Origin of the sequence: Photobacterium ganghwense, assembly GCF_017329545.1 — a bacterium.
In the GTDB taxonomy this organism is placed as follows: domain Bacteria; phylum Pseudomonadota; class Gammaproteobacteria; order Enterobacterales; family Vibrionaceae; genus Photobacterium; species Photobacterium ganghwense.
Window position 1 is genome coordinate 171575 of record NZ_CP071325.1, and the last position, 113154, is coordinate 284728.

Annotated in this window: 119 protein-coding genes, 1 tRNA gene and 2 rRNA genes (2 of these 122 only partly in view); 83 read left to right on the forward strand and 39 right to left on the reverse strand. The window is 53.6% G+C overall.

Features of this window, described 5'->3' with window-relative positions:
* Together lpxM and rfaD are read right to left on the reverse strand one after the other, a co-directional pair.
* On the reverse strand, positions 1-775 hold the 5' portion of the coding sequence (lpxM, locus tag FH974_RS00820; protein WP_047887209.1) for a lauroyl-Kdo(2)-lipid IV(A) myristoyltransferase. The gene continues 182 nt to the left of window position 1, outside the view; the window shows 775 of its 957 coding nt (coding positions 1-775); its start codon is at positions 773-775; its stop codon lies off the left edge, out of view.
* A gap of 12 nt (positions 776-787) precedes the next feature.
* Positions 788-1732: an ADP-glyceromanno-heptose 6-epimerase gene (gene rfaD, locus FH974_RS00825; RefSeq protein ID WP_047887208.1), complete on the reverse strand. Its 945-nt coding sequence runs from the start codon at positions 1730-1732 to the stop codon at positions 788-790.
* A gap of 114 nt (positions 1733-1846) precedes the next feature.
* Between rfaD and FH974_RS00830 the strand changes: the two genes are divergently transcribed.
* Positions 1847-2491, forward strand: a complete 645-nt coding sequence (locus FH974_RS00830) for a TetR/AcrR family transcriptional regulator (protein ID WP_047887207.1) — start codon at positions 1847-1849, stop codon at positions 2489-2491.
* A gap of 41 nt (positions 2492-2532) precedes the next feature.
* Here the strand turns inward: FH974_RS00830 and FH974_RS00835 are convergent, their stop codons facing one another.
* Genes FH974_RS00835 through gpmM form a run of 3 tightly spaced genes read right to left on the reverse strand, consistent with a single transcriptional unit; the run spans position 2533 to position 6233 of the window.
* On the reverse strand, positions 2533-3489 hold the full coding sequence (locus tag FH974_RS00835; RefSeq protein ID WP_084712682.1) for a divergent polysaccharide deacetylase family protein: 957 nt from the start codon (positions 3487-3489) through the stop codon (positions 2533-2535).
* Positions 3490-3519: 30 nt separating this feature from the next.
* Entirely contained in the window at positions 3520-4683 is a 1164-nt protein-coding gene (locus tag FH974_RS00840) for a peptidoglycan DD-metalloendopeptidase family protein (RefSeq protein WP_047887205.1), read from the reverse strand.
* Between the two features lie 8 nt (positions 4684-4691).
* Entirely contained in the window at positions 4692-6233 is a 1542-nt protein-coding gene (gpmM, locus tag FH974_RS00845) for a 2,3-bisphosphoglycerate-independent phosphoglycerate mutase (RefSeq protein ID WP_047887204.1), read from the reverse strand.
* A 430-nt stretch (positions 6234-6663) separates the two neighbouring features.
* On the opposite strand from gpmM, the gene FH974_RS00850 reads away from it, so the two are divergent.
* The 4 genes from FH974_RS00850 to cysE all read left to right on the forward strand — a co-directional run bounded on the left by FH974_RS00850 (position 6664) and on the right by cysE (position 9756).
* Positions 6664-7113 (forward strand): rhodanese-like domain-containing protein, encoded by a 450-nt coding sequence (locus tag FH974_RS00850; protein WP_047887203.1) that lies wholly within the window; start codon positions 6664-6666, stop codon positions 7111-7113.
* A 127-nt stretch (positions 7114-7240) separates the two neighbouring features.
* Complete coding sequence (gene secB, locus FH974_RS00855) at positions 7241-7717, forward strand: protein-export chaperone SecB (RefSeq protein WP_047887202.1); 477 nt, start codon at positions 7241-7243, stop codon at positions 7715-7717.
* Between the two features lie 18 nt (positions 7718-7735).
* Positions 7736-8752 (forward strand): NAD(P)H-dependent glycerol-3-phosphate dehydrogenase, encoded by a 1017-nt coding sequence (gpsA, locus tag FH974_RS00860; protein ID WP_047887201.1) that lies wholly within the window; start codon positions 7736-7738, stop codon positions 8750-8752.
* A gap of 182 nt (positions 8753-8934) precedes the next feature.
* Complete coding sequence (gene cysE, locus FH974_RS00865) at positions 8935-9756, forward strand: serine O-acetyltransferase (RefSeq protein WP_047887200.1); 822 nt, start codon at positions 8935-8937, stop codon at positions 9754-9756.
* Positions 9757-9856: 100 nt separating this feature from the next.
* On the opposite strand, the gene trmL is transcribed toward cysE, so the two are convergent.
* From trmL to FH974_RS00880, 3 genes are all read right to left on the reverse strand, one after another.
* Positions 9857-10321, reverse strand: coding sequence for a tRNA (uridine(34)/cytosine(34)/5-carboxymethylaminomethyluridine(34)-2'-O)-methyltransferase TrmL (trmL, locus tag FH974_RS00870; protein ID WP_047887199.1), 465 nt, complete (start codon positions 10319-10321; stop codon positions 9857-9859).
* Positions 10322-10516: 195 nt separating this feature from the next.
* On the reverse strand, positions 10517-11881 hold the full coding sequence (gene cpxA, locus FH974_RS00875; RefSeq protein WP_047887198.1) for an envelope stress sensor histidine kinase CpxA: 1365 nt from the start codon (positions 11879-11881) through the stop codon (positions 10517-10519).
* Positions 11878-12573 carry a response regulator gene (locus FH974_RS00880; RefSeq protein ID WP_047887197.1) on the reverse strand — a complete coding sequence of 232 codons (696 nt, stop codon included), beginning with the start codon at positions 12571-12573 and terminating at the stop codon, positions 11878-11880. The genes cpxA and FH974_RS00880 overlap by 4 nt, the downstream gene beginning before the upstream one ends.
* Before the next feature lie 184 nt (positions 12574-12757).
* Between FH974_RS00880 and FH974_RS00885 the strand changes: the two genes are divergently transcribed.
* Both FH974_RS00885 and pfkA read left to right on the forward strand, forming a co-directional pair.
* Positions 12758-13249, forward strand: a complete 492-nt coding sequence (locus FH974_RS00885) for a CpxP family protein (protein ID WP_047887196.1) — start codon at positions 12758-12760, stop codon at positions 13247-13249.
* A 552-nt stretch (positions 13250-13801) separates the two neighbouring features.
* On the forward strand, positions 13802-14764 hold the full coding sequence (pfkA, locus tag FH974_RS00890) for a 6-phosphofructokinase (protein WP_047887195.1): 963 nt from the start codon (positions 13802-13804) through the stop codon (positions 14762-14764).
* A 265-nt stretch (positions 14765-15029) separates the two neighbouring features.
* Here pfkA and tpiA read toward each other — a convergent pair whose 3' ends face one another.
* The gene (tpiA, locus tag FH974_RS00895) at positions 15030-15800 is read right to left on the reverse strand and encodes a triose-phosphate isomerase (protein ID WP_047887194.1); all 771 of its coding nucleotides are present in this window, start codon (positions 15798-15800) and stop codon (positions 15030-15032) included.
* Between the two features lie 406 nt (positions 15801-16206).
* Here tpiA and FH974_RS00900 point away from each other — a divergent pair, with 406 nt between their 5' ends.
* The gene (locus FH974_RS00900) at positions 16207-16554 is read left to right on the forward strand and encodes a 5-carboxymethyl-2-hydroxymuconate Delta-isomerase (RefSeq protein WP_047887193.1); all 348 of its coding nucleotides are present in this window, start codon (positions 16207-16209) and stop codon (positions 16552-16554) included.
* A 179-nt stretch (positions 16555-16733) separates the two neighbouring features.
* On the opposite strand, the gene FH974_RS00905 is transcribed toward FH974_RS00900, so the two are convergent.
* From FH974_RS00905 to FH974_RS00930, 6 genes are all read right to left on the reverse strand, one after another.
* A complete protein-coding gene (locus tag FH974_RS00905) occupies positions 16734-17081 on the reverse strand; it encodes a DUF3135 domain-containing protein (RefSeq protein WP_047887192.1) in 348 nt (115 codons plus the stop codon).
* A gap of 167 nt (positions 17082-17248) precedes the next feature.
* Positions 17249-17992 carry a ferredoxin--NADP reductase gene (locus tag FH974_RS00910; protein ID WP_047887191.1) on the reverse strand — a complete coding sequence of 248 codons (744 nt, stop codon included), beginning with the start codon at positions 17990-17992 and terminating at the stop codon, positions 17249-17251.
* A gap of 13 nt (positions 17993-18005) precedes the next feature.
* The gene (locus tag FH974_RS00915) at positions 18006-18623 is read right to left on the reverse strand and encodes a helix-turn-helix transcriptional regulator (RefSeq protein ID WP_047887190.1); all 618 of its coding nucleotides are present in this window, start codon (positions 18621-18623) and stop codon (positions 18006-18008) included.
* Positions 18624-18767: 144 nt separating this feature from the next.
* Complete coding sequence (glpX, locus tag FH974_RS00920) at positions 18768-19775, reverse strand: class II fructose-bisphosphatase (protein WP_047887189.1); 1008 nt, start codon at positions 19773-19775, stop codon at positions 18768-18770.
* Between the two features lie 252 nt (positions 19776-20027).
* On the reverse strand, positions 20028-21545 hold the full coding sequence (gene glpK / locus FH974_RS00925; RefSeq protein ID WP_107193914.1) for a glycerol kinase GlpK: 1518 nt from the start codon (positions 21543-21545) through the stop codon (positions 20028-20030).
* A gap of 80 nt (positions 21546-21625) precedes the next feature.
* Entirely contained in the window at positions 21626-22477 is an 852-nt protein-coding gene (locus FH974_RS00930; protein WP_047887186.1) for an MIP/aquaporin family protein, read from the reverse strand.
* Between the two features lie 671 nt (positions 22478-23148).
* Between FH974_RS00930 and zapB the strand changes: the two genes are divergently transcribed.
* Positions 23149-23391 carry a cell division protein ZapB gene (gene zapB, locus FH974_RS00935; protein WP_047887185.1) on the forward strand — a complete coding sequence of 81 codons (243 nt, stop codon included), beginning with the start codon at positions 23149-23151 and terminating at the stop codon, positions 23389-23391.
* A 111-nt stretch (positions 23392-23502) separates the two neighbouring features.
* On the opposite strand, the gene rraA is transcribed toward zapB, so the two are convergent.
* From rraA to priA, 7 genes are all read right to left on the reverse strand, one after another.
* Complete coding sequence (rraA, locus tag FH974_RS00940; protein WP_047887184.1) at positions 23503-23988, reverse strand: ribonuclease E activity regulator RraA; 486 nt, start codon at positions 23986-23988, stop codon at positions 23503-23505.
* Between the two features lie 129 nt (positions 23989-24117).
* The gene (locus FH974_RS00945; protein WP_047887183.1) at positions 24118-25029 is read right to left on the reverse strand and encodes a 1,4-dihydroxy-2-naphthoate polyprenyltransferase; all 912 of its coding nucleotides are present in this window, start codon (positions 25027-25029) and stop codon (positions 24118-24120) included.
* A 140-nt stretch (positions 25030-25169) separates the two neighbouring features.
* Complete coding sequence (hslU, locus tag FH974_RS00950) at positions 25170-26501, reverse strand: HslU--HslV peptidase ATPase subunit (RefSeq protein WP_047887182.1); 1332 nt, start codon at positions 26499-26501, stop codon at positions 25170-25172.
* An 11-nt stretch (positions 26502-26512) separates the two neighbouring features.
* The gene (hslV, locus tag FH974_RS00955; RefSeq protein ID WP_047887181.1) at positions 26513-27040 is read right to left on the reverse strand and encodes an ATP-dependent protease subunit HslV; all 528 of its coding nucleotides are present in this window, start codon (positions 27038-27040) and stop codon (positions 26513-26515) included.
* A 196-nt stretch (positions 27041-27236) separates the two neighbouring features.
* Positions 27237-27893, reverse strand: a complete 657-nt coding sequence (locus tag FH974_RS00960; RefSeq protein WP_047887180.1) for an SPOR domain-containing protein — start codon at positions 27891-27893, stop codon at positions 27237-27239.
* A 155-nt stretch (positions 27894-28048) separates the two neighbouring features.
* On the reverse strand, positions 28049-29056 hold the full coding sequence (cytR, locus tag FH974_RS00965; protein ID WP_047887179.1) for a DNA-binding transcriptional regulator CytR: 1008 nt from the start codon (positions 29054-29056) through the stop codon (positions 28049-28051).
* Positions 29057-29225: 169 nt separating this feature from the next.
* Complete coding sequence (gene priA / locus FH974_RS00970) at positions 29226-31427, reverse strand: primosomal protein N' (protein ID WP_047887178.1); 2202 nt, start codon at positions 31425-31427, stop codon at positions 29226-29228.
* 234 nt (positions 31428-31661) lie between these two features.
* On the opposite strand from priA, the gene rpmE reads away from it, so the two are divergent.
* Together rpmE and FH974_RS00980 are read left to right on the forward strand one after the other, a co-directional pair.
* Positions 31662-31877 (forward strand): 50S ribosomal protein L31, encoded by a 216-nt coding sequence (gene rpmE / locus FH974_RS00975; protein ID WP_084712681.1) that lies wholly within the window; start codon positions 31662-31664, stop codon positions 31875-31877.
* 291 nt (positions 31878-32168) lie between these two features.
* Positions 32169-33419, forward strand: a complete 1251-nt coding sequence (locus FH974_RS00980; RefSeq protein WP_047887176.1) for a malic enzyme-like NAD(P)-binding protein — start codon at positions 32169-32171, stop codon at positions 33417-33419.
* A gap of 97 nt (positions 33420-33516) precedes the next feature.
* Here the strand turns inward: FH974_RS00980 and metJ are convergent, their stop codons facing one another.
* Positions 33517-33834: a met regulon transcriptional regulator MetJ gene (metJ, locus tag FH974_RS00985; protein WP_047887175.1), complete on the reverse strand. Its 318-nt coding sequence runs from the start codon at positions 33832-33834 to the stop codon at positions 33517-33519.
* A gap of 177 nt (positions 33835-34011) precedes the next feature.
* Between metJ and FH974_RS00990 the strand changes: the two genes are divergently transcribed.
* From FH974_RS00990 to metF, 3 genes are all read left to right on the forward strand, one after another.
* A complete protein-coding gene (locus tag FH974_RS00990) occupies positions 34012-35181 on the forward strand; it encodes an O-succinylhomoserine (thiol)-lyase (protein ID WP_207103439.1) in 1170 nt (389 codons plus the stop codon).
* Positions 35178-37601 carry a bifunctional aspartate kinase/homoserine dehydrogenase II gene (locus tag FH974_RS00995; protein WP_047887173.1) on the forward strand — a complete coding sequence of 808 codons (2424 nt, stop codon included), beginning with the start codon at positions 35178-35180 and terminating at the stop codon, positions 37599-37601. The genes FH974_RS00990 and FH974_RS00995 overlap by 4 nt, the downstream gene beginning before the upstream one ends.
* A gap of 330 nt (positions 37602-37931) precedes the next feature.
* A complete protein-coding gene (metF, locus tag FH974_RS01000; protein ID WP_047887172.1) occupies positions 37932-38825 on the forward strand; it encodes a methylenetetrahydrofolate reductase in 894 nt (297 codons plus the stop codon).
* A 148-nt stretch (positions 38826-38973) separates the two neighbouring features.
* On the opposite strand, the gene FH974_RS01005 is transcribed toward metF, so the two are convergent.
* Positions 38974-39537, reverse strand: coding sequence for a PadR family transcriptional regulator (locus tag FH974_RS01005; protein ID WP_047887171.1), 564 nt, complete (start codon positions 39535-39537; stop codon positions 38974-38976).
* A 389-nt stretch (positions 39538-39926) separates the two neighbouring features.
* The gene (gene ppc, locus FH974_RS01010) at positions 39927-42557 is read right to left on the reverse strand and encodes a phosphoenolpyruvate carboxylase (protein WP_207103440.1); all 2631 of its coding nucleotides are present in this window, start codon (positions 42555-42557) and stop codon (positions 39927-39929) included.
* 602 nt (positions 42558-43159) lie between these two features.
* On the opposite strand from ppc, the gene argC reads away from it, so the two are divergent.
* From argC to argH, 4 genes are all read left to right on the forward strand, one after another.
* Complete coding sequence (gene argC / locus FH974_RS01015) at positions 43160-44173, forward strand: N-acetyl-gamma-glutamyl-phosphate reductase (protein WP_047887169.1); 1014 nt, start codon at positions 43160-43162, stop codon at positions 44171-44173.
* Positions 44174-44183: 10 nt separating this feature from the next.
* Positions 44184-44972 carry an acetylglutamate kinase gene (gene argB, locus FH974_RS01020; protein WP_047887168.1) on the forward strand — a complete coding sequence of 263 codons (789 nt, stop codon included), beginning with the start codon at positions 44184-44186 and terminating at the stop codon, positions 44970-44972.
* 96 nt (positions 44973-45068) lie between these two features.
* The gene (locus tag FH974_RS01025) at positions 45069-46280 is read left to right on the forward strand and encodes an argininosuccinate synthase (protein WP_047887167.1); all 1212 of its coding nucleotides are present in this window, start codon (positions 45069-45071) and stop codon (positions 46278-46280) included.
* Positions 46281-46338: 58 nt separating this feature from the next.
* Positions 46339-48216, forward strand: coding sequence for an argininosuccinate lyase (argH, locus tag FH974_RS01030; protein WP_047887166.1), 1878 nt, complete (start codon positions 46339-46341; stop codon positions 48214-48216).
* Positions 48217-48468: 252 nt separating this feature from the next.
* On the opposite strand, the gene FH974_RS01035 is transcribed toward argH, so the two are convergent.
* The 3 genes from FH974_RS01035 to FH974_RS01045 form a co-directional block, all read right to left on the reverse strand.
* Positions 48469-48762: a DUF3624 domain-containing protein gene (locus FH974_RS01035; RefSeq protein ID WP_084712680.1), complete on the reverse strand. Its 294-nt coding sequence runs from the start codon at positions 48760-48762 to the stop codon at positions 48469-48471.
* A gap of 168 nt (positions 48763-48930) precedes the next feature.
* A complete protein-coding gene (locus tag FH974_RS01040) occupies positions 48931-50382 on the reverse strand; it encodes a dihydrolipoyl dehydrogenase (RefSeq protein WP_047887165.1) in 1452 nt (483 codons plus the stop codon).
* 74 nt (positions 50383-50456) lie between these two features.
* Complete coding sequence (locus FH974_RS01045; protein ID WP_047887164.1) at positions 50457-51185, reverse strand: glutathione peroxidase; 729 nt, start codon at positions 51183-51185, stop codon at positions 50457-50459.
* A gap of 168 nt (positions 51186-51353) precedes the next feature.
* Between FH974_RS01045 and oxyR the strand changes: the two genes are divergently transcribed.
* Entirely contained in the window at positions 51354-52256 is a 903-nt protein-coding gene (gene oxyR / locus FH974_RS01050) for a DNA-binding transcriptional regulator OxyR (protein WP_047887163.1), read from the forward strand.
* Positions 52257-52510: 254 nt separating this feature from the next.
* Here the strand turns inward: oxyR and FH974_RS01055 are convergent, their stop codons facing one another.
* Entirely contained in the window at positions 52511-55060 is a 2550-nt protein-coding gene (locus FH974_RS01055) for a penicillin-binding protein 1A (protein WP_047887162.1), read from the reverse strand.
* Between the two features lie 146 nt (positions 55061-55206).
* On the opposite strand from FH974_RS01055, the gene pilM reads away from it, so the two are divergent.
* The 9 genes from pilM to FH974_RS01100 all read left to right on the forward strand — a co-directional run bounded on the left by pilM (position 55207) and on the right by FH974_RS01100 (position 63936).
* On the forward strand, positions 55207-56208 hold the full coding sequence (gene pilM / locus FH974_RS01060; protein WP_207103441.1) for a type IV pilus biogenesis protein PilM: 1002 nt from the start codon (positions 55207-55209) through the stop codon (positions 56206-56208).
* Entirely contained in the window at positions 56205-56783 is a 579-nt protein-coding gene (locus tag FH974_RS01065) for a PilN domain-containing protein (RefSeq protein WP_207103442.1), read from the forward strand. Before pilM ends, FH974_RS01065 begins: the two co-directional genes overlap by 4 nt.
* The gene (locus FH974_RS01070; RefSeq protein WP_207103443.1) at positions 56776-57366 is read left to right on the forward strand and encodes a type IV pilus inner membrane component PilO; all 591 of its coding nucleotides are present in this window, start codon (positions 56776-56778) and stop codon (positions 57364-57366) included. Before FH974_RS01065 ends, FH974_RS01070 begins: the two co-directional genes overlap by 8 nt.
* On the forward strand, positions 57363-57893 hold the full coding sequence (locus FH974_RS01075; RefSeq protein ID WP_047887158.1) for a pilus assembly protein PilP: 531 nt from the start codon (positions 57363-57365) through the stop codon (positions 57891-57893). Before FH974_RS01070 ends, FH974_RS01075 begins: the two co-directional genes overlap by 4 nt.
* An 84-nt stretch (positions 57894-57977) precedes the next feature.
* Positions 57978-59645: a type IV pilus secretin PilQ gene (locus FH974_RS01080; protein ID WP_047887157.1), complete on the forward strand. Its 1668-nt coding sequence runs from the start codon at positions 57978-57980 to the stop codon at positions 59643-59645.
* A 213-nt stretch (positions 59646-59858) separates the two neighbouring features.
* Positions 59859-60377 carry a shikimate kinase AroK gene (gene aroK / locus FH974_RS01085; protein WP_047887156.1) on the forward strand — a complete coding sequence of 173 codons (519 nt, stop codon included), beginning with the start codon at positions 59859-59861 and terminating at the stop codon, positions 60375-60377.
* 20 nt (positions 60378-60397) lie between these two features.
* The gene (gene aroB / locus FH974_RS01090; RefSeq protein ID WP_047887155.1) at positions 60398-61480 is read left to right on the forward strand and encodes a 3-dehydroquinate synthase; all 1083 of its coding nucleotides are present in this window, start codon (positions 60398-60400) and stop codon (positions 61478-61480) included.
* Between the two features lie 9 nt (positions 61481-61489).
* The gene (locus tag FH974_RS01095) at positions 61490-63001 is read left to right on the forward strand and encodes an AAA family ATPase (protein ID WP_047887154.1); all 1512 of its coding nucleotides are present in this window, start codon (positions 61490-61492) and stop codon (positions 62999-63001) included.
* Positions 63002-63108: 107 nt separating this feature from the next.
* A complete protein-coding gene (locus FH974_RS01100) occupies positions 63109-63936 on the forward strand; it encodes a Dam family site-specific DNA-(adenine-N6)-methyltransferase (RefSeq protein WP_047887153.1) in 828 nt (275 codons plus the stop codon).
* A gap of 72 nt (positions 63937-64008) precedes the next feature.
* On the opposite strand, the gene FH974_RS01105 is transcribed toward FH974_RS01100, so the two are convergent.
* Positions 64009-64278 carry a DUF2970 domain-containing protein gene (locus tag FH974_RS01105; RefSeq protein WP_047887152.1) on the reverse strand — a complete coding sequence of 90 codons (270 nt, stop codon included), beginning with the start codon at positions 64276-64278 and terminating at the stop codon, positions 64009-64011.
* Between the two features lie 225 nt (positions 64279-64503).
* On the opposite strand from FH974_RS01105, the gene rpe reads away from it, so the two are divergent.
* The 8 genes from rpe to FH974_RS01145 all read left to right on the forward strand — a co-directional run bounded on the left by rpe (position 64504) and on the right by FH974_RS01145 (position 72807).
* Positions 64504-65178 (forward strand): ribulose-phosphate 3-epimerase, encoded by a 675-nt coding sequence (rpe, locus tag FH974_RS01110; RefSeq protein ID WP_047887151.1) that lies wholly within the window; start codon positions 64504-64506, stop codon positions 65176-65178.
* Positions 65178-65867 carry a phosphoglycolate phosphatase gene (locus FH974_RS01115; RefSeq protein WP_047887150.1) on the forward strand — a complete coding sequence of 230 codons (690 nt, stop codon included), beginning with the start codon at positions 65178-65180 and terminating at the stop codon, positions 65865-65867. Before rpe ends, FH974_RS01115 begins: the two co-directional genes overlap by 1 nt.
* A gap of 89 nt (positions 65868-65956) precedes the next feature.
* The gene (gene trpS, locus FH974_RS01120; RefSeq protein ID WP_047887149.1) at positions 65957-66973 is read left to right on the forward strand and encodes a tryptophan--tRNA ligase; all 1017 of its coding nucleotides are present in this window, start codon (positions 65957-65959) and stop codon (positions 66971-66973) included.
* A 198-nt stretch (positions 66974-67171) separates the two neighbouring features.
* Positions 67172-67753 (forward strand): aminodeoxychorismate/anthranilate synthase component II, encoded by a 582-nt coding sequence (locus tag FH974_RS01125; protein WP_047887148.1) that lies wholly within the window; start codon positions 67172-67174, stop codon positions 67751-67753.
* 401 nt (positions 67754-68154) lie between these two features.
* A complete protein-coding gene (locus tag FH974_RS01130) occupies positions 68155-69369 on the forward strand; it encodes an aspartate aminotransferase family protein (protein WP_047887147.1) in 1215 nt (404 codons plus the stop codon).
* Between the two features lie 119 nt (positions 69370-69488).
* Positions 69489-70499, forward strand: coding sequence for an arginine N-succinyltransferase (gene astA, locus FH974_RS01135; protein WP_047887146.1), 1011 nt, complete (start codon positions 69489-69491; stop codon positions 70497-70499).
* 11 nt (positions 70500-70510) lie between these two features.
* A complete protein-coding gene (gene astD, locus FH974_RS01140; RefSeq protein ID WP_047887145.1) occupies positions 70511-71968 on the forward strand; it encodes a succinylglutamate-semialdehyde dehydrogenase in 1458 nt (485 codons plus the stop codon).
* 44 nt (positions 71969-72012) lie between these two features.
* On the forward strand, positions 72013-72807 hold the full coding sequence (locus FH974_RS01145) for a DUF1338 domain-containing protein (protein WP_047887144.1): 795 nt from the start codon (positions 72013-72015) through the stop codon (positions 72805-72807).
* 279 nt (positions 72808-73086) lie between these two features.
* On the opposite strand, the gene FH974_RS01150 is transcribed toward FH974_RS01145, so the two are convergent.
* Both FH974_RS01150 and crp read right to left on the reverse strand, forming a co-directional pair.
* A complete protein-coding gene (locus FH974_RS01150; protein WP_047887143.1) occupies positions 73087-73266 on the reverse strand; it encodes a hypothetical protein in 180 nt (59 codons plus the stop codon).
* Between the two features lie 370 nt (positions 73267-73636).
* The gene (crp, locus tag FH974_RS01155) at positions 73637-74269 is read right to left on the reverse strand and encodes a cAMP-activated global transcriptional regulator CRP (RefSeq protein ID WP_027250650.1); all 633 of its coding nucleotides are present in this window, start codon (positions 74267-74269) and stop codon (positions 73637-73639) included.
* A gap of 272 nt (positions 74270-74541) precedes the next feature.
* Here crp and FH974_RS01160 point away from each other — a divergent pair, with 272 nt between their 5' ends.
* Positions 74542-74949, forward strand: coding sequence for an OsmC family protein (locus tag FH974_RS01160; RefSeq protein ID WP_047887142.1), 408 nt, complete (start codon positions 74542-74544; stop codon positions 74947-74949).
* A 163-nt stretch (positions 74950-75112) separates the two neighbouring features.
* Here FH974_RS01160 and FH974_RS01165 read toward each other — a convergent pair whose 3' ends face one another.
* From FH974_RS01165 to FH974_RS01185, 5 genes are all read right to left on the reverse strand, one after another.
* Complete coding sequence (locus FH974_RS01165; RefSeq protein ID WP_047887141.1) at positions 75113-75982, reverse strand: phosphoribulokinase; 870 nt, start codon at positions 75980-75982, stop codon at positions 75113-75115.
* A gap of 110 nt (positions 75983-76092) precedes the next feature.
* Entirely contained in the window at positions 76093-76308 is a 216-nt protein-coding gene (locus tag FH974_RS01170) for a YheU family protein (protein WP_047887140.1), read from the reverse strand.
* 71 nt (positions 76309-76379) lie between these two features.
* Positions 76380-77366, reverse strand: a complete 987-nt coding sequence (locus tag FH974_RS01175; protein ID WP_047887139.1) for a hydrolase — start codon at positions 77364-77366, stop codon at positions 76380-76382.
* A gap of 53 nt (positions 77367-77419) precedes the next feature.
* The gene (locus FH974_RS01180; protein ID WP_047887138.1) at positions 77420-77920 is read right to left on the reverse strand and encodes a TIGR02444 family protein; all 501 of its coding nucleotides are present in this window, start codon (positions 77918-77920) and stop codon (positions 77420-77422) included.
* A gap of 22 nt (positions 77921-77942) precedes the next feature.
* Complete coding sequence (locus FH974_RS01185; protein WP_047887137.1) at positions 77943-79865, reverse strand: ABC transporter ATP-binding protein; 1923 nt, start codon at positions 79863-79865, stop codon at positions 77943-77945.
* A 219-nt stretch (positions 79866-80084) separates the two neighbouring features.
* On the opposite strand from FH974_RS01185, the gene kefG reads away from it, so the two are divergent.
* From kefG to slyD, 4 genes are all read left to right on the forward strand, one after another.
* Positions 80085-80654 (forward strand): glutathione-regulated potassium-efflux system ancillary protein KefG, encoded by a 570-nt coding sequence (gene kefG, locus FH974_RS01190; protein WP_047887136.1) that lies wholly within the window; start codon positions 80085-80087, stop codon positions 80652-80654.
* Positions 80644-82449: a glutathione-regulated potassium-efflux system protein KefB gene (gene kefB, locus FH974_RS01195; RefSeq protein ID WP_047887135.1), complete on the forward strand. Its 1806-nt coding sequence runs from the start codon at positions 80644-80646 to the stop codon at positions 82447-82449. Before kefG ends, kefB begins: the two co-directional genes overlap by 11 nt.
* Positions 82450-82518: 69 nt before the next feature.
* Positions 82519-82731, forward strand: a complete 213-nt coding sequence (locus FH974_RS01200; protein ID WP_047887134.1) for a YheV family putative zinc ribbon protein — start codon at positions 82519-82521, stop codon at positions 82729-82731.
* 99 nt (positions 82732-82830) lie between these two features.
* Positions 82831-83379, forward strand: coding sequence for a peptidylprolyl isomerase (gene slyD, locus FH974_RS01205; protein WP_047887133.1), 549 nt, complete (start codon positions 82831-82833; stop codon positions 83377-83379).
* A 96-nt stretch (positions 83380-83475) separates the two neighbouring features.
* Here the strand turns inward: slyD and FH974_RS01210 are convergent, their stop codons facing one another.
* Both FH974_RS01210 and FH974_RS01215 read right to left on the reverse strand, forming a co-directional pair.
* Complete coding sequence (locus FH974_RS01210; RefSeq protein WP_047887132.1) at positions 83476-83697, reverse strand: SlyX family protein; 222 nt, start codon at positions 83695-83697, stop codon at positions 83476-83478.
* Positions 83698-84681, reverse strand: a complete 984-nt coding sequence (locus FH974_RS01215; protein ID WP_047887131.1) for a WD40 repeat domain-containing protein — start codon at positions 84679-84681, stop codon at positions 83698-83700.
* Between the two features lie 325 nt (positions 84682-85006).
* Here FH974_RS01215 and fkpA point away from each other — a divergent pair, with 325 nt between their 5' ends.
* The 42 genes from fkpA to FH974_RS01425 form a co-directional block, all read left to right on the forward strand.
* Entirely contained in the window at positions 85007-85825 is an 819-nt protein-coding gene (gene fkpA, locus FH974_RS01220; protein ID WP_047887130.1) for an FKBP-type peptidyl-prolyl cis-trans isomerase, read from the forward strand.
* Between the two features lie 282 nt (positions 85826-86107).
* Positions 86108-86830, forward strand: a complete 723-nt coding sequence (locus tag FH974_RS01225; RefSeq protein ID WP_047887129.1) for a helix-turn-helix transcriptional regulator — start codon at positions 86108-86110, stop codon at positions 86828-86830.
* A complete protein-coding gene (gene tusD / locus FH974_RS01230; RefSeq protein WP_047887128.1) occupies positions 86827-87219 on the forward strand; it encodes a sulfurtransferase complex subunit TusD in 393 nt (130 codons plus the stop codon). The genes FH974_RS01225 and tusD overlap by 4 nt, the downstream gene beginning before the upstream one ends.
* A gap of 11 nt (positions 87220-87230) precedes the next feature.
* On the forward strand, positions 87231-87587 hold the full coding sequence (tusC, locus tag FH974_RS01235; protein ID WP_047887127.1) for a sulfurtransferase complex subunit TusC: 357 nt from the start codon (positions 87231-87233) through the stop codon (positions 87585-87587).
* A gap of 7 nt (positions 87588-87594) precedes the next feature.
* Positions 87595-87888 carry a sulfurtransferase complex subunit TusB gene (gene tusB, locus FH974_RS01240; RefSeq protein ID WP_047887126.1) on the forward strand — a complete coding sequence of 98 codons (294 nt, stop codon included), beginning with the start codon at positions 87595-87597 and terminating at the stop codon, positions 87886-87888.
* Positions 87889-88066: 178 nt separating this feature from the next.
* Entirely contained in the window at positions 88067-88441 is a 375-nt protein-coding gene (gene rpsL / locus FH974_RS01245; RefSeq protein ID WP_004399892.1) for a 30S ribosomal protein S12, read from the forward strand.
* Positions 88442-88536: 95 nt separating this feature from the next.
* Positions 88537-89007, forward strand: a complete 471-nt coding sequence (gene rpsG / locus FH974_RS01250) for a 30S ribosomal protein S7 (protein WP_047887125.1) — start codon at positions 88537-88539, stop codon at positions 89005-89007.
* A 90-nt stretch (positions 89008-89097) separates the two neighbouring features.
* Positions 89098-91194: an elongation factor G gene (gene fusA, locus FH974_RS01255; protein ID WP_047887124.1), complete on the forward strand. Its 2097-nt coding sequence runs from the start codon at positions 89098-89100 to the stop codon at positions 91192-91194.
* Positions 91195-91303: 109 nt separating this feature from the next.
* Positions 91304-92488, forward strand: coding sequence for an elongation factor Tu (gene tuf / locus FH974_RS01260; RefSeq protein WP_107193913.1), 1185 nt, complete (start codon positions 91304-91306; stop codon positions 92486-92488).
* A gap of 436 nt (positions 92489-92924) precedes the next feature.
* On the forward strand, positions 92925-93113 hold the full coding sequence (locus FH974_RS01265; protein WP_047885231.1) for a (2Fe-2S)-binding protein: 189 nt from the start codon (positions 92925-92927) through the stop codon (positions 93111-93113).
* A gap of 72 nt (positions 93114-93185) precedes the next feature.
* Entirely contained in the window at positions 93186-93662 is a 477-nt protein-coding gene (bfr, locus tag FH974_RS01270; protein ID WP_047885230.1) for a bacterioferritin, read from the forward strand.
* A 440-nt stretch (positions 93663-94102) separates the two neighbouring features.
* Complete coding sequence (gene rpsJ, locus FH974_RS01275; protein WP_002541412.1) at positions 94103-94414, forward strand: 30S ribosomal protein S10; 312 nt, start codon at positions 94103-94105, stop codon at positions 94412-94414.
* Between the two features lie 15 nt (positions 94415-94429).
* Complete coding sequence (gene rplC, locus FH974_RS01280) at positions 94430-95059, forward strand: 50S ribosomal protein L3 (protein WP_047885229.1); 630 nt, start codon at positions 94430-94432, stop codon at positions 95057-95059.
* Positions 95060-95075: 16 nt separating this feature from the next.
* The gene (gene rplD / locus FH974_RS01285) at positions 95076-95678 is read left to right on the forward strand and encodes a 50S ribosomal protein L4 (protein WP_047885228.1); all 603 of its coding nucleotides are present in this window, start codon (positions 95076-95078) and stop codon (positions 95676-95678) included.
* A complete protein-coding gene (rplW, locus tag FH974_RS01290) occupies positions 95675-95977 on the forward strand; it encodes a 50S ribosomal protein L23 (protein WP_047876489.1) in 303 nt (100 codons plus the stop codon). Before rplD ends, rplW begins: the two co-directional genes overlap by 4 nt.
* 18 nt (positions 95978-95995) lie before the next feature.
* Positions 95996-96820: a 50S ribosomal protein L2 gene (gene rplB / locus FH974_RS01295; RefSeq protein WP_047885227.1), complete on the forward strand. Its 825-nt coding sequence runs from the start codon at positions 95996-95998 to the stop codon at positions 96818-96820.
* A gap of 20 nt (positions 96821-96840) precedes the next feature.
* On the forward strand, positions 96841-97119 hold the full coding sequence (gene rpsS / locus FH974_RS01300) for a 30S ribosomal protein S19 (protein WP_007469141.1): 279 nt from the start codon (positions 96841-96843) through the stop codon (positions 97117-97119).
* Between the two features lie 14 nt (positions 97120-97133).
* A complete protein-coding gene (gene rplV / locus FH974_RS01305) occupies positions 97134-97466 on the forward strand; it encodes a 50S ribosomal protein L22 (protein ID WP_047885226.1) in 333 nt (110 codons plus the stop codon).
* 19 nt (positions 97467-97485) lie between these two features.
* A complete protein-coding gene (gene rpsC, locus FH974_RS01310) occupies positions 97486-98175 on the forward strand; it encodes a 30S ribosomal protein S3 (RefSeq protein ID WP_047885225.1) in 690 nt (229 codons plus the stop codon).
* Between the two features lie 11 nt (positions 98176-98186).
* Positions 98187-98597, forward strand: coding sequence for a 50S ribosomal protein L16 (gene rplP / locus FH974_RS01315; RefSeq protein ID WP_047885224.1), 411 nt, complete (start codon positions 98187-98189; stop codon positions 98595-98597).
* Positions 98597-98788, forward strand: a complete 192-nt coding sequence (gene rpmC / locus FH974_RS01320; RefSeq protein ID WP_047885223.1) for a 50S ribosomal protein L29 — start codon at positions 98597-98599, stop codon at positions 98786-98788. Before rplP ends, rpmC begins: the two co-directional genes overlap by 1 nt.
* Positions 98788-99042 (forward strand): 30S ribosomal protein S17, encoded by a 255-nt coding sequence (gene rpsQ, locus FH974_RS01325; RefSeq protein WP_047885222.1) that lies wholly within the window; start codon positions 98788-98790, stop codon positions 99040-99042. The genes rpmC and rpsQ overlap by 1 nt, the downstream gene beginning before the upstream one ends.
* Positions 99043-99205: 163 nt before the next feature.
* Positions 99206-99577 (forward strand): 50S ribosomal protein L14, encoded by a 372-nt coding sequence (rplN, locus tag FH974_RS01330; RefSeq protein WP_047885221.1) that lies wholly within the window; start codon positions 99206-99208, stop codon positions 99575-99577.
* 12 nt (positions 99578-99589) lie between these two features.
* Positions 99590-99901, forward strand: a complete 312-nt coding sequence (rplX, locus tag FH974_RS01335; protein ID WP_047885220.1) for a 50S ribosomal protein L24 — start codon at positions 99590-99592, stop codon at positions 99899-99901.
* 15 nt (positions 99902-99916) lie between these two features.
* A complete protein-coding gene (rplE, locus tag FH974_RS01340) occupies positions 99917-100456 on the forward strand; it encodes a 50S ribosomal protein L5 (protein ID WP_047885219.1) in 540 nt (179 codons plus the stop codon).
* Between the two features lie 15 nt (positions 100457-100471).
* Positions 100472-100777 (forward strand): 30S ribosomal protein S14, encoded by a 306-nt coding sequence (gene rpsN, locus FH974_RS01345; protein ID WP_047885218.1) that lies wholly within the window; start codon positions 100472-100474, stop codon positions 100775-100777.
* A gap of 37 nt (positions 100778-100814) precedes the next feature.
* On the forward strand, positions 100815-101207 hold the full coding sequence (gene rpsH, locus FH974_RS01350) for a 30S ribosomal protein S8 (protein ID WP_047885217.1): 393 nt from the start codon (positions 100815-100817) through the stop codon (positions 101205-101207).
* A 12-nt stretch (positions 101208-101219) separates the two neighbouring features.
* Positions 101220-101753 (forward strand): 50S ribosomal protein L6, encoded by a 534-nt coding sequence (rplF, locus tag FH974_RS01355; protein WP_047885216.1) that lies wholly within the window; start codon positions 101220-101222, stop codon positions 101751-101753.
* A 9-nt stretch (positions 101754-101762) separates the two neighbouring features.
* A complete protein-coding gene (rplR, locus tag FH974_RS01360) occupies positions 101763-102116 on the forward strand; it encodes a 50S ribosomal protein L18 (protein WP_007469105.1) in 354 nt (117 codons plus the stop codon).
* A 12-nt stretch (positions 102117-102128) separates the two neighbouring features.
* A complete protein-coding gene (rpsE, locus tag FH974_RS01365; RefSeq protein ID WP_047885215.1) occupies positions 102129-102626 on the forward strand; it encodes a 30S ribosomal protein S5 in 498 nt (165 codons plus the stop codon).
* 5 nt (positions 102627-102631) lie between these two features.
* Positions 102632-102811, forward strand: a complete 180-nt coding sequence (rpmD, locus tag FH974_RS01370) for a 50S ribosomal protein L30 (RefSeq protein ID WP_047885214.1) — start codon at positions 102632-102634, stop codon at positions 102809-102811.
* A 5-nt stretch (positions 102812-102816) separates the two neighbouring features.
* On the forward strand, positions 102817-103251 hold the full coding sequence (rplO, locus tag FH974_RS01375; protein WP_047885213.1) for a 50S ribosomal protein L15: 435 nt from the start codon (positions 102817-102819) through the stop codon (positions 103249-103251).
* 22 nt (positions 103252-103273) lie between these two features.
* Positions 103274-104599: a preprotein translocase subunit SecY gene (gene secY, locus FH974_RS01380; RefSeq protein ID WP_047885212.1), complete on the forward strand. Its 1326-nt coding sequence runs from the start codon at positions 103274-103276 to the stop codon at positions 104597-104599.
* Positions 104600-104630: 31 nt separating this feature from the next.
* The gene (gene rpmJ / locus FH974_RS01385; RefSeq protein WP_000868186.1) at positions 104631-104744 is read left to right on the forward strand and encodes a 50S ribosomal protein L36; all 114 of its coding nucleotides are present in this window, start codon (positions 104631-104633) and stop codon (positions 104742-104744) included.
* 145 nt (positions 104745-104889) lie between these two features.
* Positions 104890-105246: a 30S ribosomal protein S13 gene (gene rpsM / locus FH974_RS01390; RefSeq protein WP_047885211.1), complete on the forward strand. Its 357-nt coding sequence runs from the start codon at positions 104890-104892 to the stop codon at positions 105244-105246.
* A gap of 18 nt (positions 105247-105264) precedes the next feature.
* Positions 105265-105654 (forward strand): 30S ribosomal protein S11, encoded by a 390-nt coding sequence (gene rpsK / locus FH974_RS01395; RefSeq protein ID WP_005370963.1) that lies wholly within the window; start codon positions 105265-105267, stop codon positions 105652-105654.
* Positions 105655-105687: 33 nt separating this feature from the next.
* Positions 105688-106308: a 30S ribosomal protein S4 gene (gene rpsD / locus FH974_RS01400; RefSeq protein ID WP_047885210.1), complete on the forward strand. Its 621-nt coding sequence runs from the start codon at positions 105688-105690 to the stop codon at positions 106306-106308.
* Positions 106309-106331: 23 nt separating this feature from the next.
* Positions 106332-107321: a DNA-directed RNA polymerase subunit alpha gene (locus tag FH974_RS01405; RefSeq protein ID WP_047885209.1), complete on the forward strand. Its 990-nt coding sequence runs from the start codon at positions 106332-106334 to the stop codon at positions 107319-107321.
* A 33-nt stretch (positions 107322-107354) separates the two neighbouring features.
* Positions 107355-107741 carry a 50S ribosomal protein L17 gene (gene rplQ, locus FH974_RS01410; protein WP_047885208.1) on the forward strand — a complete coding sequence of 129 codons (387 nt, stop codon included), beginning with the start codon at positions 107355-107357 and terminating at the stop codon, positions 107739-107741.
* Positions 107742-108355: 614 nt separating this feature from the next.
* Positions 108356-109907 (forward strand): 16S ribosomal RNA (locus FH974_RS01415).
* Positions 109908-109972: 65 nt separating this feature from the next.
* A tRNA-Glu gene (locus FH974_RS01420) sits at positions 109973-110048 on the forward strand.
* Positions 110049-110306: 258 nt separating this feature from the next.
* Positions 110307-113154: ribosomal RNA gene (locus tag FH974_RS01425) — 23S ribosomal RNA — on the forward strand; it runs 44 nt beyond the window's last position.
* Together the 16S and 23S rRNA genes with 1 tRNA gene alongside form the textbook arrangement of a ribosomal RNA operon.

Sequence of the window (113154 nt, forward strand, 5' to 3'; positions counted from 1 at the left end):
CATACTGGCCGGTTTTGCTGTTGTATACAGAATAAAGCGGCACAATTTTCGAACGGCTTAATTTGGCCAGTCGGCCAAGACCCGAAATCGTTGCCTTGGTGGTGGCAAAGAAGTCAACAAACACACTGTGTTCGGGGCCGAGGTCTTCGTCGGGTAAGTAGTAGCCCAGATACCCTTCACGGATCGATTTGATAAAGGGCTTGATCCCACCACTGCGCTCATACACGCGACCGCCATACTGCACGCGTTGTTTGTGCATCAACCAGTCGGATACCTCATTCTTTTGCTTCTTGGCCATGGCCGATACCGGCAGGCCGCGGGATGCCAGCAGCACCGCAGGAATATCAATGGCCCAGGTGTGAGGTACCAGCAGGATAGCGCTTTCTCCCTGTTCTTTCAGGGTGGCCAGGTGCTCTTCACCGCGGATGATGGTGTGGCTTTCCAGCCAGGCGCGGCTGCGTACGCTCAGAGAGGCGAATCCCATCAGGAAGCTGCCTGCGGTGATGTAGCTTTCCATCAGCATGGCTTCCCGCTCAGCCTCGCTTTTGTCCGGAAAACACATCGCCAGGTTAACCCGCGCGCGTCGGTTGGACTTGCTGTCAAATTTCATCGCCAGCTTGGCAAAACCGGTCGCGATGGTGCGGCGAACACGGTGTGGCAACAGGCACAGCAGGGATGCAACAGCCACGGCCAGCCAGGTTCCCCAGTATTTTGGGTGCAGGAAATGCCAGTGAAACTCAGGGTTATAAGCTTGTTTGTCGTAATGATCTTTCATGGGCGATAAAATTTAACTGTTGATGATTGCCATGTATTCGGCCACGCCCTCGGCCACCGATTTGAATTCTTCCTTGTAACCGGCTGCGCGTAACTTGGTCAGATCTGCCTGGGTGAAGGCCTGATAACGGCCTTTCAGGTGATCCGGAAACGGAATTTCTTCCACCTGGCCCTTGCCGTGGAACGCGATGACGGCTTTAGCGACTTCGTTGAAAGACTCCGCTTTGCCGGTGCCGCAGTTATAGATGCCGGAAACGCCTTGCTGCCAGAACCAGAGGTTCACCTTGCACACATCACCGACATACACAAAATCACGTTTAAGGTGCTCTGAGCCTTCAAACAGCTTCGGATTATCACCTTGGTGGATTTGTGTATTCAGGTGGAAGGCGACGGAGGCCATACTGCCCTTGTGCTGCTCGCGGGGGCCGTAGACATTGAAGTAACGAAAGCCGGTAATTTGCGACAGCGATTCGCCGTTTGCTTCTGCATCCTGCCACAAGCGACGGACGTAATTGTCAAACAGCTGCTTGGAGTAGCCATAGACATTGAGCGCCCCTTCGTAGGCGCGCTCTTCAATAAAGTCATGGTCGCGGCCGCCGTAGGTCGCTGCGGACGAGGCATACAGGAAAGGAATCTGGCGCTCCAGGCAGTAGTGCAGCAGCTCTTTCGAATACTCGTAGTTATTGAGCATCATGTACTTGCCGTCCCACTCAGTGGTGGATGAGCAGGCACCCTGATGGAAGACCGCCTCAATAGGGCCAAAGTCATCACCGGCCATGATTTGCGTGATGAAATCTTCCTTGTCCATGTAGTCGGCGATATCAAGGTCGACCAGGTTGGCAAATTTGGTCCCGTCTTTGAGATTGTCCACAACAAGAATGTCGTTATGGCCTTGCTCGTTCAGGGTTTTCACTATGTTGCTGCCGATCATACCGGCGCCGCCAGTTACAATAATCATGGCTATTCCAGTCTTCAGTTTGGGCAAACGGTCGCATCACTGCCGCCGTTATGAATTATCTTTATGATAGTATTAGCAGATTGCCAACGTCATGGGCACAGAAGTGAGAAGCAAATGAAGACCCGCGATAGAATTATCCTGGCAGCACTAGAGCTTTTCAATGAAAGCGGTGAGCCAAACATAACCACGAACCACATAGCCGCTCATCTGGGGATCAGCCCCGGCAACCTGTATTATCATTTCCGTAATAAAGAAGAGATTATACACAGTATTTTTGATCAATACGCCCATGATCTCAGGATTCATTTCCAGCCACTTGATCTCCAACAGATCACGGCGGATAACCTGCTGGCGTATCTTGACTCTGTCTTCATGCTGATGTGGCGTTATCGCTTCTTTTACGCCAATTTGCCGGACATTTTGCGCCGGGATGCCGAGTTGCAGCAAAAATACCTGCTGGCGCAGGAAGGGCTGCATCAGAACATCATGGCGATGATGAAAAGTTTTCGGGCCGGCGACCTGCTGGCGCTGGATGATACCGAGTTGGGGGCGTTGGTAAACACGCTGAAACTGGTTGTGTCCAGCTGGATCTTTTACCAGAGTGCGCAGGCACCGGGTGCCGAGATCACTAAGAGCGTGATTTATCAGGGCGTGCTGCAGATTCTGGCAATTGTCCGTCCGCTGACGACAGACAAAGGGCGGGATTATGTCCGGGAGCTGGAAGCGCATTACTGTGAACAGGTAGAGCGCAATAGCTAACCGATACTCAGACATGCCCCCTAGGGACTAAGAATTGGGCGCTAGGGCGTGGTGCCGGACGGGGGCTGATCGGCCGCATACAAGGCAGAAAGCCGGACCAGAGTGATCCCTTCTGCCGCCAGCGTCGGTAACCGGTTTTGCAGCGTGGCTAACGTAACAGGGTGAGGGTGGCCAATGGCGATCACTGCCCCCTGCTGCTGTGCTTGATGGATCGCCCGTTGCAACTGCTGGCTGATGAACGTTTCTGTGGGTTGGTGGTCCAGAAAGATGTGCCGTTTCAACGCCGGCACCTGATAGGTGTGCGCGGCCGTCAGTGCGACTGAGTGAATCGTGGTCCGACTGTCCAGAAACGCCAGATGCTGATGAGCCAGCACCTCCATCACCCAGTTCATGGCTTGAGTGTTTTGGGTGAGGGCGCTGCCCATATGGTTGTTGACCGCGAAGGCGTCGGGGACTTTGCGCAGCGCCTGACGAAGCGTTTGCTGGAATTCGGCCTTGGCCATTCGGGAAGTCAGCGTGGTGCGTTCCAGTGGCGCGGCACGGCTTGGCTCCATCGGCATATGTAGCAGGACATCTCGTTGCTGACGGGTTGCTTCGTGGCTGGTGGCGGTTGCATAGGGGGTATCGGGGAGTACCGAAATGCTGATCTCGGCAGGCAAGGTTCGGAAAGTCAACGGAAGCGGCTGGTAGCCTAAGTCGTCAATCACGATCGCCAGCTGACCAGCCTGAATGGGCGCGGGGAGCAGTAAGCAAGAAGCCAGCAATAAGCTGACAGACAGCAGCAAGGCTGCCCTTTCTCCCCTGACTGTCCCTTCGCCGAAGAGACGCCCTGCCTTGAGTTGTCTGGCAAAGAGGTGCCTGACAAAAGAACCGGGACATTGCCGTGTCCCTAGCTGGGGGCGTTCAGAGATACTCAGCCACCGAGTCCACGGCGTCGGAACATCATGCTCGCAGTGGTGCGAGTGAAACAGGTGGTGCAAGTGTCGAATCCATGACATTACTGCAAGTTTCTCCTGTTTCGGTCGCGATTAAGGTTGCCCCAGCCAGCTCCTTGGGTTGGTCGGCGTACCTTTGCGACGAATTTCGAAGTAAAGGGAGGACTGCTCCTGCCCGCCACTATCGCCGACCAGTGCGATAGCTTCATTGGCCTGTACGTTATCGCCCACTTTTTTCAGCAGTGCCTGATTGTAACCATAGAAGCTCATGTCGCCTTTGCCATGATCGATCACCACCATTAGGCCGTAACCACGCAACCAGTCGGCAAACACCACCTTACCCGGGTAGATAGCCTTGACCTGGCTGCCAGCATTCTGGCCGATCACCATACCTTTCCAGCGTAGCTCACCTTGTTGCGGTGAACCATAGGCGTGGACGATTCGTCCGCTGACCGGCCACGGCAGCTTACCTTTGTGCTGGCTCAGGCCGTTCATAGGTGCCCGGCGGCGGGCGGCTTCAGCCGCGGCTTTGGCGCGGGCGATTTCTTTAATCAGGCGCTGCTCGTTCTCTTTCAGCTCGGCCAGGTAACGGTTGTCGGTGTTAATCTGCTGTTTGAGCTTGCTGACTGTGCTTTGACGCTGGCGTCGTTCCGACTCCAGCTTGGCCTGATGTTTTTTTAGCTCGTCGAGTTTGGTTTGCTGTGCTTCTTGCTGCTGGCGCAGGGTATGTTGCTTCAGCTGCAATTCGGTCGTGGTGGCAGCCAGCTCATCCAGCGCCTGAGTGCGCGCTTGGCTCAGTCGTTCGGCATAGACCGTATAGCGATCCAGTTTGTCACGGTTTTCCCCGCTTAATAGCAGCGCCAGCTGGCTGTGCTGTCCCTGACGGTACTGGGCATCCATCAGCGCTTTCAGCATTTCCTGCTGTCCCAGCTGCTGTTGTCTGAGTGAGGCCATCTGGGTTTGCAAGGTTCGCACAGACTGATTCAGTGACTGAATCTGGCTCTCGGCACGATGGATGGATTTTGCCGTTTCAGCAATGCCAACTTCCTGTTTACGTAAATCTTTCTGGAGTTGGTCGATGTGCTGACGCTGGCTGCTGACCTGTTGTTGTTGGCGTGAAATTTCTTGTTTGACGCCATCAAGCTGGTTCTGGTTTGCCTGGGCTGCCGGAGCGGCAAACGCCAGACATAACAAAGCACCAGTGCATAATGCACTGGCGCGGATGGATTGGTGAAGGTTACGAATGATCTCCCGCATAGCGGTGATTATTTCAGATCAAACAGCACCTGACCAGTCATCTCTGCAGGGATTTCCATGTCAGACAGCGCCAGCATGGTTGGGGCCAGATCTGACAGTTTCCCGCCATCTTTCAGAGTAATAGATTTGCTGCCCACGTAAACCAGAGGTACCGGCAGGCTGGTGTGCGCCGTATGGATGCCGCCGGTTTCCGGGTTCACCATCATTTCGGCGTTACCGTGGTCGGCAGTGATCAGCAGTTGGCCGTCCATTTCACGGATAGCGTCAACTACGCGGCCGATACAGGTATCTACGGCTTCACATGCTTTTACCGCAGCATCATAAACGCCAGTGTGGCCGACCATGTCACCGTTCGGGTAGTTACAGATAATGGTATCAAACTCACCGCTCTTGATTGCGGCAACCAGCTTATCAGTCAGCTCCGGCGCGCTCATTTCCGGCTGCAGGTCATAGGTGGCCACTTTTGGTGAAGCGACCAATTGACGAGATTCGCCGTCAAACTCATTTTCGACGCCGCCGTTAAAGAAAAACGTAACGTGCGCGTATTTTTCCGTTTCAGAAATACGCAGCTGTTTTTTGCCTTTCTTCGACAGCCACTCACCCAGGGTGTTGGTCAGGCTTTCTGGTGGGAAAGCAGCAGGCAGGTTAATGTCAGCCGCGTATTGAGTCAGCATGACAAAATCGGCCAGTGCCGGGAACTGCTTGCGCTCAAAGCCGGCGAAATCTACTTCGAATGTACGTGTGATCTGGCGGGCACGGTCAGCACGGTAGTTCATGAACAAGACGGCATCGCCATCCTGCATCGCAGCCACAGGTTGGCCTTCGGCACGGATTTCTGTCGCTTTGACGAACTCATCGTTTTCTTCGCGGGCATACGCCGCTTCCAGACCTTCAACGGCAGTGGCAGCGGTAAAGTCAGCATCCGCAGCAGTCAGCAGGTTGTAGGCTTTTTCAACACGTTCCCAGTTGTTGTCACGGTCCATCGCGTAGTAACGACCAACCAGAGACGCAATGCGGCCTTTACCCAGTTGGGCAAACAGGGCATCGAAACGCTCCAGAGAGGCTTGAGCGCTACGTGGCGGCGTGTCGCGGCCATCCAGGAAGCAGTGCAGGTAGATGTGCTCAGCACCGCGATTCGCGGCCATCTCCACGGCTGCGGCAATGTGGTCTTCGTGGCTGTGCACACCGCCTGGTGACATCAGGCCCATGATATGAACGGCTTTGCCAGCTTGAACGGCTTTATCAATCGCGGAAGTCAGCGCTGGGTTTTCGAAGAAATCGCCGTCAGCGATAGATTTGGTGATTCGGGTCAGATCCTGGTACACCACGCGACCGGCACCGATATTGGTGTGGCCCACTTCAGAGTTACCCATTTGACCGTCCGGCAGGCCAACATCCATCCCTGAGGCAGAGATCAGGGTGTGCGCTTCATTCGCCATCAGACCATCAAGAACCGGAGTTTTCGCGTTGGCAATCGCGTTGTCGGCGTTGTCTTCACGGTAACCCCAGCCATCCAGAATAACCAAAGCCAGAGGCTTCTTAGCAGACATATGCTGTCCCTCGTTAAAGTTAGAAATCTGAGTGTAAATTGGATCAATTACCTTAACCCTAAGGCACCGGCAGGATTAAGGTAATTGAACGCTTTAACCGTAATTTTACTACAGTTTCCTGCCCGAACTGTAGGGCAAGATCAAACAATGCTGTAAATGGTTTGTTATCTTCTTACGGAAATATATTCATTTCTGCCTCTTAGTGTAAGCCCTGGCGGGGAGTTTTTTTCATTTTTCTTGTTCCGGATACCGGGGGCGGAAAGATCGTTCAATACTTGTACCAGCGGCCGTAAAATCGAGTGAGCCGTAGCTCGTAATTACTGTCCCTGTCTGTACAACCGGGCTGGCGAAGGTATACTCAGGATCCTTATTTTTGTGGTGGTTAGCCTCCGGAAAGCAGGCTGATATTTAGGAACATAGAGCGTAAATCATGCAGCAATACATCGATTTTGTAACAAGTAATCCAATTCTGTCTCTGGTGTGGGTCGGTCTGATCGTAGCCATCATTGCGTCTTACGTAAAACAGAAGACTGCGGGCTACAAGTATGTGACGCCAAACGAGGCCACGGCGCTGATCAACCGTGAGAACGGGGTGTTTGTGGATATCCGCAGCCGAGATGAGTACCGCGGTGGTCATATTGCCGGGTCACTTCACATTCTGCCAAGCCAAATCAAAGAACAGAACTACGGCGAACTTGAAAATCACAAGAACGCCCCAATCATCGTGGTATGCAAAACAGGCCAGACCGCACAAGAAAGTGCCAACCTGTTGCACAAAGCCGGTTTTGACAACGTCAACCTGCTGAAAGATGGCCTGATTTCATGGAATGAAGCAAACCTGCCGCTGATTCGCAGCAAGGCCGGTAAAGGCAATAAATAAGTCTGTGGCCGGCAGCACGATGCTGCCTGTTACGATGAAATCAGATTTGTGCAGTTGTGATATAAGATCATGGTTGCGATATTGAATGGCTCACTGCGGTGAGTACAGAGAGAAAAAGGACTCTAACATGGCTGAAGCAGCAAACAACGAAGCACAGCAAAACTTCCAAATCCAGCGTATTTTCCTGAAAGATGTTTCTTTTGAAGCACCAAACTCTCCGCAAATGTTCCAGCAAGAGTGGAACCCGGACGTGAAACTGGATCTGGATACTCAGAGCCGTGAACTGGCAGAGGGCGTATTCGAAGTGGTACTGCGTCTGACTGTAACGGTGAAGAACGCTGAAGAAACAGCTTTCCTGTGTGAAGTACAGCAAGCCGGTATCTTCTCTGTGTCGGGTATGGAAGCGCCTCAGCTGGCTCACTGCCTGGGTGCATTCTGCCCGAACATCCTGTTCCCGTACGCTCGTGAAACTATCTCCAGCCTGGTGGTTAAAGGGACATTCCCACAACTGAACCTGGCGCCGGTAAACTTTGACGCACTGTTCATGAACTACCTGCAGAATCAGGCGCAGGCTCAGGGCGACGCTGAAAACACTGAAGCGTAATTTATCTGGGTGACCGTAATGAATCCTGGTAACGAACAAGCCATCACAATGACCGTTCTGGGCGCAGGCTCATACGGTACATCACTGGCGATTTCACTGGCGCGCAACGGCGCCAACGTGATCTTGTGGGGCCATGATCCGGCCCATATTGCGCAGCTGGAAATGGATCGATCCAACGAAGCCTTCCTGCCGGGAGTGGCTTTTCCGGAATCTCTGATCCTGTCTGCCGATCTGGAAGCGGCCGTGAAGGCCAGCCGTGATTTACTGGTCGTGGTGCCAAGCCATGTCTTTGGCGAGGTGCTGCATCAGGTGAAACCGCACCTGCGTTCGGACTCCCGTATCTGCTGGGCAACCAAAGGGCTGGAGCCGGAAACCGGTCGCCTGTTGCAGGACGTTGCGGTTGAGGCGCTGGGTGATCAAATCCCGCTTGCCGTGTTGTCAGGCCCGACGTTCGCCAAAGAGCTGGCGGCGGGTATGCCGACGGCGATTGCGGTGGCATCACCGGATGAAGCGTTTGTTCGTGACCTGCAGGAAAAAATTCACTGCAGCAAGACGTTCCGGGTATACAGCAACAGCGATTTTATCGGGATGCAGCTTGGCGGTGCCGTTAAAAACGTGATTGCGATCGGTGCCGGGATGTCTGACGGTATCGGTTTTGGTGCCAATGCCCGGACTGCGCTGATCACGCGGGGTCTGGCAGAGATGTGTCGTCTGGGTGCGGCGCTGGGTGCTCAGCCGGAAACCTTTATGGGCATGGCCGGCTTGGGTGATCTGGTCCTGACCTGTACCGACAACCAGTCGCGCAACCGCCGCTTTGGCCTGGCTCTGGGTCAGGGGAAAGATGTGGATACCGCGCAACAGGAAATCGGCCAAGTGGTGGAAGGCTACCGTAATACCAAGGAAGTCTGGGTTCTGGCTCAACGCATGGGCGTGGAAATGCCGATTACCGAGCAGATTTACAAGGTGCTGTATCAGGGCAAAGATGCCCGTGAAGCGGCTAAAGATCTGCTGGCGCGTGAGAAAAAAGACGAATAACGGTCAGGTTGAGCCACAGGCTTAACCGCGCTCCCAACCCTCAAGCAACGCGGGCTGTCATACCCGCGTTGTTTTTTTTTCTGGGGGGAGTAAAGTTATAAGATTGTAAGTACACGACCGGCCCCGGTTTTTGTCGGCCGGCCAGCAAGCCTATTCCAATTCGAAACGATACCGAGGACAACGTGAGGGAATGTCAACAACACGCCGTGTGGCAGTCAATCAAGCAGGAAGCACGGGAGCAGTCTGAACAAGAACCTATGCTGGCCAGCTTTTATCATGCCACGATCATTAAGCACGATAACTTGGCTGCTGCGCTGAGTTATATTCTGGCCAATAAACTGGCAACCCCGTCGATGCCGGCCATGGCGGTGCGTGAAGTGATTGAAGAGGCGTTCAGTAGCGACTGCGCAATCACAGAGTCAGCGGCCTGTGATATTCGTGCGGTGGTCGAGCGAGACCCGGCGGTTGAGCTATACTCGACGCCTCTGTTGTATCTGAAAGGCTTCCATGCCCTGCAAGGTTACCGGGTGGCAAACTGGTTGTGGAAGCAGAACCGGTTCGCGCTGGCGGTGTATCTGCAAAACCAGATCTCCGTGACCTGTCAGGTGGATGTGCACCCGGCGGCCCGTATTGGCCAGGGCATCATGTTCGACCACGCCACCGGGATCGTGATTGGTGAGACCGCGGTGATTGAGAATGATGTGTCGATTCTGCAAGATGTGACCCTGGGCGGTACTGGTAAAGAAAGCGGTGACCGACATCCGAAGATCCGGGAAGGGGTCATGATAGGTGCCGGTGCTAAAATTCTCGGCAATATTGTGGTGGGCGAAGGGGCCAAAATTGGCTCATGTTCGGTCGTACTGAATCCGGTACCGCCACATACCACCGTCGCTGGGGTACCGGCCAGAATTGTCGGCCGTCCGAGCAGTGAAAAGCCTTCTATGGATATGGATCAGCAGTTCAACGGTACCAGCCAGACGTTTATTGCCGGTGACGGCATCTGAGTGTCTGATAGGGGAATGCCCTGTTACTCACACCATAAAAACACTCATACCATAAAAAACGAGAGCTCAGGCTCTCGTTTTTTATGGTCGGCAGAAAGGGTCAGACTGCGCCTTTAAAACCCAGCTGGCGCCAGGCTTCATAGCCAATGATCGCTGCAGCATTGGACAGATTCAGGCTGCGGCTGTCCGGGTGCATCGGAATTCGCAGGCGTTGTTCCTGCGGCAGGCTGGCGATGAGTTCGGCAGGTAATCCCCGGGTTTCCGGGCCAAACAGCAGAATATCGCCTTCGGCAAACTGCGCATTGGTATGGTAGTTGGTGGTTTTAGTGGTGCAGGCGAAAATGCGACGGTCACCCACATGGGCCAGAAAGGCGTCGTAGTTTTTATGACGGAACACATGGGCCAGATCGTGGTAGTCCAGACCTGCGCGGCGCAGTTTTTTTTCTTCCAGATCAAACCCGAGTGGCTCAATGAGGTGGAGGTTGGCACCGCAGTTGGCGCACAGGCGGATGATATTGCCGGTATTAGGGGCAATTTCCGGTTCATACAGGGCGATATCAAACATGAGGCTGATTTCTCGTTATCCGGTTGACTGCAATTGCAGGGGGTTAAAGTTTCAGAAGACGTGTAGCGGACGCTAATGTAGCAGAAGCGACCGCAACGGGAAACGCAGGCACTGTAAATCGATATGGAACAAGCGGAAGAAAAAAGCGAGCCAACATGGCTCGCTTGGTATGGTCAACGGGGACGTTCACCTGGCTCAGGAGATGGCCAGCGGCAGGGTCAGGGTAACGCGCAGGCCGCCGAGCGGGCTGCGGCTGGCCGTGACTTTACCGCTGTGCTGGCGGATGGCGCTGTCGGTGATCGCCAGCCCCAGGCCGGTGCCGCCACTGCTGCGATCCCGAGCTGTCGACACTCGGTAAAACGGGCGGAATATATCGCCCAACTCGGCTTCCGGCACGCCATCGCCGTTGTCATCGACGGTCATGATTAACCGATCGTCGGTGTGGGTAAACTCGAGGCGGATTTGGTCATTACCGTATCGGATGGCGTTGCGAACCACGTTTTCCAGCGCACTGATCAGCAGGTTAGGGTTGCCTCGCAGCGGCCATGCCTGCAGCGGGGTATACTCCAGCTGCTTGCCACATTGCTCGGCCTCAAAGCGGGCATCTTCCAGCATTTCGAACCATAAGGCCTGGGCGTCGCACAGTTCGCGCTGATCATGGCTGTTGACCTGCATACGAGATAATTCCAGCAGTTCGCTGATCATTTTTTCCAGTCGCTCGGCCTCGGTATCAATCCGGGTCAGCTCTTTGCTTTCGCCCTGTTTGCGCTGGGCAAGCGCCGTGGCCATCCGTAACCGGGTCAGCGGAGAGCGCAGTTCATGCGAGATATCGGACAGCAGGCGCTGCTGCCCGCCAATCATCTGGTTAATGGCCTGCACCATCTGGTTAAAGCTGGCACCGGCCTGTTTGAATTCACTCGGGCCGGCTTCCAAGCGGGGATCGGCCTCAAACTCGCCGCGGGTCACCCGTTCTGCCGCCTGCTGCAGGCGGCGGGCCGGAATGGAAATCGCCCAGGCAAGCCAGAGCAGTAGCGGGGTACTGACCAGCATAGTTACCAGCAGGAGCTGGAACGGCTTGTCCAGAATTTGCAGGAAGAAGGGCGGTGGTTCCCGCCAGATCCGGCCGACATACATCAGCAGGGTGTCGTCGCGGTAGCTGATCGGGAAGGGACCGGCCATCATCCAGCGGCCGTACAGCTTTTGCCGCGGGGCATCCGGGCTGTCTGCCATGGTGATGAAGTTGCGCAGTGCCTTGTTTCGTCCGGTCGGCGCAATGATTTCGGTGTCCACCGTGGTGAAATACAGCTGGAATCCGCGGTGGCGCTGGTGATCGGTAAATCGCTGCAGCTTTTGCTCCAGTGCGGCATTGCCCTGATTCAGTTCGTCAGCGACGTCGGCAGCCAGGTCGTGGTAGCGCTGGAGCTGAGGTTCCGGAATCGTGTGCTGGGTACGGGGATCCAGATGCGGCAATAGCAACAGGGTCAGTACCACGATCAGCAGGGTAAGCCAGAAGACCGCGAAAATACGGCCATACAGGCTGGAGAAACGGGGCAGTTTCATTCGCTGTCCTCAACCAGCAGGTAGCCTTTGCCGCGCAAGGTTTTCAGCCAGGGTTTGCCATCCGAGCGCTCCGGCAGTTTCTTGCGCAGGTTCGATACGTGCATGTCAATGGCCCGGTCAAACGGAGCCAGGCGTTTGCCCAGCACTTCCAGGCTGAGTTCGTGCTTGGCGATGATTTTGCCCGGATGCTGAATGAAGTAGCTCAGTAATGCCAGTTCCGTACCGGTCATTTCAATGGGGGTGCCGTGGTAAAGCACTTCCTGACGTCCCGGGTACACTTCCAGTTCCTGATAACGCAGGCAGTCCGGGCCGGATTTGGCCAGTGGGCCGTTGCCCTGGGTACGGCGCAGGATCGCGCGCATCCGTGCCAGCAGCTCGCGGTCACTGAAGGGTTTCGGTAGGTAGTCGTCGGCCCCCAGTTCCAGCCCCAGCACCCGATCTATTTCCTCGCCCTTGGCGGTCAGCATTAGCACCGGTGTGGCGTGGTGCTCGCGCAGGCGGCGCAGCATTTCGGTGCCGTTGAGCACCGGCATCATGACATCCAACAGGATCAGATCGATACTGTCGTCGACCTTTGCCAGACCCTGTTCGCCGTTGTTGGCTTCAACAACATCAAATCCCTCCATTTCCAGAATATCGGTTAACAGAGAGGTCAGTTCGGTATCGTCATCAACAAGCAGAATTTTGGCCATAGCAACTACCTTACAAATAAGCGGTTGACGATAGTATCTCTAATATTAAAGGAGCACGCCAAGCGCAAGACCCCCGGCTTTACGCAGTTTTACGTTTCAAAGACAGCCCTTTACCTTGCAGGCGGTAAGCTACACCCATACCGATAACGCATTCGTTATTGCAAGAACAGAACGGAGATGAACGATGAAAGCGATGAAGAAAACTCTGGCCCTGGCTGTACTCCTTCCTCTGACAATGGCCTCTGCATCGGCCCTGGCGTACGGTGGCGGTATGCACCACCATGGCGGGAAAGGCGGCGACTGCGGGATGTATGATGGCAAACGTATGTTCAGCCAACTGGATCTGACGGCCGAGCAGCAAGAGAAGATGACCGCCATGCGCGATGCCAACCGTGAAGCCCGTCGCAGTGAAATGGCGAGCCACCGGACTGAAATGCAGGCCCAGCATCAGAAGATGCAGCAATTGGTACTGGCAGATAACTTCGATGAAGCGGCTGTGCGCGAGCTGGCAAAACAGATGTCTGAGCAGCAGGTTGAACACCGCGTCACCATGCTCAAGCAGCGCCATGAAATGTTTAAGCTACTGACTCCAGAGCAGAAAACCAAGTTCCAGCAGCTGCAGCAGGATCGTATGGCACAGTGCCAGGCTCGCTGGGCTGAAAAAGCGAAAAACTAACAGACTTATTTGGGTAGCCTTGCGCGAAAACCGTCTCTTTCGGGAGGCGGTTTTTTTATATCTTTGTTATTTAGATCAGGATGTGATTTCAGTCGCTTGCCCGATTTTTGTTATTAATTTTCATCACAAAACAGCTATACTGCGGGTAATGCCCAGTCTGTGCTGCCAATCAGGCGTGATTATCATGGAGGAATTCACATCGCCCGCGGTCGTCACCCTTGCGCACTACTGGAGGCCCTGATGTCAGGATATATACTGGTTATAGTATGTGAGTGAAGGCGTTGTCATGCGTTTGCCCTGCCACTCAACAGGGCCTGTATCACAGTGATAACCCCCGTGGTCGGAGAAAATATCGGCACCGGGGTGAAGTCGCAGGCTATCGTGATATGAATCAACAAATTTTTTTATCAAAATTGTAATACTCCTACATTAGTAGGAAAGTTACAGTTTTATGCGAGCATGAGCCCGGAGCGGGTTTATGGTGCCAAGCAGGGGAACCTTGGCAACTCGTACCGGATTTGAGTTTTCATTTCCCAAAGTCAGAGGGTAACCATGATTAAGAAGATTGGTGTATTGACCAGTGGTGGTGACGCACCTGGTATGAACGCGGCGATTCGCGGTGTTGTGCGTGCAGCATTGTCTGAAGGCCTGGAAGTTTATGGTGTTTATGACGGCTATCAGGGCCTGCATCAAAACCGCATTGAGAAACTGAACCGCTCAAGCGTGTCTGATGTGATCAACCGCGGCGGTACTTTCCTGGGCTCCGCGCGTTTTCCTGAGTTCAAAGATGAAAAAGTGCGTGCTCAGGCCATTGAAAACCTGAAAATTCACGGCATTGACGCGTTGGTTGTGATCGGTGGTGACGGCTCTTACATGGGCGCCAAGAAGCTGACTGAAATGGGTTATCCGTGTATCGGTCTGCCTGGCACGATCGATAATGACGTGGCCGGTACCGACTACACCATCGGCTACCTGACGGCGCTGAACACGGTCATTGATGCGATTGACCGCCTGCGTGACACGTCTTCCTCGCACCAGCGTATCTCTATCGTTGAAGTGATGGGCCGCCACTGTGGTGACCTGACGCTGATGTCGGCGATCGCGGGTGGTTGTGAGTACATCATTACGCCGGAAACGGGCCTGAACAAAGAGCAGCTGTTGGCGAAAATCAAAGAGGGTATTTACAAAGGCAAGAAACACGCCATTGTTGCCCTGACAGAGCTGATGACTGACGCGAACGAGCTGGCAAAATACATCGAAGATGAAACGGGCCGCGAAACCCGTGCGACAGTGTTGGGCCACATCCAGCGTGGCGGACAGCCGACAGCCTTTGACCGTATTCTGGCATCACGCATGGGCGCCTTTGCGGTTGAGCTGCTGATGCAGGGCCACGGTGGTCGTTGCGTGGGTATCCAGAATGAGCAAATGGTTCACCACGACATCATTGATGCGATCGAGAATATGAAACGCCCGGTTCGTACGGATCTGTACGCGCTGGCTGACAAACTGTTCTGATCGCCGTCGCGATTGTTGCAGAGTGAGAAAAAGCCGGTGTTTGCACCGGCTTTTTTGTGCCTGTTATTTCGGTTTTTGGGCTGCCTGCCGTTGTGCTGCTATCGTATTGGCTGTTTATGATGCGAAGCTCTGGGACGGGCAGTAAGTAACGGGCCGCTTTAATGAAAAATCCATGCATCAGTCGGCATACACAGAAACGCCAGCAACAAAAAAGCCGCCAAGTGGCGGCTTTTGTCATCTGACCGGGGATACCGGCAGAAGAAGATTATTTTTTCGCTTCAGCCGCCGCTTTTGCGATAGCCGCAAAGCTGGTTGCATCCAGAGCAGCACCGCCAACCAGCGCGCCGTCGATGTCAGGCTGGGCAAAGTAAGCGGCCGCGTTTTCTGGTTTCACAGAACCGCCGTACTGGATGACGACTTGTTTAGCCACATCTTCGCTTTTCTCTGCGATGTGCGCACGGATAGCTGCGTGAATGCGCTGAGCGTCATCCGCTGTTGCAGCTTTACCGGTACCGATGGCCCAGATTGGCTCGTATGCGATGATTGCGCCGTTCAGTGCGTCAACACCCAGGGTGTTGATCACTGCGTCGATTTGACGGGCACAGACAGCGACTGTTTCGCCGGCTTCGTTTTGCGCTTCAGATTCACCGATGCACAGTACTGGTGTCAGGCCGTGCTCTTTCAGGAATGCAAATTTCTTCGCGACGAACTCGTCAGATTCGCTGTGGTATTCACGGCGCTCAGAGTGGCCGATGATGATGTGGCTTGCGCCGAAGTCTTTTAGCATCTCTGGAGAGATATCACCGGTGAAGGCACCGCTGGCGTTCACGTCAACGTTCTGAGCACCCAGAATGATCTTGTTCTTGGCCTTGCCGATCAGTTGTTCAGCAAGATCCAGGTACATCACTGGTGGAGCAACGGCTACGTCAACACCTTCAACCCCTTCAAGAGCCGCATCAAGGCCCTTAATCAGGTTAGATACCATTTCCTTGCTACCGTTTAGCTTCCAGTTACCCATAACCACAGGATGGCGCATAGCTTTTCTCCAAGTCTATTTGCTGTAAAAAGAATACCTAAGAGCATAGTGATCTGAGGGCGTGGTGCTGGCTGGGCCGGCAACCCAGATGACTATGCTATTGGGTATTCGTGACCGCGGTGATGTTGCGTACTTAAACTGTAACTATATATCAGTTTGTGACAATAATTTACTGCTCTAAATCATTTCTGTGCTCGGTTGTACCTTTTTCCCTGATAAAAGGGAACCGTTACGCGGCATTTTTTTTCAGGCTGGTGAAATTAGCGGCACAATCCGGGCGCGGAGAGAGTGATCGGCCGGGCAAATCTGACGGTCAGGCTTGGCGAGCTGCGCCGCTTTTCGTTACTGTGGCGGGGCGAATGATTTCCCCGGCAGGGTGCCGGGGCTGATTACCTAGGAGGAAAGGATGCCAAATCTCGTCATGGAATACGCTGAACCTGTTGCTGAGCGGGTTAATGTTCCCGGTTTACTGGATGACCTGCATCAAGTGCTGTTGACCAGCGGGGTGTTTGAACCGGCCTCGGTCAAATCCCGCAGTTACTGCTGCCAGAACTGGCTGGTGGGCGAGGCCGCCAATGTGCCCACTTTTATTCATCTTGAACTCAGTCTGCTGTCCGGTCGCTCGCCGGAAACCAAAAGGACGATTTCCCGGGCGCTGATGGCGGTGCTGGAACAGCATGCCGGAGGGATCAACAGCCTGACGATTGATATCCGGGATATGGACCGTGAGTGTTTTCTTAAAGTCAGCGGATGATGTGTTTCCACAACGTTAGCTTGCCCAACGATAGCTTTCCTATCATTAACTTTCCCATCGTTAGCTTTCCCATCGAGAGTTTTTTCAATGAGAGCTTTCCGGGCGGTCGCTTTTCCAACAGCCACTGTCTCTGATATCTCAGCTCCGAAGACGGGCTGATTGTCTCCCTCCGCCTCCTGTTACCGTGTTTGCTTGGGCGTGGTGGCATCCGGTTGGCGGGGCGAGGCCGGAAAGGCACGAATATCAGCCTGTTGCTCGGTCAGGGTATCGGGTGCATTAAGCGCTTGGGCAAAGCGTTTGAGCTGCTGCTGCAATTCGCTCATTAGCAGAATATTGGTGTGGTTGGGGTTTTTGCCCCGGGCAATGACATGATTGATATGACTGAGTTGAGCGCGCAGCCGGGGTTGCATCTCTGCACTGGCATGGCGAATGATCTCTTCGCTCATGGACAGGCGCAGTGCTTCGAGGGCGTCCGGGTTGTCCTCGGCCATTTTTTTCAGTTCATCAAACGACGGTAAAGTCTGCATAAGGTCCCCTAACACTTTACAAGTGAAAAACTGTAAGTAGAAACAGCTGCATTGTTGTTATGCAATAAAGTTAGTTGTCAGGGAGGGGAGGAGTCTGCTTCATGATTGAGACACCGGGATCATTGGCGATCCCGGCGGAGAGTCGGATGACTGTGAGGCGTTTTGGGTTACCAGTAATGTTCCATGGTGATCTGGCCCGGTTTGCGGCGCAGATTTTTGGCAAACCCCAGCGCTTCAAGAGTGGCTTTGGTGTCACGCACCATTTCCGGGTTACCGCAGAGCATGATCTGGCTTTTTCCCGGGTTGAGCTTCAGCCCGATGTGGCGTTCCAGCATGCCGTCGGCGATCGCCTGCGGAATACGGCCGGTCAGTGCCAGCTGTGCCGGCTCGCGGCTGACAAAGGGCTGGACAATTAGCTGGTCCGGGTGTTTTTCCAGCAGGGTATTGATCTCCGCCTGATAGCTCAGATCGGCCGCGAAGCGTACCGCGTGGATCAGTATGACTTTGCGAAACCGTTTCCAGACCTCGGCTTCGCGCAGAATCGACAGATACGGGCCAATCGCAGTCCCGGTGGCCAGCAACCAGAGATGTTCGCCGTCCGGCACCTCATCAAGGGTAAAAAAGCCGGTCGCCCGGGCTGAAATCAGGACTTCATCACCGGCTTCCAGGGCATGGAGAGCGGGAGAAAGCTGGCCGTCCGCCACGCGGGTAGCATAAATTTCAATGTGCGGGCTCGACGGAGGATTAACGAAGGAGTAGGCACGCTGAACCCGTTTGCCGTCAATATCCAGCGCCAGTTTAGTAAACTGGCCGGCTTTGAAAGGTTCGATGTTGGCCGTCAGCACCAGGCTAAATAAGTCCTGGTTCCAATGGCGGTTAGTGATAACCTGAGCGGGGATCCAGTCAGCCATAATGTTCTCCTCGTTATGATTTTTTTATGCGATACGTACAGCGCCTCTCGCCAGCAATAATGTGTTCATTACGCTCTACCTGGATGTCCTTACCCAGTAGACGTTGGAAAATGGTGAGTTCGGACCGACAAAGGGACGGGCAGTGCTCGGCGGCATGACAGATAGGACAGTGATTCTCAATCAGGATAAAGTCCTCGCCATCCCGTTGAAGCTCTGCCATGTAGCCTTCCTGTTCCCTGAGTGTAGTCAGAATTTGCAGTTTTTCTTCTAAATTTTCGGCCTGTGCCAGCTCGGCCTGATATTGTTCAAAGGTTTGATTCTCCCGGCGTTCGACGACCTGATCGAGGCCGCTGCGGCCAAACAGTTCTTCGACAGAATCAAGCATTTGAATAATAAGATCGCCGTGACGGTCAGCAAATCGCTTGTGCCCTTTGGGTGTCAGGTGCCAGTGGCGGGTCGGCCGGCCCACTTTCACTTTGACATCCTCAAAGTCCACCAGGCCATCTTCTTCCAAGCCGAGCATGTGCTGTCGCACGCCCATGGTCGTGAGCTTGAACTCTTCAGCCAGCATTTTGGCCGTCACCGGTCCTTCTCGTTTCATCCGGTAAAGAATTCGATCAATGGTTTTCATAGCCACCCGTGTTAAAAAAGTGTTCCTAGTAATTATGTAGTCAGGCTGCTAAATAAAGCAACAACTTTACAAAGTGAGGCGGGGGAGGATCACGGGTAATAAGGAAGGAAAAGGGCGCACTTGTTGTGCGCCCGGGAGAAGCGGTTACAGGATGTGGTCTTTGATGGCCTCATCCTTGCGATCCAGGTAGTGGGTCGATTTGATGCGGCGGATCGTGCGGCATTTACCGCGGATCAGCAGAGTCTCGGTCGTCGCCATGTTGCCCTGACGGGTAATCCCTTCCAGCAGGTCGCCTTTGGTGATCCCGGTACCGGCAAAAATCACGTTATCGCTGCGTGCCATGTCATTCATGGTCAGGATAGTGTTCGGCTCAATGCCCATTTCGCGGCAACGGCTGATTTCTACTTCGCCCAGCTCGCGGTTTTCAGCCGTATCGCCTTTGACCTGATGACGCGGCAGCAGACGGCCATGCATGTCGCCGCCCAGCGCGCGGATCGCGGCGGCAGAAACTACGCCTTCCGGTGCGCCGCCAATGCAGTACATAAGGTCAACTTCGCTGTCAGGCATACAGGTCAGGATGGAAGCGGCTACATCACCGTCCGGCACGGCGTACACGCGTACACCCATCGCCTGCATCTCTGCAATCACTTGTTCGTGACGTGGCTTGGCCAGAGTGATGACCACTAGGCGATCCAGGGGTTTATCCAGCGCAGCGGCAACGGCTTTCAGGTTGTCAGTCAGGGATTTGCCCAGATCGATCACCCCTTTGGCGGCCGGACCGACAACCAGTTTTTCCATGTACATGTCAGGGGCTTTGAGGAATGACCCTTTTTCACCGGCCGCCAGAACGGCCAGGGCGTTGTTCTGGCCCATCGCGGTCATACGGGTGCCTTCGATAGGATCCACTGCGATATCAACGGCATCACCGCCAGTACCCACTTTTTCCCCGATGTAGAGCATAGGTGCTTCATCGATCTCACCTTCACCGATGACGATTTCACCGTCAATTTCAGTTTGGTTGAGCAGGGCACGCATCACTTCGACCGCTGCGCCGTCGGCCGCGTTTTTGTCGCCGCGGCCCAGCCATTTGTAGCCAGCCAGTGCAGCGCCTTCTGTGACGCGGGAAAATGCCATCGCCAAATCGCGTTTCATGGTTACTCCAGAAAAAGAAAATCAGTGGGCTAGAAAACTGGCGGCGATTTTATCACAGCTGGAAAGGAAACGTTTGCGTTTGCGCAAAAATGTGAAATTTGCAGCGGTTTACGCGCAGAATCGGATAGAAAGCGAAATGTTTGTTCGGGGCGCGCTGGGGATACGGCGTCGGGCTGGAGTGTTCTGGTGACGGTCGCAGGCATGAAAAAGGCCTGCATCGGCAGGCCTTGAAAGGGAACGAGTTTGAGGGGATTAGCAATCGTCTTCGTCGATGGCCCAGCCTTTGGCGCACTCCACCGCACGTTTCCAGCCGCGGTAGCGACGGTTACGTTTGTTCTCATCGGCACATGGGATGAACTTGCGATCCAGCACAGCTTTGTCTTTCAGCTCATCGATGTTGCCCCAGAATCCGACTGCCAGACCGGCCAAGTAGGCAGCACCCAGTGCGGTAACTTCGGTTACCACCGGACGGTGCACCTCTGTATTAAGGATGTCGGACTGGAACTGCATCAGGAAGTTGTTGGCGACCGCGCCACCGTCCACTCGCAGGCTCGCCAGTTGAATGCCGGAATCTGCCTGCATTGCGTCCAGGACATCGCGGGTCTGGTAGGCCACACTTTCCAGCGTTGCGCGGATAATATGGTTTGAGTTCACCCCGCGGGTCAGACCAACGATGGCACCACGCGCGTAAGGGTCCCAGTAAGGCGCACCCAGACCGGTGAAAGCCGGTACCACATACACGCCGTTGGCGCTGCCCACTTTCTCTGCAAAGTATTCGGAGTCTTTGGCATCGTCCAGCAGTTTGACTTCATCACGCAGCCACTGAATTGACGCCCCACCCATAAAGACGGCACCTTCCAGGGCGTAGGCCACTTCCCCTTTCGGGCCACAGGCCAGGGTTGTCAGCAGGCCGTTGTGTGAGGTGACTTTCTCGCTGCCGGTATTCATCAGCAGGAAGCAACCGGTGCCGTAGGTGTTTTTCGCCTGACCGGCGCTGACACACATCTGGCCAAACAGTGCTGCCTGCTGGTCACCGGCAATCCCGGCGATAGGAATACGGGTACCGCCTTTACCACCGATGTTGGTTTTTCCGTACACTTCAGATGAAGGCTTCACTTCCGGCATCATCGACAGTGGGATATCCAGCGCTTTCAGCAGTTTTTCATCCCACTCCAGGGTATTGATGTTGAACACCATGGTACGTGAGGCGTTGGTGTAATCCGTTACGTGAACACGACCCTGGGTCATTTTCCAGATCAGCCAGGTATCGACCGTACCGAACAGCAGGTTGCCGGCTTCTGCCTCTTCGCGGGCTCCTTCGACGTTGTCGAGGATCCACTTGATTTTGGTACCGGAGAAGTACGGGTCAACAACCAGGCCGGTGTTGTCACGGATGTACTCTTCCAGCCCTTCAGCTTTTAGTTTTTCGCAGATATCAGCGGTACGGCGGCACTGCCAGACGATGGCATTGTAAACCGGCTTACCTGTATTTTTGTCCCAGACAATGGTGGTTTCACGTTGGTTAGTGATACCAATCCCCGCCACCTGATCAGAGCTGATACCGGCTTTTGCCAGCGCTTCGACCAGTGTAGAGCTTTGTGTTGCGTAGATTTCAAGAGGGTCATGCTCAACCCATCCGGCTTTCGGATAGATTTGGGTAAATTCACGCTGCGCGGAACACACAATATTGGCGTTGTGGTCCAGCACTACGGCGCGCGAGCTGGTCGTCCCCTGATCTAGTGCAACAATGTACTTTTGCTCTGTTGTCATGACGGTTTCCTCTATTTTCATTTTATAAGGGTAGTAGAGTGTTTGTTATTCATACGTAGCTGCGGCATGGACGCCATTGACTACGCTTGTGCTGCGCTTTTGTCACCAGTCTCTTCACACTGGTTAGGCAGCGTGCAACGGTTACCAGGCAGATACACACCGATGGTTTTCGGGTATAGCCAGGCACCGGCACAGGCACCCAGAATTGGGGCTACGAAAGGCACGATAAAGTAAGGGATGTCTTTCCCGCCGGTCAGCGCTACGTCGCCCCAGCCAGCCAGGAAAGCAAAGAATTTAGGACCGAAATCGCGTGCCGGGTTCATGGCAAAACCGGTTAGCGGACCGAGAGAGCCGCCGATCACCGCAATCAGAATACCGATTAGCAGCGGGCCCATGGCACCGCGTGGCGCACCATTTTTCTCGTCACCGATGGCCAGGATGGCGAACATCAGCACGGCGGTGATTACAAATTCCACCGCAAAGGCTCCGCTGAAAGACAGGGCGGCATTCGGGTATGTCGAGAAGATACCGGCTGTTGCCAGACTGGCTTCGGTACCGCGCACAATGCCGTTGGCAGTTTCGAAGTTGGTAAACAGGTTGCCGTACAGGCTGTAAATCAACGCGGCGGTAAAGAAGGCACCAAGCATTTGTGCCGCAATGTACGGCAGGACTTTGCGTTTATCGAAACCGTGGAACATTGCCAGTGCGATGGTCACGGCTGGGTTGATGTGCGCGCCGGACACACCGGCGGTGCAGTAAATCGCAATTGCCACACCCAGACCCCACATAATACTGATTTCCCACTGGCCGAACTCTGCGCCAGTCAGTACCAGCGCCGCCACGCAGCCGACACCGAAAAAGATCAGTAATCCCGTGCCTATAAATTCGGCCAGGCACTCGCCGAGTAGAGTGTGTTGTTTCGGGGTAGTCATGGTTCAGTCCTTTTGTTATGTCGTAGGGGTATTGTTATGTTTGTTGTGGGCTAAATGTACTCGATCTCGCAGCGAAGAAAATTGGATTGCGCGAGAAATGTGCGTTCGAGCATAAAAACAATTCTATTTTTGCGAATGCGCGCAAACGATTGCTGGGGACTGGGGGTTTTTCCCTTTTCGAGCATTTTGGGGGTGATTAGATGAGGAGAAATAAAGTGATTTGTTTAAGTTGATGTTTATAAAATAAAAAATCCGACCTGTACAGGTCGGATGTGCCAGATTGGGCAAAGCCTTGGATAAATCCAAGAGAGATACGATCAGGACAGAAATTAGCACGCTCACCCTGCATTAAAATAGAGTTTGATCGCAGTTTTACCCATTTAGACGGCGTGTCCGAGCGATTTTTGCACGCATAGTTCATATGGTGGGAAGCTGGCGCGGCGGCCGGAAAAACGGGGTGGTCCGGGGGAGATCGGAGTGCGGGCGATCAGGAAAGCAAAAATCTCATCAAAATTGTGTAATTTTTGCCCGTTTGTTGAAAAGCGTGGTATTTGTAGATGTCATAAGCAGGACGCCTCGCTAGAATAGGTGGCATATGAACCGTAAATGTGCCTGTGTAAGGTTGTCTTAATGGTTAGGGCAAACCGATAGGCTGAAGACAGGTGGAAAAAATGTCTCTAGAAATGTTGGAAAAGCTGGAAGCCAAAGTTCAGATGGCTGTTGATACAATTTCTCTGCTACAAATGGAAATTGAAGAACTAAAAGAACAAAATGATAGCCTGGCTAACGAAGCACAGGCACTGCGCTCAGGTCGTGAAGATCTGGAGCAGGAAAACCACAAGTTGCGTGATGATCACCAGGCGTGGCAAGAGCGCGTACGCGCACTGCTGGGCAAAATGGAACACGTCGAGTAATCGATCCGGAATTCGCTTCCGCCGCTGGCGGGGGAAGCGCCCGATCAAAAACAGAGCCGTTGGGCTCTGTTTTTGTTAGTAAGGCATCTGTACCAGCAGCATTGCCGCGGGTTATTCGATGTCCAGAGGTTCCGGTGACAGGATGACCCCGGTGTTGTCCGCGTAGATGTGATCTTCCGGCAGGAAGGTGACGCCGCCGAAATTGACCGCCACATCCACTTCACCGATGCCTTGTTCGTCGGCACCGACCGGGATAGACGCCATCGCCTGAATGCCGATGTCGAGTTCATCCAGGTCATCCACATGGCGGACGCAGCCATACACGATTAACCCTTCCCATTCGTTGCCGGCAGCCAGCTGTGCCAGTTCCGCATCCACCAGGGCGCGGCGCAGTGAGCCGCCGCCATCAATCAGCAGCACCCGGCCTGCGCCAGGTTCTTCCAGCACCGTGCGGATCAGACCGCAGTCCTCGAAACACTTGATCGTGGTGATCTGGCCGCCAAACGAGCTACGGCCGCCATATGAACTGAACATAGGTTCGACAACGTCGACCTTGTCGAGGTAGATGTCGCAGAGTTCGGACGTATTGTATTCCATGGGCGCGCTTCTTCTTGTGGCAAATGAAAAGGGTCGCCGGGTTGCCTGCGGGCAACCAGGCATAATTTGTTGAAAGTATAATCAGTTAGCTGGTCAAGATACAAGACCGCCAGCGGTTATACCAGGAAATCACACGGCCGCGAGGACCACACCGGCGGCAAACAGCAAGTTGGTCAGCAAAGCGCACTTCACCATGGTTGCCATCATCGGGCGAAGTGCCGCCCCGTCAGCGGCGGTCAGTACCTGTTTACCATGCTTAAACAGCAACGGCGCACTCAGGATAAACAGCCAGCCGTACGGCGAATGGATTTCCAGGGCGGCAAACAGCGCCAGACACAGCACGCTGCCGACCAGCAGAAACAGGTGGTATTTACGGCCCCATTCCGGCCCCATTCGAACCGCCAGAGTCAGCTTGCCACAGGCCCGGTCGTTGTCGATATCGCGCAGGTTATTGATATTGAGCACGCCCACGGCCAATAAGCCACAAGCGGTTGCCGGCAGCATGATGATGGAGTCAATCTGTCCTGCCTGCAGATAATAGGTTCCGGCCACGCCCAGCCAGCCAAAGAACATCAGGACGGAAAGATCGCCAAGGCCGCGATAGCCGTACGGCTTGTTGCCGACGGTGTAGGCGATAGACGCGGCGATCGCCATCAGCCCGAGCAGCATAAAGCCGAACATGTCCTGTAGGTTATCGGTCGCGATCGCGATCAGGCTCAGGCCGCTGGCAATGGTCAGGCCGATATTCAGCAGCATGGCTTTGCGCATCGCGGCAGGGGTAACCAGCCCAGACTGGATAGCACGCTGTGGCCCCAGGCGTTGCTCGTTGTCGGTGCCTTTAACGGCATCGCCGTAGTCGTTGGCAAGGTTCGAGAGGATCTGCAACAGCAGCGCTGTCAGCAGAGCAAGACCGGCGATAAGGGCAGAGAAGCTGCCTTGCCAGCCCGCCACGGCACTGCCACAGACGATAGAGGCGACGGCCAGAGGCAGCGTTTTTGGCCGGCAAGCGTCCAGCCAGATTGCGAGTGAAGATGATTTCATAGTGAGCTTTCGTCAATCAACCGGTGAGTGATCCATTATGGCTGAACTGTGATTATGGGCAACTTTATCGGGAGATTGTTTGTTTAAAAACAAAAAAACGGTGCCTTATGGCACCGTTTGCAGAATCAGCCGGAAGAAACTTACAGGATGAAACGGCTCAGATCTTCATCATCGACCAGTTCACCCAGACGGGCTGTGACGTAAGCATCGTCAATCAACACTTTCTCACCGTTTCTTTCAGTCGCATCGAAAGACAGCTCTTCCATCAGGCGCTCCATCACGGTGTGCAGGCGACGGGCACCGATGTTCTCGGTACGCTCGTTAACCTGCCAGGCCGCTTCAGCCAGCTTGCTGATCCCGCTTTCATCGAACTCAATGTTCACGGATTCGGTCGCCATCAGGGCTTTGTACTGCTCGGTCAGCGAGGCATTCGGCTCAGTCAGGATGCGCTTGAAGTCATGGCTGGTCAGGGCTTCCAGCTCAACGCGAATTGGCAGACGGCCTTGCAGCTCTGGGATCAAATCTGACGGTTTGGCAACCTGGAACGCGCCTGAGGCGATGAACAGGATGTGGTCGGTACGAACCATGCCGTGCTTGGTTGAGACCGTGCTGCCTTCAACCAGTGGCAGCAGGTCACGCTGGACCCCTTCGCGAGACACATCAGGACCTGACGTTTCACCGCGCTTACAAATCTTGTCGATTTCATCCAGGAACACGATACCGTGGTTTTCCACCGCAAAGATGGCCTGATCTTTCAGCTCGTCATGGTTAACCAGCTTGGAGGCCTCATCTTCTGTTACCGCCTTCATCGCGTCCTTGATTTTCATCTTACGCTTTTTGGTGGTGTTGCCGGCCAGGTTCTGGAACATGCCCTGCAGCTGGTTGGTCATCTCTTCCATACCAGGAGGGGCCATGATCTCTACGCCCATTTGCGGCGCAGCGACATCGATTTCGATCTCTTTGTCATCCAGCTTGCCTTCACGCAGTTTTTTACGGAAAGACTGGCGGGTGGCAGAGTTGTTGTCGCTGGACTCGTTCTGGCCCCAGGCGTCACGGGCCGGTGGCAGCAGCACATCCAGAATGCGGTCTTCGGCCAGCTCTTCAGCGCGGAAACGTACTTTTTCCATCGCCTGCTGGTGGGTCATTTTGACCGCCACATCCGTCAGATCACGGATAATGGTTTCGACTTCTTTGCCGACGTAGCCGACTTCGGTGAACTTGGTGGCTTCTACTTTGATAAACGGCGCGTTAGCCAGCTTGGCCAGGCGGCGGGCAATTTCTGTTTTACCCACACCCGTCGGACCGATCATCAGGATATTTTTCGGGGTTACTTCAACGCGCAGCTCTTCCGGCAGCTGCATACGACGCCAGCGGTTACGCAGCGCGATCGCAACTGCACGCTTGGCTTTGTCCTGACCGATGATGTGGCGGTCAAGTTCATGGACGATTTCGCGAGGAGTCATTTCAGACATGGCCGCTTCCCTTATTTTGTGTCGAGCTCTTCGATGGTGTGGAAATGGTTGGTGAACACACAGATGTCACCCGCAATGTTCAGGGCCTTCTCGGCAATTTCGCGGGCGCCCAAATCGGTGTTTTCCAGCAGCGCAATGGCCGCGGCCTGGGCAAAGTTACCGCCTGAGCCAATGGCAATCAGGTCGTGCTCAGGCTGAACCACGTCACCGTTACCGGTGATGATCAGTGAGCCGGTTTCATCGGCTACCGCCAATAGGGCTTCCAGGCGGCGCAGCATACGATCTGTCCGCCAGTCTTTAGCCAGTTCCACCGCCGCTTTTTGCAGGTGGCCCTGGTGCATTTCCAGCTTACGCTCGAAACGTTCGAATAGAGTGAAGGCATCCGCTGTGCCGCCTGCAAAACCTGCAAGCACTTTGTTGTTATATAAACGGCGCACTTTGCGAGCGTTACCTTTCATAACTGTGTTGCCCAGGGAAACCTGGCCATCACCGGCGATAACGACTTTACCGTTTCGACGAACAGATACGATAGTTGTCACGGTGTTACCTCTTTGAGTCTTTCCGGCTGCTGCCGGTTTGGGTATACCTGACGATCTGGGGGTGGGGGACGGTGGTTTCAAGGGCGGAAAAAGAAAAGGATGCCGGGGCATCCTTTTTCTGTGCATGTTCTGCCGCACAGGGCAAACCTGATACAAGCAGGGAAAAACGGCTGGCCGGAGACACTGAGCCTAGTGCTCAGGACTCCCAGAACCAGATGGCACACGGCTCGATGCCGACCCGGCGCAGCTGGTTGCGATCGCTCTCGGCTTTACGCTTTTGCGGATACGGCCCCAGAATCACGCGGTACCAGGTACCTTTTTCACCCTGACTGATCTTTATCTGGCTAGTCAGCCCCTGGAACGCGATCATCGCTTTGCGCTCTTCGGCCTGACTTTGGCTGCGGTAAGCACCACACTGCATCAGATAAGGGCGGGTCGGGACCTGCTCTTTCTTCGCTTCGACCTGTATTTCTTTATTTTCCAGTTCTTCAATGTAGCGCCATTTTTCTTCCGGCTTCGGCGGCAGCGTTTTGGCCTCCGGAGTCGGTTTGGGCTGCACTACCGGTTTGGTGATCGGTTTTACTTCAGGTTTTACTTCCGGTTTTGGTGTCGGCTTTGGTTCAGGCGGTTTGGGCTTAGACGGGGCCGGAGGCGGCGTCTGCTGGGTTGCCTGAGAATGCGCGGGGGCTGGGGAGGTCGACAGGAAATAAAGTCCATAGCCCAACCCGGCCACCAAAATCAGGGCAATGGTGGCCCACTTCACTGGAAACCCGCTACTTGGCGGGGCTTTGCGACTGTTTCGTGCCGGTTTCTTGGGGGCACGACCGCGTTTAACGTAATCTTTTGTAGCCACGATGCTGCTGGTTTATTCGGATGGACAATGGGCCTATGTTACAAACTTGCGCCATAACTGACCAGACCCTGAACGCGTTATGATTCGAAGCCTTACAGCCAGGCGCAGAAGTTTTGTGAGCTTATGTGCAAAACATAAGCTCATATTGACAGCGATCAGGCGTTCGCTGGTGGGGCGGCGCTCTCGCGAATCACCAGTTTGGCATCCAGCAGGCGGGAGCCGGAGGCGATGTCTTTGCCTTTGAGAATATCCAGCAGCATCAGCATGGACTGACGGCCGATTTCATAGCGAGGCTGGGACACCGTCGTCAGAGGTGGATCGCAGTATTCCGCAAACTGAATATCATCGAAACCGACAATTGACAGATCCTGCGGAACCCGGAAACCGAGACGTTTGGCTTGCTGCATGGCACCAATGGCCATCACATCATTGTGGCACAGCAGAGCGGTCGGAGGCTCCGGCATCGACAGCAGGGCTGTTACCGCACGGGCGCCACCGGCAAAGGTGAAATCGCTCTTGACGGTGTAGGCCGGGTTCAGCTCCACTCCAGCACGGCGCATGGCCTGCTGGTAACCCTGATTACGGAACTGACACAAAGCGGCAGAATCCGGTCCGGCGATCTGAGCGATACGCTTATGGCCCATCTGGGTTAAGTAGTTCACCGCTTCAAACGCAGCGGTCAGGTTATCGATATGGACAGTTGGCAGCTCCAGCTCAGGGGCAAATTCGCAGGCCATCACCATTGGCGGCAGGTTTTTCTGTTCCGGTTTACTGACATCAAACGGCAGATCCGTGCCGAGTAGCAGCATCCCGTCAGCTTGTTTGGTAAAGACCAGATTAACAAATGAATTTTCCCGGGTTTTCTGCTGTCCGCTGTCGCCCAGCAGCACCAGGTAACCGTGTTCCATCGCCGCTTCTTCAATCCCGCGAATAATTTCCGTGAAATATGGGTCACAGATATCCGGGACAATGGTAACGATGGTTTTTGATTCGTTGCGACGTAAATTCCTAGCCAGTGAATTGGGTGAATAGCCAGCGTCCATGACAGCCTGTTCAACCTTTTTTCTTGTTGAGGCTGACACTTTTTCCGGGTTCATCAGGGCACGGGACACCGTGGCTGTAGACACACCGGCGAGCTGGGCAACATCCTTCATTGTCGCCATATTAGGGTTCCTCTCTATTATTTTTCTCTCTCATGCTGGAGGATCATGGCCAAACAGGGCTGATACCTGTACCAGCGAGCCTGTTATTGTAGGCTGTCTGCCGGGGATTAAACATGCTTAAAACACCATTAATTTCATCCAGCATGTGACGTGAGTCGCATTGTTCATTTTAAGTTAAATCCTGAGGTTCCACATCGATCGACCAGCGGATCTTCTTGCTCAGCGGCAACAGTCCAATCGCCGGTTTGGCCAGGGATAGCAGTTGCTGCAGGGCCTTTCGGCTGGGGGCCTGGATCAGCAGTTGCCAGCGATAGCGCCCGGCCCGGCGAGCCAACGGAGCCGGGTTAGGGCCCATGACCTGGGTATCTTGGTTAAAGACCGGGCTGGCTTCAAAGATTCCCCGGATCTGTTGCAGGAACTGCTCGACCTGATGATTCTCATGGGCTTCTGCGCGCAGCAGGGCCAGATAGGTATAAGGCGGCAGCCAGGCCTGTTTGCGCTCTTGTAGGGCACTGGTGGCAAACTGGTCATAGCCTTTGTACAGCAGCGCCTGCAGCAGGGCGTGTTCCGGGTGGTGGGTTTGCAGGATCACTTCGCCCGGCTTGCTGGCCCGCCCGGCGCGTCCGGCGACCTGGATAAACAGTTGGGCCAACCGCTCGCTGGCCCGAAAATCGTTACTGAACAGGGCACTGTCAACGTCAATCAGGGCGACCAGGGTGACGTCCGGAAAGTGGTGGCCTTTTGCCAGCATCTGGGTGCCAATCAAAATCTGGTATTCGTTGCGGCGGATGGCTTCCAGGTAATTTTCCAGGCTGCCTTTACGGCGGGTACTGTCTCGGTCAATCCGCACGGTTTTGTAGTCGGGAAACAGGGTGGCCAGTTGTTGCTCGAGCTGCTCGGTACCGACCCCGACCGCATGCAACTGGGTCGAGCCACAATTGCCGCACTGCGGCATCACCGGGCGCTGGGTGGCACAGTGGTGGCAGCGCAATTCGCCGCTTTGCTGGTGATAGGTGTAGTAGGCGTCGCAGCGTTTACATTCCGCCAGCCAGCCACACTCATGGCACATGACCGCCGGGGCATAGCCGCGCCGGTTGAGAAACAGCATGACCTGATTGCCGGCCGTGAGGTGTTTGCGCATCTGGGCGATCAGCGGAGCTGACAGCCCGGCTTCGAGATACAGTCCCTTAACGTCCAGCACCCCGTGTCGGGCTGACTGAGCGTGTCCGGCCCGGCGGGTCAGGTGAAGATGGTGGTATTTCCCGCTTTTGGCGTTGTGCAGGGTCTCAAGGGCCGGTGTTGCCGAGCCCAGAATAATGGGGATGTTGCCCTGGCTGGCCCGCATCACCGCCAGATCGCGGGCGTGATAGCGCAGGCTGTCCTGCTGCTTGTACGAGGCGTCGTGCTCTTCGTCGACAATAATGATGCCGAGGTTGGCAAACGGCGTGAACAGGGCAGAGCGGGTGCCGATAATGATCCCGGCCTGGTTATCCCGTCCGGCCAGCCACGCCGACAGGCGCTCGGTGTCGTTCAGGCCGGAGTGGATCGTTTCCAGCGGAACATTGAAACGTCGCTTGAAGCGGTTAATGGTCTGCGGGGTCAGGCCGATTTCCGGGACCAGGATCAGGGCCTGTTTCCCGGCCGCCAGGACCGGTTCGAGCAGATTCAGGTAGACCTCGGTTTTGCCTGAGCCGGTGACCCCTTCCAGCAGGTAGCAGGCAAAATCGGGATTGGCGTTCACCGACGCGATCGCCAGTGCCTGCTCCTCATTGAGCTTGGGTTTTTCTTCCGTCACGGCGAAATGCGCTGCCCAGTCGGCCGCAGCCGGTTGCTGTTCCGATGCGAAGATCCAGCCTTTTTCGCTCAGTGTTTTCAGGGTCGCCGCGGAGATGTCCTCGGCGAGCAAAGCATCATGGCTGACCTCGCCTTGGCGCAGGGCATTGAGGACCTGTACCTGACGCGGAGCCCGTGTCAGCGCACTGAGGGGCTGATCATAACCGGCCGGAGTCAGTTGCCAGACTTTCAGGCTGGCCGGGGACGCTTCGCGGCCTTTACGCAGCAGAGTCGGCATGGCGTTGGCGAGGGTGTCGCCGAGTGGGTACTGGTAGTACCGGCTGGCCCAGCAGAGCAGGTTAAACAGCGATGACGGCCACAGGGGCTCGCCATCCAGCACGCTGTTCAGTGGTTTGAGTTGGTCGACCGGCCACTCCGATTCCGTGCTGATCGCCATGACGATACCCACCAGATGCTGGCGTCCGAACGGCACTTTGACCCGCCCGCCGACCACCGGTGTCTGACCGGGTTTGATCAGGTAATCAAACTGTTTATCGAGGGGGACAGGAAGGGCCACTCGGGCAATGTTGGGCGTCATAATCAACCGCAAATCAGCATGTACTAAGATAGAGAAGTGTACCCTGCTAACACGGGTGCGGCAAAGCGGTGAAAAAAGGAGCGTATCTGTTGATTTGGAGGGCGTGATTGATTACTATACGCGGCCTGAATTTGGCGTATTGGCCATACCTATACGCTGTTTGTTATTAACGACGTGTGGTGCCCGGCTTAGGATCGGGAGAGCGACACGGCCTTAAATGTTTGAGGTTATCCCATGAAACAAGGTATTCACCCAGAATACACAGCTGTGAACGCTAAATGTTCTTGCGGCAACACTTTCGTATTCAACTCTACTCTAGGTAAAGACGCTCTGAACCTGGACGTATGCGACAAGTGTCACCCATTCTACACTGGTAAACAGCGTCAAGTGAGCACTGGTGGCCGTATCGACAAATTCAACAAGCGTTTTGGCGCTCTGTCTAGCAAGTAATTGCACGTTGAATTTCGAAAAAAGGGGATGCTTCGGCATCCCCTTTTTTATACCCATTGATCCTTCCTGAGCCTGTAACAGTCACATTCTGTTAGCGTTTCCTTCCCTGTAGTGACACAGAAATTACCCATTTTTACGGATACGGATCATAGCTCACAACAAACCTGACTAATCCGCTCAGGAATCCTTGGCTCGACCAGATGTTCGGTGCTAGGATTTTCTGCTGCTATCGCATATGATTTAGCGTTTCCAACGAACTGAACATTATTATTATTCAGGATCCTGAACATTATGTCTGAAGATTTTCGCCAACAAGCCCTCCATTACCACGCGTACCCTGTTCCCGGCAAAATTTCTGTTGAGCTGAGTAAACCAGCGAACACTGTTGAAGATCTGGCGCTGGCTTACAGCCCAGGCGTTGCTGAGCCAGTACGTGAAATTGCCCAGAATGCTGAGAATGTTTACAAGTACACCGGCAAAGGCAACATGGTTGCTGTTATTACTAACGGTACGGCCATTCTGGGTCTGGGTAACCTGGGTCCCCTGGCGTCTAAGCCAGTAATGGAAGGGAAAGCGCTGCTGTTCAAGCGTTTTGCTGGCCTGGACTCCATCGATATCGAAGTGAAACACCGTACTATCGACGAGTTCGTTGATACCGTAGCCAACATTGCTGACACCTTCGGTGGTATCAACCTAGAAGACATTAAAGCCCCAGACTGTTTTGAAATCGAAAAACGCCTGATTGAGCGTTGTAACGTACCGGTTTTCCACGATGATCAGCACGGTACCGCTATTGTTACTGCAGCCGGTATGCTGAATGCGCTGGAACTGCAGGGCAAAGACATCAGCGAGGTGGTGATTGTCTGTCTGGGTGCCGGTGCTGCTGCGGTAGCATGTATGGAACTGCTGATTAAGTGTGGCGCACAGCGTGAGAAGATCTACATGCTCGACCGCAAGGGCGTGATCCACACTCGTCGTGATGACATTAACGAATACAAACAACTGTTTGCCAACAACACTGACAAGCGTACGCTGGAAGACGTGATTGACGGCGCAGATATCTTTGTGGGCGTATCGGGTCCGGATCTACTGGCTCCTGAAGCACTGAAACTGATGGCTGACAAGCCGGTGGTCTTTGCGTGTTCAAACCCGGATCCGGAAATCAAACCGGAGCTGGCGCACGCAGTACGTGATGACCTGATCATGGGTACAGGCCGTTCTGACTACCCGAACCAGGTGAACAACGTGATTTGTTTCCCGTTCATCTTCCGTGGTGCACTGGACGTACGTGCCAGCGAAATCAACGATGAGATGAAACTGGCGGCAGTACACGCGATTCGTGAACTGGCGAAAGAGCCGGTACCGGCGGAAGTGGTGGCAGCGGCGGGTGCTCAGTCACTGGAGTTCGGTTCTGAGTACATCATTCCAAAACCAATGGATCCACGTCTGCTGCCGCGCGTTGCGAAAGCGGTGGCTCAGGCGGCAATTGACTCCGGCGTGGCACAGATCGCGATGCCAGTGGGTTACATGGAAGACAAGTAAGTCCATCTGCCTGAAACGAAAAAACCAGCCTGAGGGCTGGTTTTTTTATGGCTGCTGCCAGGGGAATCAGTCGCGAGTGGGCGCCGCGAGGGCACGGTTACTCGTTGATATCTTCGTACTTGATCCCTTTCTCATCCATGATGGCCTTGGCTTCCGCTGGCAGGTCATCCGGGCGATCTTTACGGATGTCATCATCGGTCGGCAACGGCTGGCCGGTGTAGGCATGCAGGAAGGCTTCGCACAGCAGTTCACTGTTGGTCGCATGACGTAAGTTATTAACCTGGCGACGGGTACGTTCATCGGTCAGGATTTTCAGAACCTTCAGTGGGATCGAAACTGTAATTTTCTTTACTTGTTCGTTTTTCTTACCGTGTTCCGCGTATGGACTGATGTATTCGCCATTCCACTCTGCCATTTTTAACCTTCTCAGCGATTTTAAATTGAAGTAATAGAACTAAGACGGATTTTAGCGGGATTTACTGCCATAAGCAAAGACATATGGACGTCTAGAAGTGTTGACGTCCTTTGTGATAGCCGCTATGTTGATGCGTAAAGTTTATTCAGCTGCAATCGCCCAACAAGGAAAGTAACTATGAGTGACAAGAAGCTTGCCACCGTCGCGGTTCGAACCGGCATTGAGTCCGACACCCAGTTTAATGCCGTGGTGCCACCCATCTATCTGACGTCCACCTATGGTTTCCCCCAGTTGGGCGAACTGCCTCAGTATGACTATTCGCGTTCCGGAAATCCAACCCGCAATATGCTGGCAGAAGTACTGGCGGAGCTAGAGGGCGGAGCCGGTGCCATTGTGACGAACTGCGGGACTGCGGCGATTAACTTGCTGGTGTCGGCCTTGCTGGGACCGGGCGATTTGGTTGTGGCACCGCATGACTGCTATGGCGGGACCTACCGCTTGTTCAATACCCGGGCGGAAAAGGGCGATTTTCAGGTCCGCTTCGTGGATCAGACCAACCCGCAGGCGGTGGCTGAGGCGCTGGCACTGAAACCTAAGCTGGTGTGGGTGGAAACGCCGTCCAACCCGCTACTGCGGATCGTGGATATTGCCGAGCTGTGCGCCGCTGCCGACAAAGTCGGGGCGCTGGTCGCGGTCGATAACACCTTCCTGTCACCTATCTTGCAGCAACCCTTGGCGCTGGGCGCCAATTTTGTTGTGCACTCCACCACCAAATACATCAACGGCCATTCTGATGTGCTGGGCGGGGTGCTGGTCGCCAAATCAGAAGAGCAGGCGGAGCACCTGGCATGGTGGGCCAACTGTATCGGCGCTACCGGCGCACCGTTTGATGCGTACCTGACGCTGCGCGGTCTGCGCACGTTGGCTCCACGGATGCGGATGCATGAGGAAAACAGCGCGCAGATTCTGGCATTTCTGCAAACCCAGCCATTGGTCGGACAGATTTATCATCCTAGCCAGCCGTCGCACCCGGGGCATGAGATTGCCCTCCAGCAGCAGAAAGGATTTGGCGCTATGCTGAGTTTTGAGATCGCAGGCTCTCAAGCACAGCTGGAAACCTTTGTCCGTGAGCTAACCTGCTTCTCGCTGGCGGAGTCTCTCGGCGGGACGGAGAGTCTGATTTGCCATCCGGCCAGCATGACCCACCGCGCCATGTCGGATGAAGCGCAGGCTGCGGCCGGGCTGAAGCCGTCATTGTTGCGGTTGTCTGTGGGGCTGGAAGACCCGGCAGATTTGATTGCAGATTTGGCGCAGGCCTTCCAGAAAGCGGCGGAGGTGGCAGCATGAGTGCAGGCAATCCGAGGCAATTGCACAAGTTTGGCGGCAGTAGCCTGGCCGATCCGGACTGTTATCGCCGGGTCGTCGAGATTCTACGGGAATACTCCGGTGACACCGATCTGGTGGTGGTGTCTGCGGCAGGAAAAACCACAAATAATTTAATCGAGTGGCTGACCTTGCTTGGCAAAGACGGCCGTCAGGCCCACGAAGCCCTGCAGGCTTTGCGTCAGTTCCAGCAACAACTGATTGAAAACCTGCTCAGCGGTGAGTTGGCAGATGAGCTGCTGACTCAGCTGCATCTGGAGCTGGGCGAGATCGCCCGTGTCGGGGAGCAGTTGCCGCTCAGTGAAGCGCAGTCAGCCTGGGTTCAAGGGCACGGTGAGCTCTGGTCGGCCCGGCTGATGGCCGCGCTGCTGAGTCAGCAGGGGCTGCCTGCCGTGAACCTGGACTCTCGCCTGTTCCTGCGCACAGAACGCTCGGCACAGCCGGAGGTCGACAGGGCCCAGTCATGGCCGCTGCTCAAGGCGCAACTGGCGCAGCATCAGCATAAGCGGGTGGTGATCACCGGGTTTATGGCGCGTAACGGCGCCGGGGAAACTGTGCTGCTCGGGCGTAACGGCTCGGATTATTCCGCTACCGTGATTGGCGCACTGGCTGAAGTCCAGCGGGTGACGATCTGGAGCGACGTCGCTGGGGTGTACAGTGCCGATCCACGTAAAGTCGGGGATGCCTGTCTGCTGCCGCTGCTGCGGCTCGATGAAGCCAGCGAACTGGCGCGGCTGGCAGCCCCGGTACTGCACAGCCGGACTCTGCAACCGGTGGCGCAGAGTGCCATTGATCTGACCCTGCGTTGCAGCCATCAGCCGGAATCCGGTTCAACCCGGGTTGAGCGGGTGCTGGCCTCCGGACGTGGCGCTAAAATCGTGACGTCACTGGATGACGTCTGTGTGATTGCGTTGTCGGTCCCGCGCTCACAAACCCTGGAGCCGGTGCTGGCGGAGGTCGACCGGTTGCTTCAGCGTGCCCAGTTGTTGCCGCTAGCCCGCAGTGTCGAAGCCGATAAAGGGCGCATTCAGCTGGCGTACACCACCGAAGTGGTCGGCAGCGTTCTGGCATTGCTGCAGGACAGCGGCATTGCGGCGGAAATCAAGCTGCGGGATGGATTCTCGATGGTGGCGGTGGTGGGGGCCGGAGTGGTGAACAATGCCGTGCACTGTTACGGCTTCTATCAGCAGCTCAAGCGCCAGCCGGTGGAATTTATTGCCGAGTCGGAGTCTGGCCTGAGTTTGGTGGGCGTGTTGCGCCAGACTGACCTCGACCGTTTGATCCAGCAGATTCACCAGCATTTGTTCCAGGCGCAGAAACAGATTGGTCTGGTGCTGTGCGGCAAGGGCAATATTGGCAGCCGCTGGCTGGAGTTGTTTGCCCGGGAGAAGGTGGCGCTGGAAAAGCGGCACGGGATGTCATTTACCCTGATTGGGGTGGTGGACAGCCGCCGCTACTGGATTGATACCCGCGGAATTAACCCCGAACAGGCGCTGACGGCCTATGAGGATGAAGCGGTGGAATCTGCCGCGTCTGGCGAATGGCTGAGTGTGCTGGCCAGCCACCCTTACGATGATGTGATTGTGCTGGATGTAACAGCCAGCAGCGAGTTGGCAGCGCGCTATCCGGCCGTTGCCGAGGCGGGCTTTCACCTGATTTCGGCCAACAAGGTCGCCGGGTCGGCTTCCGGCGAGCAGTATCACGCGGTACAGGATGCCTTTGCCAAAAGCAGCCGTTTCTGGCTTTACAACGCCACCGTTGGTGCCGGCTTGCCGGTGAACCACACCGTTCGAGACCTGTGTGACAGCGGCGACACCATTATTGCCCTGTCGGGGATTTTCTCCGGAACGCTGTCCTGGCTGTTCCAGCAGTATGACGGTTCCGTGCCGTTTTCTCAGCTGGTGGAGCAGGCGTGGCAGCAGGGGCTGACCGAGCCGGATCCACGCAGTGACCTTGACGGTAGTGATGTGATGCGCAAGCTGGTGATCCTGGCCCGGGAGTCTGGGTTGGTACTGGAGCCGGAGCAGGTCAGGGTGGAAACTCTGGTGCCGGAAGCTCTGGCTGAGCTTAGTCTGGACGGATTCTTTGAACAGGCTGCGGTACTGGATAACATCCTGGCGGAACGACTCAGTAAGGCGCAGAAGGAAGACAAGGTATTACGCTATATCGCCCGGCTGGATCGCCACGGTAAGGCCGTGGTCGGGGTCGAAGCGCTTTCTCGGGAGCATGCGTTGGCTAACCTGCTGCCGTGCGACAACATCTTTGCTATCGAAAGCCGCTGGTACCGTGATAACCCGCTGGTGATCCGGGGGCCGGGGGCCGGTCGTGACGTCACGGCCGGGGCGCTGCTGTCGGATATCAACCGGATGGCGACTATGCTTTAGGTGAGCGGGAGAAAGTGCGACCGAGACAGGTTATGCGGATCATGCTGCTTGTCAGGTTGCACTTGGTGCGATTCACTGACAATTTAATCAATGGCAGTAACGTGTGCTATCGATCGCGAAAATAACCGGAAAAGCCCGCAAATGCGGGCTTTTTTGCGTTTTTGGCCTGCTTGAAGATCCTGCAATTATCAGTTGAGAAATATTCATGATCATCGTGTTGACATTAAATTGGTTACAAGACATTCTGTAGACATATAGACGTCTAAATGGATATTTCAGGACGTTACGGTTAAGGGAAGGCCAAGGGGCCGAAAGAGGAAGGATTGGATTATGGGATATTCTTACGCAGGCCACTTGGATGCACTAAACCAGAATATTGCTGACCTGAATGGCAACATCAATGTGTCTTTTGAGTTTTTCCCGCCGAGCAGCGAGCAAATGGAGCAAACCTTGTGGCAATCCATTCATCGCCTGAAAACCCTGAAACCGAAGTTTGTGTCAGTGACCTACGGGGCTAACTCCGGCGAGCGGGACCGGACACACTCCATCATCAAAGACATTAAAGATCAGACCGGCCTCATTGCAGCGCCTCACCTGACCTGCATTGATGCCAGCCGCGATGAACTGCGGACCATCGCCCGCGATTACTGGAACAACGGTATTCGCCATATTGTCGCTCTGCGGGGTGATCTGCCGGAGAAAGGCATCAAGCCGGATATGTATGCGGTGGATCTGGTGGAACTGCTGCGCGCGGAAGCAGATTTCGATATCTCAGTGGCGGCTTACCCGGAAGTACATCCGGAAGCCAAAAGCGCACAGGCCGATCTGATTAACCTCAAGCGTAAAGTGGATGCCGGAGCAAGCCGGGCGATCACTCAGTTCTTCTTCGATGTGGAAAGCTACCTGCGTTTTCGCGACCGCTGTGTGGCGGCAGGGATTGATGTAGAGATTGTCCCGGGCATTCTGCCGGTGTCGAACATGAAGCAGGCCAAGCGCTTTGCCAGCACCAATAATGTGAAAATTCCGGGCTGGCTGGAGAAGCAGTACGAAGGGCTGGATGATGATCTGCTCAGCCGCCAGATGGTTGGGGCGAGCAATGCAATTGACATGGTGCGTGTCCTGAGCCGCGAAGGGGTAAAAGATTTCCACTTCTACACCCTGAACCGTGCAGAGCTGACCTACGCCATTTGCCATACTCTGGGTGTGCGGGCGGAAACGGCCTGATGTGACACCACATGGCTGACCGTTCGCCACTGGCGTTGTCCGGGGCGGGTAACCAGCCAGATAAGCATAAAAAAAGCCGCTGCATGTGCAGCGGCTTGTGTTTGTGGCGGGCTGCCGTCGGGCGGCTTTCGCGCGATATCGTATGAGCTTACAGGGCTACCGGGCTGTTAGGGGCATCCATGTCTTTCAGCTCGACCAGTACCTCTTCTGCCCAGTCGATCCATGCCTGACGATTATGGATAGCACGGCGCAGTGTCAGTCGGTCAAGACGGGACTGGCGATCCATGTTTTTGTAATCGGCGAAATGGACTTTTTCCAGCTCGGCATAGTGGTTCAGCAGCGTGTGTGATTCTTCAATCAGGCCTTCCAGCTGACGCTGCATCGGCTCAGAGTTGTGCACACTGCATACCACCAGTTTCGCAGAAAACTCATCGCGAATGGTTGGGTTACGTGCCGGCTCCTGGAACCACTCGAACAGCGCCTGGCGACCCAGATCCGTGATCGAGTACACCTTACGGTCCGGTTTGCCTTCCTGAGGTTCAAGCTTGCAAGTGACCTGATCGTTGCCGGCCATCTTGTTCAGCTCACGGTAAACCTGCTGGTGGCTGGCTTTCCAGAAATAGCCGATACTGTTGGAAAACTCTTTAGTAATATCGTAGCCCGTTGCGTCGCGGTTGCTCAGCACGGTCAAAATAACGTGTGGTAGTGACATCTCTTCTATCCGTTAAAATACAACAAAAAGATAAAACCAATCAGACCTTTTACCCTTCGCTCTATGGCGTATTTATAATCGTGTTGTTGCAGTGCCTGATCGGGATCACGTAGCATACACATCAATTGACGACATTTCGACATCAGAGCGTGATATCGCAAAATAAAGATGCAACCAATTGTGAGTCTTGTGACGATTGTCTACATATTGACAAGGTTAAGAGTAAAAATGCACTGCACACGGTTTTGCTTCACCTGTGTTCACTGCATAAACATTAGCTGATGTGCGATCACAGGACTTGTCTCAAAGATGAGTCACTGGGCAGATTGACGGGAAGAGCAAAAAGAAAAGGCCACATGACTGTGGCCTTTTTTGGATCTTCAGGGGCATTAACCGGTGTTACGCATCCCGGTTGCGATGCCGGCGATGGTAATCATCAAGGCTTCTTCCAGCATTGGTGAACCGCCGTCCTGCTGACGGGTCCGGTACAGCAGCTCAGCCTGCAACATGTTCAGCGGTTCCACGTAGATGTTACGCAGGCGGATAGACTCGGCCCCCCACGGGTTCTGCTCCATCAGGTGGGCGCTGTTTTCCACATTCAGCACCGCTTTAATATCACTTTGCAGCTGCCCGCGCAGTTTCTGACCCAATGGCCACAGTGACTTGTCGGTCAGACGCTGGTCGTAGTATTCCGCAATGCCGATATTGGTTTTGGTGAACACCATTTCCAGCATACCAAGACGGGTGGAGAAGAACGGCCATTCGCGGCACATTTCCTCCAGCTGAGGTGCGTGGCCTTGGTCGATGGCGTGCTGGATGGCTTCACCGGCACCCAGCCAGGCGGGTAGCAGCAGGCGGTTCTGGCTCCAGGCGAAAATCCATGGGATGGCGCGCAGGCTCTCGACGCCGCCTTGCGGGTTACGTTTCGCCGGACGGGAGCCCAGCGGCAGTTTACCCAGCTCCAGTTCCGGAGTGGCGGCGCGGAAGTAAGGCACAAAATCCGGTGTACCGCGCACCACGGCACGGTATGCCTCGCAGGAGACGTCCGACAGCATATCCATCACCTGGCGCCAGTTCTGTTTCGGCTCCGGTGGCGGCAGCAGGTTGGCTTCCAGGATTGCACTGGCGTACAGGCTCAGGCTGTTGATCGCCACTTCCGGCAGGCCGAGTTTAAAGCGAATCATTTCTCCCTGCTCCGTTACTCGCAGGCCGCCTTTCAGGCTGCGCGGCGGCTGGGACAGCAGGGCGGCATGTGCCGGTGCGCCGCCCCGGCCGAGAGAGCCGCCGCGACCGTGGAACAGGGTCAGGTCGACACCGGCTTCATCACACACGGCCACCAGTGCTTCCATTGCGCGGTACTGCGCCCAGCCCGCGGCCATTACCCCGGCGTCTTTTGCTGAGTCTGAATAGCCAATCATCACCATCTGGTGATTCTGGATAAAGCCGCGATACCAGTCGATGTGCATCAGTTGCTTGATCACGGCTTCGGCGTTGTTAAGGTCGTCGAGGGTTTCGAACAGCGGGCAGACATCCATCCGGAAGCGGCAACCGGCTTCCTGCAGCAGCAGGTGCACGGCCAGGACATCAGAGGCGGTACGGGCCATGGAAATTACATAGGCCCCCAGCGCTTCGCGCGGTTGTTCGGCAATCGCTTTGCAGGTCTCGATGACTTCGCGAACTTCAGCGGACGGCTCCCAGTCGCGTGGCAGGAGCGGGCGCTTGGACGACAGCTCGCGCACCAGGAAGGCGATCTTATCCTGCTCGTTCCACTGATCGTAATCACCCAGACCCAGATAGCGGGTCAGCTCGGAAATCACGTTGCTGTGACGGGTACTTTCTTGACGGATATCAAGCCGTACCAGGTGGACACCGAAACATTTAATGCGGCGCAGCACATCCAGCAGCAGGCCGTCGGCAATAATGCCCATGCCACATTCGTGCAGCGACTGGTAACAGGCGTGCAGCGGGATCCACAGTTGATCGACATGGTCGATGATACCGGTGCTCGGTACATCCTGCCCTTTAATCCGGGCATCGAGTACGTCACGGGTGTTGGTCAGGCGGGTGCGCAGATCTTTGAGGATGGCACGGTACGGTTCGTGCTCCTCACCGGCCAGGGCGCGGACCGCGTCATTGCATTTGACCATCGACAGCTCGCTGACCAGCTCCTGGATATCCTGCAGATACAGATCGGCGGCTTTCCAGCGCGACAGCAGCAGGACTTCACGGGTCACGTCGGAGGTCACAAATGGGTTACCGTCGCGGTCTCCCCCCATCCAGGAGGAAAAAGTCACCGGGGCGGCATCAATCGGTAGCCCTTCGCCAAATTGCTCGGTCAGCTTTTCGTCGAATTGGCGCAGAAACTCGGGTACGGCCTGCCACAGGGAGTTTTCGACCACGGCAAAGCCCCATTTGGCCTCATCAAGCGGAGTCGGACGCTGCTGGCGGATGACATCTGAGTGCCAGGCCTGAGCAATCAGCTGCTCCAGGCGACGCTCAACCCGCTGGCGCTCACGAGGCGAGAGCTCGCTCAGTTCCAGCTTGGACAGGCAGTTGTTGATTTGCACCAGTTTGTGAATCATGGTGCGTCGGGCAATTTCAGTCGGGTGTGCGGTCAGTACCAGATCGATGTTGAGATCTCGTACCGCCTGAATGGTGTCAAACTGAGAAATGTCCTGGTTGCTGAGTTTGGCAAACAGGCCTTCCAGGGCGTCCGGTGTGCTGACATATTCCTCGCAGTGACGGGAGACCGTGTGGTACTGCTCGGCAATATTGGTCAGGTTCAGGAACTGGCTGAAGGCGCGGGCAACCGGGAGCAGCTCATCGTCAGGCAGGTTTTGCAGCTCTTCGATCAGCTTGGCGCGATCATCCTGATTTCCTGCGCGGGCAGATTTAGACAGTTTTCGAATGGCCTCGACTTTGTCGAGCAACTCTTCACCGTGCGCATCTTTAATGGTGGTGCCCAGCATGTGGCCAAGCATACTGACATTGCTACGCAGCGCGCTGTACTTTTCGTTCATATCGCATCCATCTCGTAAATTAATTACATCCAATTCATCCTGTATGAGGACAATCTAGCTGTGATCCCACTTTAAGGTCAACACGGATTGTATTTACCGGTAATAAAGCAACACTGCTTTGATATTTGTCATGCTATGCGACCTGTTTTGTAACAAATTTCCAAAAAAATGCCGTAATTGAGCACAAAGAACGCGTGCTGCTTATACGATCTGTGGTTTATCTGTCCACCTTGTCATTACGACAGAGCGATCTGCTGAAGCGAAAAGCTGGTGGCTTTGCGCTCCTGCCTGAATATCCCCTCGAAAACAGACTTTTTTTCTTTCAGCGGTTGACAGAGTAGGGAATTATAGGTAAACATACAAATGCAAAATAAATGAATACAAATTCCATTTGTATTTTTTCACGGACAACGTACTGAAGCAGCCACTTTCAGCCCAGTTAAGTAGGAAGTTGTTAACATGAGCCAAGCGAGCCTTCACAATCTGAATTCCCTCCGACGACGCTAAGTCTCATCGCTTGGTGCCATACCGTGCACCCCTCTATCTAGGTGGCAGCCCGTCTGCACATCGACCCGATATACATCATCACAAACGGATTAACTATGTTGAACACCCTGATTATTGGTGCCAGCGGCTATACCGGCGCAGAACTGGCAAAAATGGTGCACGTGCATCCTCATCTGGCACTCGCGGGTTTGTATGTCTCGGCGAACAGCGTAGATGCCCACAAACCAATCAGTGAACTGCATGGCCAGTTGAAAGGCATTGTTGATATGCCACTGCAGCCTCTGACGGATCCGGCAGAAATTGCGACTCAGGCGGACATTGTCCTGCTGGCAACAGCCCATGAAGTCAGCCACGACTTGGCGCCGGTTTTCCTGGCCGCCGGTTGTCAGGTGTTTGATCTGTCCGGTGCATTCCGGGTGCAGGGTGATGATTTTTATCCTCAGTATTACGGTTTCAGTCATCAACACCCGCAGTGGCTGGATCATGCGGTGTACGGCTTGGCCGAATGGAATGGCGCCGCTATTGCGCAGGCTCAGCTGATTGCGGTACCGGGTTGTTATCCGACAGCGTCGCAACTGGCGTTAAAGCCATTGATTGAACAAGGTCTGCTGGACGGCTCCATGCTGCCGGTGATCAATGCGGTTAGCGGTGTGTCCGGGGCTGGACGCAAAGCCAGCATGACTAACAGCTTTTGCGAAGTCAGCCTGCAGGCCTACGGGATTTTCTCCCACCGGCACCAGCCGGAAATTGCCAGTCACCTGGGACAGGACGTGATCTTCACGCCGCATCTGGGCAACTTTAAGCGCGGGATCCTGGCCACTATTACGGCCAAGCTGGCACCAGGGGTGACAGCGGCGCACGTAGCCGACGCGATGCAGAACGCTTACCCGACATCGGCAGACCCGCATGCAGTGCGTTTGCTCGGTGAGCAGGCGGCCAAACTGCAGAATGTTGTGAATACCTGCTTCTGCGATATTGGCTGGAAGATACAGCAAGAACACATCATTTTAACATCAGCAATCGATAATTTGCTGAAAGGTGCATCGTCGCAAGCGATGCAGTGCATAAATATTCGTAATGGTTTTCCGCAATTGACGGCATTGGTTTAGGAGAGTTGGCATGAATCAGGTTCCTTTGGTGATCAAACTCGGCGGGGCAGTGCTGTCTTGTGCTGAGACCCTGGAAAAGTTGTTTGGGGCTATCAGCCAGTATCAGGTAAAGGCACAGCGCCCGCTGGTGCTGGTACACGGTGGCGGGTCACTGGTTGATGACCTGATGACCAAGCTGCAGTTACCAACCGTGAAGAAGGAAGGGCTGCGGGTCACACCGGTTGAGCATATTCCGTATATCGCCGGCGCGCTGGCCGGAACGGCAAACAAGCTGCTGCAGGGACAGGCGCTGAAATGCGGTGTCGCGGCAGTGGGCCTGAGCCTGGCTGACGGCGGCCTGTGTCAGGTGACTGAGCTGGATCCTGAGTTGGGGGCTGTCGGTAAGGCGGCACCGGGCAACAGCCAGCTGATTCACACCATGCTGGCGGCCGGTTACGTACCTATCATCAGTTCGATCGGGCTCGACAGCCAGGGACTGCTGATGAATGTCAACGCGGATCAGGCCGCGGTGGCGGTGGCTGCAGCACTTGATGCTGAGCTGGTGCTGCTGTCTGACGTCAGCGGGGTACTGGACGGCAAGGGTCGCTTAATCAGCAAGTTGACTGAGAAGGAAGCGGAAGCCCTGATTGCCCAGGCGGTGATCACCGACGGCATGATTGTCAAAGTCCGGGCCGCGTTTGAGGCGGCCAATGCGCTGGGGCGGCCGATTGAAATCGCGACCTGGCGTTACCCAGATAAGCTGGCGGCCCTGTTTGACGGCCAGAGTATCGGCACCAAATTTACGCCTCAGGCGGCATAGCCTGACCTTTCTTTAGACACGGATTTTTTCAATACCCATTTTAGAGCCATACGCCTGAGCGGGATGACCGCCGAGCGGGCAAGCAGGAGAAGTATTATGAGCAAGGTAAATAAAGTTGTTTTAGCCTATTCCGGCGGTCTGGATACATCGGCCATCATTCCTTGGCTGAAAGAAAACTATGACTGTGAAGTGATTGCGTTCGTGGCCGATGTGGGTCAGGGCGAAGAAGAGCTGGTTGGCATCGAAGAGAAAGCGCTGGCATCTGGGGCATCTGCCTGCTACATCGCTGATCTTAAAGAAGAGATGGTGAAAGACTACATTTTCCCAAGCCTGAAAACTGGCGCGGTGTATGAAGGTAAATACCTGCTGGGTACCTCCATGGCGCGTCCGATCATTGCCAAAGCGCAGGTTGAGTGTGCACTGGAAGTGGGGGCTGACGCTTTGTGCCACGGCTGTACCGGTAAAGGTAACGATCAGGTGCGTTTTGAAAGTGCCTATGCCGCACTGGCGCCGCAGTTGACTGTGATTGCGCCTTGGCGTGAGTGGGATCTGCGTAGCCGTGAAGCGCTGCTGGCGTACCTGGCCGAGCGTAACATTCCGACCACGGCGACCCTGGAAAAAATCTACTCCCGTGATGCGAACGCCTGGCATATCTCAACCGAAGGTGGCGTACTGGAAGATACCTGGAATCAGCCAAATGAGCTGTGCTGGGTGTGGACCAAAGATCCTGAGCAAGCCCCGGATCAGCCGGAGCTGGTATCCCTGACGGTTGAAAAAGGTGAAGTAGTCGCGGTGGACGGTCAGGCGATGAGTCCATACCAGGCACTGGTAGCGCTGAACCAGAAAGGCGCGGAGCACGGCGTGGGTCGTATCGACATCGTTGAGAACCGTCTGGTCGGCATCAAGTCACGCGGCTGTTACGAAACCCCGGGAGGCACCATTATGATGGAAGCCCTACGTGCGGTAGAGCAGCTGGTACTGGATAAAGATGCGTTTGAGTTCCGTGAAACGCTGGGCCTGAAAGCCTCTCACCTGATCTACGACGGCCGTTGGTTTACCCCGCTGTGTAAATCTTTGTTGTCTGCGGCAGAAGAACTGGCGCAGGATGTGAGCGGTGAGGTTGTCGTGAAGCTGTATAAAGGTCAAGCTACCGTTGTGCAGAAGCGTTCGGTGAACAGTCTGTACTCGGAAGAGTTTGCGACCTTCGGGGAAGACGAAGTGTATGACCACAGCCATGCTGGTGGCTTCATCCGTCTGTACTCGCTGGCCAGCCGTATCCGTGCGCTCAATGCACAGAAAAAACAGTAATCGCAACCTGACACAATAACAAACGAGCAAGTCGAGCAAGCAGCAAAGGAGAAGTACCATGGCACTCTGGGGCGGACGGTTCAGCCAGGCAGCTGACACAAGATTTAAGCAATTCAACGACTCATTGCGTTTTGACTACCGCCTGGCGGAGCAGGACATCGTGGGTTCCATTGCCTGGTCAAAGGCGCTGCGCCAGGTGGATGTACTGACCGAAGAAGAGCAACAGCGACTGGAGTTGGCGCTCAACGAGCTGAAGCTGGCGGTGATGGAAGATCCGGCGCAGATTCTGCAGTCGGATGCCGAAGACATTCATAGCTGGGTTGAGCAGCAGCTGATCAACAAAGTGGGCGATCTGGGCAAGAAACTGCATACCGGCCGTTCCCGTAATGATCAGGTGGCGACAGACCTGAAGCTTTGGTGCCGTCAGCAAGGTCAGCAACTGCTGCTGATGCTCGACCAGCTGCAAAATCAGTTGGTCACGGTGGCACGCCAGCACCAGAACACGGTGCTGCCGGGTTATACCCACCTGCAGCGGGCGCAACCGGTGACGTTTGCGCACTGGAGCCTGGCGTACGTGGAAATGTTCGAGCGGGATTACTCCCGTCTGACTGACGCACTGGAGCGACTGGATACTTGTCCGCTTGGCTCCGGGGCACTGGCCGGTACCGCGTACCCGATTGACCGGGAACAGCTGGCGCACAGCCTGGGTTTCCATCGGGCGACCCGCAACAGCCTGGATTCGGTGTCTGACCGGGATCACGTGATGGAGCTGCTTTCGACGGCGTCAATTTCGATGCTGCACCTGTCGCGGATGGCAGAAGATCTGATTTTCTACAACTCTGGCGAGTCCAATTTCATTGAACTGGCGGATACGGTGACTTCCGGGTCGTCGCTGATGCCACAGAAGAAAAATCCGGATGCCCTGGAGCTGATCCGGGGCAAGTGCGGCCGGGTGTATGGTTCGATGGCCGGGATGATGATGACAGTCAAAGCCCTGCCACTGGCCTACAACAAAGACATGCAGGAAGACAAAGAAGGGCTGTTTGACGCGCTGGACACCTGGTATGAGTGCATGGAGATGGCCGCGCTGTGCTTTGATGGCATCAAAGTGAATCAGGAGCGGACGCTGGAAGCGGCGATGCAGGGTTACTCGAATGCCACCGAGCTGGCGGACTATTTGGTTGCCAAAGGCATCCCGTTCCGTGAAGCGCACCATATCGTCGGGGTCGCGGTTGTCGCGGCGATCGCGAAGGGATGTGCACTGGAAGAGCTGTCGCTGGAAGAAATGAAGGCATTTTCGGCTGTGATTGATGCGGATGTCTACCCGATCCTGACCATTGAATCCTGCCTTGAGAAGCGTTGTGCGCTGGGCGGGGTGGCCCCGAACCAGGTGGATTACGCTATCGGTCAGGCCGAGAAGCGGTTGGAAAAACGTTACACTCCGGGCGTTAAAGTGCGGGGCGCTCGTCTGACGGATCTGGATGCCATTGAAGGTATGGTGGCGTACTGGGCCGGACTGGGGGAAAACCTGCCCCGGATGCGTAACGAACTGGTGCGGGATATCGGCTCCTTCGCGGTGGCAGAGCATCATGGCACCGTCACCGGCTGTGCTTCGCTGTATGTCTATGACTCCGGGTTGGCAGAAATCCGCTCGCTGGGAGTGGAGGCCGGATGGCAACATCAGGGGCAGGGCAAGGCGATAGTCGAGCACCTGATTGAAAAAGCCGGCCAGATGGCGATTAAAAAGGTGTTTGTTCTGACTCGGGTGCCGGAGTTTTTCATGAAGCAGGGCTTTGTTCCAACGTCCAAAACACTGCTGCCGGAAAAAGTGATGAAAGACTGCGACCGTTGTCCGCGCCAGCATGCCTGTGATGAAGTGGCACTGGAAGTCCGACTGGATCAGGAGCAGATGATTCCGACCGTCAACGTGGCGTGAATAGCACTTTGATTGGTACTGTAAATAAACCACACCCGGTCTTTGTGCCGGGTGTTTTTTTAGTGCGGTTTGTGGGTATGGGTGATCAGCGGGTTTAACGCCAGCCCGTGAGCCGCGCATCTCTCGCCCTTTGGCCTATATTTTCTCATCGCTTACCACTCATTTCTCAACACTTATTCTTCACCCCTCATCGCTCACACTCATCTATCAACAGTCACAGCTGCGCCCGGAATTGCACTTGCTGGTCAGGATTCAGGGATGATCGTTGTCTGGTCGTGGCATTGGGGGTGTACGTGGAGAGGCGGCGAGCCGGGATGCCGCACGGTGTAGTTGGTGGGCCCGAACTCCGTGTGCCAGCAGCAACAGACTGAAACCGCTGGACGCGACCAGCAGAGTAATGGCATTCAGGGTATGCGGAGTCTCGCGGTACAGCAGCCACCAGGCCAGCCAGCTGAGCGGCGCCAGCACTGACAACTGCACCATGCACCGGCGACAGCGGCCCAGTTTCTGGAAAAACACGGATGAGCGGCACGGTTGGCAGGCCATGCTGAGTCCTTACAGTGGTAATCGGAAAGCAAAATCCTAGCACTTGGCAACGTGCTGGGAAAGCGATGTCGGGATGGCTGGGGGGATTGAGGCAGAACCCGGAACGAAAAAAGCCCTCCGTCAGGAGGGCGTGTCGGTAGTGCAAGAATATTGCAGGAGAGAGGGGGATTAACAGCCCGGACCGCAGTCCAGACAGTGCTTAATCATTTCAGGTCCCAGGTGCAGCTTGGCATTCAGGTCACGCAGAGCGGTACGAACTCCTTCCTCGATAACCGGATGGTAGAACGGCATGTCCAGCATCTGGGCAATGGTCATCTTGTTCTGGTGCGCCCAGGCCAGCAGGTGTGCCAGGTGCTCTGCGTTAGGACCCATCATTTCAGCGCCCAGGAAGCGGCCGGTACCGTGTTCACCGTACACATGTAGCATCCCTTTGTTGCGCAGCATGACGCGGGAGCGGCCCTGATTTTCAAATGAGACTTCACCGGTTTCGAAACAGCCGCAGTTACCTAGGCGGTTGCTGATTTCGCGGTATGTTTCGCCAACCATTGCAATTTGCGGGTCGGAGAACACGGCAGAGATTTTCGAGCGACGCAGACCGGCGCGGATATCCGGGAAGCGACCAGCGTTGTCACCGGCAATACGGCCTTGATCCGCTGCTTCATGCAGCAGGGGGAGCTGGTTGCTGGCATCGCCCGCGATGAAAATCGAAGCCACAGACGTTTGCAGGGTGTAGTAATCCGCCATCGGGACGCCGCGCTGATCCAGCTCCAGATCCGTGTTCTCAATCGCCAGTTTGTCAACGTTCGGACGGCGGCCGGTCGCTGCCAGCACATAGTCCACGGTGATGGTATCCAGGACGCCTTCTTTATTCAGGTACTGGATTTCCACGCTGTCGCCGATGCGCTTCATGCTTTCGACTTTAACGTCAGCGTCCAGATAAAACTCTTCATTAAAGGCTTTATCGGCGTAAGCCATGATTGCCGGATCAGTCAGTGGGCCTACCTGGCCACCCAGGCCAAACATCACGACTTCCACGCCCAGGCGTTTCAGTGCCTGGCCCAGCTCCAGACCAATGACGCCAGGCCCGAACACGGCCACTGACTGTGGCAGGTCATCCCACTCGAACACATCATCGTTGATGATCAGGCGATCGCCCAGTTCATTCCAGACTGCCGGGTAGGCAGGACGGGAGCCGGTGGCAATCACAATACGCTCGGCATGAATCAGGGTGTGGTCATCGACCTGTAGGGTATTGTTATCGATAAATTTGGCATAACCGGCAATTTTGTCTTCTGCCGGGATTTCATCCACCCCTTCCAGAACGAAGCCAACGAAACGGTCACGTTCACGCTTCACGCGGTCCATGACTTCACGACCATTGATGTGGATTTCACCTTGCGGGTAAACACCAAAAGCCGGGGCTTTTTCGATCTGGTGAACGCTTTCCGCTGCGGCAATCAGCAGTTTGGACGGCATACAGCCGACGCGGGCACAGGTGGTACCGTAAGGGCCGCCTTCAATCATGACGACATGCGGGGTGTGTGCTTTCGCCGCACGGTATGCGCCCAGTCCGGCAGTGCCTCCGCCGATAACAGCAACATCAACATTCAGGGTTTTCATAACATCTCTCCAATCAAATCTTGCCTGTCGGGCCCGTCGCGGCGGGCCCTGTTATTCTTTGTAGGGGGCGCGATTTAGCCCAGGTACGCTTCCAGCTCTTCGCTGCCGCCGATGTGTTTACCACCGATAAATACCTGAGGCACAGTGCTGCGGCCGGTGACTGCGCGCAGAGATACGGTAGTCGCATCTTTACCCAGAATCACTTCTTCAAACTGCAGGCCTTTATCGATCAGGTTCTGCTTAGCTTTGGCACAGAACGGACAACCTGGCTTGGTGAACACTGAAATGGACTCCTGCAGCTGGACGCTCGGGGCGATGTATTTCAGCATAGTATCTGCATCAGAGACTTTGAATGGGTCTCCCGGCTCTTGGTTCTCGATGAACATTTTTTCAATCACGCCGTTCTTCACCAGCATGCTGTAGCGCCATGAACGCGGCCCAAAGCCCAGCTCTTCTTTCTCAACCAGCATCCCCATGCCTTTCGAGAACTCACCGTTACCGTCCGGGATGAACGTGATGTTGTCTGCTTCCTGATCGGCTTTCCACGCGTTCATCACAAACGTATCGTTCACAGAGACACACAGAATGTCATCAACACCGTGCTCAGCAAACACCGATGCCAGCTCGTTGTAGCGTGGCAGGTGGCTGGATGAACACGTTGGCGTGAACGCACCCGGCAGGCTGAAAACAATCACGGTTTTGTTGGCAAACAGATCCTGAGTCGTGACATCTACCCACTGGTCGCCTTGGCGAGTGTGGAACGTGACTTGTGGGACTGCGTGACCTTCTTTTGCTACGAACATAATTCTTATCCTTTTGTTTCAATCAGTAATGAGTGGTTATTGCAACCGGAGACTTATGCATTTGCTTGCTCCCTGTTGATGTGATGATTATGTGTTTTTGCGCTTGATAGTTCTAATCGTTTGCTGCTATGGTTTTGATAGTTTTTGTCTATTGATTGGTGGTGAGCGATGAACATCCGCGATCTGGAATATCTGGTTGCGCTTTCAGAGCATAAGCATTTTCGTAAGGCGGCTGAGGCCTGCTTTGTCAGCCAGCCCACCCTGAGCGGTCAAATCCGCAAGCTGGAAGATGAGCTGGGGGTTATTCTGCTGGAGCGAACCAGTCGCAAGGTACTGTTTACGGATGCCGGACTCAGTCTGGTGGCGCAGGCACAAAAGGTTTTGCTGGAAATAAAGGTGCTGACCGAGCTGGCCAGCCAGCAGGGCGGGAGCATGACCGGACCGCTGCATATCGGGTTTATCCCGACGGTCGGACCGTACCTGTTGCCGCTGATTATTCCGCATATCAAGGCGCAGTTTCCGGAACTGGAGTTGTTCCTGCACGAAGCACAGACTCATCAGTTGGTGCAGCAGCTGGAAGAAGGCAAGCTAGACTGTATCGTGCTGGCGGCGGTGAAAGAGTCGGAACCCTTTATCGAACTGCCGTTGTATCACGAACCGATGGTGCTGGCAGTCCCGGAAGATCACCCGTGGGCCGGGCAGGAGAGCCTGACGATGGATAAGCTGAATGGTTCGACGCTGCTGATGCTGGGTGACGGGCACTGTTTGCGGGATCAGGCGATGGGCTTCTGCTTTGCCGCCGGAGCGGCGGAAGACGGCAGTTTCAAGGCGACCAGCCTGGAAACCCTGCGCAATATGGTGGCGGCCGGCAGCGGGATTACCCTGTTGCCTAAGCTTGCCACTCCGAGTGAACGGCAACGTGACGGGGTGTGCTACCTGCGGGCGGAAGATCCGGTGCCAAGCCGGTTGATCACACTGGCGTACCGGCCAGGGTCACCGCTCAAGGAGCGTTATGAGAAGCTGGCTGAGCTGATTCAGCAGCACATTGCCGCCAGCCATAATCTCTCCTGAGCCGCTGTGGTGCCCGCTGTGATGTCCGCTATGGTATATACGTAGTGTCTTGAGTTGTGATGCCTGAAGTTGTGATGTCTGTAGGCGCGGTATCTGTAGTGACAACCAGACATCACAACAGGCTAAGTGGTCGCCGGTAAACCATCGGTCGCAGCGGGTCACAGGTGGAAAGAATCAGAAGCCGAGAATAAAAAAGAGCGCCTTGCGGCGCTCTTTGTCGTTGCGAGATTCGCTTAGTACGAATCGGAGCTGGGTCAGAACAGCTCGTCAGAGGCGTCGGACTCGAAAATGCCTTCTGAGGCGGTATCGCTGACCATTTCTTTCGGCTCGGTGCCTTCTTCGAAGTACTCAAACATCGACGACGCATCATTGCGGTTGCTGAGCTTGCCGCTTTCACGGTCAATCCGAACCTGAACAATATCGTCCGGCAGCTCTTTGCGCTGCTCCGGCACGTCTTCCAGCGCCTTCTGCATGAATGCAATCCAGGCCGGCTGGGCGGTTTTCGCCCCTGCTTCGGTGCCTGAGGTCTGCTCTTTGCTCATGTTGTTGTTCCAGGCTACTTTACCCAGCTCACGGCTGTGCTTGTCAAAGCCCACCCAGACGGTAGCCACAATACCCGGCCCGAAGCCCGCGTACCATGCATCTTTTGAATCGTTGGTGGTACCGGTTTTACCGCCGATATCACGGCGTTTCAGTACCTGCCCACGCCAGCCGGTGCCGTTCCAGCCGCTGCCGTTGCGCCAGTCGCCGCCACCCCAGATGTTGCTTTCCAGCATTTCACGAACCAGGAAGGCGTTCTGCTCGGTGATCACCTGCGGTGCGAAGTGCGATGTTGGGTCTTCCGGGCTGGTGTAGCCATCGTCGTTGCTCAGGGTCTCTTCACTCAGCGCAATGCCTTGCAGCACAGCACTGGTTGGCGCCGGTGCGGAAGCGGTCTGGCTGACCTGCTCGCGGCGGCAGGATTTGTTACAGGCCAGGCTTGGTGCTGCTTCGTACACAACATTGCCATAGGCATCTTCCACCCGCTCGATAAAGTACGGCTGCACGTAGTAGCCTCCGTTGGCAAACACCGAGAAACCTTGTGCCATTTCCAGCGGGGTCAGGCTGCCGGCACCCAGCGCCAGCGGCTCCGCGCGAGGCAGATCTTTGCGTTTGAAACCGAAGCGGGTCAGGTAGCTGATGGTTTCATCCAGGCCAACACTTTGCAGCACGCGAACGGCCATCACGTTTTTCGACTGAGCCAGACCAATACGCAGGCGGGTCGGGCCGTTGTAGGTCGGTGGCGAGTTCTTCGGACGCCATGCGGTGCCCATGCTCTGATCCCAGCGGTTAATCGGCGCGTCGTTGACCAATGTGGCCAGCGTCATGCCGTTATCCAGACCGGCAGAATAGATGAACGGTTTGATGCTCGAGCCCACCTGCCGGACAGACTGTGTGGCACGGTTGAACTTGCTGTGCGTAAAGTTAAACCCGCCGACCATCGCTTTGACGGCTCCGTCCTGAGGCGATACCGCCACAAATGCTGTGTTGGCTTCCGGTACCTGACTCAGCACCCAATGCTCGTCTTTCGGCTGCACCCAGATCTGCTGACCGGCAGCCAGAATTTCCGTGGCCGAACGTGGCGCGCTGCCTTGGCGGTTGTCACTGATGAATTTACGTGCCCACTTCATACCGTCCCACTCGAGGGTATGCTGGGCACCGTCTTTGGCAATGACCGCCGCCGATTTGGCGTCGACCTGGGTCACGACCGCCGGCATGAGATCGCCGTAAGTCGGCTGCTTGGCCAGGTGATCAAGAATCTGGGTCTGGGTCCAGGCCTGCTCGCCCTGTTTCCACAGTGTGGCTTCCGCTCCCCGGTAACCGTGGCGCTGATCGTATTCCATCAGGTTGTTGATCGCTGCTTGCTGGGCGGCGACCTGCAGTTTCGGATCAACGGTGGTGTAAATGCGCATCCCGGAGGTGTAGGCATCTTCGCCGTAGCGGTTCACCATCCAGGCACGGGCCTGCTCGGCAAAGTATGGTGCACTTAGTTCGATTTCTGCCCCATGGTAGCGGGATTTAATCGGTTCATTGCGGGCCTGATCGTATTCCGACTGGCTGATATAGCCTTCCGCCAGCATCCGGCTCAGTACCACATTGCGGCGGTGAGTTGCTCGGTCCAGCGAGTAGATCGGGTTCATGGTCGACGGCGCTTTCGGCAGGCCGGCGATTGTTGCGATTTCACTCAGGGTCAGCTGGCCGACCTCTTTACCAAAGTAAACCTGTGCGGCAGCACCGACACCGTATGCACGGTAGCCGAGGTAAATCTTGTTGAGGTACAGCTCCAGGATCTCATCTTTGCTCAGCAGTTGCTCAATGTGTACGGCGATAAAAATCTCTTTCACCTTACGCATGATCTTCTTCTCGTTCGACAGGAAGAAGTTACGGGCAAGCTGCTGAGTAATGGTACTTGCCCCTTGCTTGGCACTGCCGGAAACCGCGACTACGAAGGCGGCCCGTGCGATACCGATTGGGTCAACACCCGGGTGCTCGTAATAACGGCTGTCTTCGGTCGCGATGACCGCATTGATCATCTGCTGCGGGATCTCATTAAGAGAAAGAGGGATGCGACGCTTTTCGCCAAATTGGGAAATGAGTTTACCGTCGTGACTGAAAACTTGCATAGGTGTTTGTAATTCAACATTTTTCAGTGTCGCAACATCCGGTAACTCTGGTTTTACATAGAGGTAAAAACCAAAAATTGTAGTGACTCCAAGAATTATGCAAATTATTGCAAGTATAAGTAATCGCTTTATGAACTTCACTTGAGATTTCCCGTTACACCAACATTTCAGCGTTCAATAACTTAGCACCAATAGTATAAAGATAACGCTCAAAAATTAACGCTATAACCTGGTGTTTAAATAAATAACTTAGTTTGCTTTTCCGCTTACAGGGAGCATAGCACGGTATGTTTCGAAACCCACTCACTATTGGGATTGATATTGGTCATCACAGCATTAAGGCTGTTGTTTTGCGACAGAAGAAGACCTCGCTGGAGCTGGCGGCTTTTGCCGAGGAGGTGCTGCCGACATCGGTGATCAATGAGCAGCATAGCGTGAATGCCCCGGGGTTGTTGTCAGCGATGCGTAAATTAAAAAAGCAGCTGCCGTTTGCTGCCCGTCACACGGTTTTGGCATTGCCGGACAGTGCCGTGATCAGCAAGGTGGTCCAGCTCGACAGTAACCTCAGCGATGAAGAGACGGTGTTTGCCATTGAGCAGGCCATGAGCGCGGCGTCACCGTTTCCGGTGGATGAGCTGCGGATGGACTTTTTCCCGGTCAACACGGACACCTTTGCCGTTGCCGGTCAGACCCGGCCGTATCAGGTCTTTGCCGCCCGGCGGGAAACCGTGGACAGCCGGGTTGATGCCCTGCGTAAAGTACGGCTTCAGCCCAAAGTGGTGGAGTTGCAGACCCATGCCCTGTTGTGGCTGGAGCAGTATCTGGCGGAACAGCTGGCTGTCGAAGGGCAGTGGGGAGTGGTGGATGTCGGTCAGCGGCGGACCGCATTTTGTGTCAACCCCGTTGGCGGCACAGCCTACCACCGCGAACTGGCATTCGGCTGTGAACAGTTTGCCCCTCGCAGTGATGAGCCCTCGCTGGAAGCCCTGTCGCCGGAGCAAATGGAAGTTTTTACTAAGCAGTTGGTCGACAATCTCAAACGGCAGTTGCAGCTGTATCAATCCACCCATCCCCGCGCAACGCTGCAGGGAATTTGGCTCAGTGGTGGCGGCCAGAGCTGGGTGGTTGCCGATATCGTAGAACGTATGCTGGGACTGGAAGTGCGCTGGATGCACCCGCTGGCTTCATTTAACCGAGGACCCAAAATGGATGCCGAAATTGAACAAGGCAGTCTGGGACAATATGCCGTTGCGGCTGGCCTGGCCATACGGGGAGGACAACCGACATGATAGCCAAGCTGAATTTACTGCCTTGGCGTGAAGAAAAGAAACGGCTTCATCGTCAGCGTTTTGTGGGCCTGCTGGCCGCCTCTGCGGTAGCGGCGGCATTCGTGGTCTTGAGCGCGGGCAGTTTCATTGAGCGCCAGCAATCTATCCAGCACGCTCGCAACGCGCAAATCCAGCAGGAAATTCAGGCTCTTGAACACAAGCTGGCCATGCTGCCGGAAATGGATCGTCAGCGCGAGGCCCTGGTGCAGCGGCTGGCGGTGATCACCGACATTCAGAAAGGGCGCAACCACGTCACCCGGCTGATGAGCCTGATGCCGGGTATCGTGCCGCAGGGCGTGTATCTGGATGGGGTGTCTATGACCGGCAGTCTGGTCAAACTGGGCGGCGCAGGGGATTCCAATGGTCGCCTGGCAACCCTGCTGTCCAATGGCGAAACCTCGGAGTGGGTTGAGGATATAACCATGCACTCGATTGTAACCAAAACAGAAAAACAGAAGGAGCAAACTAACTTTAATGCTTCTTTTATTTTGCTGTCGCCGCCTCAGCGCACTGAAGAGGGAGGACGAGATGGCTGATTGGCAGGATCTGGAACTGGATGAAATGCTGGAATGGCCATTGCCCGCGCAGGGCGTGGTGGTGTTCTTGGTGGCGTGCGTGGTCGCGGCGCTGGGTTACTGGTACTGGCTCATCCCGATGCAGGACGAGTTGGAAGGGTTGAAGCAGCAGGAGACCAGCTTGCGTCAGGATTTAATCCGGCGGGCCAACCAGGTGGCAGCCCTGCCGAAAGTGCAGGCGCAGGTTGAAGCGCTGCAGGCGCAATATCAGCAGGTTATTCGTCAGCTACCGGAAGAGCAGGAACTGGCCAGCCTACTGGCTGATGTGAATGACATTGGGGTGCGTAACGGGCTGTCTTTCCAGCGGATTGAGTGGGCTCCCCGGATTGATCATCCATTGTATATCGAATTGCCGATCAGCATCGAGCTGACCGGGGAATATGAAGACATCGGCAAGTTTGCCGAAGAGATTGCCAGCTTGTCGCGAATTGTGTCACTGAAAGATATTGATTTAAATAGAATTGAAGAACAGCAGGAATTGCTGAGGTTGAAAGTGTCGGCCACGACCTATCGCTTCAAAGCACCGGCCAAGGAGCGCGCATGAACTTGAAATGGAGTGTGTGCAGCCTGTGCCTGTTGCTGGTGGGGTGTCAGGCCAATGATGATTCGATCGCGCAGTTTATCAACCAAACCCATCAACAGGCACAGGCAACCGTTGAGCCTTTGCTGGAGCAGCCAACGTTTGTCGCAGAAGCATTTGTCATGACCAGTCCGCGTTCACCGTTTATTCGTCCTCGGCCAGAACAAAGCGACATGCTTGCAGGTGACGGCGCCTGTTGGCAGCCGGATGAGCGGACCAACCGCTCCGCGCTGGAAAGTTACCCGATTGAGCAGCTCAGTATGCGTGGAGTGATGGGAGATACCAAACAGTTGTGGGCATTGATATATACCCCTGAGGGCAAGCTGGTCAAAGTACGGGAAGGGCACTTCCTCGGGCTGAATCATGGCCGGGTATTGTCGGTGAGTCCGAAGAGCATCGATGTAGAAGAAGTATTACCGGATGGCGAAGGGTGCTGGCTGAAGCGGCCAATCAAACTCACCCTGGCGCAGCAAGCAGAAAAAGCAGTTTAAAAAGAGAAGTAGCAGGATATGGCAAGGAAGGCATTGCAAGTCAGTAAATGGGGATGGAGCAGAACGCTCCATTGGGGCGGGCTGATGTTATGGGCCCTGATGCAAAGTTCAGTCTCATTTGCTGCCGCAGAAAACCGAATTCAGGCAATCGACTTTACACGCAGTACGGCCGGGCACGGGGTCCTGAAAGTCGATCTGGCAAACGCCCGTTCTGTGGTCGATATGCGCCGGGCTGGCGAGAAGCTGTATGTTGATGTGCATGACACGGAGATTCCGGAGGACATGATTTATACCCTCGACGTGAAAGAGTTCGCGACCCGGGTACAAACCATCGAAACCTTCCGAACCGAGCGGGGGGTGCGTTTGGTGCTCTCAATGAACGGCACTTATGCCTATGACTACACCAGCAAGGATAAAGTGCTGACGGTGACCGTCGAGAAAGTGGCAAAACCAAGCTCAGCCAAGGCCGCGCCGTCATCGATTTCTTATAACAGCAAGCCCATCTCTATCAACTTCCAGGATGTGCCGGTGCGAAACGTGCTGCAGCTGATCGCTGAGTACAACGATTTCAACCTGGTGGTCTCGGATTCGGTGCAGGGCAACCTGACGCTGCGGTTGGACGACGTACCATGGAAGCAGGTGCTGGATATCATTTTGAAATCCAAAGGGCTGGACAAGCGTGAACAGGGCAGTGTGGTCATGATTGCCCCGAAAGAAGAGCTGGCGCGAGAAGAGCAGAAACAGCTGGAGTCGAAGCGTAAAGAAGAGGAACTGGCTTCACTGCGCTCGGAGATTATCCAGATTAACTATGCCAAGGCATCGGAGCTGGGCGAGCTGCTGCAGGGCAGCGGTGAAGGGGTGAGCATGTTGTCACCGCGTGGCTCGCTGCATATTGATGAACGAACTAACTCGCTGATCATTAATGATATTGCTGAAAGCTTGGCGAATATCCGCGATATCGTGACGGCGCTCGACATCCCAGTGCAGCAGGTCCAAATTGAAGCTCGTGTGGTCACGGTGAACGAAGGTGATATTGACGAGCTGGGGGTTCGCTGGGGGATGCTGAGTCGTAATGGCAACAATACGATCGGTAGCTCCATTGAAGGCAATTTGGTGTCGGAAGGGCTGCTTGATCTGGCGGATAACCGGGTGGATCAGGTCGGGGATTTCCTCAATGTTAATTTGGGAGCCACCAAAGCGGGGGCGTCAAGCATCGCTTTCCAGGTCGCCAAAATCGGCGATGTGTTACTGGATCTGGAATTATCGGCCCTGCAGGCGGAGCAGAAAGCGGAAATCATTTCCAGTCCGCGCCTGATGACCACCAATAAAAAAATGGCCTATATCGAGCAGGGAACCGAAATTCCGTACTTGGAAGCATCATCCAGCGGCGCGGTATCGGTGGGCTTTAAAAAGGCCGTGCTCAGTCTGATGGTGACCCCGCAGATTACTCCGGACGGCAAGCTGGTGCTGGATTTGGTCGTTACCCAGGATAAGAAGGGGGATGTCGTAAAAACCGGGACCGGCGAAGCGATTGCGATTGATACCCAGCGTATCGGGACCCAGGTTCTGGTTGAAAATGGCGAGACCGTTGTTTTGGGGGGAATCTACCAGCATTCGCTGACAAACATGGTGCGTAAAGTGCCATTGCTGGGGGATTTACCGGTATTAGGCGCCTTGTTCCGCCATAAGCTGGAAGAGCTGGGCAAGCGTGAATTGCTGATTTTTGTGACGCCAAAGATTATTAATCAATAGGTTACCCACATTGTTGACGGCGCCGCTACCTGGCTTAGCGGCGCCGCCTCGGAATTAATCCCCCTCTAGCTATTGCCAAAAGAGGCTTTGTCCTGAGATAATTTTCGGTCTTAATCACGAATTAAAAGTGAGGAAGTTGGCGCCTCGGGCTTCATTTTGAAATAAGCCTGCGGGCGGTGTCGTTTTATTAACCGCGCGTAAATATTGCTAAACATGGCTGAAAAACGAAATATTTTCCTGGTCGGCCCAATGGGTGCCGGCAAAAGTACTATCGGTAGACACCTTGCACAGCAACTGCACATGGAATTCTTCGATTCTGACACTGAAATCGAGCAACGTACCGGTGCAGACATCAGCTGGGTATTTGATGTAGAAGGTGAAGATGGTTTCCGTGCTCGTGAAGAGAGCGTAATTGACGATCTGTCTCAGAAGCAGGGTATTGTCCTGGCGACGGGGGGTGGTTCGGTCAAGAGTAAGGAGAGCCGTAATCGTCTGTCTGCTCGTGGTATTGTTGTGTACCTGGAGACGACTATCGAAAAACAGCTTGCTCGTACTCAGCGCGATAAAAAGCGTCCTCTGCTTCAGACAGATACACCACGTGAAGTGCTGGAAGCACTTGCAGAAGAGCGCAATCCATTGTATGAAGAAGTAGCTGACTATGTAGTACGCACTGATGATCAGAGTGCTAAAGTGGTCGCGAACGAAATCATTAAAATGCTAGATGAGCGCTAATTCAATATAGAGAGCTGGCCATGGAACGGATCAACGTCAACCTTGGTGACAGAAGTTACCCAATCTCCATCGGCGCCGAGTTATTTGATAACCCGGCGCTCTTTTCCTCTGCCATTCCGGCAGGCCGACGTGTTGTCGTGGTCAGCAATGAAACGGTAGCCCCGCTCTATGCCGAGCAGGTGATCGGGACTATCCGTTCACTTCCTTGCGAAGTGTCCCTGCTGCCTTTAGCAGACGGTGAGCAGTACAAGACCCTTGATACCCTGAACCAAATCATGACTTTCCTGCTGGAAGGCAACTACGGGCGCGATGTGATCATCGTGGCGCTGGGTGGCGGTGTGATTGGCGACGTGGTGGGCTTTGCCGCATCCTGCTATCACCGCGGGGTCGATTTCATTCAGGTGCCAACAACGCTGCTTTCCCAGGTTGATTCTTCGGTGGGAGGCAAAACCGCGGTGAACCACCCGCTGGGCAAAAACATGATCGGGGCGTTTTATCAGCCGAAAGCCGTAGTGATTGACACTCACTGCCTGCGTACTCTGCCGGAGCGGGAATTTGCTGCGGGGATGGCGGAAGTGATCAAATACGGCATCATCGCGGATGCTGAATTTTTTACTTGGCTGGAAGAGAACGTGGATCGCCTGCAGGCACTGGATACGGAAGCGCTGGGCTATGCCATTGCCCGTTGCTGCCAGATCAAAGCTGATGTCGTGGCTGCCGATGAGAAAGAATCCGGTGTGCGTGCCCTGCTGAATCTGGGCCATACTTTTGGCCATGCGATTGAAGCGGAAATGGGCTACGGTAACTGGCTCCATGGTGAAGCCGTGGCTGCCGGTACGGTTCAGGCTGCCCGTACGGCTCAGATCCAAGGACTGATGAGCGAGCAGGATGTCGAGCGTATTATCCGTCTGTTGGAGCGAGCGAACCTGCCGGTTTCTGGCCCGCAGGGGATGGATTTTGACGCGTACCGTAAACACATGATGCGTGACAAAAAAGTGCTGGCGGGACAGTTGCGTCTGATTCTGCCAACCGGTATTGGTCAGGCTGAGGTCGTCGCGGGAGTACCTGAAGACGTGCTTCGTCGCGCGATTCAGGCTGCGTAACGATTTTCTATGAGTGCTGCGCTGCACCTCTCATCGTTGGACCTGGACTCCCAGGTCCAGTTGCTTTCCCGCTTACAGTTTCTTACCCGATTCAGTTCCCATCTTGTTCAAGTCACCGGCCCTGAGGGGGCAGGTAAAACCTGGCTGTCACAGCGTTATCTGGAGCACTGGGCGGATGCCGCACATCAGGCTCTGCTGATTTGTCATTCGAACCAAACAGACAGTCAGCATCGTCATTTTATCCTGCAACAATTGGCACCCCGGGCGGTATTTAATGATCAGGATCCGTTGCAGGACAGTATCGAACGCATTCTGGGCCACAGCCCGCTGAATGCCCTGATTGTGGTGGATGATGCCCATTTGCTGAGTCCGGTGCTGGTTGCCGAGTTATGGGCCCTGGTTCAGCAGGCGGCGCAGTTGCCCGGTTGGCAGGTTAATGTGGTGTTATTCAGTGTGCCGGGGCGATTAAATAAATCCCTGAGCCAGGTGTCCCATGGTCAAGCTGGTGCGCCGCTGGAGCTGGAAATCAGCCCGTTGGCGGAACCGGAAGTACAGACGTTTGTCGAAGTCATGGTTGCCGATGAGCCGCTGGATGCCCAGGGGCGACGCTGGTACCGAGAACAGGCCGCCCGTTGCCTGCCGCTACCGGGCGAACTTATCAAGCTGGAAGCTGAAGGGAGTTGTGACATGGAAACACAAGATGCACGCCGTTTATCACCCACTGTTATGCTGGTAGCGCTGATTGTTCTGATTGCGGCTGGCACGGCCTGGGTATTCTGGCCAGCTTCGTCACCGGAATCGGAGCGTCAGGCGCTTCCGCTGGATAATGCTGTGATGGTGCCGTTGTCAGACACCCCAGCGACAGATCGTCCGGTTATCGAGGATGATAGTCAGAACCTGCCGCCGGAAGTGGCCTCTGAAGGGCTGACCGTCGGTCGCAGTGACGGGCAGCAACGTGTTGTCGTCCCGGCGGAGGTAGTGGATGCCATGCTGGATGAGCAGTCACTGGGTGGTTCCGGCGAGCAAGCCGTCGCCGACAACCAGGCCAGATTGCAGCCTGCATTGCCGGAAGGTGCAGTTGCGAGTCAGTCAACACAGGTCGCGTCACCGTCGGTACCGACAGCGACAACTTCAGAAGCTTCGGCGCCTGACCAGAATGTTTCCGATGCCAAGCCTGAAGCTAAGCAGGCGGCAGTCCGTCAGCCTGCCAGCCCGACAATCAAGGAACGCGGTCATCAACTGCGTGCCGTGCCGGCAACTCATTACGCCTTGCAATTGGCAGCCATGCACAGCATGACAGCGGCGAACCAGTTTTTGGCTGACTATCAGGTGGCGAATCTGGCGACTGTGTATCAGACCCGCCGCAGCGGAGAGACCTGGTATATCGTAGTAACGGGCAATTATCCGAATGTGGCAGCGGCCCGTCGTGCCGTACAGCAGTTGCCGGCTAAAGTGCAGGGCGTGCAGCCGTGGGTAAAATCTTACCGGCAAATTCATCAGGAGATGGATCGGGCAAATTAAGCGGCCCCGATTGGGAGATATTTCCCCTCCAGCGGTATCAGAAACCGTATGAAATGGTGTACAATCCGCCACCTTTCGAAACAAAGTCGGTATTGGTGGTTAGCTGAATGAAAAAGCATCGTGCATTCCTGAAATGGGCTGGGGGAAAATATTCTCTGGTTGAGGAGATAAAGCACCGCCTGCCGCCTGCACGTAAACTGGTTGAACCTTTTGTGGGCGCCGGCTCGGTTTTTCTTAATACTGACTACGAGCAGTACCTGCTGGCAGACATCAATCCCGATCTGATCAACCTGTACAATATCCTGAAAACCCAGCCTGAGCAGTACGTCAAAGACAGCAAAGCCCTGTTTACGCCGGAGTACAACAAAAAAGGGGCGTATCTGGAGATCCGCGCGACATTCAACGCGACCCGCGATCCTTACCTGCGTTCCCTGTATTTTCTGTATATGAACCGCCACGGTTTTAATGGGTTGTGCCGCTACAACAAGCAGGGCGGTTTCAATGTCCCGTTTGGTTCCTACAAACGTCCGTACTTTCCGGAAGAGGAAATGTTTATGTTTGCAGAGAAAGCCAAGCGCGCGATGTTTGTCTGCGAAGGCTACCAGCAGACTTTTTCTCGTGCCCGCAAAGGCAGCGTGATTTATTGTGATCCGCCGTATGCACCGCTGTCGACGACGGCGAACTTTACCTCGTATGCCGGTAATGGATTTAGTCTCGATGATCAGGCGGCCCTGGCCGATGTGGCTGAACGAGCCGCCACAGAGCGTCAGATCCCGGTCCTGATTTCCAATCACGACACCACGCTGACCCGTCGCCTGTATCACGGGGCTGACCTGTCCGTGGTCAAGGTCAAGCGCACCATTAGCCGTAATGGCAGTGGCCGCAACAAGGTCGATGAGTTGCTGGCCCTGTTTAAACCGACGACCGAAAGCTGACCCTTGCCTGAGGGGCCTGCTTTGTGTTCCTCATACCGACTTCCTCAAACTCAGCGTCATAGCGCCACGGTATCAGGCACTGACCCACTGACTGATCGCGACCAGAATTGCAACAAACAGCGCAATCGCCACCACTCCGGCCACAATAAACGGCAGGGGGTGGGGCTGATTGAAGTCGATCTCACGGTTGCGCTCTGACTGTATCCCAAACAGGGCACCGGCAATGCTCTTGCACAAATTCGGCGAGCGATGAGCCCTCGGTGGCTGGTCACGGGATGACGGCGGCTGGGTTTCTGCCTGGGTTGCTACCTGAGTGGGTTCGGTCGATTTCGTTTTTGTCATCGCTTCGTCCTTAGTTTTATTTCGTCCTTTTTTTGCCTCGTCCTTAGCATTCTTGCCTCCTGACTGACGTTCCCCTGAATGCGACCTCTTCTTTAGTGTAGTGCCTTGTGCAGATTGTTTCGGCGAATCCGGTAAGGCAATTGTGGTAAGACAACACTGCCCGGATCGGGTAGAATTGCGCCAATTTCCGATATCGTTTTCGTAAATACCGTATAGAGGCTGAACATGAAGGATTTTTTGATCGCTCCATCTATCTTGTCTGCTGACTTTGCCCGTCTGGGGGAAGATGTTGAGAAGGTGCTGGCAGCGGGTGCGGATGTTGTGCACTTTGATGTGATGGATAACCACTACGTGCCTAACCTGACGTTCGGTGCGCCGATCTGTAAAGCACTGCGTGATTACGGTATTACGGCCCCGATTGACGTTCACCTGATGGTGAAACCGGTTGACCGCATCATTCCGGACTTTGCCAAAGCCGGTGCGACCATGATCACCGTGCACGCCGAAGCGACAGAGCACCTGGATCGCACCCTGCAGCTGATCAAAGAGCACGGCTGTCAGGCCGGTGTGGTGTTTAACCCGGCGACTCCGCTGCACTACCTGGACTACATCATGGATAAAGTGGACATGATTCTGCTGATGTCGGTCAACCCGGGCTTTGGCGGCCAGTCTTTCATCCCGGCCACGCTGGACAAGCTGCGTGAGGTGCGTAAACGCATCGATGCGACTGGCCGTACTATTCGCCTGGAAATTGATGGCGGCGTCAAGGTCGAAAACATCCGTGAAATTGCTGAAGCGGGTGCCGACATGTTTGTGGCGGGCTCGGCGATTTTCGGCCAGCCAGATTACAAAGCCGTGATTGATGAAATGCGCGCCGAGCTGGCGAAGGTGGCTCGTTAATGACGCAGTTCAACGACATTAAGTTCATCGCATTTGATCTGGACGGTACGTTGCTTGACAGCGTTCCGGATCTGGCTGATGCGGCGGAAAAAACCATGCAGGCGCTGGGACGTCCTTCAGTGACCGCCGAGCAGGTTACGACCTGGATTGGCAACGGTGCCGATATTCTGATTGGCCGTTGCCTGAGCCAGTCTCTGGACATCGATCCCGAGTTGGATCCGGCCCTTCACCGGGACGCACGTCAGCTGTTTGATCGCTTCTACGAAGAGGGCGGTCATCAGAAAAGTGCCCTGTACCCGGGAGTTAAAGAGACCCTGGCTGCGTTTCATGCTGCCGGTGTCCCGATGGCCATCGTCACCAATAAACCGGCGCAGTTCGTGCCTCATCTGCTGGAAGAGCACGGTATTGCCGGCTTCTTTGTGGACGTCATTGGCGGCGATACCTTCCCGAAGAAAAAACCGGATCCGTTTGCCCTGCACTGGCTGATGGAAAAACATCAGCTGGCAGCCCGCGATATGCTGATGGTCGGTGACTCGCGCAATGACATTCTGGCAGCTAAAGCAGCCACATGTTATGTTGTCGGTCTGACATATGGTTACAACTACGGCCAGCCAATCAGTGCCAGTGATCCCGATATTGTGCTGGATCACTTTAGCCAGCTGGCAGAAGTGGTTACACTAGGCAGCTAGTACAGTCAGCTGCCCTGACTGATCCCCGTTTTGATTTTAACAGCGGCCTCTGGCCGCTGCTTACTTGAGTGACATAGGATAATCTCATCATGACCAAACCCATTGTATTGAGTGGCGTCCAGCCTTCAGGCGAATTGAGTATCGGTAACTATCTGGGTGCGCTGCGTCAGTGGGAACAGATGCAGGATGATTATGATTGCCAGTACTGTGTGGTTGACCTGCACGCGATTACTGTCCGTCAGGATCCGAACGAGCTGCGTGAAGCGACCCTGGATGCGCTGGCAGTGTGTCTGGCGGTCGGTGTTGATCCGAAGAAAAGTACGCTGTTTGTGCAGTCCCATGTACCTGAGCATGCACAACTTGGCTGGTTGCTGAACTGCTACACCCAGATGGGTGAGCTGAGCCGCATGACCCAGTTCAAAGACAAGTCGCAGCGCCACGCGAATGATGTCAATGTGGGTCTGTTTGACTACCCGGTGCTGATGGCGGCCGATATCCTGCTGTACGGTGCCAACCAAGTGCCGGTGGGCAGTGACCAGAAACAGCACTTGGAGTTGGCGCGTGATATCGCGGTGCGCTTCAACAACATCTATACGCCGGATAACCCGATTTTCACCGTGCCTGAGCCTTACATCCCAACGGTTAATGCCCGCGTGATGAGCCTGCAGGACGCGACCAAGAAAATGTCGAAATCGGATGATAACCGTAAGAACGTGATCACCCTGCTGGAAGACCCGAAATCGATCCTGAAGAAGATCAATAAGGCCCAGACCGACACAGAAACACCGCCGCGTATTGCGCATGACATCGAGAACAAGGCCGGTATTTCTAATCTGATGGGCCTGTACTCGGCCGCGACCGGGATGAGCTTTGCTGAGATTGAAGCAAAATACCAGGGCGTGGAAATGTACGGTCCGTTCAAGAAGGACGTGGGTGAAGCTGTTGTGGCGATGCTGGAGCCAATTCAGGCTGAGTACCAGCGTATTCGTGAAGATCGCGCATACCTGGATGCTGTGATGAAAGCCGGTGCTGAAAAAGCCTCTGCCCGAGCGGCGGTGACGCTGAAAAAAGCTTTCGAAGCCGTAGGCTTTGTCGCTCGCCCGTAAGAGGCGTGCGGCGTAAGCTGGCAAGTGGTAGTGTGTCAGCCGGTATTGTGAGTCAGCACCATGATTGTCAGTACCACGCTGATAAGTACCAGAGTTAAGAAGAACCGGCCACTGGCCGGTTTTTTTTGGCCAAACCTTGCCTTTCTCCCTCTCTGCTGCACAATAGGCGCCTGAATTTTTCAGGGAGCTGATGTACCCATGCTGTTGATGATCGACAATTACGATTCTTTTACCTACAACCTATACCAGTACTTCTGTGAGCTGGGGGCGGAAGTGAAAGTGGTGCGCAATGATGAAATCGACATCGCCGGGATTGAAGCACTGGCTCCGACGCACCTGGTGATCTCGCCGGGCCCCTGTACCCCGAATGAAGCCGGGATCTCGCTGGCGGCGATTCACCACTTCGCTGGTCAACTGCCGATTCTCGGGGTTTGCCTGGGGCACCAGTCGATTGCGCAGGTGTTTGGCGGCGATGTGGTCCGTGCCCGTCAGGTGATGCACGGTAAAACGTCCCCGGTGGTTCATACCAACCGCAGCGTGTTTGCTGGTCTTAACAACCCATTGACCGTCACCCGTTATCATTCCCTAGTGGTGAAAGCCGAGACTCTGCCGGATTGTTTTGAAATTACGGCCTGGACTGAACGTGACGGCCAACGGGATGAAATCATGGGAATTGCGCACAAATCACTGCCCATTGAAGGGGTTCAGTTTCATCCGGAAAGCATTCTGACCGAGCAGGGGCATCAGCTGCTGGCGAACTTTCTCAGTCGTAAGGTCTGATTATTTTTCCTAGGTAGCATTTTCTGCTGCCTGTTTCCCTTGATTTTCTCCCAAACAGGTTTTTTGTAGTTTTGTCGCACAAAAAACCTTGTTGTTCCCCGCCTCAAATGACGCCTCTGGCGCGATCCTTGTCACCTTTTTTAACATTTGCTTATTTTTTTCAACGCCAAGTGCGGAGAAAGATTATGCAAATATTGACCTCTGTCGCGATTTATTTCCTCGCAGGAAAAACACTTTTCCGCGCATAGGCCTTAATAAGTTTTCCCAAGTAGCGCATAAATATGTCTGAGCCAGAGGAATTGCCAGTCAAATAGCGGGAATAAAAAAATTTTCTGCTATTGGAATTGGTTAATAAAATGTAAATACTATGCTTAGGGCAAAAATGATAGAAGGAAAAGATAATGGCAAAGGAACACAACGTAGATCGTCAGCTATTTGATGAGGTCATGGTGCCTTGTTACGCGCCTATGCAGATGATTCCTGTTAAAGGTAAAGGTTCTCGTGTCTGGGACCAGGACGATCGCGAATATGTCGATTTTGCCGGCGGTATTGCGGTTAGCTGTCTGGGTCACTGTCACCCGGTAATGGTCAATGCCCTGAAGGAGCAGGCCGATAAGCTATGGCATTTGAGTAATGTCATGACCAATGAGCCGGCTCTGCGTTTGGCTAAGTTGCTGACTGAGCACAGCTTTGCCGAGAAAGTCTTTTTCGCCAACTCCGGCGCGGAAGCCAACGAAGCGGCGCTGAAACTGGCGCGTCGTTATGCGGCAGATAAATTCGGCCCGGAAAAATCTGAAATTATTTCATTCAAACAAGGTTTCCACGGTCGTACGTTCTTTACCGTCACCGTTGGTGGTCAGGCGGCATACTCTGACGGTTTCGGTCCGAAGCCGGGTGATGTAACGCACCTGCCATACAACGACCTGGAAGCGCTGGCGAGCCACATCTCTGATCGCACGTGTGCCGTGATGATGGAACCGCTGCAGGGTGAAGGTGGTATTGTGTCACCAACGCCGGAATTCATTCAGGGTGTTCGTGAACTGTGTGACAAACACAATGCGCTGCTGGTGTTTGATGAAGTGCAGACCGGTAACGGCCGTACTGGTGATTTCTACGCGTACCAGGGCCTGGGCGTCACGCCGGACATCCTGAGCACGGCAAAATCGCTGGGTGGCGGTTTCCCTATCGGTGCCATGCTGACGACTACCGAGCTGGCGCAACACATGAAGGTCGGGACACATGGTTCGACTTACGGTGGTAACCCACTGGCATGTGCAGTGGCAGAAGCGGTGGTGTCTGAAGTGACTAAACCGGAAGTCATGGCTGGCGTGAAACAGCGTGAGCAATGGTTCCGTGACGGTCTGGCTGTCATCAATGCCAAATACCCAATCTTCGCGGAAGTGCGTGGTAAAGGCCTGCTGCTGGGTGCGGCACTGACAGAAGAGTGGCAAGGTCGCGCACGTGATGTGCTGCTGGCTGCAGGTGAAGAAGGCCTGATGATTCTGGTCGCCGGTGCCAACGTTGTGCGCTTCACACCGTCTCTGGTGATTGACAAAGCGGACATCGATGAAGGCATGGCTCGTCTGGAACGCGCTATCGCGAAAATCTACAAGTAATTCTGTAACACGCGTGCAGTGGTTGGCAGGAGCCTGGCCACTGCCAACCCGGCTTCGGCCGGGTTCAATTCTAATACGGTTCGCAGCGTGAGCTGCAACTCGCATCAGGAGGGAATTCGATGCTGGTTATACGTCCTATTACTGCCGCAGATCTGCCGGCGCTTTTGCAGTGTGCTGAAGAATCTGGCCACGGGTTTACTTCCCTGCCAGTGAATGAAGAGATCCTGGCAAACCGGATCAAGCATTCTGAACAAAGCTTTGCCAGTGAGGTAACGCACCCGGGGCCTGAAGGCTACCTGATGGTGGCAGAAGATACGGAAACCGGTGAAGTAGCGGGAACGACAGCGATTGAAGCTGCAGTCGGTCTGGACAACCCGTTTTACACCTATCACCTCAGCACCGTGGTGCATTCCTCTCGTCGTCTGAATGTTCATAATGTGGTTAAAGTACTGACTTTTGGTAATGACTATACCGGGGTTAGTGAGCTGTGCACCTTGTTCCTGCGCCCTGACTGGCGTCAGGGGCTCAATGGTCGCCTATTGTCCAAGTGCCGCTTCTTGATGCTGGCACAGCACCCAGAGCGCTTTGATAAAACGGTTATTGCCGAAATGCGCGGGGTTTCAGATGAGGAAGGTCACTCACCATTCTGGGAATGGCTGAAAGAGCACTTCTTCTCAATCGATTTCACACTGGCAGATTACCTGACCGGGATCGGCAAGAAAGGCTTTATCGCCGACTTGATGCCGAAGCTGCCAATTTACGTCAATCTGCTGAGTCCGGAAGCTCAGGCCGTTATTGGTGAGGTACATGAAAAAACTCGCCCGGCGCTGCGTCTGCTGGAGCAGGAAGGCTTTACCTGCCGGGGTTACGTGGACATCTTTGATGCCGGCCCAACGGTAGAATGTGATATTCGCAATATTGAATCGGTTCGCCATTCTAAGGTCTGCCAGGTCGAAATCGGCCAGCCAAGCGGCGACACTGACTGTATCGTCAGTAACACTTCGTTCAGTAACTTCCGTGCCGCAGTCGATAAAGTCGACGTCATGGATGGCGTGGCGGTGATTTCTGCCGAAATGGCAGCAGCGCTTCAGGTACAACAGGGAGATCAGGTACGCCTGATTGTCCAGTAAGGAGAACAATGATGACTCAATGGATCGCAGGCCGCTGGGTAGCGGGTGAAGGGGAAGCGATGCAGTCGCTGGACCCGTTTACAGGTAACGTGGTCTGGGAAGGCCGCGCGGCAACGGGTGAGCAGGTTGAGCAGGCGGTAGCCAGTGCGCGTCAGGCGCTGCTGAGCTGGCGTCATACCCCGTTTGCGGAGCGTCAGGCGATTGTCGAGCGTTTTGCTGAGCTGGTAAAAGAGAATGCGGAAGCGATTGCAACCGTGATCGCCGAAGAAACCGGTAAACCGCTATGGGAAACCCGCACCGAAGCTGGTGCGATGGTCGGCAAAATTGCCATTTCCCTGCGTGCCTACCACGAGCGTACCGGTGAAAAACAAAAAGATGTGGCGGGGACACAGGCTGTCCTGCGTCACCGTCCGCTGGGTGTTATGGCCGTATTCGGTCCTTACAACTTCCCGGGTCACCTGCCAAACGGTCACATCGTACCGGCGCTGCTGGCGGGGAATACCGTGGTGTTCAAACCGTCTGACCTGACGCCGAAAATCGCGGAAGAGACCATGAAACTGTGGCAACAGGCGGGTCTGCCAGCTGGCGTGCTCAACCTGGTTCAGGGTGCGCGAGCAACGGGTGAAGCGCTGGCAGGATCAAACGGGATTGATGGTCTGCTGTTTACCGGCAGTGCCAATACCGGCCACTTGCTGCACCGTCAGTTTGCTGGTCAGCCGGGCAAAATGCTGGCGCTGGAAATGGGCGGCAACAACCCGATGGTGATCTCCTCCCAGTATGGTGAGCTGGATGCAACCGTCTACACTATTATTCAGTCAGCGTTTATCAGTGCCGGTCAGCGTTGTACCTGTGCCCGTCGCCTGTACCTGCCGAAAGGGGAAGCTGGCGATGCCGTGTTGGCTCGTCTGATTGAAGTTGCCGGCAACATTAAAGTGGGTGGCCAGTTCGATGAGCCGGCACCGTTTATGGGGCCGCAGATTTCGGTTCAGGCCGCAGACAACATTATCCGTGCTCAGGCTAACCTGATTGAACTGGGTGGCAAACCGCTGCTGGAAGCGACTCGCGGCCAGGGCGCCGTGGTGACGCCGGGTATCATCGAAGTCAGTGATATTGCCGTGCTGCCGGATGAAGAATATTTCGGTCCGCTGCTGCAAGTGGCTCGCTATGATGATCTGGAGCAGGCGGTTGAGCTGGCAAACAACACCCGTTACGGCCTGTCTGCTGGTCTGGTTTCTACCGACGACAGCGAGTGGCAATACTTCATTGACCATATCCGTGCCGGTGTCGTGAACCGTAACCGTCAGCTGACGGGCGCAAGCGGTGATGCACCGTTCGGTGGTCCGGGGGCTTCGGGCAACCTGCGTCCAAGTGCGTACTACGCGGCAGACTACTGTGCCTACCCAATGGCATCAATGGAAGGCGACCACACTGAAGTTCCGGCGCAACTATCACCGGGGATCAGCCTGTAAGTCCGGGCGCCTGAGTTCACTTTAGTTAAGAGGATGGCAAACACATGGAAAGGGTAGAGAAACTGTTTGAAGGGCTGTGGCAGGATTACATTCAGCGTTTGTGTCCGTCAGCGGCGCAGGTTCATGACCTGCTGACCGAAGACGAACCGCTGCTTAATGATCATATTGCGTTGCGTACCTTCAACCTGCCCAAAGTGGGACTGGATCGCCTGGCGGCGCCGTTTATCGCGATCGGCTACAAACCGTGCGGCAAGTATCATTTCGAAGCGAAGAAGCTGTATGCTGAGCACTTTGAGCACCCGAACCCGCGTGCACCGAAAGTGTTCATCAGTGAGTTGATGGTTGGACAATTCAGTTCTGAACTGCAGCAAGCGGTGCGTGAGCTGGTTAACCAAGTACCGGAAGAGGCGCTGAATGATCCTGCGTTCCTGTACGGCGGCCGTTTGTGGGAGCTGGATTTTGCGACCTACGACATGCTGTCAGCAGAAAGTGAGTATGCGGGTTGGGTGGCTGCGCACGGTTACGGGGCTAACCACTTTACGGTCAGCATCAACCAGCTTGAGCAGTTTACCGAAGTGGTTGAGGTGAACCAGCTGCTGCGTCACAACGGGTTTGTCATCAATGAGTCAGGCGGTGAAGTCAAAGGCAGCCCTGAAGTGCTGCTGGAACAGTCATCGACCATGGCTGATCGGGTTGATGTCGGCTTTACGGATGGTGTTCACTCGATTCCGGGTGGCTTCTATGAGTTCGCTAAGCGTTACCCAATGCCTGACGGTGAGTTGTACTCGGGCTTTGTAGAAGCATCTGCCGACAAGATCTTCGAAAGTACGAACATGTAAAACGCCCATTTATCACAGAATGGGTCACCAAGCCTTGAGGGTCTGACCTTCAAGGCTGCTCTCTGGTCAAGAGCGATAACCGATCAGAATCCCAATGAGATGCTTTCCCTTTGCCCCGCAGCGGTTGTTGCAGGGCTTTTTTCGTTCAGGCTCTGCTGTTTCGTACCACATGTTTGTGGGATGGTGTTTAGTGCCAATTATTCGGTGCTAGGTGTTTAGTGTCAGGTGTTGAGTACTTGGCGTTTAGTGCCAGCGCATGGCAGGCATCGGTTATCAGCGTCAGTGCTGGCAATCCAGCGGTGGCAACGGCAGGGCAGCCGGACAGCCGTCCTGTAAGGCTGTTTGCTCATGGTAATGGCGGTTGCCGCTAAAGCCGGTCAACTCGACGGTGGCAGGCAACGGGGCAATGATAGCCGGGCTCAATGAGGGCTGGTGCGGGGAAAAACGCTCGATATCCATATCTGTTATCCGTGTCAGGACCTTGCATCAGTTGCATAGGCGTCTCTCCTGAATGTAGCACTTGTCCGGCCGGAGGCAAGGGGGAAAAGGGTGAGCGTGTCGGCAACTCTCGGATGTATCGCGCCGCAACGCCGGGCGATCTCTCGCGCTGTACTGGGTGTCGCGAGCATTCAAGTCCCGCCAATGTTGCTGCTAATGCCAATGTTGCTAAGTACGGTTCCTGGCAACACGGTAATGAGCGAGGGGGACGTCGTGAGAGGGACTCTGAAGCTGGGGGTGCATAAAGGGATAAGGGCTAGTTGGTATGCTGGTCGCAGATAATAAAAAAGCCGCTGAGCGCGGCTTTTTTCACTGACGTTGCAGCGGCATCTTAGCGCGTACCGTAAACCACGATGGTTTTACCGTGCGCAGAGATCAGGTTCTGCTCTTCCAGCATCTTCAGAATACGGCCAACCGTTTCACGGGAACAGCCAACAATCTGCCCGATTTCCTGACGGGTGATCTTAATCTGCATGCCATCCGGGTGAGTCATTGCATCCGGCTGTTTTGCCAGGTTCAGAAGTGTCTGAGCAATGCGGCCTGTTACGTCCAGGAATGCCAGGTCGCCGACTTTCTGGCTGGTCACTTGCAGACGGCGAGCCATCTGTGCTGACAAGCGCATCAGAATATCAGGGTTAACCTGAATCAGCTGGCGGAATTTCTTGAATGAAATTTCTGCCACTTCGCATGGGGTCTTCGCGCGAACCCAAGCGGTACGCTCCTGGCCTTCTTCGAACAGGCCAAGCTCACCGATGAAGTCACCCTGGTTTAGGTATGACAGGATCATCTCCTTGCCTTCTTCATCCTTGATTAGGACAGCAACAGAACCCTTAACGATGTAGTAGAGTGTTTCCGCTTTTTCCCCTGCATGGATCAACGTACTTTTTGATGGGTACTTGTGGATGTGGCAATGGGAAAGAAACCACTCTAGAGTTGGATCTGTTTGAGGTTTACCTGGAACCATATTACTAACTTCCTCTGCGTTTGTTGCCCAACAACGACGTCCCTATAAGTTTGAGGCTGGGCCTAACAATAATTTGTTCGCCGTTTAGGATATTCAGTCAACCGCTGGGCTGCAAGCTCACGTGAATAATTAGTTCAGAGTTTATCTTTTTTCGGCGCGTATTTCTTGATATTGATCTATCGGAAAAGGCCATTTCGTGGTCATAAGTGTGCACATGATCACACAGTTGTCAGATAGTGCCAAAACACCCTATTTTAGAGAAGGAGAAAGCCATGCAATCACGAGTGAAATGGGTCGAGAATTTGACCTTTTTGGGTCAGTCAAATTCCGGTCACAGCGTGGTGATGGACGGAAACGGCGGAGAAAAAGCGCCAAGTCCGATGGAAATGGTTTTAATGGCTGCGGGTGGCTGCAGTTCGGTAGATGTGGTTGACGGCCTGAAATCTGCCGGGCAGAAAATCACGGCCTGCGAAGCGCAAATTACCTCAGTACGCCGTGATCAGGCCCCGCGTCTGTTTACTTCTGCCAACATTCATTTTGTGGTCGCCGGCCACGATCTGGATGAAGCGGTGGTCGCCAAAACCGTGGCCGATTCACTGGAAAAATACTGCTCGGTTTGCCTGATGCTGGGGGAAGGGGTAGAAATGACGCACTCTTATGAAGTGATCGCTCAGGATTAATCGGCTATCGTCAGTTAACTGACGAGAACGCCTGATATGTTAAATTGCCGCCCGCCCGGTGCAATGCACTGGGCGGGCGGTGTCTTGTCGGTACCGGGTGCGGCGCTGAGGCCGGTTCGTTCACGCTGCTCGCTAAGCCAAACTCAATAACACCTCGTCGCGATTAGCTGATCTTGCCGGTATCAATTAACTGCTGGATCAGTGGACGCATAATCAGCTCCATCGCAAAACTCATCTTACCGCCCGGCACCACCAGGGTGTTGTGGCGTGACATGAAAGAGCCCTGAATCATCGCCAGCAGGTAAGGAAAATCGACTTTCTTGATACCGCGGAAGCGGATCACTACAAAGCTCTCATCCAGGCTCGGGATCGCCTTGGCACTGAGCGGGTTCGAGGTGTCGACCGTCGGGACGCGCTGGAAGTTGATATGGGTGCGGGAGAACTGCGGCGTGATGTAGTTCAGGTAATCATCCATTGAGCGGACAATTGAATCCATCACGGCTTCCCGTGAATGGCCGCGATCGCGGGTGTCGCGCACGATCTTCTGGATCCATTCCAGGTTGACAATAGGCACCATGCCGATCAGCAGATCCACATGTTGGGCAACATTGGTGTCGCCATCCACAACCCCGCCGTGCAGTCCTTCATAGAACAGCACATCGGTGTTTTCCGGTAAATCCTGCCACGGGGTGAATGTCCCCGGCATTTGGTTGTAAGGCACCGCCTCATCGAAGGTGTGCAGATAGCGGCGGAATTTCCCGCTACTATCCTCGCCGTACTGGCGGAAAAAAGATTCCAGCAGGGGGAAATCATTCGCCTGCGGGCCGAAGTAGCTGATGTGGCGGCCCTGCTCTTTGGCTTTACGGATTTCCACATCCATCTCCGGTCGGGTGAAGCGGTGAAAACTGTCACCTTCCAGCCAGGCGGCGTTGATGTTCATCATATTGAACATCTTACGAAATGCTTCCGAGGTGGTGGAGGTACCCGCCCCTGAGGACCCTGTTACTGCAATAATGGGATGTTTTGCAGACATGACAAACCCTGTCGTTAACATTAACGGAAAGAGTTATTAACAGGGTGGCGCGGTCAGGTCAAGCCGGATTGTGAAAAATGCCGACCAGAAAACGGAACGCGTAGAGGCAGTTAGCCCAGGTGACGGCGCAATTTAATATCCACGGTTTCGTGCAGTTCGGAGTAGACAATCACGGCCTCACCCCGTTCCAGTTGCTGGCGAACCCGGCTGACTTTCTCATCCATGCTGAGCTCACGCTCACCGTAATCGGTCCCTTCACGCAGGACAAAATGCTCAATCAGGTTGTTGAGGGTTTCGGGATCAATCTCTTGCCAGGGAATAATCATAGGAAATACTCGGTAGTTGCGAAATCTGGCGAAATTATAGGGGGAATTTCGCCAGTTGTAGAGCGCTGGTGCTAGTCGTGGTCGGCGTCTGCTGGCAGGAAAGGGCTGAACCATTCCGGCACGGTGGTTTCCAGCCAGAAATCCGGTCGCCGCCAGCTGCCGGTCACAAACCCGACATGGCCGCCGTACGGGCAGAGATCGTACACGATGTGCGCCGGTAACGGCTGCGCCGGGATCACGGCCTCGGTCATGAAAGGATCATCTTTGGCGTGGATGATCCGCAGTGGCGTGGTGATGTCGGTCAGTTTGGTCAGGCCGCTGCAGCGCTGATAGTAGTCCTCGGCATCCGCGAAGCCGTGCAAGGGGGCGGTCACCATATCATCAAACTGGCGCAGGGTACGGATCTGCTCAGCCTGATCCGGTGACAGCGGCATCGCGCCGGGCAACACGGCCAGTTTTTGGCTCAGGGTCCGCTTCATCGAGCCCAGCAGGTATTGTTGATACACCCGGGAAAAACCCTGTTCGATCCGGGCGGAACAGGCCGCCAGATCGAGCGGTGGCGAGATGGCCTGAGCTGCCAGTAAGTCGGATGAGGTGCCGGTTTCGGCCAGATAGTTAACCAGCATGTTACCGCCCAGCGAAACCCCGACAGCAAAAAACGGCTGGCTTGGCAATTTTTCCCGCAGCCAGCGCAGGAAAAAACGGGCATCGCTGGTTTCCCCGGAGTGGTAGCTGCGGGGATGGCGGTTTATTTCCCCGCTGCAGCCGCGAAAGTGCATCATCACGCCCAGCCAGCCCTGATTGTGGGCGGCGTGCAGCAGGCCATTGGCATACGGGCTGCGAAAGCTGCCCTCCAGGCCATGAAACAGCACCATGACCGGTTGCTCAACCCGGCAGGTATCCGGTGCTGCGGTCCAGGCCAGGTCGAGAAAATCGCCGTCCGGCGTTTCTATCCGCTGCGTGACGGGGGTAAACAGAGGCTTGCGCCGCAGAAAGCGGGGCAGCAGGGTTTGCAGATGGGGGTTACGCAGCCCATTGGCCGGTTCAAACGGAGTCATGGGAAATCCTTCTAGACCTTTTGGGTAAGTGTACGCGCTCCTGACGCGAAAGATCATCTGCCCTCAGGCGCTGCTCCCCGCAGCTGGTTGAGCAGGGTATCCGGTAAGCCGAGCTTGCGGGCGTAGTTGGCCAGATTAGGCGGCTGAGGATTGAGCTGATTGGCTGCGGGGTGAGGGGCAGGGCAAGACCTTGCCAGCGCCGCCAGCAGATCGCGGTGCTGGCGTTTTTCCAGTGCCAGCTCAAAGTCGAGTAGCTTGCGGTAGGCGGTGGGCGCCAGCCCGGGTTTCAGCTCCCGGCGCAGTTGACGAAAATGGCTGAGCAGGGCGTCGGTATCAGTCAGGGCGGCCAACAAGGCCGGCAGAGCGTCTGCCGGCAGCGCCTGTGCCTGAGTGTCCAGCCAGTGCAGCAGCAAGGCCAGGTTCACATTGCCCTGATAGCTGTCCTGTAAGCACAGGCATGCCTGTTCCACACCGGGGCGGGCATAATGCGTCAGAGCAAATTCCCAGAAAGCCTGGGTTTGGTCTGTCAGCGTATCAGGGGCAGGGTTTGGCATCACGGTTGTCCGGTTTAACTGATTAACGGGCCTGAAATTCCGCTTCCATGACTTCCAGCTGCTCATGCAGTTCCATCCAGGCCATTTCCACGTCTTCCAGCTCGTTTTTGGCGCTGGCTTGCAGTTGCATTTGTTCGTTCAGCCGGGCTTTGTTGTCCGCTTCATAGATACTGCTGTCAGAGAGCTGGGCCTCGGCATTCGCCAGTTTCTCGCCCAGCGTCTCCATCTGTTTGTCCAGCTTCTCAATTTGCTTGCGCAGTGGGGCTGTCAGCTTACGAAACTCCGCTTCCAGGCGTTTTTGTTCTTTCCGGGAGGCGGCGCTGTTGTCTTTCGATGCATCCGGCTTAATGGCCTGTTGTTCGCGGCGCTCGGTACGCTGCAGCTCTGTCAGCCATTTGTGGTAGTCGTTCAGATCGCCATTGAACGGCTCAACCTTGCGGTCATGCACCAGATACAAATCGTCAGTGGTCGCGCGCAGCAGGTAGCGGTCGTGGCTGACGATGACCATGGCCCCTTCGTACGATTGCAGGGCCAGAGTCAGGGCCTGACGCATGTCGAGATCCAGGTGGTTGGTCGGTTCATCGAGCAGCAATAGGTTTGGTCGCTGCCAGACAATCAGAGCCAGTACCAGACGGGCCTTCTCACCGCCCGAGAACGGGCCGACGGGCTCCAGGGCCTTATCACCGATAAAACCGAAGCTGCCGAGGTAGTCCCGTAGTTGCTGCTCAGTGGCCTCTGGTGCCAAACGTACCATGTGCTGAACTGGGGTGTCGTCCATGTACAGGGTTTCCAGCTGATGCTGGGCGAAGTAGCCTATCTTTACCCCTTGCGAGTAGGTCAGCTCACCCGCTTTGGCCGGCAGCTCACCGGCCAGCATTTTAATCAGGGTCGATTTACCGGCACCGTTGCGCCCCAGCAGACCAATTCGGCTGCCCGGGACCAGATTGAGGCGGATGTGTTCGAGAATCAGTTTGTCGGCATACCCGGCTGATACCTGTTCCATCATCAGGATTGGGTTCGGCAGGGCGCTCGGCTCGCGAAACTCGAAGCTGAACGGGTTATCAAACTGGGCCGGCAGCACTTTTTCCATCCGCTCCAGCGCCTTGATCCGGCTCTGTGCCTGACGGGCCTTGCTGGCTTTATAGCGGAAACGGTCGATGTAGGACTGCATGTGGGCAATCTGTTTCTGCTGTTTCTGGAATGTGGCTTGTTGTTGCAGCAGTTTGTCTGCCCGCTGTGTTTCAAACGATGAGTAGTTACCGGTGTAGCTGTTCAGCCCCTGGTTCTCAATGTGAACAATGCGGTTCACGATTGGATCAAGAAAATCCCGGTCGTGGGAGATCAGCAGCAGCGTGCCGCGATAACCTTGCAGCCATTTTTCCAGCCACAGAACCGCATCAAGATCCAAGTGGTTGGTCGGTTCATCGAGCAGCAGCAGATCGGAGCGACACAGCAGCGCCTGCGCCAGGTTAAGTCGCATCCGCCAGCCACCGGAGAACTGGGTCAGGTTCCAGTCCATCTGGTCCTGGGAAAAACCCAGCCCGTCCAGCAGCTCCGAGGCGCGGGCCCGGATGCTGTAGCCGCCGATGGCATCCAGCTTGCCGTGCAGTTCGGCGACCCGGGTACCATTATTGGCTTGTTCGGCTGCCAGCAGGTCTGCTTCCAGTTGGCGGTATTCCCGGTCACCGTCGATCACGTATTCCAGGGCACTGCGCTCCAGTGCCGGGGTTTCCTGGGCAACCCAGGCCAGCTCCCAGCCTGCCGGGTACTGGCAGTTGCCGGCATCCACGCTCAGTTCATGCTTCAGCAGCGCAAACAGGGTCGACTTGCCGCAGCCGTTCTTGCCGACCAGGCCGACTTTGTCACCCGGGTGAATCGTGGCGGTGGCTTTATCGAGCAGGATTTTGCCGCCGCGCAGCAGTTGAATATCGGAAAACGTGATCATTGATTGTGCCGGGGAGGTCCCCGCTCCGAGAAACTTGATACCTGTAGAGAGATGTGCGGCAGTCTAACGCAAAGCCGCCGTAACTGCTAATCCGTTCCGGCGGGTGAACCGCGGCGATAAATCCCTGCTCATACGAGCGTTATTATGTATTATGTGAGTATCAGGTAAGGTGAACAGGGCAGGCAGCCTCAACCGGTTTGTCTGCCGACAAGGAGTGTTATGACCTCACACGGACCCCCGCGCGTTCTGGTAATTTATGCCCACCCCGATCCTCAGGCCTCTATCGCCAATCGTGACATGCTCCGGGCGATTGCCGATCTGCCACATGTGACGGTGCATGATCTGTATGCGGCCTACCCGGATTTTTTCATCGATGTCAGTCGTGAGCGGGCACTGGTGCAGCAGCATGATGTCATCGTGTTCCAGCATCCGCTGTATATGTATTCTTGTCCCGCGCTGCTCAAGGAATGGATGGATGTGATTCTGACCAAGGGGTTTGCCCACGGGGAAGGGGAGCAGACCCTGGGAAAGTACTGGCGGTCAGTGGTGACTACCGGCGGGGCGGCAGAAGCTTACACTCCGGATGGCTATAACCGCAGCTCGATAGATGACATTCTCCGTCCTTTTGAATTGTGTGCGGCCTTGTGCCGGATGGAGTGGATTCCCCCTCTGGTGCTGCACTGGGCAAGACGGGTGCCGGTGGCCGAGCGGGATGAGCATGCGCGCCTTTACCGGGCGTGGCTGAACGATCCGCTGGCTATGCTCAGGGAGGTGCGTGATGGCCAGTGATATTTTGTCCAGCAGCGTGGTTTTTCTGGCCGCGGCCGTGGTCGCTGTGCCGATTGCCCAGCGGCTGGGGCTGGGTTCCGTATTGGGTTATCTGCTGGCGGGGATCGCGATCGGCCCGTGGGGGCTGGGGCTGATCTCCGACGTAGACGCCATCCTGCACTTTTCCGAGTTTGGGGTGGTCCTGCTGCTGTTTCTGATTGGTCTGGAGCTGAACCCGAAAAAACTGTGGCAGATGCGTAAGCCCATTCTCGGGCTGGGGGGCAGCCAGGTGGTGCTGACCAGTTTGGTCATTGCCTCGCTATTGCTGCTCGCGCAGTCGTGGCTACCAGCCATGAGCTGGCGGGATGCACTGGTGGTCGGTATGGGGCTGGCCCTGTCTTCGACCGCGATTGCTTTGCGGGTTATTGAAGAGCAGAACTTGGGCGGCAGCGAAACCGGACAGGCCGGATTCGCGGTGCTGCTGTTTCAGGATATTGCCGTGATCCCGATGCTGGCGTTCCTGCCGGTACTGGCCGGTGGCGGCGGCGGCAGCTGGCTTGATGGTGTCTGGATGCTGGGCGGGATCACGCTGCTACTGGTCGGCGGTCATTTCTTGCTGCGCCCGCTGTTTCGCTGGGTAGTGCTCAGTAACGTCCGGGAACTGTTTAACGTGGCGGCGCTGTTGCTGGTCATCGGGATAGCACTCGGGATGCAGTCGCTCGGGCTGTCGATGGCACTGGGGACGTTTCTGGCCGGGGTTCTGCTGGCTGAAAGCGAATACCGGCATGAGCTGGAAATTGCGATTGAGCCGTTCAAAGGGTTGTTGCTCGGGCTGTTTTTTATTGCTGTCGGGATGGCGGTCAACCTTGGGTTGCTGTGGGAATACCCGCTTCAAATTGTGCTGGCGGTGGCGTTACTGATTTGCGTTAAAGGGCTGTTACTGTACGGACTGGCCCGGATTTTTGGGATCCGGGCTAAATCGCGCAGCCAGATGGCGGCGATTCTCAGTCAGGGCGGGGAATTTGCCTTCGTCCTGTTTACGGCTGCGCAAGGGGAAGGGCTGCTGGGGCATGAATTGACCTCATCGCTGCTGGTGGTGGTCAGCTTGTCGATGATGACCACGCCGCTGATTTTGGTGCTGCAGGACAAATGGTTTGCGCGCGGCTTTAAAGCCGCTGCCCCAGAGCAACCGCAGAGTGATGTGATTGACCGCGAGCCGCGGGTGATCATCACCGGATTTGGCCGTTTCGGCCAGGTGGTGGGGCGGCTGATGTTCGCCAATAAGATCAAGGTGACGATCCTGGAACGGGATCCCAGTCAGATCCAGTTTCTGCGTAAGTTCGGCTACAAGGTGTATTATGGCGATGCGACTCAGTTAGATTTGCTGCGTGCCGCCGGCGCGGACAAAGCGGAAGCCATCATCATCTGTACCGATGAACCGGATGAGGTGATGGAAGTGGTGGCGTTGTGCCAGCAATATTTCCCGCACCTGAAAATTCTCGCCCGTGCCCGCAGTCGGGTGGAAGCCCACCAGTTATTGAGTCACGGGGTCGAGCACTTTTCCCGGGAAACTTTTGCCGGTGCTCTTGATTTGGGGCGTCAGGCCCTCATATCACTGGGCATGCATCCCTACCAAGCCAAGCGGGCAGAAGCTCACTTCCGCAAGCTCGATACCACAGCGCTGCGGGATTTGCTGCCGCAGCATTCAGAAGATGTCCACCTGGCGACGCGGGCCAAAGAAGCCCGCAAGGAACTGGAAGAAATTTTTGACCGCGAAATGCGCGGTGAGCGGGAGCGGCATAACGGCTGGGACTGAGCCGTTCCCATTAACACCCCACCGAGCGGCCGGAAGGCGGGTGCGGGTTGAAGGCAAGGAGCGATAATAATGGCGAAAAAACGGTTTATCGCCGGTGCAGTTTGCCCGTCGTGCAATAAGCAGGACACATTGCGCTGGTGGCAGGAAAATGACGTCGAGCGGGTAGAGTGTGTCGAGTGTGGCCATACCGATGTTCGTGCGCCTAAATCGGTTGAGCAGAGCGAGCAACTGTCTGCCCAGACGAAACAGCAAGTTATTGGGATCTTCAAGCCGGAAGACTGAATCCGGCTAGGAAACCCCACAGAGAATATTGGCATCTGAGTGCCATTATCCGGTATCATGCGCACATCCCTTGATACCCAGTTCAAAATTGGAGTAAACATGAAAGTCGCTAAAGACGTGGTAGTAAGCCTGGCTTACCAAGTGAAAACAGAAGACGGTGTAGTAGTTGATCAGTCAACTGTTGACGCACCACTTGATTACCTGCACGGTCACAACAACCTGATCGTAGGTTTGGAGAAGGCACTTGAAGGCCGTGAAGCTGGCGACAAGTTTGAAGTGACTGTTGCTCCAGAAGAAGCGTACGGCGAGCACATGGACGTTATGGTTCAGCGTGTACCTGCAGACGTATTCCAAGGCGTTGACGAGATCACTGTCGGCATGCGCTTCCTGGCGGATACGGACCAGGGTCCAATCCCGGTAGAAGTGACTGAAGTTGACGGTGACTTCGTGGTGGTTGACGGTAACCACATGCTGGCTGGCCAGACACTGAGCTTCAACGTTGAAGTTGTTGCAGTACGTGCTGCAACTGAAGAAGAAATCTCACATGGCCACATCCATCAGGGTGGCGGTTGTTGTGGCGGCGGCAGCTGTGGCGATCACGACCATGATCATGACCACGATCACGAAGGTGGTTGCTGCTCACACTAAGTGCCCCGTCCCTGGCGGACCGCGTCGCTTAACCGCAAATAAAAAAGGAAGCCTCGGCTTCCTTTTTTGTTTTTATTGGGCATCAAACGGCAAGGCTCAGTAATGGGGCGGTGGTGTCTCTTCAGACTCCGAGGCCATCAGCGAAGGCTGCATGCCTTTCACCTTGCCGACCAGAAACTGCATCTGGGTATGGATTTTATCAATCAGGAACTGTTGGGCCGTCAGTGCCTGATTCAGCTCCTCAATGGTTTGATCCTGAAACGCCTGCTTCATTTCCAGCTCATCAATCCGGGCCTGGAGTTGGTCAATGTCTTTCATTTACTTCTCTTCCGTCGTCCACAACTGGGCGATACCTGCCGAGGTACCAGAGGTCACGTTGCCCTCAGGTGTAATGGCGACATCATACACCACTGCTGCCGGTGGTCGAGTATCTTGTTGGGCGGCGGCTTCCCAGCGTCCCAGGTTTTGACCGCTACGGGTATCCCACAATTCGACCCGGCGTGCCGGGGTGCCGGTCACCAGGCGGCTGCCATCATCGGAGAAACGGGCGCTCGACAGGTTCTGCTGCCGCAGCCGGACCGCCAGATCCGATTGTTTTTCGCCAGTGTGCAGATCCCAGATCGCAATGTCGTTGCCGCCGTCAGCCGTCATGGCCAGTTTGCCGTCCCGCTGCAGGGCCACCTGACTGATGCGGTGGGTATGCGGGAAGCGATAGACAATCTGGCCGCTTAGGGTATCCCACAGATAGGCATTATAGTCATTGCCGCCTGACAGGGCGAAGCGACCATTGGGCGATAGGGCGACCGCATTGACTTTTTCCCGGTGAGCCAGGAACTCCAGCCGTCTTCCGCTGCCCAAATCGACGTAAAGTGCTTTACCGTTCGACAGCGCCAGCAGGACATGCTGGCCGTTGTTGGCTATCGCGACATCGCGAATGGTACCGTCGGAAACCGACCACAGACCTTCCGACTGGCCCCAAGCGAGATCCCAGACGGCAAAGTTCTGCGCCGTGGCAGTAATGGCAAAGCGGCCATTGTCAGCAATGGCACTGCTCAGAACGGTATTGTGATATGGATCTTGAGAACCAAAATCTGCTAACTTTTTGTTTTGCTGTAAATCCCACAGCACGATACCTTGTATGGCTGAGTGATAAAGCGCAAACCGACCGTCACGACTCAGGCTGAAGCTGGTCGCGCCTTCATCGGCCAAAGACCAACGCTGCTGCTCTGCACCGGAAAAAAAACAACCGCTCAGAGTGAGAAGTGCCACAATGAAGATGGTTATGCATCTTTTTGTTTGCATTAAGGTCTGGTTCCGTTTGGCTTTGTTAAGTAAGCATATAAAGTGAGGTCGCAGGGGGCTGTTAGCCAATCTATTACACGGGCCTCACAAAAGCGTGATAAACACGCGGCATACTGAGACCAGCGCTGAACGTCGGTCCGTCTGCACTGTCGCTATAGTAATACAGTTTGACCGGAGACCATACCGGCCCCGGTCGCCCCGGCATGATACCGGACAATATTGAGAGGGAGATCGCTCCCGCACGAACCGTTTTTAGGGGACTTTCCAGCGCTAGGTGGAGAGCCGAGAGCAATACACCTTCCCTCAACACATGATGGAGAAATACATGAAACCTGTTCTAAAGATGTCTGTTTTGGCCGCAACTATTCTGCTCGCCGTCGGCTGTCAAGATGAAAAAACTGCGGAAACGAAACCGGCTGAGCCTGCAAAAGTAGAGCAGGTCGCAACAGAATCTGCTGCACCGGCCACCTTTGCCACGGAAGATGATAAAGCGGCTTACGCCATTGGCGCGTCACTGGCACAATACCTGGCGGCTAACCTGGATCAGCAAAAAGAGCTTGGCCTGTCGCTGAGCCGCGATCAGGTTCTGGCGGGTGTGACTGATGTGTTTGCCGGCAACAGCCGTCTGTCTCAGGAAGAAACACAGCAAGCGCTGCAGGATTTGGATCACCGCGTTTCTGAAATGGTTCAGCAGCAAGCCAAAGCGGAAGCGGATAAAAACCTGAAAGCCGGTGAAAAGTTCCGCGCAGAATTTGAGAAAAAAGACGGTGTAGTGAAAACAGAATCTGGCCTGCTGTACCACGTAGAGACAGCGGGTGAAGGCGACAAGCCAGCTGCGACTGACACCGTAAAAGTGCACTACAAAGGCACACTGACCGACGGTACCGAGTTTGACAGCTCTTACAAGCGTAATCAGCCTGCGACGTTCCCGCTGAATCAAGTGATTCCGGGCTGGACGGAAGGTGTTCAGCTGATGCCGGTTGGTTCGAAGTACACGTTCGTTATCCCGCCAGAGCTGGCATACGGTTCACAGGCCAACCCAAGCATTCCGGCAAATTCAACGTTGGTGTTTGAAGTGGAATTGCTGGATATCGTGAAAGCCGATGCCCCTGCGGCAGAAGTACAGGAAAGTGCGGCACAGTAACACGCCTGCACCATATTTAATGCGTCACTGGTAGCCAATCTGCTGGTGAACAATCCCAAAAACCCGGCTCAAGCCGGGTTTTTTGTGCATTACAGCAGGATTCGTGGCTATCAAGTATTCAGGCTCCTGTCATTATTCTGATAAACTTGCAAGCAAGATTTGAATTGTATGGTCCACTGCTGCATCAACCGGCAGGGCAGGACTAGCCCATTCTATTTATTTTCGTTTTCCCAGTCGGCAGCTGAAGCTAAATACAATGGGATTGAGCAAGGAAGAAGACGAGTGGTTTCTACAGACAACTTTGGCTCTGAGGTGATGGTCGAGAGTGACCTGATCGAGCCCCGTGCTTTCAGTGAGCATGATTACACGATTTTACGTTCTTACGAGGCGGTGGTAGATGGACTGGCCGCCCTGATCGGCCCGTTCTGTGAGATCGTGCTGCACTCGCTGGCGGATCTGAATACGTCAGCGATTAAGATTGCCAACGGTGAGAATACCGGCCGTAAAGTCGGCTCGCCGATCACAGACCTGGCACTGCGAATGCTGCGGGATATCGAAGGCTCGGAGCGCAATTTCTCCCGCGCCTACTTCACCCGGGCAAAAGGCGGTGCGCTGATGAAATCGATCACCATTGCCATTCGCAATGCGGATAACAGCATCATCGGTCTGCTGTGTATTAACGTCAATCTGGATGCGCCATTCTCGCAAATTCTGCAATCCTTCATGCCAACCGATGAAGCCAAGCAGGCCGCATCGACCGTGAACTTTGCCAGTGATGTGGATGAGCTGGTGGACCAGACCGTTGAGCGAACCATCGAAGAAATCAATGCGGATAAGAACGTGTCGAACAACGCGAAGAACCGTCAGATTGTGATGGAGCTGTTCGATAAAGGGATCTTTGATATCAAAGATGCCATTAACCGCGTGGCTGATCGTCTGAACATTTCCAAGCACACCGTGTATCTGTATATCCGCCAGCGTAAAACCGAGGATGGCGAAAAATGAGCCTGACCTACGTGCTGGTCGTGCAGGGGCCGGCGTACGGTACCCAGGCCGCCCGTTCGGCCTATCAGTTTGCCGAGGCCGTGTTGGCGAAAGGCCATAGCCTGTCCCGGATTTTTTTCTACCAGGACGGTGTGCACAATGGGTCGGCACTGACGGCACCGGCGTCGGATGAGTTCGATCTGGTTGCGGCCTGGCAACAGCTAGCCCGCAGCCATGGCGTTGAGCTGCAAACCTGCGTCGCGGCTGCCCTGCGACGCGGTATTGTGGGTCAGCAGGAAGCCACTCAAAACCAGCTACCGACAACCAATCTGGCGGAAGGTTTTGAACAGGCCGGACTGGGCGGCTTGGCTGAGGCCATGCTGACCGCCGATCGCGTGATTCAGTTTTAACGGAACAACACATGAAAACACTGGGTTTTGTATTTCGCACCGCCCCGCACGGCAGTGCCAGCGGGCGAGAAGGACTGGACGCTGTATTGGCCACTTCGGCTTACAGCGAAGATATCGCGGTCTTTTTCCACGCCGATGGTGTGATGCAGCTGCTGGCAAACCAGACGCCACAAGCGATCCTGTCCCGCGACTATATTGCGACGTTCAAAATGCTGGATCTCTATGACATTGAGCAGATTTATGTCTGCCGCCGTTCACTGGAAGAGCGGGGTGTGGAACCGTCCAGTCTGCTTATCGACGTCACGGTCTGTGAGCCGGAAGTCTTTTCTGCCCACTTGCATGCCTGCCAGCGCATTCTGACTTTCTGAGGCCACTATGCTCCATATCTTCACCAGCTCCCCGTTTCAGAGCCGTGCACTTGAACAAAGTCTGTCGACGATCGTCGCGGATGACGCTGTTCTGCTGATTCAAGATGCAGTTTTAGCCATAACGGCGAATTTTGACGCGCTGACCGTCCTGCGCGATCAGGGCATCACAATTTCTGTCCTGTTACCGGATCTGCACGCCAGAGGGTTGGTAGGTCGCCTGGGGGAGGGTTTTGAAGGCGTTGATTATCAAGGTTTTGTTTCGCTAACCGAAGCTCACGAAACCCAGATGAAATGGGACTAAAACCCGCTAAAAACGGGCGAAACAACCACCGAATTAGCCTGCCTAAGAAATGATCATTTGATTGATCGTTGGTTATATCTTGACACGTTTAGGCGCGATGCCTAAAATTTCGCGTCCTCCTGTTGTTGGGAGGCGGATTTTTCACATTTACGAAAGTAATATTTTCAGGAGCTATTTAATGGCAACTATTAACCAGTTGGTACGTAAGCCACGTGCTAAGCAAGTTGTAAAAAGCAACGTGCCTGCACTAGAAGCGTGCCCACAGAAGCGTGGTGTATGTACTCGTGTATACACTACTACTCCTAAGAAACCAAACTCAGCACTACGTAAAGTGTGCCGTGTTCGTCTGACTAACGGTTTCGAAGTTACTTCATACATCGGTGGTGAAGGCCACAACCTTCAAGAGCACTCAGTTGTTCTGATCCGTGGTGGTCGTGTTAAAGACCTTCCAGGTGTTCGTTACCACACCGTTCGTGGTGCACTTGACTGTGCTGGTGTTAACGACCGTAAACAAGGTCGTTCTAAGTACGGTGTGAAGCGTCCTAAGTCTTAATGGATTTCCGTTAAGTAAGGCCAAACACAAATTATTTTATTTTTGAAGAAACTGAAAAGTTTTGGATAACCTGAAGAAGACAACGGAGAAAATCCATGCCACGTCGTCGCGTAATCGGTCAGCGTAAGATCCTTCCAGATCCAAAGTTCAAATCTGAACTGCTGGCAAAATTCGTTAACATCCTAATGGTTGACGGTAAAAAATCTACTGCAGAAAAAATCGTTTACACTGCACTAGACACAATGGCTGAGCGTTCTGGTGAAGAACAGCTAGCTATCTTCGAAAAAGCTCTTGAAAATGTTCGTCCAGCGGTAGAAGTTAAGTCTCGCCGTGTGGGTGGTTCAACTTACCAGGTTCCAGTAGAAGTACGTCCAGTGCGTCGTAATGCTCTGGCAATGCGTTGGTTGGTTGAAGCTGCGCGTAAGCGTGGTGAAAAATCTATGGCTCAGCGTCTGGCAGCAGAAATGCTGGATGCAGCTGACAACAAAGGTTCTGCTGTTAAGAAACGTGAAGACGTTCACCGTATGGCAGAAGCGAACAAAGCGTTCGCACACTACCGCTGGTAATATACCCGGTAATACCGACCAGGCGCAGCAAGCATGGCTTGCTGCGCCTCACCCGTATTCTAAGGTACCCCTTAGTAAGAGGATACTGCCGTGGCTCGTAAAACGCCTATCGAGCGCTACCGCAACATCGGTATTTGTGCTCACGTTGACGCCGGTAAAACGACAACTACCGAGCGTATCCTGTTCTACACAGGCTTGTCTCACAAGATTGGTGAGGTTCACGACGGCGCAGCTACCATGGACTGGATGGAGCAGGAGCAGGAGCGTGGTATCACAATCACATCTGCTGCAACTACGACCTTCTGGCGTGGTATGGAAGCGCAATTCCCTGAGCACCGCATCAACATCATCGATACCCCTGGACACGTTGACTTTACCATTGAGGTAGAGCGTTCACTGCGTGTGCTTGACGGTGCGGTAGTGGTTTTCTGTGGTTCATCCGGTGTAGAGCCTCAGTCTGAAACCGTTTGGCGTCAGGCTGATAAATACCATGTACCTCGTATGGTATTCGTGAACAAGATGGACCGTGCTGGTGCTGACTTCCTGCGCGTGGTCGAGCAGATTAAAAACCGTCTTGGCGCAAACCCAGTGCCGATTCAATTGAATATTGGTGCTGAAGACGAATTCAAAGGCGTTATCGATCTGATCAAGATGAAGTCTATCAACTGGAATGAAAGCGATCAGGGTATGTCATTTACCTATGAAAGCATTCCGGCCGATATGCTTGAACTTGCAGAAGAATATCGTCAGAACCTGGTAGAAGCTGCCGCTGAAGCCTCTGAAGAACTGATGGACAAATACCTGGAAGAAGGTGAGCTGTCAGAAGCAGAGATTAAAGCTGGTCTGCGTCAGCGTACGCTGGCGAACGAAATCGTACTGGCTACTTGTGGTTCTGCATTTAAGAACAAAGGTGTTCAGGCTGTTCTGGATGCTGTTGTTGAATTCCTGCCTGCACCAACGGACGTGAAATCGATTCGTGGTGAAGATGAGCTCGGTAACGTAATTGAGCGTCATTCAAGCGATGACGAACCGTTCTCTGCGCTGGCATTCAAAATCGCTACTGACCCATTTGTTGGTAGCCTGACCTTCATGCGTGTTTACTCTGGGGTTGTGAATTCAGGTGATACTGTCTACAACTCTGTAAAAGAGAAACGCGAGCGTTTCGGTCGTATCGTACAGATGCACTCGAACAAGCGTGAAGAGATCAAAGAAATTCGCGCCGGCGATATCGCCGCTGCAATCGGTCTGAAAAATGTGACCACCGGTGACACACTGTGTGATCTTGACCATAAAGTAGTTCTAGAGCGTATGGAATTCCCAGAGCCGGTAATCCAGATTGCTGTAGAGCCTCGCTCCAAAGCTGACCAGGAAAGAATGGGTGTCGCGCTGGGTAAACTGGCTGCTGAAGATCCATCGTTCCGTGTTGAAACCGATGACGAATCTGGTCAGACACTGATTTCAGGTATGGGTGAACTGCACCTGGATATCATCGTTGATCGTATGAAGCGTGAGTTCAGCGTTGAATGTAACGTTGGTAAACCTCAGGTGGCGTACCGTGAAACTATCCGTGGTAAAACGGAAGTGGAAGGTAAATTTGTTCGCCAGTCTGGTGGTCGCGGTCAATATGGTCACGTATGGCTGAAAATCGAACCTTCAGAACCAAATGAAGGCTTCGTATTCGTGGATGAAGTTGTTGGTGGTGTGGTACCAAAAGAGTACATCGGTGCTGTTGCTAAAGGTATCGAAGAGCAGATGAATAACGGTGTGTTGGCGGGCTATCCTGTACTGGATGTCAAAGCGACCCTGTTTGACGGCTCTTACCACGACGTTGACTCCAACGAAATGGCATTTAAGATTGCCGGTTCTATGGCCTTCAAGAAGGGTGCCCTGCAGGCGTCCCCAGTGATTCTTGAGCCATTGATGAAAGTTGAAGTAACAACTCCAGAAGATTGGATGGGTGATGTTGTTGGTGACCTGAACCGTCGCCGCGGCATGATCGAAGGTATGGATGAGGGCCCAGCAGGTCTGAAGATCATCCGTGCTAAAGTGCCATTGTCTGCGATGTTTGGTTACGCAACTGACCTGCGTTCAGCGACTCAGGGTCGTGCGTCATACTCTATGGAATTTTGTGAATACGCCGAAGTTCCTAAGAATATCGCCGACGCTATCATCGCAGAGCGTGGTTAATCGCAATATCTGTATTGCGCCAATGGCTGTTGGCGCATAAAATAGCAACTTCTGACGCGCCCCATATTTAATCCGGTGGGGCGTATCACAACTAGGAAGGAACACGATCGTGTCTAAAGAAAAATTTGAACGTACGAAACCGCACGTTAACGTTGGTACTATCGGCCACGTTGACCACGGTAAAACTACTCTGACTGCTGCTATCTGTACTGTACTGGCTAAAGTATACGGCGGCGCAGCGCGTGACTTCGCATCTATCGATAACGCGCCTGAAGAGCGTGAGCGTGGTATCACAATCTCTACTTCTCACGTAGAGTACGATACTCCTACTCGCCACTACGCACACGTAGACTGCCCAGGACACGCCGACTACGTTAAGAACATGATCACCGGTGCTGCTCAGATGGACGGTGGTATCCTAGTTGTTGCTGCTACTGATGGCCCAATGCCACAGACTCGTGAGCACATCCTGCTAGGCCGTCAGGTTGGTATCCCTTACATCATCGTGTTCATGAACAAGTGTGACATGGTTGATGACGAAGAGCTGCTTGAGCTGGTTGAGATGGAAGTTCGTGAACTTCTGTCTGAGTACGACTTCCCAGGCGACGACTGCCCAGTAATCATGGGTTCTGCTCTGGGCGCGCTGAATGGCGAAGCTCAGTGGGAAGAGAAAATCGTTGAGCTGGCTGAAGCACTGGATTCTTACATCCCAGAGCCAGAGCGTGCAATCGACAAGCCGTTCATCCTGCCAATCGAAGACGTATTCTCAATCCAAGGCCGTGGTACTGTTGTAACTGGTCGTGTTGAGCAAGGTATCGTTCGCGTAGGTGACGAAGTAGCAATCGTTGGTATCAAAGATACTATCACGACTACTTGTACTGGCGTTGAGATGTTCCGTAAGCTTCTGGACGAAGGCCGTGCTGGTGAGAACGTTGGTGTTCTTCTGCGTGGTACTAAGCGTGACGAAGTTGAGCGTGGTCAGGTTCTGGCTAAGCCAGGTTCAATCACTCCACACACTACTTTCACTTCAGAAATCTACGTTCTGTCTAAAGACGAAGGTGGCCGTCACACGCCGTTCTTCAAAGGCTACCGTCCACAGTTCTACTTCCGTACTACTGACGTGACTGGTACTATCGAACTGCCAGAAGGCGTTGAGATGGTAATGCCAGGCGACAACGTATCTATGACTGTAACTCTGATCGCGCCAATCGCGATGGACGAAGGTCTACGCTTCGCAATCCGTGAAGGTGGCCGTACAGTTGGTGCTGGTGTTGTTGCTTCGATCATCGCTTAATTTGCGATTGTCTTAAAGACATACCTGAAAAAGGGAGCTTCGGCTCCCTTTTTTGTATTTGTGCCATATGATTCTTCTTTCTTCTTTCTTCTTTCTTCTTTCTTCTTTCTTCAGCGGTTTTGCTGAGGCTGTAATGGCTGCGTGGCGGTACTCATCGTCTTTGTTACTGATGAATGCACTTCGTTAAAGGCGTCGCTGCATGACACACATCCATTCTCTAACTCGCAATTAGGGGCACTTTTTATGCTGATGTTAGACTGATACCGTCAATACCAAAACGTGTCTTAGTTAGTCTACATAGATGTAGTTATATTCATTTGGGGAATACCTCGGGGTATATACATCTTAAATGGTATAAAAACTCACCACCCTATAACTAGTAATGAAAACAATTCTTGTTTATATTTGCTGTGTTAATTAAGGCGATGGAGTGAGTATGTACGTTTGTCTTTGCCACGGTATTTCCGATAAAAAAATTATTAAACTGACTCAGCAAGAAGGAATTACCGACATTCGTGGAATCCGTCAGGTGACTCCGCTGGGTTCGCAGTGTGGCAAGTGCATTCGCCAGGCTAAAACGATTATTGAACAGACCCTAACCCCCAGTTATAAAAAAGCCTGCTAATCAAACGGCTGCTTTTTGACACTCAACTGATCGGTTCTATGCTTTATAGAACTGACAGAGGAGTGTTTTGTAATGAAAGCTGATCCGAAAATCATCCAACACCTCAACAAGGTCCTCGGCAACGAACTCGTTGCAATCAATCAGTATTTCCTTCATGCCCGGATGTACAAGGACTGGGGGCTAAAGCATCTGGCAAAAAAAGAATATGATGAGTCTATTGATGAGATGAACCATGCGGATCATCTGATTGAGCGGATTTTATTTCTCGAAGGTATCCCAAACTTACAAGACCTCGGAAAGCTTAATATTGGTGAAGACACTCAGGAAATGCTGGAGTGTGACTTAGCATTAGAGATGGCGGCTATACCTGATTTGAGAGATGCCATCGCCTATGCAGAAGAGGTGAGGGATTATGTGTCTCGCGATCTGTTCCAGGACATTCTTGAAGATGAAGAAGAGCATGTCGACTGGTTGGAAACTCAGCTCGATCTGATTGAGCGGATGGGTATTGCAAATTACAACCAGGCTCAGATTGTCGACGAGGATTAACGGTCAGCCGAGCGACATTGTATTCGTGCCATATAGTCGAATCCAACAGTGGGGCAGGGCAGCGATTATCGCTGCCCTGTTTCTTTATGGCCGATAGCTGTTACTGAGGCGCATTCGGGCAAGGCCTCGTAAGCGATATCCATTGGTTGACGATTATTTTTGCAGCATTACTTGCGTTCCTTTTTGTGACCTGTATAATGCTCGCCACTGCTGAGGTAAACCTCCTAAGTGTGCAGTTGTGAACCAATGAGCGTTGAGGAAGAGGTCGCTAGTCGATCTGGTTAATGTATACTCTGACTTATGTTCGCAGTCATTTAATTGACTGACAATGTGTCCGATATGGATGCTACGTTCACATAAATCAATCGGCATTCTCTCGTCTTAACGAGTCTGAGTGGCGATATTGTTTGTGTAAATTTTTATATTTGGAGCTCTGTCTCATGCAGAACCAACGTATTCGTATCCGCCTGAAGGCGTTCGATCACCGTTTGATCGATCAGTCAACTGCGGAAATCGTTGAAACAGCTAAGCGTACTGGCGCGCAGGTTAAGGGTCCAATCCCTCTACCTACTCGCAAAGAGCGTTTCACTGTTCTTATTTCTCCACACGTTAATAAGGACGCACGTGACCAGTACGAAATCCGTACTCACAAGCGCCTTATCGACATCGTTGAGCCAACAGACAAGACTGTTGATGCTCTTATGCGTCTAGACCTAGCTGCTGGCGTTGATGTTCAAATCAGCCTAGGTTAATGGGGAGATAAGAGAATGATTGGTCTAATCGGTCGTAAAGTGGGCATGACCCGCGTATTTACCGAAGATGGCGTTTCTATCCCAGTAACTGTGGTTGAAGTTGAAGCGAACCGTGTTTCTCAGGTTAAAACTGTTGAAACTGACGGCTACAACGCAATCCAGGTAACTGCTGGTGCAAAGAAAGCTAACCGTGTTTCTAAGCCAGAAGCTGGCCACTTTGCGAAAGCAGGTGTTGAAGCTGGTCGCGGTCTTTGGGAATTCCGTCTAGAGAACAACGAAGAGTTCGCTGTTGGCGCTGAGCTGACTGTTGAGCTGTTCAACGAAATTCAGAAAGTAGACGTTACTGGTACATCTAAGGGTAAAGGTTTCCAAGGTGCTGTTAAGCGCTGGAACTTCCGTACTCAAGATATGACCCACGGTAACTCCTTGTCTCACCGTGCTCCTGGTTCTATCGGTCAATGTCAGACTCCAGGTCGCGTATTTAAAGGCAAGAAAATGGCTGGTCACATGGGTGCTGAGCGTGTAACGACTCAAAACCTAGAGATCGTACGTGTTGACGCTGAGCGCAACCTGCTTCTTATTAAAGGTGCAGTCCCAGGCGCAACTGGCGGTAACGTGATCGTTAAACCAGCTGTTAAAGCGTAACGTCGAGGAGTTAGTAATGGAATTGGTAGTCAAAGGCGCTGACGCGCTAACTGTCTCCGAAACTACTTTTGGGCGTGAGTTTAATGAAGCGCTTGTACATCAGGTAGTTGTTGCTTATGCAGCAGGTGCTCGTCAAGGTACTCGTGCTCAGAAAACCCGTTCTGACGTTTCTGGTGGTGGCGCTAAGCCATGGCGCCAGAAAGGTACAGGTCGCGCTCGTGCAGGTACAATCCGTAGCCCACTATGGCGTACCGGTGGTGTAACTTTCGCTGCTCGTCCACAAGACCACAGCCAGAAAGTTAACAAGAAAATGTACCGTGGTGCGATGAAGAGCATCCTGTCTGAACTAGTACGTCAAGAGCGTCTGGTTGTTGTAGACAGCTTCTCAATCGAAGCACCAAAAACTAAAGCGCTGGTTGCTAAGCTGAAAGAGCTTGAGCTGACTGACGCGCTGATCGTAACTGGCGAACTAGATGAGAATCTGTTCCTGGCTGCACGTAACCTATACAAAGTAGACGTTCGTGATGCTAAGGCAATCGACCCAGTTAGCTTGATCGCTTTCGATAAAGTTGTGATGACTGCTGATGCAGTTAAACAAGTTGAGGAGATGCTGGCATGATCACTGAAGAGCGTATCCTGAAAGTTCTGCGTGCTCCGCACATCTCTGAAAAAGCGACTATGGCTGCAGAAAACGGTAACACTATCGTTTTCAAAGTAGCGATGAACGCAACTAAGAAAGAGATCAAAGCAGCAGTTGAAAAACTGTTCGAGGTTGAAGTTAAGTCTGTAAATACTCTTATCACTAAGGGTAAGACCAAGCGTCAAGGCATGCGTCAAGGCCGTCGTTCAGACGTGAAGAAAGCGTATGTGATCTTGAAAGAAGGTCAAGACATCGACTTCGCTGGTAGTGCAGAGTAAGGCTAGGAGCAAAGAAGAATGGCTATTGTAAAATGTAAGCCGACTTCCCCAGGTCGTCGCCACGTAGTTAAAGTGGTTAACTCTGACCTGCATAAGGGTAAGCCGTACGCACCACTGCTAGAGAAAAAATCTAAGACTGGTGGTCGTAACAACAACGGTCGTATCACAGTACGTCACATCGGTGGTGGTAACAAAAATGCTTACCGTATCATTGACTTCAAACGTACTAAAGATGGCATCCCAGCGAAAGTTGAGCGTCTAGAATACGATCCAAACCGTAGTGCAAACATCGCTCTGGTACTATACGCAGACGGTGAACGCCGCTACATCATCGCGCCTAAAGGCCTGCAGGCTGGTGACGCTATCCAGTCTGGTGAAGATGCTGCGATCAAAGTTGGTAACACTTTACCAATGCGCAACATCCCAGTAGGTTCAACAGTACACTGTGTTGAACTGAAGCCTGGTAAAGGTGCTCAGCTGGCTCGTTCAGCTGGTGCATACGCTCAGATCGTTGCTCGTGCAGGCACTTACGTGACTCTGCGTCTGCGTTCTGGTGAGATGCGTAAAGTTCTTGCTGATGGTCGTGCGACTCTTGGTGAAGTTGGTAACGCAGAACACATGCTACGTGAACTAGGTAAAGCTGGTGCTTCACGTTGGCGCGGTGTTCGTCCAACTGTACGTGGTGTTGTAATGAACCCAGTTGACCACCCACACGGTGGTGGTGAAGGTCGTACTTCTGGTGGTCGTCACCCAGTGACACCATGGGGTGTACCGACTAAGGGTTACAAAACTCGTAAGAACAAACGTACCGACAAGTACATCGTACGTCGTCGTAACAAGTAATTTATATCAGAGGATAAGCCATGCCACGTTCTCTCAAGAAAGGTCCTTTTATTGACCTGCACTTGCTGAAGAAGGTAGAGAAAGCGGTGGAAAGCGGTGACAAGAAGCCTGTTAAGACTTGGTCCCGTCGCTCAATGATCATCCCTCAGATGATCGGTTTGACCATCGCTGTCCATAATGGTCGTCAGCACGTTCCTGTTTTCGTTTCTGAAGAAATGATCGGTCACAAGCTAGGCGAATTTGCACCAACACGCACTTACCGCGGTCACGCTGCGGATAAGAAAGCTAAGAAGCGCTAAGAGGAGTATAGGTAATGGAAGCTATCGCTAAACATCGCTTTGCTCGCATCTCACCGCAGAAAGCACGTTTGGTTGCAGATCAACTGCGCGGTAAGCCAGTTGCACAAGCTCTAGAAATTCTGACTTTCAGCAACAAAAAAGCTGCTGATCTGATCAAGAAAGTTCTAGAGTCTGCTATCGCTAACGCAGAACACAACGAAGGCGCAGACATCGACGATCTGAATGTTGCGAAAATCTTCGTTGATGAAGGTCCTACCATGAAGCGTATTATGCCTCGTGCTAAAGGCCGTGCCGATCGCATCTTGAAGCGTTCTAGCCACATCACTGTTGTTGTAGCAGACCGCTAAGAGACTAGGAGAGAAAGCAATGGGTCAAAAAGTACATCCTAATGGTATTCGTCTTGGCATCGTTAAGCCATGGAATACCACTTGGTTTGCTAACAGCCAAGAGTTCGCTGACAACCTAGACGGCGACTTCAAGGTACGTCAGTTCCTAACTAAGGAACTAGCAAAAGCGTCTCTGTCACGCATCGTTATCGAGCGTCCTGCTAAGAGCATCCGTGTAACTATTCACACTGCTCGTCCAGGCGTTGTAATCGGTAAGAAAGGCGAAGACGTAGAAAAACTACGTGCACGTGTTGCTCAGATCGCTGGTGTTCCAGCTCAGATCAACATCGCAGAAGTACGTAAGCCTGAGCTAGACGGTCAACTAGTTGCAGACAGCATCGCGTCTCAGCTAGAGCGTCGCGTTATGTTCCGTCGCGCTATGAAGCGTGCAGTACAGAACGCTATGCGCCTTGGCGCTAAAGGTATCAAAGTAGAAGTAAGCGGCCGTCTAGGCGGTGCTGAAATCGCACGTTCTGAGTGGTACCGTGAAGGTCGTGTACCTCTACACACTCTTCGTGCTGACATTGATTACGCAACTTCTTCGGCTCACACCCAATACGGTGTAATTGGCGTTAAAGTTTGGATCTTCAAAGGTGAAGTTCTGGGCGGCATGCCAGTTGAAGAGCCAAAGGCTGACAAGCCTAAGAAGCAGCGCAAAGGCCGTAAATAAGGAGTTTATTGATGCTGCAACCTAAACGCACTAAATTCCGCAAGACTCATAAGGGTCGTAACCGCGGTCTAGCGAACGGTACTGACGTAAGCTTCGGTACATTTGGTCTTAAAGCAGTTGGCCGTGGCCGTATTACTGCTCGCCAGATCGAAGCAGCTCGTCGTGCGATGACTCGTCACATCAAACGTCAGGGCCAAATCTGGATTCGTATCTTCCCAGACAAACCAATTACATCTAAGCCTCTTGAAGTTCGTCAAGGTAAAGGTAAAGGTAACGTTGAGTACTGGGTAGCTCAAATCCAACCTGGTAAAGTTCTGTACGAAATGGATGGTGTTCCTGAAGCACTGGCTCGTGAAGCATTCGATCTTGCTGCACGTAAGCTACCTATCAAGACAACATTCGTAACAAAGGCGGTGATGTGATGAAAGCACAAGATCTGCGCGCTAAAAGCGTTGAAGAACTGAATGCTGAGCTTGTGAACCTGCTGCGCGAGCAGTTCAACCTGCGCATGCAGGCTGCAACTGGTCAGCTTCAGCAAACTCACACTCTGAAAGCTGTACGTCGCGATATCGCACGTGTTAAAACCGTTCTGACTGAGAAGGCGGACGCATAATGAGCGAGAAAATTCGTACTCAGCTTGGTCGCGTAGTTAGCGACAAGATGGACAAGTCTATCGTTGTTGCAATCGAGCGTAAGGTGAAACACCCAATCTACGGTAAGTACATCACTCGCACGACTAAGCTTCACGCACATGATGAGAACAACGAGTGTGGCATCGGCGACACAGTTGAGATTCGTGAGTGCCGTCCACTGTCTAAGAACAAATCTTGGACTCTGGTACGTGTAGTAGAAAAAGCTCGCATCTAAGCGGTCTTAGCTACGACATAACTGAGCGGCCCCGAAAATTTTTGGGGCCGTTTATTTTTTGTCTACCCATCGGGCGAAAAGAGTGTTATCATTCGCCGCCTTTGTAGAAAAGGCAAAGCGACCCGTGATGGGTCTAGATGTTTTAAATTAGCGGAGCACTAACATGATCCAAATGCAAACTATGCTGGATGCAGCCGATAACTCCGGCGCACGTAGCGTAATGTGTATTAAGGTTCTGGGTGGTTCACACCGTCGCTATGCACATATCGGTGACATCATCAAAGTTACTGTTAAGGAAGCGATTCCACGCGGTAAAGTTAAAAAGGGTGATGTACTGAAAGCGGTGGTTGTGCGCACTCGTAAAGGCGTACGTCGTCCAGACGGCTCTGTCATTCGTTTTGACCGTAATGCTTGCGTACTGTTGAACAACACAACTGAGCAACCAATCGGTACTCGTATTTTTGGCCCTGTGACTCGCGAGCTTCGTGGCGATAAGTTCATGAAGATCGTTTCACTAGCGCCTGAAGTACTGTAAGGAGTAACTCAAATGGCAGCTAAAATCCGTCGTAACGACGAAGTTATCGTTCTTACTGGTAAAGATAAAGGTAAGAAAGGTAAAGTAACTAAGGTTCTAGCAACCGGTAAAGTTATCGTTGAAGGTATCAACCTGGTTAAGAAGCACCAGAAGCCTGTTCCGGCTATGGGCATCCAGGGTGGCATCGTTGAAAAAGAAGCGGCAATTGAAGCTTCTAACGTTGCAATCGTTAACGGTGAAGGTAAAGCGGACCGTGTAGGCTTCCGATTTGAAGACGGCAAAAAAGTACGTTTCTTCAAGTCGACTGGCGAAACTATTAAGTAATTTTGGAGTAGTACTATGGCGAAACTGCATGATTACTACAAAGAGACTATTGTAAAAGAACTTGCTGAAAAGTTCGAATACAAGAGCATCATGCAAGTCCCAAGGATCGAGAAAATCACACTTAACATGGGTGTGGGTGACGCGATCAACGACAAGAAACTTCTTGAAAACGCAGCTGCTGACATGACTGCAATCGCAGGTCAGAAACCGCTAATCACGAAGGCTCGTAAGTCTGTTGCTGGCTTTAAGATCCGTGAGGGCTACCCTATTGGCTGTAAAGTAACTCTACGTGGCGAACGTATGTGGGACTTTTTCGAGCGTCTAATCACTATTGCTGTACCTCGTATTCGCGATTTCCGTGGTCTAAACCCGAAATCATTCGATGGTCGTGGTAACTACAGCATGGGCGTTCGTGAGCAGATTATCTTCCCAGAGATCGATTACGATAAAGTTGATCGTGTACGTGGTCTAGACATCACTATCACGACTTCAGCTAACTCTGACGAAGAAGCTCGTGCTCTGCTATCTGCTTTTAACTTCCCATTTCGTAAGTAAAAGTAAGGGTTACTAATGGCTAAAGAATCCATGAAGGCGCGCGAAGTAAAACGCGCCAAGCTAGTAGCTAAGTTCGCTGAAAAGCGTGCAGCGCTTAAAGCTCTAATTAAAGACGTGAATGCGTCTGAAGAAGATCGCTGGGATGCAGTGCTAAAACTTCAGTCACTACCACGTGATTCTGCTAAGTCTCGTCAGCGTAACCGCTGTAACCAGACTGGTCGTCCACACGGCTACCTACGTAAGTTCGGCCTATGCCGTATCAAGGTTCGTGAAGCTTGCATGAAAGGCGAGATTCCGGGTCTGCGTAAAGCAAGCTGGTAATTTGTTTACCAAATTTGAATCACGGAGTAATTGACTTATGAGCATGCAAGATCCGATTTCGGATATGCTGACCCGCATTCGTAACGGTCAGGCAGCGAAAAAAGTTGCTGTTAAAATGCCATCTTCTAAGCTGAAAGTTGCTATTGCAGAGCTGCTGAAAGAAGAAGGTTATGTGGCTGACTACACTGTATCTGGTGAAGTTAAGCCTGAGCTAGAAGTGACTCTTAAGTACTTCGAAGCTAACCCAGTTATCGAGCAAATCCAACGTGTATCACGTCCTGGTCTGCGCATCTACAAGAAAAAAGATGCTCTACCATCAGTGATGGGCGGCCTGGGTATTGCCGTTGTATCCACTTCCAAGGGTCTGATGACCGACCGCGCTGCTCGTAAAGCAGGTCTTGGCGGTGAGATTATCTGCTACGTAGCTTAATAGGAGTAGGAAATGTCTCGTGTTGCAAAAGCACCAGTAGTTATTCCTGCCGGCGTAGAAGTTAAGCTTAACGGTCAGGAAATCACTGTGAAGGGTGGTAAGGGCGAACTAACTCGCACTATCCACGAAGCAGTTGTTCTTTCTCAAGAAGAGAACAAGATCTCTTTCGGACCTCGTGAAGGTTTCGAAAAAGCTTGGGCACAAGCAGGTACTGCTCGTGCACTAGTTAACAACATGGTTGTTGGTGTTACTGAAGGCTATACCAAGAAGCTAGTTCTTAAGGGTGTAGGTTACCGTGCTGCTATCAAAGGCAACGCTGTAGGTCTGACTCTTGGCTTCTCTCACCCAGTAGAGCACGAACTACCAGCAGGCATCAAAGCTGAATGTCCATCTCAGACTGAAATCGTACTGACTGGTACTGATAAGCAGCTGATCGGTCAAGTAGCTGCTGATATTCGCGCTTACCGTAGCCCTGAGCCTTACAAAGGTAAAGGTGTTCGTTACGCCGACGAAGTTGTGCGTACTAAAGAAGCTAAGAAGAAGTAAGGTAACACTATGGATAAGAAAGCATCTCGTATCCGTCGTGCGACCCGTGCACGTCGTAAGATTGCTGAACTGGGTGCAACTCGCCTAGTTGTACACCGTACTCCACGTCACGTGTACGCTCAGGTTATCGCACCAAACGGTTCTGAAGTTATCGCAGCCGCTTCTACAGTAGAAAAAGCGATCCGTGAGCAAGTTAAGAGCACCGGTAACAAAGACGCTGCTGCAGTTGTAGGTAAAGCTATTGCTGAGCGCGCGATTGAAAAAGGCATCTCTAACGTTGCATTCGATCGTTCTGGTTTCCAATACCACGGCCGTGTCGCTGCACTAGCAGAAGCTGCTCGTGAAGCTGGTCTGAAATTCTAAGGTAGGCGGAAGATGGCTAACGAAAAAACTCAATCAGATTTGCATGAAAAGCTGATCGCTGTTAACCGTGTATCTAAGACGGTTAAAGGTGGTCGTATTTTCAGCTTTACTGCACTAACTGTTGTTGGTGACGGTAACGGTCGCGTTGGTTTCGGTTACGGCAAGGCACGTGAAGTTCCTGCTGCAATCCAGAAAGCGATGGAAAAAGCACGCCGTAACATGGTTACTGTAGCCCTGAACGAAGGTACTCTACACCACGCTGTTAAAGGCCGCCACACTGGTTCTAAAGTGTACATGCAGCCTGCATCAGAAGGTACTGGTATCATCGCCGGTGGTGCTATGCGTGCAGTGCTGGAAGTTGCGGGTGTTCGTAACGTTCTGGCGAAAGCATACGGCTCTACAAACCCAATCAACATCGTTCGCGCGACTATTGACGGTTTGAGTGGCATGAACTCTCCAGAAATGATCGCTGCGAAGCGTGGTCTTTCTGTTAAAGAAATTCTGGAGTAATCGACATGGCTAAGACTATTAAAGTGACGCAGACCAAGAGCTCAATCGGTCGTCTGCCGAAGCACAAAGCTACTTTGCGTGGCCTGGGCCTTCGTCGCATCAACCACACTGTAGAACTTGAAGATACACCGTGCGTACGCGGTATGATCAACAAGGTTTACTACATGGTTAAAGTTGAGGAGTAATCAGAATGCGTTTGAATACTCTATCACCGGCTGCGGGCTCTAAGCCTTCTGCGAAGCGCGTAGGTCGTGGTATCGGTTCAGGTCTGGGTAAAACTTGTGGCCGTGGTCACAAAGGTCAGAAATCACGTTCAGGTGGTTCTGTACGTCCAGGCTTTGAAGGCGGTCAAATGCCTTTGAAACAGCGTCTACCAAAATTCGGTTTTACTTCTCGTAAGAGCCTGGTAACAGCTGAAGTTCGTCTAGCTGAGCTAGCGAAAGTTGAAGGTGACGTAGTAAGCCTAGAAACACTGAAAGCAGCGAACGTTATCACTAAGAACATCGAAGTAGTAAAGATTGTTCTGTCTGGTGAAATCGCTCGTTCAGTAACAGTGAAAGGTTTACGCGTTACTAAAGGCGCTAAAGCTGCGATCGAAGCTGCAGGCGGTAAAATCGAGGAATAATTAACTCGAGGATGAGGTACAGATGGCTAAACAACCAGGACAAGATTTTCGTAGTGCCAAAGGTGGCCTAGCAGAGCTTAAGTCCCGCCTATTCTTTGTATTAGGTGCGATCTTAATTTTCCGAGCAGGCTCTTTTGTGCCTATTCCTGGTATTGACGCTGCTGTACTTGCCGATCTGTTCGAACAGCAGAAAGGCACCATCATTGAACTGTTTAACATGTTTTCTGGTGGTGCTCTTGAGCGTGCTTCCATCTTAGCACTGGGTATCATGCCGTATATTTCGGCATCGATTATTGTTCAGTTGCTGACGGTTGTTCATCCGGCACTGGCCGAATTGAAGAAGGAAGGGGAGTCTGGCCGACGTAAAATCAGTCAGTACACCCGCTACGGCACGCTCGTTTTGGCAACCTTCCAAGCAATTGGTATTGCAACAGGGTTACCAAGTATGATCCCTGGCTTGGTCATTAATCCAGGCCTTGGATTCTACTTTGTTGCGGTTGTGAGTTTGGTTACTGGTACCATGTTCTTAATGTGGTTAGGTGAGCAAATTACAGAGCGTGGCATTGGTAACGGTATATCTCTGATTATCTTCACAGGTATCGTTGCAGGTCTGCCGCCAGCTATTGGACAGACAGTGGAGCAAGCGCGTCAAGGTGAATTGCACGTACTTCTTCTGCTTTTAATTGCAGTAATTTCTTTCGCTGTAATCTACTTTGTAGTGTTTATGGAACGTGGTCAGCGTCGTATCGTCGTTAACTACGCTAAGCGTCAACAAGGCCGTCGTGTCTTCGCCGCACAAAGCACTCACCTGCCGTTGAAAATCAACATGGCAGGCGTAATTCCAGCGATTTTTGCATCAAGTATTATTCTGTTTCCGGGTACACTAGCTCAGTGGTTCGGTCAGAATGAAAACCTAGGCTGGCTAAGTGATATTTCGCTGGCATTGAGCCCAGGTCAACCACTTTATGTGATGCTTTATGCAGCTGCGATTATCTTCTTCTGTTTCTTCTATACCGCGTTGGTGTTCAACCCTCGCGAGACAGCAGATAACTTGAAGAAGTCTGGTGCATTCGTACCTGGTATTCGCCCGGGCGAACAGACCGCAAAATACATTGATAAAGTGATGACTCGCCTGACATTGGCTGGCGCGTTGTATATCACCTTTATCTGTCTGATCCCCGAGTTTATGATGATTGCATGGAATGTCCGCTTCTACTTTGGCGGTACTTCACTACTGATTGTAGTTGTAGTCATTATGGACTTCATGGCTCAAGTTCAGACACATTTGATGTCTCAACAATATGAGTCTGTGTTGAAAAAGGCTAATCTTAAAGGCTCAAGCCGTTAAGAGTGGTTTATCCTATTTACGGAGTTTAGCAATGAAAGTTCGTGCTTCCGTTAAGAAAATCTGCCGTAACTGTAAAGTTATCAAGCGCAACGGTGTTGTGCGTGTAATTTGCAGTGAGCCAAAGCACAAACAGCGCCAAGGCTAATTAGCAGAAATATTTCTTGCAAATTGAAGGTAGGTTGGCTAAATTAGCCAACCAATCTTTTGTGTGTGCAAAAGAATTGTTCCACCGCTGCGTATCCTAAACGGGCTTTGCAGCGGTTATTCTTGAAAAGTACTAGGAGTGAATAGTGGCCCGTATTGCAGGCATTAACATTCCTGATCATAAACATTCTGTAATCGCTCTTACTGCGATCTACGGTATCGGTAAAACTCGCTCAAAAGCTATCCTAGCTGAAGCGGGTATCGCTGAAAGTGTTAAGATCAGTGAACTATCTGAAGAGCAGATCGATCTACTGCGTGATGGTGTAGCTAAGTACACTGTAGAAGGTGATCTACGTCGTGAAGTTTCCATGAACATCAAGCGTCTAATGGACCTTGGTTGTTACCGTGGTCTTCGTCATCGTCGCAGTCTACCACTACGTGGACAGCGTACTAAAACCAACGCACGTACCCGTAAGGGTCCGCGCAAGCCGATCAAGAAATAATCGGAAGGGTAGAGTACAATGGCTAAACAACCAACTCGCGCTCGTAAGCGCGTACGTAAGCAAGTTGCTGATGGCGTTGCGCACATCCATGCTTCTTTCAATAACACAATCGTAACCATTACTGACCGTCAGGGTAACGCTCTATCTTGGGCTACTGCAGGTGGTTCTGGCTTCCGTGGTTCTCGTAAATCTACTCCGTTCGCTGCACAGGTTGCTGCTGAGCGTTGTGGTGAAATGGCCAAAGAATATGGCGTTAAGAACCTGGAAGTTATGGTTAAGGGCCCAGGTCCAGGTCGTGAGTCTACTATCCGCGCTCTAAACGCTGCGGGTTTCCGTATCACTAACATTGTTGATGCGACTCCGATCCCTCATAACGGTTGTCGTCCACCTAAGAAACGTCGCGTATAACGTTTGCGTTTCTAGGAAAACTGGAGAAAGAACATGGCAAGATATTTGGGTCCTAAGCTGAAGCTTAGCCGTCGTGAAGGCACAGACTTGTTCCTTAAGTCTGGTGTACGCGCGATTGATACCAAGTGTAAAATTGATAATGCACCGGGTATGCACGGTGCGCGTCGCGGTCGTCTGTCTGACTACGGCGTTCAGCTTCGTGAGAAGCAAAAAGTTCGTCGTACTTACGGCGTACTAGAGAAGCAATTCCGTAACTACTACAAAGAAGCTGCTCGCCTGAAAGGCAACACTGGTGAAAACCTGCTGCAACTTCTAGAAGGTCGTCTGGATAACGTAGTTTACCGCATGGGCTTTGGCGCAACTCGCGCGGAAGCACGTCAGCTGGTAAGCCACAAAGCGATCCTAGTTAACGGTAAAGTCGTAAACGTTCCTTCTTTCAAGGTAGCGGCAAACGACGTTGTTAGCGTTCGTGAGAAAGCTAAGAACCAAGCACGCATCAAAGCAGCTCTTGAAGTTGCTACTCAGCGTGAACTACCAACTTGGGTCGAAGTAGACAGCAGCAAGATGGAAGGTACGTTCAAGCGTCTTCCAGAGCGTTCTGATTTGTCTGCCGACATCAACGAACACCTGATCGTCGAGCTTTACTCTAAGTAAGGCTATAGTTAAGAGAGGACACAATGCAGGGTTCTGTAACAGAATTTCTTAAGCCACGTCTTGTTGATATTGAACAAGTTAACACGACGCACGCAAAAGTAACTCTTGAGCCACTAGAGCGTGGTTTTGGCCACACTCTGGGCAACGCTCTACGTCGTATTCTTCTATCTTCTATGCCGGGTTGTGCCGTTACTGAAGTAGAAATCGACGGTGTGTTACACGAGTACAGCACCAAAGAAGGAGTACAGGAAGATATTCTTGAAATCCTTCTAAACCTTAAAGGCCTAGCCGTTAAGGTTGAGGGTAAAGATGAAGTTATCATTACTCTGAACAAATCTGGTGCAGGCCCTGTTGTTGCAGGTGACATCACCCACGACGGTGATGTTGAGATTGCGAACCCAGAACACGTAATCTGCCACCTAACTGATGACAATGCTGAAATCAGCATGCGCATCAAGGTAGAGCGTGGTCGTGGCTACGTACCGGCGTCTGCTCGTATTCACACAGAAGAAGACGAGCGCCCAATTGGCCGTCTGTTAGTTGACGCAACTTTCAGCCCAGTTGACCGTATCGCATACAGCGTTGAAGCAGCACGTGTTGAACAGCGTACTGACCTAGATAAGCTGGTTATCGATATGGAGACTAACGGTACTCTTGACCCTGAGGAAGCTATTCGTCGCGCAGCTACTATTCTAGCTGAGCAACTGGATGCATTCGTAGATCTGCGTGATGTACGAGTTCCTGAAGAGAAAGAAGAGAAGCCGGAGTTCGATCCGATCCTACTGCGTCCTGTAGACGATCTTGAACTAACTGTTCGCTCTGCTAACTGTTTGAAAGCAGAAGCGATCCACTACATCGGTGATCTCGTTCAGCGTACTGAGGTTGAGCTTCTTAAAACGCCTAACCTGGGTAAGAAGTCTTTGACAGAAATCAAAGACGTGCTGGCATCACGTGGCCTGTCTCTGGGTATGCGCCTAGAAAATTGGCCGCCAGCATCAATTGCTGAAGATTAATAGTTACTGATATCTAGTTAGAAGGATTAGGTCATGCGCCATCGTAAGAGTGGTCGTCAACTCAACCGCAACAGCAGCCATCGCAAAGCGATGTTCAGCAACATGGCTGGCTCTCTGGTACGTCACGAACTTATCAAGACTACCCTGCCTAAGGCAAAAGAGCTGCGTCGCGTAATTGAGCCATTGATTACCCTAGCTAAGACTGACAGTGTTGCTAACCGTCGTCTGGCATTCGCACGTACTCGTGACAACGAAGTAGTTGCGAAACTATTTAACGAACTAGGTCCACGCTTTGCTCAGCGTCCAGGCGGTTACACTCGCATCATGAAATGCGGTTTCCGTGCTGGCGATAAAGCTCCTATGGCTTACATCGAGCTAGTAGACCGTCCTGAAGTTCAGGAAGAAGCAGCTGCTGAATAAGCACTAGCTACTAGTTAAATATAAGAAGCCGAGTCATCTTGACTCGGCTTTTTTATATAACTCTACTTATCTACTTATCTACTTATCTACTTATCTACTTATCTACTTATCTACTTATTCATTACTCTTCTTTCACTTTAGCCAATCCTTTTTCTTTCGGAACAGGGCTTCAGAATGGTTTTCAACGTTCAAAAGTATTTAAAAGCCTGAATAGGGGAGTGGTGGGCTTTTTGTGTGCTGATTTCAGCTTGTTGATTGTTATTTCGCCTGTTGGCGTTTTTTCTTATTTTTCTTGTTGCCATTTGTTCTTTGCTCTCTATAATGCCGCCTCACTGACACGGAATAACTCGAAGTTACACGTGTTAGCCGGCAGCAGAATCGGTTGAAAAAAGTGTTTGACACTGAAGTCTGATTCGCTAGAATGGCTGCCCTGTTCAACGTGATGCGAAAGCAAAGCTTGGATATGTTCTTTAACAATTTGACCATGCAATCTGTGTGGGCACTCGTGAACTGATAGTCAAAAAGATTTATCGATGAACTGAGTGACCAATTCAAAATGACTTCGGTTATTTTGGCACAGTCAATTTAATTCAGTATTCATCGAGCCAAAACTTTAATTGAAGAGTTTGATCATGGCTCAGATTGAACGCTGGCGGCAGGCCTAACACATGCAAGTCGAGCGGCAGCGACAACATTGACCCTTCGGGGGATTTGTTGGGCGGCGAGCGGCGGACGGGTGAGTAATGCCTGGGAACATGCCTTAGTGTGGGGGATAACCATTGGAAACGATGGCTAATACCGCATAATCTCTACGGAGCAAAGAGGGGGACCTTCGGGCCTCTCGCGCTAAGATTGGCCCAGGTGGGATTAGCTAGTAGGTGGGGTAACGGCTCACCTAGGCGACGATCCCTAGCTGGTCTGAGAGGATGATCAGCCACACTGGAACTGAGACACGGTCCAGACTCCTACGGGAGGCAGCAGTGGGGAATATTGCACAATGGGGGAAACCCTGATGCAGCCATGCCGCGTGTGTGAAGAAGGCCTTCGGGTTGTAAAGCACTTTCAGCAGTGAGGAAGGCGGTATCGTTAATAGCGGTATTGTTTGACGTTAGCTGCAGAAGAAGCACCGGCTAACTCCGTGCCAGCAGCCGCGGTAATACGGAGGGTGCGAGCGTTAATCGGAATTACTGGGCGTAAAGCGCATGCAGGCGGCTTGTTAAGCCAGATGTGAAAGCCCGGGGCTCAACCTCGGAATCGCATTTGGAACTGGCAGGCTAGAGTCTTGTAGAGGGGGGTAGAATTTCAGGTGTAGCGGTGAAATGCGTAGAGATCTGAAGGAATACCGGTGGCGAAGGCGGCCCCCTGGACAAAGACTGACGCTCAGATGCGAAAGCGTGGGGAGCAAACAGGATTAGATACCCTGGTAGTCCACGCCGTAAACGATGTCTACTTGGAGGTTGGTGTCTTGAACACTGGCTTTCGGAGCTAACGCGTTAAGTAGACCGCCTGGGGAGTACGGTCGCAAGATTAAAACTCAAATGAATTGACGGGGGCCCGCACAAGCGGTGGAGCATGTGGTTTAATTCGATGCAACGCGAAGAACCTTACCTACTCTTGACATCCACGGAATCCTGCAGAGATGCGGGAGTGCCTTCGGGAACCGTGAGACAGGTGCTGCATGGCTGTCGTCAGCTCGTGTTGTGAAATGTTGGGTTAAGTCCCGCAACGAGCGCAACCCTTATCCTTGTTTGCCAGCACTTCGGGTGGGAACTCCAGGGAGACTGCCGGTGATAAACCGGAGGAAGGTGGGGACGACGTCAAGTCATCATGGCCCTTACGAGTAGGGCTACACACGTGCTACAATGGCATATACAGAGGGCAGCAAGACCGCGAGGTGGAGCGAATCCCACAAAGTATGTCGTAGTCCGGATTGGAGTCTGCAACTCGACTCCATGAAGTCGGAATCGCTAGTAATCGTGGATCAGAATGCCACGGTGAATACGTTCCCGGGCCTTGTACACACCGCCCGTCACACCATGGGAGTGGGCTGCACCAGAAGTAGATAGCTTAACCTTCGGGGGGGCGTTTACCACGGTGTGGTTCATGACTGGGGTGAAGTCGTAACAAGGTAGCCCTAGGGGAACCTGGGGCTGGATCACCTCCTTACCTAAAGACTGCGCTTTGCGTAGTGTCCACACAGATTGCTTGGTCGAAATGTAAAAGACAGATGTGTCCCATTCGTCTAGAGGCCTAGGACACCGCCCTTTCACGGCGGTAACAGGGGTTCGACTCCCCTATGGGACGCCACTTTCTAACTGCACTTGTGAGTGTGATTAGAAAGTGGCTGCCGCAAGGCAAACACATGCTCTTTAACAATCTGGAAAGCTGACTAGTAATTCGATTCATACGAATCGAAATTATTGTTTCTCGAAAGAGAAACGAGTTCTCAAGCAATACACATTCAAGTGTCTTGTGTAAGAAGAGTCCGGCAAAACAAACTAACCATCTTAACTCAGATGGAAAAACCTTGGTTGTTTGAACATACGAAACCTCTTGGGGTTGTATGGTTAAGTGACTAAGCGTACACGGTGGATGCCTGGGCAGTCAGAGGCGATGAAGGACGTACTAACTTGCGATAAGCGTAGATGAGGCAGTAAGAGCCACTTGAGTCTACGATTTCCGAATGGGGAAACCCAGCTGCATAAGCAGTTATCATCAAGTGAATACATAGCTTGGTGAGGCGAACCGGGGGAACTGAAACATCTAAGTACCCCGAGGAAGAGAAATCAACCGAGATTCCGGCAGTAGCGGCGAGCGAAACCGGATTAGCCCTTAAGTTGGTTTGGTGTCAGGTGAATGAGCTGGAAAGCTCAGCGATACAGGGTGACAGCCCCGTAGCCGACAACACCTTATCAGTGAAAACGAGTAGGACGGGACACGTGTTATCTTGTCTGAAGATGGGGGGACCATCCTCCAAGGCTAAATACTCCTGACTGACCGATAGTGAACCAGTACCGTGAGGGAAAGGCGAAAAGAACCCCTGTGAGGGGAGTGAAATAGAACCTGAAACCGTGTACGTACAAGCAGTAGGAGCAGGCTTCGTCCTGTGACTGCGTACCTTTTGTATAATGGGTCAGCGACTTAATTTCAGTAGCAAGGTTAACCGTATAGGGGAGCCGTAGGGAAACCGAGTCTTAACTGGGCGTGCAGTTGCTGGGATTAGACCCGAAACCGAGTGATCTAGCCATGGGCAGGTTGAAGGTGCGGTAACACGCACTGGAGGACCGAACCGACTAATGTTGAAAAATTAGCGGATGACTTGTGGCTAGGGGTGAAAGGCCAATCAAACTCGGAGATAGCTGGTTCTCCCCGAAAGCTATTTAGGTAGCGCCTCGGACGAATACTACTGGGGGTAGAGCACTGTTAAGGCTAGGGGGTCATCCCGACTTACCAACCCTTTGCAAACTCCGAATACCAGTAAGTACTATCCGGGAGACACACGGCGGGTGCTAACGTCCGTCGTGGAGAGGGAAACAACCCAGACCGCCAGCTAAGGTCCCAAAGTTATCGCTAAGTGGGAAACGATGTGGGAAGGCTCAGACAGCCAGGATGTTGGCTTAGAAGCAGCCATCATTTAAAGAAAGCGTAATAGCTCACTGGTCGAGTCGGCCTGCGCGGAAGATTTAACGGGGCTAAGCGATACACCGAAGCTGCGGCAATGCGCATTAGCGTATTGGGTAGGGGAGCGTTCTGTAAGCCGCTGAAGGTGTCCTGTAAGGGGCGCTGGAGGTATCAGAAGTGCGAATGCTGACATGAGTAACGATAAAGGGGGTGAAAAACCTCCTCGCCGGAAGACCAAGGGTTCCTGTCCAACGTTAATCGGGGCAGGGTGAGTCGACCCCTAAGGCGAGGCCGAAAGGCGTAGTCGATGGGAAACGGGTTAATATTCCCGTACTTCTTGCTATTGCGATGGGGGGACGGAGAAGGCTAGGTGGGCCTGGCGACGGTTGTCCAGGTTCAAGGGTGTAGGCTGATGGTTTAGGCAAATCCGGACCATCTTAAGGCTGAGACCCGATGTCGAGGCACCACGGTGCTGAAGTCATTGATGCCATGCTTCCGGGAAAAGCCTCTAAGCTTCAGATAGCAAGAAATCGTACCCCAAACCGACACAGGTGGTCGGGTAGAGAATACCAAGGCGCTTGAGAGAACTCGGGTGAAGGAACTAGGCAAAATGGTACCGTAACTTCGGGAGAAGGTACGCTGCCGGCGGTGAAGAGACTTGCTCTTGGAGCTGCTGGCAGTCGCAGATACCAGGTGGCTGCAACTGTTTATTAAAAACACAGCACTGTGCAAAATCGAAAGATGACGTATACGGTGTGACGCCTGCCCGGTGCCGGAAGGTTAATTGATGGGGTTATCCTTAGGGAGAAGCTCTTGATCGAAGCCCCGGTAAACGGCGGCCGTAACTATAACGGTCCTAAGGTAGCGAAATTCCTTGTCGGGTAAGTTCCGACCTGCACGAATGGCGTAATGATGGCCACGCTGTCTCCACCCGAGACTCAGTGAAATTGAAATCGCAGTGAAGATGCTGCGTACCCGCGGCTAGACGGAAAGACCCCGTGAACCTTTACTACAGCTTGGCACTGAACATTGACCCTACATGTGTAGGATAGGTGGGAGGCTTCGAAGCAGGTACGCCAGTATCTGTGGAGCCGTCCTTGAAATACCACCCTTGTAGTGTTGATGTTCTAACGTCGCCCCCTCATCGGGGATGCGGACAGTGCCTGGTGGGTAGTTTGACTGGGGCGGTCTCCTCCCAAAGCGTAACGGAGGAGCACGAAGGTGGGCTAATCACGGTCGGACATCGTGAGGTTAGTGCAATGGCATAAGCCCGCTTGACTGCGAGAATGACGGTTCGAGCAGGTGCGAAAGCAGGTCATAGTGATCCGGTGGTTCTGAATGGAAGGGCCATCGCTCAACGGATAAAAGGTACTCCGGGGATAACAGGCTGATACCGCCCAAGAGTTCATATCGACGGCGGTGTTTGGCACCTCGATGTCGGCTCATCACATCCTGGGGCTGAAGTCGGTCCCAAGGGTATGGCTGTTCGCCATTTAAAGTGGTACGCGAGCTGGGTTTAGAACGTCGTGAGACAGTTCGGTCCCTATCTGCCGTGGGCGTTGGATGATTGAGAGGGGCTGCTCCTAGTACGAGAGGACCGGAGTGGACGAACCTCTGGTGTTCGGGTTGTGTCGCCAGACGCATTGCCCGGTAGCTAAGTTCGGAATCGATAACCGCTGAAAGCATCTAAGCGGGAAGCGAGCCTCAAGATGAGTCATCCCCAGAGCTTTAAGCTCTCTGAAGGGTTGTTCGAGACTAGAACGTTGATAGGCAGGGTGTGTAAGCGCTGTGA

Coding starts and splice junctions, on each gene's coding strand:
- rfaD (WP_047887208.1), bottom strand. CDS start 1,732: ATGATTATTGTAACTGGCGGCGCCGGTATGATCGGCAGCAACATAGTG.
- FH974_RS00830 (WP_047887207.1), top strand. CDS start 1,847: ATGAAGACCCGCGATAGAATTATCCTGGCAGCACTAGAGCTTTTCAAT.
- FH974_RS00835 (WP_084712682.1), bottom strand. CDS start 3,489: ATGTCATGGATTCGACACTTGCACCACCTGTTTCACTCGCACCACTGC.
- FH974_RS00840 (WP_047887205.1), bottom strand. CDS start 4,683: ATGCGGGAGATCATTCGTAACCTTCACCAATCCATCCGCGCCAGTGCA.
- gpmM (WP_047887204.1), bottom strand. CDS start 6,233: ATGTCTGCTAAGAAGCCTCTGGCTTTGGTTATTCTGGATGGCTGGGGT.
- FH974_RS00850 (WP_047887203.1), top strand. CDS start 6,664: ATGCAGCAATACATCGATTTTGTAACAAGTAATCCAATTCTGTCTCTG.
- secB (WP_047887202.1), top strand. CDS start 7,241: ATGGCTGAAGCAGCAAACAACGAAGCACAGCAAAACTTCCAAATCCAG.
- gpsA (WP_047887201.1), top strand. CDS start 7,736: ATGAATCCTGGTAACGAACAAGCCATCACAATGACCGTTCTGGGCGCA.
- trmL (WP_047887199.1), bottom strand. CDS start 10,321: ATGTTTGATATCGCCCTGTATGAACCGGAAATTGCCCCTAATACCGGC.
- cpxA (WP_047887198.1), bottom strand. CDS start 11,881: ATGAAACTGCCCCGTTTCTCCAGCCTGTATGGCCGTATTTTCGCGGTC.
- FH974_RS00880 (WP_047887197.1), bottom strand. CDS start 12,573: ATGGCCAAAATTCTGCTTGTTGATGACGATACCGAACTGACCTCTCTG.
- FH974_RS00885 (WP_047887196.1), top strand. CDS start 12,758: ATGAAAGCGATGAAGAAAACTCTGGCCCTGGCTGTACTCCTTCCTCTG.
- pfkA (WP_047887195.1), top strand. CDS start 13,802: ATGATTAAGAAGATTGGTGTATTGACCAGTGGTGGTGACGCACCTGGT.
- tpiA (WP_047887194.1), bottom strand. CDS start 15,800: ATGCGCCATCCTGTGGTTATGGGTAACTGGAAGCTAAACGGTAGCAAG.
- FH974_RS00900 (WP_047887193.1), top strand. CDS start 16,207: ATGCCAAATCTCGTCATGGAATACGCTGAACCTGTTGCTGAGCGGGTT.
- FH974_RS00905 (WP_047887192.1), bottom strand. CDS start 17,081: ATGCAGACTTTACCGTCGTTTGATGAACTGAAAAAAATGGCCGAGGAC.
- FH974_RS00910 (WP_047887191.1), bottom strand. CDS start 17,992: ATGGCTGACTGGATCCCCGCTCAGGTTATCACTAACCGCCATTGGAAC.
- FH974_RS00915 (WP_047887190.1), bottom strand. CDS start 18,623: ATGAAAACCATTGATCGAATTCTTTACCGGATGAAACGAGAAGGACCG.
- glpX (WP_047887189.1), bottom strand. CDS start 19,775: ATGAAACGCGATTTGGCGATGGCATTTTCCCGCGTCACAGAAGGCGCT.
- glpK (WP_107193914.1), bottom strand. CDS start 21,545: ATGACAACAGAGCAAAAGTACATTGTTGCACTAGATCAGGGGACGACC.
- FH974_RS00930 (WP_047887186.1), bottom strand. CDS start 22,477: ATGACTACCCCGAAACAACACACTCTACTCGGCGAGTGCCTGGCCGAA.
- zapB (WP_047887185.1), top strand. CDS start 23,149: ATGTCTCTAGAAATGTTGGAAAAGCTGGAAGCCAAAGTTCAGATGGCT.
- rraA (WP_047887184.1), bottom strand. CDS start 23,988: ATGGAATACAATACGTCCGAACTCTGCGACATCTACCTCGACAAGGTC.
- FH974_RS00945 (WP_047887183.1), bottom strand. CDS start 25,029: ATGAAATCATCTTCACTCGCAATCTGGCTGGACGCTTGCCGGCCAAAA.
- hslU (WP_047887182.1), bottom strand. CDS start 26,501: ATGTCTGAAATGACTCCTCGCGAAATCGTCCATGAACTTGACCGCCAC.
- cytR (WP_047887179.1), bottom strand. CDS start 29,056: ATGGCGACAATGAAGGATGTTGCCCAGCTCGCCGGTGTGTCTACAGCC.
- priA (WP_047887178.1), bottom strand. CDS start 31,427: ATGACGCCCAACATTGCCCGAGTGGCCCTTCCTGTCCCCCTCGATAAA.
- rpmE (WP_084712681.1), top strand. CDS start 31,662: ATGAAACAAGGTATTCACCCAGAATACACAGCTGTGAACGCTAAATGT.
- FH974_RS00980 (WP_047887176.1), top strand. CDS start 32,169: ATGTCTGAAGATTTTCGCCAACAAGCCCTCCATTACCACGCGTACCCT.
- metJ (WP_047887175.1), bottom strand. CDS start 33,834: ATGGCAGAGTGGAATGGCGAATACATCAGTCCATACGCGGAACACGGT.
- FH974_RS00990 (WP_207103439.1), top strand. CDS start 34,012: ATGAGTGACAAGAAGCTTGCCACCGTCGCGGTTCGAACCGGCATTGAG.
- FH974_RS00995 (WP_047887173.1), top strand. CDS start 35,178: ATGAGTGCAGGCAATCCGAGGCAATTGCACAAGTTTGGCGGCAGTAGC.
- metF (WP_047887172.1), top strand. CDS start 37,932: ATGGGATATTCTTACGCAGGCCACTTGGATGCACTAAACCAGAATATT.
- FH974_RS01005 (WP_047887171.1), bottom strand. CDS start 39,537: ATGTCACTACCACACGTTATTTTGACCGTGCTGAGCAACCGCGACGCA.
- ppc (WP_207103440.1), bottom strand. CDS start 42,557: ATGAACGAAAAGTACAGCGCGCTGCGTAGCAATGTCAGTATGCTTGGC.
- argC (WP_047887169.1), top strand. CDS start 43,160: ATGTTGAACACCCTGATTATTGGTGCCAGCGGCTATACCGGCGCAGAA.
- argB (WP_047887168.1), top strand. CDS start 44,184: ATGAATCAGGTTCCTTTGGTGATCAAACTCGGCGGGGCAGTGCTGTCT.
- FH974_RS01025 (WP_047887167.1), top strand. CDS start 45,069: ATGAGCAAGGTAAATAAAGTTGTTTTAGCCTATTCCGGCGGTCTGGAT.
- argH (WP_047887166.1), top strand. CDS start 46,339: ATGGCACTCTGGGGCGGACGGTTCAGCCAGGCAGCTGACACAAGATTT.
- FH974_RS01035 (WP_084712680.1), bottom strand. CDS start 48,762: ATGGCCTGCCAACCGTGCCGCTCATCCGTGTTTTTCCAGAAACTGGGC.
- FH974_RS01040 (WP_047887165.1), bottom strand. CDS start 50,382: ATGAAAACCCTGAATGTTGATGTTGCTGTTATCGGCGGAGGCACTGCC.
- FH974_RS01045 (WP_047887164.1), bottom strand. CDS start 51,185: ATGTTCGTAGCAAAAGAAGGTCACGCAGTCCCACAAGTCACGTTCCAC.
- oxyR (WP_047887163.1), top strand. CDS start 51,354: ATGAACATCCGCGATCTGGAATATCTGGTTGCGCTTTCAGAGCATAAG.
- pilM (WP_207103441.1), top strand. CDS start 55,207: ATGTTTCGAAACCCACTCACTATTGGGATTGATATTGGTCATCACAGC.
- FH974_RS01065 (WP_207103442.1), top strand. CDS start 56,205: ATGATAGCCAAGCTGAATTTACTGCCTTGGCGTGAAGAAAAGAAACGG.
- FH974_RS01070 (WP_207103443.1), top strand. CDS start 56,776: ATGGCTGATTGGCAGGATCTGGAACTGGATGAAATGCTGGAATGGCCA.
- FH974_RS01075 (WP_047887158.1), top strand. CDS start 57,363: ATGAACTTGAAATGGAGTGTGTGCAGCCTGTGCCTGTTGCTGGTGGGG.
- FH974_RS01080 (WP_047887157.1), top strand. CDS start 57,978: ATGTTATGGGCCCTGATGCAAAGTTCAGTCTCATTTGCTGCCGCAGAA.
- aroK (WP_047887156.1), top strand. CDS start 59,859: ATGGCTGAAAAACGAAATATTTTCCTGGTCGGCCCAATGGGTGCCGGC.
- aroB (WP_047887155.1), top strand. CDS start 60,398: ATGGAACGGATCAACGTCAACCTTGGTGACAGAAGTTACCCAATCTCC.
- FH974_RS01095 (WP_047887154.1), top strand. CDS start 61,490: ATGAGTGCTGCGCTGCACCTCTCATCGTTGGACCTGGACTCCCAGGTC.
- FH974_RS01100 (WP_047887153.1), top strand. CDS start 63,109: ATGAAAAAGCATCGTGCATTCCTGAAATGGGCTGGGGGAAAATATTCT.
- FH974_RS01105 (WP_047887152.1), bottom strand. CDS start 64,278: ATGACAAAAACGAAATCGACCGAACCCACTCAGGTAGCAACCCAGGCA.
- rpe (WP_047887151.1), top strand. CDS start 64,504: ATGAAGGATTTTTTGATCGCTCCATCTATCTTGTCTGCTGACTTTGCC.
- FH974_RS01115 (WP_047887150.1), top strand. CDS start 65,178: ATGACGCAGTTCAACGACATTAAGTTCATCGCATTTGATCTGGACGGT.
- trpS (WP_047887149.1), top strand. CDS start 65,957: ATGACCAAACCCATTGTATTGAGTGGCGTCCAGCCTTCAGGCGAATTG.
- FH974_RS01125 (WP_047887148.1), top strand. CDS start 67,172: ATGCTGTTGATGATCGACAATTACGATTCTTTTACCTACAACCTATAC.
- FH974_RS01130 (WP_047887147.1), top strand. CDS start 68,155: ATGGCAAAGGAACACAACGTAGATCGTCAGCTATTTGATGAGGTCATG.
- astA (WP_047887146.1), top strand. CDS start 69,489: ATGCTGGTTATACGTCCTATTACTGCCGCAGATCTGCCGGCGCTTTTG.
- astD (WP_047887145.1), top strand. CDS start 70,511: ATGACTCAATGGATCGCAGGCCGCTGGGTAGCGGGTGAAGGGGAAGCG.
- FH974_RS01145 (WP_047887144.1), top strand. CDS start 72,013: ATGGAAAGGGTAGAGAAACTGTTTGAAGGGCTGTGGCAGGATTACATT.
- FH974_RS01150 (WP_047887143.1), bottom strand. CDS start 73,266: ATGGATATCGAGCGTTTTTCCCCGCACCAGCCCTCATTGAGCCCGGCT.
- crp (WP_027250650.1), bottom strand. CDS start 74,269: ATGGTTCCAGGTAAACCTCAAACAGATCCAACTCTAGAGTGGTTTCTT.
- FH974_RS01160 (WP_047887142.1), top strand. CDS start 74,542: ATGCAATCACGAGTGAAATGGGTCGAGAATTTGACCTTTTTGGGTCAG.
- FH974_RS01165 (WP_047887141.1), bottom strand. CDS start 75,982: ATGTCTGCAAAACATCCCATTATTGCAGTAACAGGGTCCTCAGGGGCG.
- FH974_RS01170 (WP_047887140.1), bottom strand. CDS start 76,308: ATGATTATTCCCTGGCAAGAGATTGATCCCGAAACCCTCAACAACCTG.
- FH974_RS01175 (WP_047887139.1), bottom strand. CDS start 77,366: ATGACTCCGTTTGAACCGGCCAATGGGCTGCGTAACCCCCATCTGCAA.
- FH974_RS01180 (WP_047887138.1), bottom strand. CDS start 77,920: ATGCCAAACCCTGCCCCTGATACGCTGACAGACCAAACCCAGGCTTTC.
- FH974_RS01185 (WP_047887137.1), bottom strand. CDS start 79,865: ATGATCACGTTTTCCGATATTCAACTGCTGCGCGGCGGCAAAATCCTG.
- kefG (WP_047887136.1), top strand. CDS start 80,085: ATGACCTCACACGGACCCCCGCGCGTTCTGGTAATTTATGCCCACCCC.
- kefB (WP_047887135.1), top strand. CDS start 80,644: ATGGCCAGTGATATTTTGTCCAGCAGCGTGGTTTTTCTGGCCGCGGCC.
- FH974_RS01200 (WP_047887134.1), top strand. CDS start 82,519: ATGGCGAAAAAACGGTTTATCGCCGGTGCAGTTTGCCCGTCGTGCAAT.
- slyD (WP_047887133.1), top strand. CDS start 82,831: ATGAAAGTCGCTAAAGACGTGGTAGTAAGCCTGGCTTACCAAGTGAAA.
- FH974_RS01210 (WP_047887132.1), bottom strand. CDS start 83,697: ATGAAAGACATTGACCAACTCCAGGCCCGGATTGATGAGCTGGAAATG.
- FH974_RS01215 (WP_047887131.1), bottom strand. CDS start 84,681: ATGCAAACAAAAAGATGCATAACCATCTTCATTGTGGCACTTCTCACT.
- fkpA (WP_047887130.1), top strand. CDS start 85,007: ATGAAACCTGTTCTAAAGATGTCTGTTTTGGCCGCAACTATTCTGCTC.
- tusD (WP_047887128.1), top strand. CDS start 86,827: ATGAGCCTGACCTACGTGCTGGTCGTGCAGGGGCCGGCGTACGGTACC.
- tusC (WP_047887127.1), top strand. CDS start 87,231: ATGAAAACACTGGGTTTTGTATTTCGCACCGCCCCGCACGGCAGTGCC.
- tusB (WP_047887126.1), top strand. CDS start 87,595: ATGCTCCATATCTTCACCAGCTCCCCGTTTCAGAGCCGTGCACTTGAA.
- rpsL (WP_004399892.1), top strand. CDS start 88,067: ATGGCAACTATTAACCAGTTGGTACGTAAGCCACGTGCTAAGCAAGTT.
- rpsG (WP_047887125.1), top strand. CDS start 88,537: ATGCCACGTCGTCGCGTAATCGGTCAGCGTAAGATCCTTCCAGATCCA.
- FH974_RS01265 (WP_047885231.1), top strand. CDS start 92,925: ATGTACGTTTGTCTTTGCCACGGTATTTCCGATAAAAAAATTATTAAA.
- bfr (WP_047885230.1), top strand. CDS start 93,186: ATGAAAGCTGATCCGAAAATCATCCAACACCTCAACAAGGTCCTCGGC.
- rpsJ (WP_002541412.1), top strand. CDS start 94,103: ATGCAGAACCAACGTATTCGTATCCGCCTGAAGGCGTTCGATCACCGT.
- rplC (WP_047885229.1), top strand. CDS start 94,430: ATGATTGGTCTAATCGGTCGTAAAGTGGGCATGACCCGCGTATTTACC.
- rplD (WP_047885228.1), top strand. CDS start 95,076: ATGGAATTGGTAGTCAAAGGCGCTGACGCGCTAACTGTCTCCGAAACT.
- rplW (WP_047876489.1), top strand. CDS start 95,675: ATGATCACTGAAGAGCGTATCCTGAAAGTTCTGCGTGCTCCGCACATC.
- rplB (WP_047885227.1), top strand. CDS start 95,996: ATGGCTATTGTAAAATGTAAGCCGACTTCCCCAGGTCGTCGCCACGTA.
- rpsS (WP_007469141.1), top strand. CDS start 96,841: ATGCCACGTTCTCTCAAGAAAGGTCCTTTTATTGACCTGCACTTGCTG.
- rplV (WP_047885226.1), top strand. CDS start 97,134: ATGGAAGCTATCGCTAAACATCGCTTTGCTCGCATCTCACCGCAGAAA.
- rpsC (WP_047885225.1), top strand. CDS start 97,486: ATGGGTCAAAAAGTACATCCTAATGGTATTCGTCTTGGCATCGTTAAG.
- rplP (WP_047885224.1), top strand. CDS start 98,187: ATGCTGCAACCTAAACGCACTAAATTCCGCAAGACTCATAAGGGTCGT.
- rpmC (WP_047885223.1), top strand. CDS start 98,597: ATGAAAGCACAAGATCTGCGCGCTAAAAGCGTTGAAGAACTGAATGCT.
- rpsQ (WP_047885222.1), top strand. CDS start 98,788: ATGAGCGAGAAAATTCGTACTCAGCTTGGTCGCGTAGTTAGCGACAAG.
- rplN (WP_047885221.1), top strand. CDS start 99,206: ATGATCCAAATGCAAACTATGCTGGATGCAGCCGATAACTCCGGCGCA.
- rplX (WP_047885220.1), top strand. CDS start 99,590: ATGGCAGCTAAAATCCGTCGTAACGACGAAGTTATCGTTCTTACTGGT.
- rplE (WP_047885219.1), top strand. CDS start 99,917: ATGGCGAAACTGCATGATTACTACAAAGAGACTATTGTAAAAGAACTT.
- rpsN (WP_047885218.1), top strand. CDS start 100,472: ATGGCTAAAGAATCCATGAAGGCGCGCGAAGTAAAACGCGCCAAGCTA.
- rpsH (WP_047885217.1), top strand. CDS start 100,815: ATGAGCATGCAAGATCCGATTTCGGATATGCTGACCCGCATTCGTAAC.
- rplF (WP_047885216.1), top strand. CDS start 101,220: ATGTCTCGTGTTGCAAAAGCACCAGTAGTTATTCCTGCCGGCGTAGAA.
- rplR (WP_007469105.1), top strand. CDS start 101,763: ATGGATAAGAAAGCATCTCGTATCCGTCGTGCGACCCGTGCACGTCGT.
- rpsE (WP_047885215.1), top strand. CDS start 102,129: ATGGCTAACGAAAAAACTCAATCAGATTTGCATGAAAAGCTGATCGCT.
- rpmD (WP_047885214.1), top strand. CDS start 102,632: ATGGCTAAGACTATTAAAGTGACGCAGACCAAGAGCTCAATCGGTCGT.
- rplO (WP_047885213.1), top strand. CDS start 102,817: ATGCGTTTGAATACTCTATCACCGGCTGCGGGCTCTAAGCCTTCTGCG.
- secY (WP_047885212.1), top strand. CDS start 103,274: ATGGCTAAACAACCAGGACAAGATTTTCGTAGTGCCAAAGGTGGCCTA.
- rpmJ (WP_000868186.1), top strand. CDS start 104,631: ATGAAAGTTCGTGCTTCCGTTAAGAAAATCTGCCGTAACTGTAAAGTT.
- rpsK (WP_005370963.1), top strand. CDS start 105,265: ATGGCTAAACAACCAACTCGCGCTCGTAAGCGCGTACGTAAGCAAGTT.
- rpsD (WP_047885210.1), top strand. CDS start 105,688: ATGGCAAGATATTTGGGTCCTAAGCTGAAGCTTAGCCGTCGTGAAGGC.
- FH974_RS01405 (WP_047885209.1), top strand. CDS start 106,332: ATGCAGGGTTCTGTAACAGAATTTCTTAAGCCACGTCTTGTTGATATT.
- rplQ (WP_047885208.1), top strand. CDS start 107,355: ATGCGCCATCGTAAGAGTGGTCGTCAACTCAACCGCAACAGCAGCCAT.